This window comes from Mesorhizobium sp. M0217 (genome assembly GCF_040321955.1).
In the GTDB taxonomy this organism is placed as follows: domain Bacteria; phylum Pseudomonadota; class Alphaproteobacteria; order Rhizobiales; family Rhizobiaceae; genus Mesorhizobium.
Genome location: NZ_JAMYSN010000022.1, coordinates 1 through 98,598, shown reverse-complemented (window position 1 = coordinate 98,598; position 98,598 = coordinate 1). Strand labels below are relative to the sequence as shown.

82 protein-coding genes, 3 tRNA genes and 1 pseudogene are annotated in these 98,598 nt (G+C 62.2%); 56 read left to right on the top strand and 30 right to left on the bottom strand.

The genetic code is table 11. The features are described from left to right. Positions 1–120: 120 nt before the first annotated feature. From NKJ18_RS26125 to NKJ18_RS26115, 3 genes are all read right to left on the bottom strand, one after another. The gene (locus NKJ18_RS26125) at positions 121–2,211 is read right to left on the bottom strand and encodes a family 16 glycosylhydrolase (protein ID WP_352760405.1); all 2,091 of its coding nucleotides are present in this window, start codon (positions 2,209–2,211) and stop codon (positions 121–123) included. 105 nt (positions 2,212–2,316) lie between these two features. Then, positions 2,317–3,165: a glycosyltransferase family 32 protein gene (locus tag NKJ18_RS26120; RefSeq protein WP_352723993.1), complete on the bottom strand. Its 849-nt coding sequence runs from the start codon at positions 3,163–3,165 to the stop codon at positions 2,317–2,319. A 1-nt stretch (position 3,166) separates the two neighbouring features. Continuing rightward, positions 3,167–4,720, bottom strand: coding sequence for a carbamoyltransferase C-terminal domain-containing protein (locus NKJ18_RS26115; RefSeq protein WP_198022638.1), 1,554 nt, complete (start codon positions 4,718–4,720; stop codon positions 3,167–3,169). A gap of 1,313 nt (positions 4,721–6,033) precedes the next feature. On the opposite strand from NKJ18_RS26115, the gene NKJ18_RS26110 reads away from it, so the two are divergent. From NKJ18_RS26110 to NKJ18_RS26090, 5 genes and pseudogenes are all read left to right on the top strand, one after another. Beyond that, positions 6,034–7,209, top strand: coding sequence for an MFS transporter (locus tag NKJ18_RS26110; protein ID WP_023750632.1), 1,176 nt, complete (start codon positions 6,034–6,036; stop codon positions 7,207–7,209). Positions 7,210–7,545: 336 nt separating this feature from the next. Then, positions 7,546–8,025: pseudogene (locus NKJ18_RS26105) on the top strand (tyrosine-type recombinase/integrase); the annotation flags it as partial. A gap of 248 nt (positions 8,026–8,273) precedes the next feature. Further along, on the top strand, positions 8,274–9,470 hold the full coding sequence (locus NKJ18_RS26100; RefSeq protein ID WP_023701837.1) for a hypothetical protein: 1,197 nt from the start codon (positions 8,274–8,276) through the stop codon (positions 9,468–9,470). Between the two features lie 374 nt (positions 9,471–9,844). Continuing rightward, on the top strand, positions 9,845–10,141 hold the full coding sequence (locus NKJ18_RS26095) for a helix-turn-helix domain-containing protein (protein ID WP_023701836.1): 297 nt from the start codon (positions 9,845–9,847) through the stop codon (positions 10,139–10,141). Between the two features lie 12 nt (positions 10,142–10,153). Continuing rightward, on the top strand, positions 10,154–11,464 hold the full coding sequence (locus NKJ18_RS26090; protein ID WP_352760401.1) for a type II toxin-antitoxin system HipA family toxin: 1,311 nt from the start codon (positions 10,154–10,156) through the stop codon (positions 11,462–11,464). A gap of 289 nt (positions 11,465–11,753) precedes the next feature. Here the strand turns inward: NKJ18_RS26090 and NKJ18_RS26085 are convergent, their stop codons facing one another. The 11 genes from NKJ18_RS26085 to NKJ18_RS26035 all read right to left on the bottom strand — a co-directional run bounded on the left by NKJ18_RS26085 (position 11,754) and on the right by NKJ18_RS26035 (position 19,344). Beyond that, on the bottom strand, positions 11,754–13,001 hold the full coding sequence (locus NKJ18_RS26085; protein ID WP_352760399.1) for a tyrosine-type recombinase/integrase: 1,248 nt from the start codon (positions 12,999–13,001) through the stop codon (positions 11,754–11,756). A 212-nt stretch (positions 13,002–13,213) separates the two neighbouring features. Then, a tRNA-Phe gene (locus tag NKJ18_RS26080) sits at positions 13,214–13,289 on the bottom strand. A gap of 214 nt (positions 13,290–13,503) precedes the next feature. Further along, positions 13,504–13,695: a DNA gyrase inhibitor YacG gene (yacG, locus tag NKJ18_RS26075; protein ID WP_023669280.1), complete on the bottom strand. Its 192-nt coding sequence runs from the start codon at positions 13,693–13,695 to the stop codon at positions 13,504–13,506. Beyond that, positions 13,692–14,318 carry a Maf-like protein gene (locus NKJ18_RS26070; protein ID WP_352760398.1) on the bottom strand — a complete coding sequence of 209 codons (627 nt, stop codon included), beginning with the start codon at positions 14,316–14,318 and terminating at the stop codon, positions 13,692–13,694. Before NKJ18_RS26070 ends, yacG begins: the two co-directional genes overlap by 4 nt. Positions 14,319–14,337: 19 nt before the next feature. Then, on the bottom strand, positions 14,338–14,556 hold the full coding sequence (gene infA / locus NKJ18_RS26065; protein WP_006200926.1) for a translation initiation factor IF-1: 219 nt from the start codon (positions 14,554–14,556) through the stop codon (positions 14,338–14,340). A 185-nt stretch (positions 14,557–14,741) separates the two neighbouring features. Next, positions 14,742–15,206 carry an arsenate-mycothiol transferase ArsC gene (locus NKJ18_RS26060; protein WP_081725519.1) on the bottom strand — a complete coding sequence of 155 codons (465 nt, stop codon included), beginning with the start codon at positions 15,204–15,206 and terminating at the stop codon, positions 14,742–14,744. Next, positions 15,194–15,679, bottom strand: coding sequence for a UPF0262 family protein (locus NKJ18_RS26055; RefSeq protein WP_023669283.1), 486 nt, complete (start codon positions 15,677–15,679; stop codon positions 15,194–15,196). Before NKJ18_RS26055 ends, NKJ18_RS26060 begins: the two co-directional genes overlap by 13 nt. 6 nt (positions 15,680–15,685) lie before the next feature. Next, a complete protein-coding gene (gene hisD / locus NKJ18_RS26050; protein ID WP_352760395.1) occupies positions 15,686–16,978 on the bottom strand; it encodes a histidinol dehydrogenase in 1,293 nt (430 codons plus the stop codon). Positions 16,979–17,112: 134 nt separating this feature from the next. Further along, positions 17,113–17,547 carry a DUF2948 family protein gene (locus NKJ18_RS26045; RefSeq protein WP_023692404.1) on the bottom strand — a complete coding sequence of 145 codons (435 nt, stop codon included), beginning with the start codon at positions 17,545–17,547 and terminating at the stop codon, positions 17,113–17,115. 167 nt (positions 17,548–17,714) lie between these two features. Continuing rightward, positions 17,715–19,007 carry a UDP-N-acetylglucosamine 1-carboxyvinyltransferase gene (gene murA, locus NKJ18_RS26040; protein WP_352760392.1) on the bottom strand — a complete coding sequence of 431 codons (1,293 nt, stop codon included), beginning with the start codon at positions 19,005–19,007 and terminating at the stop codon, positions 17,715–17,717. A gap of 142 nt (positions 19,008–19,149) precedes the next feature. After that, positions 19,150–19,344 (bottom strand): hypothetical protein, encoded by a 195-nt coding sequence (locus tag NKJ18_RS26035; RefSeq protein WP_023669287.1) that lies wholly within the window; start codon positions 19,342–19,344, stop codon positions 19,150–19,152. 150 nt (positions 19,345–19,494) lie between these two features. Here NKJ18_RS26035 and NKJ18_RS26030 point away from each other — a divergent pair. From NKJ18_RS26030 to NKJ18_RS26000, 7 genes are all read left to right on the top strand, one after another. Continuing rightward, a tRNA-Thr gene (locus NKJ18_RS26030) sits at positions 19,495–19,569 on the top strand. 399 nt (positions 19,570–19,968) lie between these two features. Then, positions 19,969–23,802, top strand: coding sequence for a caspase family protein (locus tag NKJ18_RS26025; RefSeq protein WP_352760390.1), 3,834 nt, complete (start codon positions 19,969–19,971; stop codon positions 23,800–23,802). Between the two features lie 177 nt (positions 23,803–23,979). Next, the gene (locus NKJ18_RS26020) at positions 23,980–25,374 is read left to right on the top strand and encodes a multicopper oxidase family protein (RefSeq protein WP_352760387.1); all 1,395 of its coding nucleotides are present in this window, start codon (positions 23,980–23,982) and stop codon (positions 25,372–25,374) included. Between the two features lie 152 nt (positions 25,375–25,526). Continuing rightward, positions 25,527–26,840, top strand: a complete 1,314-nt coding sequence (locus NKJ18_RS26015) for an NAD(P)H-dependent oxidoreductase (protein ID WP_352760385.1) — start codon at positions 25,527–25,529, stop codon at positions 26,838–26,840. A gap of 80 nt (positions 26,841–26,920) precedes the next feature. Next, positions 26,921–27,163, top strand: coding sequence for a type II toxin-antitoxin system VapB family antitoxin (locus NKJ18_RS26010; RefSeq protein ID WP_023669292.1), 243 nt, complete (start codon positions 26,921–26,923; stop codon positions 27,161–27,163). Continuing rightward, on the top strand, positions 27,163–27,555 hold the full coding sequence (locus tag NKJ18_RS26005) for a type II toxin-antitoxin system VapC family toxin (protein WP_023747214.1): 393 nt from the start codon (positions 27,163–27,165) through the stop codon (positions 27,553–27,555). The genes NKJ18_RS26010 and NKJ18_RS26005 overlap by 1 nt, the downstream gene beginning before the upstream one ends. A gap of 275 nt (positions 27,556–27,830) precedes the next feature. After that, a complete protein-coding gene (locus NKJ18_RS26000) occupies positions 27,831–28,730 on the top strand; it encodes an MBL fold metallo-hydrolase (RefSeq protein WP_023727778.1) in 900 nt (299 codons plus the stop codon). A gap of 67 nt (positions 28,731–28,797) precedes the next feature. Here the strand turns inward: NKJ18_RS26000 and proC are convergent, their stop codons facing one another. The 3 genes from proC to NKJ18_RS25985 all read right to left on the bottom strand — a co-directional run bounded on the left by proC (position 28,798) and on the right by NKJ18_RS25985 (position 31,987). Next, entirely contained in the window at positions 28,798–29,613 is an 816-nt protein-coding gene (gene proC, locus NKJ18_RS25995) for a pyrroline-5-carboxylate reductase (RefSeq protein ID WP_352760382.1), read from the bottom strand. A gap of 87 nt (positions 29,614–29,700) precedes the next feature. Then, positions 29,701–31,020 (bottom strand): O-antigen ligase family protein, encoded by a 1,320-nt coding sequence (locus NKJ18_RS25990; RefSeq protein WP_023669295.1) that lies wholly within the window; start codon positions 31,018–31,020, stop codon positions 29,701–29,703. After that, positions 30,989–31,987, bottom strand: a complete 999-nt coding sequence (locus NKJ18_RS25985) for a glycosyltransferase family 2 protein (protein ID WP_023669296.1) — start codon at positions 31,985–31,987, stop codon at positions 30,989–30,991. The genes NKJ18_RS25990 and NKJ18_RS25985 overlap by 32 nt, the downstream gene beginning before the upstream one ends. Before the next feature lie 173 nt (positions 31,988–32,160). Here NKJ18_RS25985 and NKJ18_RS25980 point away from each other — a divergent pair, with 173 nt between their 5' ends. The 3 genes from NKJ18_RS25980 to NKJ18_RS25970 are packed head-to-tail and all read left to right on the top strand — an operon-like array spanning position 32,161 to position 35,044. Continuing rightward, on the top strand, positions 32,161–33,333 hold the full coding sequence (locus NKJ18_RS25980; RefSeq protein WP_023669297.1) for a glycosyltransferase: 1,173 nt from the start codon (positions 32,161–32,163) through the stop codon (positions 33,331–33,333). Next, positions 33,330–34,124, top strand: a complete 795-nt coding sequence (locus NKJ18_RS25975) for a WecB/TagA/CpsF family glycosyltransferase (protein ID WP_023669298.1) — start codon at positions 33,330–33,332, stop codon at positions 34,122–34,124. The genes NKJ18_RS25980 and NKJ18_RS25975 overlap by 4 nt, the downstream gene beginning before the upstream one ends. Next, the gene (locus NKJ18_RS25970; protein ID WP_023669299.1) at positions 34,121–35,044 is read left to right on the top strand and encodes a DUF6492 family protein; all 924 of its coding nucleotides are present in this window, start codon (positions 34,121–34,123) and stop codon (positions 35,042–35,044) included. The genes NKJ18_RS25975 and NKJ18_RS25970 overlap by 4 nt, the downstream gene beginning before the upstream one ends. On the opposite strand, the gene NKJ18_RS25965 is transcribed toward NKJ18_RS25970, so the two are convergent. Beyond that, positions 35,041–36,336, bottom strand: coding sequence for a lipopolysaccharide biosynthesis protein (locus NKJ18_RS25965; RefSeq protein ID WP_023669300.1), 1,296 nt, complete (start codon positions 36,334–36,336; stop codon positions 35,041–35,043). The two genes, NKJ18_RS25970 and NKJ18_RS25965, sit on opposite strands and share 4 nt — an antisense overlap. Before the next feature lie 198 nt (positions 36,337–36,534). On the opposite strand from NKJ18_RS25965, the gene NKJ18_RS25960 reads away from it, so the two are divergent. The 4 genes from NKJ18_RS25960 (at position 36,535) to NKJ18_RS25945 (ending at position 42,904) form a co-directional block, all read left to right on the top strand. After that, positions 36,535–38,823, top strand: coding sequence for a GumC family protein (locus NKJ18_RS25960; RefSeq protein WP_352760380.1), 2,289 nt, complete (start codon positions 36,535–36,537; stop codon positions 38,821–38,823). Between the two features lie 356 nt (positions 38,824–39,179). Further along, positions 39,180–40,079, top strand: a complete 900-nt coding sequence (gene folD, locus NKJ18_RS25955; RefSeq protein WP_023669302.1) for a bifunctional methylenetetrahydrofolate dehydrogenase/methenyltetrahydrofolate cyclohydrolase FolD — start codon at positions 39,180–39,182, stop codon at positions 40,077–40,079. 17 nt (positions 40,080–40,096) lie between these two features. Further along, on the top strand, positions 40,097–41,095 hold the full coding sequence (locus NKJ18_RS25950) for a GlxA family transcriptional regulator (RefSeq protein ID WP_032891834.1): 999 nt from the start codon (positions 40,097–40,099) through the stop codon (positions 41,093–41,095). Positions 41,096–41,245: 150 nt separating this feature from the next. Then, on the top strand, positions 41,246–42,904 hold the full coding sequence (locus NKJ18_RS25945; protein WP_352760378.1) for a vWA domain-containing protein: 1,659 nt from the start codon (positions 41,246–41,248) through the stop codon (positions 42,902–42,904). 77 nt (positions 42,905–42,981) lie between these two features. Here the strand turns inward: NKJ18_RS25945 and edd are convergent, their stop codons facing one another. The 3 genes from edd to zwf form a co-directional block, all read right to left on the bottom strand. Next, the gene (gene edd / locus NKJ18_RS25940) at positions 42,982–44,805 is read right to left on the bottom strand and encodes a phosphogluconate dehydratase (RefSeq protein ID WP_023747208.1); all 1,824 of its coding nucleotides are present in this window, start codon (positions 44,803–44,805) and stop codon (positions 42,982–42,984) included. A gap of 64 nt (positions 44,806–44,869) precedes the next feature. Next, positions 44,870–45,586 carry a 6-phosphogluconolactonase gene (gene pgl, locus NKJ18_RS25935; protein WP_023701816.1) on the bottom strand — a complete coding sequence of 239 codons (717 nt, stop codon included), beginning with the start codon at positions 45,584–45,586 and terminating at the stop codon, positions 44,870–44,872. Further along, positions 45,568–47,037: a glucose-6-phosphate dehydrogenase gene (zwf, locus tag NKJ18_RS25930; protein WP_023669307.1), complete on the bottom strand. Its 1,470-nt coding sequence runs from the start codon at positions 47,035–47,037 to the stop codon at positions 45,568–45,570. Before zwf ends, pgl begins: the two co-directional genes overlap by 19 nt. A 321-nt stretch (positions 47,038–47,358) precedes the next feature. Here zwf and NKJ18_RS25925 point away from each other — a divergent pair, with 321 nt between their 5' ends. The 3 genes from NKJ18_RS25925 (at position 47,359) to NKJ18_RS25915 (ending at position 50,962) form a co-directional block, all read left to right on the top strand. Further along, a complete protein-coding gene (locus NKJ18_RS25925) occupies positions 47,359–48,105 on the top strand; it encodes an SDR family oxidoreductase (RefSeq protein ID WP_027049416.1) in 747 nt (248 codons plus the stop codon). Positions 48,106–48,285: 180 nt separating this feature from the next. Next, the gene (locus tag NKJ18_RS25920) at positions 48,286–49,581 is read left to right on the top strand and encodes a Mur ligase family protein (RefSeq protein WP_352760409.1); all 1,296 of its coding nucleotides are present in this window, start codon (positions 48,286–48,288) and stop codon (positions 49,579–49,581) included. A gap of 85 nt (positions 49,582–49,666) precedes the next feature. Further along, on the top strand, positions 49,667–50,962 hold the full coding sequence (locus tag NKJ18_RS25915) for a Mur ligase family protein (RefSeq protein WP_023697307.1): 1,296 nt from the start codon (positions 49,667–49,669) through the stop codon (positions 50,960–50,962). A 21-nt stretch (positions 50,963–50,983) separates the two neighbouring features. On the opposite strand, the gene NKJ18_RS25910 is transcribed toward NKJ18_RS25915, so the two are convergent. From NKJ18_RS25910 to NKJ18_RS25900, 3 genes are all read right to left on the bottom strand, one after another. Further along, positions 50,984–51,829: an SH3 domain-containing protein gene (locus NKJ18_RS25910; protein WP_023697306.1), complete on the bottom strand. Its 846-nt coding sequence runs from the start codon at positions 51,827–51,829 to the stop codon at positions 50,984–50,986. 275 nt (positions 51,830–52,104) lie between these two features. Continuing rightward, complete coding sequence (locus tag NKJ18_RS25905; protein WP_023689330.1) at positions 52,105–53,391, bottom strand: NAD(P)/FAD-dependent oxidoreductase; 1,287 nt, start codon at positions 53,389–53,391, stop codon at positions 52,105–52,107. A gap of 120 nt (positions 53,392–53,511) precedes the next feature. Then, a complete protein-coding gene (locus NKJ18_RS25900; protein ID WP_023689329.1) occupies positions 53,512–54,948 on the bottom strand; it encodes a glutamine synthetase family protein in 1,437 nt (478 codons plus the stop codon). Positions 54,949–55,095: 147 nt separating this feature from the next. On the opposite strand from NKJ18_RS25900, the gene NKJ18_RS25895 reads away from it, so the two are divergent. Next, positions 55,096–55,803, top strand: a complete 708-nt coding sequence (locus NKJ18_RS25895) for an HAD family hydrolase (protein ID WP_352498572.1) — start codon at positions 55,096–55,098, stop codon at positions 55,801–55,803. 30 nt (positions 55,804–55,833) lie between these two features. Here NKJ18_RS25895 and NKJ18_RS25890 read toward each other — a convergent pair whose 3' ends face one another. The 3 genes from NKJ18_RS25890 to aceA all read right to left on the bottom strand — a co-directional run bounded on the left by NKJ18_RS25890 (position 55,834) and on the right by aceA (position 58,156). Beyond that, positions 55,834–56,295, bottom strand: coding sequence for a response regulator (locus NKJ18_RS25890; protein ID WP_352760374.1), 462 nt, complete (start codon positions 56,293–56,295; stop codon positions 55,834–55,836). Positions 56,296–56,571: 276 nt separating this feature from the next. Further along, the gene (locus tag NKJ18_RS25885; protein WP_023669318.1) at positions 56,572–56,814 is read right to left on the bottom strand and encodes an SMc00767 family acetate metabolism repressor; all 243 of its coding nucleotides are present in this window, start codon (positions 56,812–56,814) and stop codon (positions 56,572–56,574) included. A gap of 52 nt (positions 56,815–56,866) precedes the next feature. Next, positions 56,867–58,156: an isocitrate lyase gene (gene aceA, locus NKJ18_RS25880; protein WP_023689327.1), complete on the bottom strand. Its 1,290-nt coding sequence runs from the start codon at positions 58,154–58,156 to the stop codon at positions 56,867–56,869. A 247-nt stretch (positions 58,157–58,403) separates the two neighbouring features. Here aceA and NKJ18_RS25875 point away from each other — a divergent pair, with 247 nt between their 5' ends. From NKJ18_RS25875 to NKJ18_RS25845, 7 genes are all read left to right on the top strand, one after another. Beyond that, positions 58,404–59,831: a helix-turn-helix domain-containing protein gene (locus NKJ18_RS25875; RefSeq protein ID WP_352760371.1), complete on the top strand. Its 1,428-nt coding sequence runs from the start codon at positions 58,404–58,406 to the stop codon at positions 59,829–59,831. Positions 59,832–59,981: 150 nt separating this feature from the next. Next, positions 59,982–60,881 carry a DUF2167 domain-containing protein gene (locus NKJ18_RS25870; protein WP_352760368.1) on the top strand — a complete coding sequence of 300 codons (900 nt, stop codon included), beginning with the start codon at positions 59,982–59,984 and terminating at the stop codon, positions 60,879–60,881. Between the two features lie 161 nt (positions 60,882–61,042). Continuing rightward, positions 61,043–61,996, top strand: coding sequence for a DMT family transporter (locus tag NKJ18_RS25865; protein ID WP_352760366.1), 954 nt, complete (start codon positions 61,043–61,045; stop codon positions 61,994–61,996). A 426-nt stretch (positions 61,997–62,422) separates the two neighbouring features. Continuing rightward, the gene (locus tag NKJ18_RS25860; protein ID WP_352760363.1) at positions 62,423–63,520 is read left to right on the top strand and encodes a polyamine ABC transporter substrate-binding protein; all 1,098 of its coding nucleotides are present in this window, start codon (positions 62,423–62,425) and stop codon (positions 63,518–63,520) included. A gap of 84 nt (positions 63,521–63,604) precedes the next feature. Next, positions 63,605–64,744, top strand: coding sequence for an ABC transporter ATP-binding protein (locus NKJ18_RS25855; RefSeq protein WP_023669324.1), 1,140 nt, complete (start codon positions 63,605–63,607; stop codon positions 64,742–64,744). Between the two features lie 9 nt (positions 64,745–64,753). Continuing rightward, positions 64,754–65,719, top strand: a complete 966-nt coding sequence (locus tag NKJ18_RS25850) for an ABC transporter permease subunit (protein WP_031196135.1) — start codon at positions 64,754–64,756, stop codon at positions 65,717–65,719. Beyond that, on the top strand, positions 65,716–66,534 hold the full coding sequence (locus NKJ18_RS25845; RefSeq protein WP_023669326.1) for an ABC transporter permease: 819 nt from the start codon (positions 65,716–65,718) through the stop codon (positions 66,532–66,534). Before NKJ18_RS25850 ends, NKJ18_RS25845 begins: the two co-directional genes overlap by 4 nt. Positions 66,535–66,576: 42 nt before the next feature. Here NKJ18_RS25845 and NKJ18_RS25840 read toward each other — a convergent pair whose 3' ends face one another. Next, positions 66,577–68,430 carry an AsmA family protein gene (locus NKJ18_RS25840; protein ID WP_023753890.1) on the bottom strand — a complete coding sequence of 618 codons (1,854 nt, stop codon included), beginning with the start codon at positions 68,428–68,430 and terminating at the stop codon, positions 66,577–66,579. A 361-nt stretch (positions 68,431–68,791) separates the two neighbouring features. On the opposite strand from NKJ18_RS25840, the gene NKJ18_RS25835 reads away from it, so the two are divergent. Beyond that, positions 68,792–70,756 carry an acetoacetate--CoA ligase gene (locus NKJ18_RS25835; RefSeq protein WP_352760359.1) on the top strand — a complete coding sequence of 655 codons (1,965 nt, stop codon included), beginning with the start codon at positions 68,792–68,794 and terminating at the stop codon, positions 70,754–70,756. A gap of 264 nt (positions 70,757–71,020) precedes the next feature. On the opposite strand, the gene NKJ18_RS25830 is transcribed toward NKJ18_RS25835, so the two are convergent. Next, on the bottom strand, positions 71,021–75,025 hold the full coding sequence (locus tag NKJ18_RS25830; protein ID WP_352760357.1) for a histidine kinase dimerization/phospho-acceptor domain-containing protein: 4,005 nt from the start codon (positions 75,023–75,025) through the stop codon (positions 71,021–71,023). Positions 75,026–75,348: 323 nt separating this feature from the next. On the opposite strand from NKJ18_RS25830, the gene NKJ18_RS25825 reads away from it, so the two are divergent. The 3 genes from NKJ18_RS25825 (at position 75,349) to NKJ18_RS25815 (ending at position 76,524) form a co-directional block, all read left to right on the top strand. After that, a complete protein-coding gene (locus NKJ18_RS25825) occupies positions 75,349–75,807 on the top strand; it encodes a phasin (protein WP_023669330.1) in 459 nt (152 codons plus the stop codon). A gap of 345 nt (positions 75,808–76,152) precedes the next feature. Then, positions 76,153–76,229, top strand: a tRNA-His gene (locus NKJ18_RS25820). Positions 76,230–76,299: 70 nt separating this feature from the next. Continuing rightward, positions 76,300–76,524 carry a hypothetical protein gene (locus NKJ18_RS25815; RefSeq protein WP_352499486.1) on the top strand — a complete coding sequence of 75 codons (225 nt, stop codon included), beginning with the start codon at positions 76,300–76,302 and terminating at the stop codon, positions 76,522–76,524. Positions 76,525–76,678: 154 nt separating this feature from the next. Here NKJ18_RS25815 and NKJ18_RS25810 read toward each other — a convergent pair whose 3' ends face one another. Then, complete coding sequence (locus NKJ18_RS25810; RefSeq protein ID WP_023701801.1) at positions 76,679–76,888, bottom strand: hypothetical protein; 210 nt, start codon at positions 76,886–76,888, stop codon at positions 76,679–76,681. A gap of 177 nt (positions 76,889–77,065) precedes the next feature. On the opposite strand from NKJ18_RS25810, the gene NKJ18_RS25805 reads away from it, so the two are divergent. The 22 genes from NKJ18_RS25805 to NKJ18_RS25700 all read left to right on the top strand — a co-directional run bounded on the left by NKJ18_RS25805 (position 77,066) and on the right by NKJ18_RS25700 (position 98,192). Beyond that, on the top strand, positions 77,066–77,683 hold the full coding sequence (locus NKJ18_RS25805) for a cupin domain-containing protein (RefSeq protein ID WP_023672469.1): 618 nt from the start codon (positions 77,066–77,068) through the stop codon (positions 77,681–77,683). A gap of 140 nt (positions 77,684–77,823) precedes the next feature. Beyond that, positions 77,824–78,765: an ABC transporter substrate-binding protein gene (locus NKJ18_RS25800; protein ID WP_023672470.1), complete on the top strand. Its 942-nt coding sequence runs from the start codon at positions 77,824–77,826 to the stop codon at positions 78,763–78,765. A gap of 95 nt (positions 78,766–78,860) precedes the next feature. Next, positions 78,861–79,661 (top strand): ATP-binding cassette domain-containing protein, encoded by an 801-nt coding sequence (locus NKJ18_RS25795; RefSeq protein ID WP_502906178.1) that lies wholly within the window; start codon positions 78,861–78,863, stop codon positions 79,659–79,661. After that, positions 79,658–80,668 carry an ABC transporter permease gene (locus NKJ18_RS25790; RefSeq protein WP_023746257.1) on the top strand — a complete coding sequence of 337 codons (1,011 nt, stop codon included), beginning with the start codon at positions 79,658–79,660 and terminating at the stop codon, positions 80,666–80,668. The genes NKJ18_RS25795 and NKJ18_RS25790 overlap by 4 nt, the downstream gene beginning before the upstream one ends. A 1-nt stretch (position 80,669) precedes the next feature. Next, positions 80,670–81,779: a phosphotriesterase family protein gene (locus NKJ18_RS25785; RefSeq protein WP_352760350.1), complete on the top strand. Its 1,110-nt coding sequence runs from the start codon at positions 80,670–80,672 to the stop codon at positions 81,777–81,779. A 9-nt stretch (positions 81,780–81,788) separates the two neighbouring features. Next, a complete protein-coding gene (locus tag NKJ18_RS25780; protein ID WP_352459480.1) occupies positions 81,789–82,559 on the top strand; it encodes a glutamine amidotransferase in 771 nt (256 codons plus the stop codon). Between the two features lie 2 nt (positions 82,560–82,561). Then, the gene (locus NKJ18_RS25775) at positions 82,562–83,473 is read left to right on the top strand and encodes a ribokinase (protein WP_352760348.1); all 912 of its coding nucleotides are present in this window, start codon (positions 82,562–82,564) and stop codon (positions 83,471–83,473) included. Further along, positions 83,470–84,318: a BtpA/SgcQ family protein gene (locus tag NKJ18_RS25770; RefSeq protein WP_352760345.1), complete on the top strand. Its 849-nt coding sequence runs from the start codon at positions 83,470–83,472 to the stop codon at positions 84,316–84,318. Before NKJ18_RS25775 ends, NKJ18_RS25770 begins: the two co-directional genes overlap by 4 nt. Further along, positions 84,315–85,553: a Zn-dependent hydrolase gene (locus NKJ18_RS25765; protein WP_352760408.1), complete on the top strand. Its 1,239-nt coding sequence runs from the start codon at positions 84,315–84,317 to the stop codon at positions 85,551–85,553. Before NKJ18_RS25770 ends, NKJ18_RS25765 begins: the two co-directional genes overlap by 4 nt. 223 nt (positions 85,554–85,776) lie before the next feature. After that, on the top strand, positions 85,777–85,917 hold the full coding sequence (locus NKJ18_RS25760; protein WP_352760343.1) for a hypothetical protein: 141 nt from the start codon (positions 85,777–85,779) through the stop codon (positions 85,915–85,917). A gap of 495 nt (positions 85,918–86,412) precedes the next feature. Continuing rightward, positions 86,413–86,982 carry an FMN reductase gene (gene msuE / locus NKJ18_RS25755; protein WP_023727746.1) on the top strand — a complete coding sequence of 190 codons (570 nt, stop codon included), beginning with the start codon at positions 86,413–86,415 and terminating at the stop codon, positions 86,980–86,982. A gap of 23 nt (positions 86,983–87,005) precedes the next feature. After that, on the top strand, positions 87,006–88,106 hold the full coding sequence (gene sfnG / locus NKJ18_RS25750) for a dimethylsulfone monooxygenase SfnG (protein ID WP_023701791.1): 1,101 nt from the start codon (positions 87,006–87,008) through the stop codon (positions 88,104–88,106). Positions 88,107–88,157: 51 nt separating this feature from the next. Further along, a complete protein-coding gene (locus tag NKJ18_RS25745) occupies positions 88,158–89,060 on the top strand; it encodes an ABC transporter ATP-binding protein (RefSeq protein WP_031251647.1) in 903 nt (300 codons plus the stop codon). Continuing rightward, entirely contained in the window at positions 89,060–89,956 is an 897-nt protein-coding gene (locus NKJ18_RS25740; protein WP_023727744.1) for a branched-chain amino acid ABC transporter permease, read from the top strand. Before NKJ18_RS25745 ends, NKJ18_RS25740 begins: the two co-directional genes overlap by 1 nt. A 3-nt stretch (positions 89,957–89,959) precedes the next feature. Continuing rightward, positions 89,960–91,009, top strand: a complete 1,050-nt coding sequence (locus tag NKJ18_RS25735) for a branched-chain amino acid ABC transporter permease (RefSeq protein ID WP_023727743.1) — start codon at positions 89,960–89,962, stop codon at positions 91,007–91,009. 50 nt (positions 91,010–91,059) lie between these two features. Further along, positions 91,060–92,391, top strand: coding sequence for an ABC transporter substrate-binding protein (locus NKJ18_RS25730; RefSeq protein WP_352760339.1), 1,332 nt, complete (start codon positions 91,060–91,062; stop codon positions 92,389–92,391). Between the two features lie 65 nt (positions 92,392–92,456). After that, complete coding sequence (locus tag NKJ18_RS25725) at positions 92,457–93,248, top strand: ABC transporter ATP-binding protein (RefSeq protein WP_031251645.1); 792 nt, start codon at positions 92,457–92,459, stop codon at positions 93,246–93,248. Beyond that, on the top strand, positions 93,245–94,492 hold the full coding sequence (locus NKJ18_RS25720) for an SfnB family sulfur acquisition oxidoreductase (protein WP_023701785.1): 1,248 nt from the start codon (positions 93,245–93,247) through the stop codon (positions 94,490–94,492). Before NKJ18_RS25725 ends, NKJ18_RS25720 begins: the two co-directional genes overlap by 4 nt. A gap of 33 nt (positions 94,493–94,525) precedes the next feature. Next, on the top strand, positions 94,526–95,701 hold the full coding sequence (ssuD, locus tag NKJ18_RS25715) for an FMNH2-dependent alkanesulfonate monooxygenase (protein WP_023701784.1): 1,176 nt from the start codon (positions 94,526–94,528) through the stop codon (positions 95,699–95,701). Beyond that, positions 95,698–97,128, top strand: coding sequence for an FAD/NAD(P)-binding protein (locus tag NKJ18_RS25710; protein ID WP_023727741.1), 1,431 nt, complete (start codon positions 95,698–95,700; stop codon positions 97,126–97,128). The genes ssuD and NKJ18_RS25710 overlap by 4 nt, the downstream gene beginning before the upstream one ends. Positions 97,129–97,155: 27 nt before the next feature. Then, entirely contained in the window at positions 97,156–97,662 is a 507-nt protein-coding gene (locus tag NKJ18_RS25705; protein WP_352760334.1) for a flavin reductase family protein, read from the top strand. A gap of 323 nt (positions 97,663–97,985) precedes the next feature. Beyond that, on the top strand, positions 97,986–98,192 hold the full coding sequence (locus NKJ18_RS25700; RefSeq protein WP_352760331.1) for a hypothetical protein: 207 nt from the start codon (positions 97,986–97,988) through the stop codon (positions 98,190–98,192). Positions 98,193–98,598: the final 406 nt, after the last annotated feature.

Here is a 98,598-nt window from a genome sequence, read left to right as displayed (position 1 = left end):
ATGCTGTATCGCTCGACGGATCGCCTCTGTCGTCGTGGCGCTCCCATGAAGAACCTGGCCCATAGCGCATCCTTTGATTCGGACGAAAAGTATGCACCATCAAAGCCTGGGATCAAACACCTAGGGCTCATTCAAGTCGACCAATTGCGGTGCCATATATGGAGATCTTTGGCGGTCATCCATAGTCCCAAACACGGATATGTTTCGGAATGCCGCAGTTGACGGCAGAGTAGCTTTGTCAACTTGCCCTGCAAGCTTTTCTGATCGCGGCGCCCATAAATTTGCATGCAAACGCATTGGAAGGTGCGGAATCGGCGTAGGGTCCCAACCAACACGTTCATGGACAACTTTGCCATCGACAGACCACACGATACGGCCTGGCTGCCAGTCGATGGCGTACATATGAATGTCCAATGTGCTGTCGAAACCTAGGTCAATATGGCATGGAGTTCCTCGATACCCGAAGCTCATGTTGGAGCCATCATCGCCTGGGTTGAAATATACGTTGACCAACATTCGGCGAGGATCACCGCCTGCAAGTTCGACGTCTATTTCCTGTCGAGGGTCGCTGCGATGAAGAAAAAATCCTGTAACGAGACCAGATCCGCGCGCTGCCCTTATCCCAGCTTCGAAGCGCCCCTGCTCAAAGGACCGCCTGGATGCAAAGGCACCTGATCGATAAGGACGTAGCCCCGCTTCGGCCACACTGATTGAGATATTGGCTCCGCTATCCTGATAGGTGATGGTTTCGTGCGCGAATGTGGCCAAGTTGCCTGGGAACGTCTCTACTACACTGGGTAACTCGGGCGAAGCAGAGCTCATATCTGCATGGATGATGCGGCTACCGGAGCTCTCATGGCGTCGCGCGCCCTGAGGGCGTAATGGCCAATCAGGATGAGGCGGCAGGACCCATGGCGAATCGTCAATCAAATTGATACTTTTCTTCGGTGCAGGTCCGGACTTGCGTTCTACGTAAGGACGATCATCTCGAAAAACCCTCAAACTTCGAGAGGCGCCAAGCGGGAAGGCCTCAACCGGTTCGGCGAGACCCAAAAAGGTGCAGAGTGGTTCCCAGCGTTCGATGGTTGTGCAATCTAGCGACAGAACTGCGGTCCGGGGCGCAGGAATGTCGTCCAAGTTGATGCCGACCCGTTTCGGGGCGTCAGGTTCGAAAACGAATTTGAGGTCGGCGTTCGCCAACGCGGCCGATAATGCGCGCCGCGAAAGCGGTGGGTCGACAAGAGCGTCAAACTCATCAAATAGGGAAGAAAGCTCCGCTGCATCGATTTGGTTCTCGTGACCGTCGAATACGCGGACACGTAGTCCCAACATCGACAATGCCATGGCAAGGCCGTCCCGCTCGCCAAGTTTTGTCCAAGCCAGTAGCGGCTCGACACGAATCCGATTGGAGGGCATGTCGCCTGAACCTGCGTCGACGATTCCCGCCCGAGCCAGGAACGGTAGGACGGAGTAGGAGTTGTCGGACCCGCTGTCGTGTCTTTGGAGGATTGATGGAGTGGAAAGCGCGAGTGCCTGGAGTTCGTCGAAGCGATAGTTGATCCACATATCCACCGGACCGATGACTGGCATTGCTTTCAGTAGTGCAACTGCTCCTTCTTTTGACAAAACATAGCCCGATAGGAACCAAAGCCCGCGCACCGGCCTGAACAGGGCGTCGCAAACATCAGCACGTTCCGCTGTTCCGCCAGCATCAGAGTAGGAGAGATATAGGAGACGTGGTCCACCTTCGATCCGGCAGCGCTGCAGTGCAGCCTGCCAACCGCTATCCACGGCCGCCGCAGCTCCCCGGCGAAACCAGATGTCATCTTCAAGTACCAACACGAACTTGTGGGGGCCCTTTGCGATGCTCTTCCAGACCTCTATGTGCGACCGCGCGACCGCAGTTTCCTGACGGGTCATCATCACTGGTTCATTGGCGCTAAAACACTCTGCCAGCCTCTTGTCCGGCTGGACATATAGTTGGTCTCCTATGCGATAATTGGGATCGACATCCGCCGTCGCTGCAATCGCACGGCCATCGCGGGCGTCGATAGCAGCGAACCTGTTGACTATCGAGGTAAGTGGGGATCCATCGGCCATTCGGAAGCGGCGAAGTTCGCGGATAACTCGGCGCCACCGTCGGGGTTGCCGGGTGAGATTCACGACCAGAATTGCCCCGATCTGGTCGTCCCGAGTACCGAATGCAACCATTCGACCACCCGGCAGGACGCACGCTGCAGCACGTGCAGCTCGGAAGATGAAGTTATGTAGGAAACAAGACGCTTTGCTAAGGTTCATCGCAAGGCCCAAAGAAATTCAAAACCCTGACCCGTCGACGTTGCGCCAATTCCTCGCGTCGCCACGGTAGGAAAGGTCCCATTTGGTTTCCGCGATTTCCTCCCAATCGCGTAGCAATTCGAAATCGAAAGGATAGCCAGCGATAGTCAAAGCATTTGCGTGTGCAGCCAGGACCAGGGTCAGGTTACCAGGGCCTGTCGTTCCTTGAATTTCTGGGAGCGGATCATCACTCAGCAGTTTTCTAGTGGCGCGAGCAAGTGCCTGAACCAGGACGGGGTGCCGCGCCGGAGCTGCGATCGGATCGTTGTTGACATAGAATACTCGCCCCTGTGTAGGCAGATCAGCCCCCCAAATTTGAGAAGCTGGCACCATCCTGCTGGTCGCCAAGTCGTAGCAGAGCGGCTGTATCTTCAATTTGCCGTCATCGAATATGCGTCGCCAACCATCACCCAGCAGCACGTCATCGGCATCCACGTACATGCCCCCCTCTGCGAGCACGAAGCACATCCGAAGATAGTCGCTGCGCATCGCCGGGTGCCGACAACGAGCGAATGCTGCGATTTCCCTGGGCCCGTACCAGTCTGCGATATATTCCGCGGCGGAGGCATCATCAAAAAGCCGAAAGAAGAATCCTTCATCGCCAAGTCGTTTCCAGCTGTCGAGACAGGCCCGAACGTCGTCGGGGAGATCGCTATGGTCGTGCCAGTACTGGATAAGCGTTTTCGGGATTGACGAGGAATTGGAAGTGGCGACGATTGCTCCTTGCGTTGATCGATCCATCTGCCGCAGAGTGATCTGGCGGATGCAGGTTGATCGAAGTGTCTCATCGTTCTCAAAGCCCGGTGGGTAACTCTGCATTTGTCTCATCTCACACGGGCTTCCTGTCCGAACTCCTGAGATACCCTTGATAATGTTCAGATGACTTGAGAATGTAAGATTTCCCTTCAAGCACAAACCCGTCAAGACCATGGTCTGTAACGTATGCGTTCAGATCGATGATGTTGTTGATGAATCCCTTTCCATTGAAATTCAAAGATGTGTTGCACAACACCCCAAAGCCTGTCCTTTCTTTGAAGGCGGCCAGAAGGTCATGAAGACGGGCGTTTGAGACGGGTGTTACTGTTTGAATGCGGGCCGTCCCGTTCACATGCGTTACTGCTGCCAGTGCATCAGTCGTCGTGCGATACGTGAACAACATATAGGGGCTATCGTGGTCACAGCCGAACCAAGCTTCGGCATCATCTCTCAAGCAAACGGGTGCTATTGGGCGGAACTGCTCTCGTTGCTTGATTTCGTTCAATCGCACCCTGGTGTCGTCTCGAAATGGAGCAGCCAAGATTGATCTATTGCCAAGCGCACGTGGGCCGATCTCGTACCTGCCGTTGACCCATCCTAGAATTAGGCCGCCGGCTAGGAGATCGGCAATCTTCGTATAATCGATATTGTAGACGTCGTACTTGCTCGCATCGAAACGCCCCCGTTCTTGGAAGGCCAAGCCTGAGTACAAATCCCAACCTATCTTCGGATTGCCCGTGAAGTGCAGCTGAGCGTCGATCGCGGTGCCTATGGCGGAACCGGAATCGTTCGCGACAGGCGGGACAAAAACCTCCTCGAACAGTCCCGTTTCCACCCATTTCGAATTCCAGTCGCAGTTAAGGCCACAGCCGCCTGCAATGACTAGGGGCAGGCCCCTCTTCATGTTCGCTCGCGCGAACTTGTGAAAAACGTCGAAGATGGCATCGCTGTATATGCCAGCGAAGTTGCGAAACTCTGGATCGTCGAGTCCTGAGTTTAGATGCGGGGCATTGTCGATGTTTTCGTAATCGCTTAGCTTCCTGTATTGGCCATCGAGCAGAAACCTGAGCAATTTCTTCTCCTCGATCGTGGGCTGGTTGCGCGTCGAGAACGACGCAAGAGCCATAAGTTTCCCAGCATCCGTGGCGCGAGGATAAGGCCCATCTTTCGGGAAAGTCGGGTCTGCTAGGCCGTAGAGCATTCCATATCGATTGCCCGGTTGTTTCAGGACGTCGCCGAGTGGCGTAATGTGGAACTCTGCATCCACTTCGTAGAACGCCCCGATATCTCCTTCCCAAACCAGTGCATAAAATGGGGTGCCTTTGGGGATGCGGGACATGCCGAATGCGCAAAGAATATGGGAGCGCTCATGGGTTGACGAAAAATAGTCGACTTTACCTTTGAAGAAGCGGCCCTTCTGGATGATCGACTGATCGGTCGAAATACCCCGGTATCCAGAATTCCTTAGTGATCCGAATAGATACTCATGGTGATCATAGGGCCACCAGCCTCCCATGCAGATGACGTCCGGCAATTCTCCGATCTCTCCGATAGAATCCAAGACGTGGGAGATGGACAACTGAGAATTTCGGTAGTGCGAGTCTTTCTCCGACTCGATCGAGAACATCAGGCGCGCGTCCTTTAGGTAGACAACTGCGCCATCGTGACCTGGATTGTAGGATAGTATATTCAAGAACCAAGCCCTCACAGGTGCTAATAGCTGTTTGTGCGAATCGCCTCGCAAAGAAAACTATCTTGCACGATTTCCAACAGGGCCGCAGATTATTTCAATCTCGCCATCTGAACCGCTTGCAGCAGCTTAGCGGCACGAATTCGTTACAACTGCCGCTTTGAGCGGAGCAACAAAAGAGTGAAAAAGCGCGAGTAGAACGTGGATGTTGAATCTATACCTCTAACGCCTAGTTGCGAAGCCATTGCCAGATCCACCGCATCTCTTGTTCGCGGGCATTGATGTATGGCCAATATTAGTCGATTCGGTCAGAAATGAATTGCTCCGAACCTCATGATCCCACAAGTTCCGAACGCGCTATATGTCTTCCAAAGTCGCGCAAGGCAATTTGCCCGCCGATGTTTGAACCAATGGGCGATCTGCCTCAGGCAAACAGTTGATCCGAGCCTATTGCCCATCACACAAGGTTCTTGGTAACGCCGTCGCCGCCTTCAACCCGACCGAGCGACGCACGGGAAAGACGATCATCCGCGTTCGTCCGTGAGCGACACGCGCCTATCGGTGCGCGTGGCCGGCCGGCGCTATTCGGATCGGCTGCCGCAGGCGATCGACGCGAGGGGCGCCAAGGGCTGTATCTGCCTCTATGTTCCCTTCACGATTCTCGGTTTGGCCGGTCGGCGGGATTGAGCCGCGCTCTCAAGGGCCAAGGCCAGCTGCTTCTCGTCTTGGATGGCGCGATCGACTGCCTTAATTTCCTCTTGGAGCGCCTTCAGCTCGGCTCCGTAGCTGGAGCCGTCACTGTCCCCGATCTGAAAGCCGCTTGCCCGCATTGCGCCAAAAGCCGCCATTCCGCTGTCGGCCTAAATGCCGCCGCGCGGCAATGCGCCCAATCTCTGCTTCAGACCCGCACTATTGTGTCTCGAAAGCGGCGATTTACCCTAGGGTAAATCGTGACGGGCAATGGTGGGAAGCGGACTGGCGGCTTTCGAAGTGCGCCCTACGAAGTCAGATGTCCACTCAATGGCCAGATCATGGATTTATTACACGTATCCAATATAATGGCGCAAGCTCCGCAGCCGGAGCGGCGCCGCAGAGCCCGCCAGCACTCGTTTCGGCTTCCGCGGGCCTTGGTGCCTCTCGCCGGCCTGGATTAGCAGCTCGTCTGAGCTCAAGCACGGAACTCTCCAGCGCCTCCTTATCCAGATCAACCCTAATCAACTATGATGTTACGGTGGTTGGGGAGGATCCAAGTGCGAAGCCGCTGGACCATTCTTACTGTTTTGTTTGTCGCTCGTGCCGCCTTCGCCTTTCAATTTGGGAGCGTAGGGCCCGTCGCGCCGCAGCTCAGCCGAAGTCTCGGTGTGAGTTTGGCCGATGTCGGTATCCTTATCGGCATCTATTTTGCGCCGGGCGTCCTGCTTGCCTTGCCCGGCGGGACGATCGGCCGCCGCTATGGTGACAAGACGACGGTCCTCGCCGGGCTGCTGATGATGCTGGCAGGCGAATTAATGATGACCTCGTCGGCGTCATGGAGCATGCAGATCGCAGGCCGACTGATTGCCGGCACTGGTGGCATACTCTTGAGCGTTCAGATGACCAAGATGGTCGCCGACTGGTTTACTGGCCGGGAAATAGCCACAGCGATGGCCATCTTCGTCAACTCGTGGCCGGCTGGCATCGCAATCGCGCTCATGCTGTTGCCAGCGATCGGAGAGAGGTTCGGGCTCCATGCCGTCAACCTTGCTGTCGCAGGCCTGATTCTGATCGGATTCGGCTTCATCGCCTTTATCTATCGTTCGCCGGCCACCCCAGTTTCTGCGGAAGGCGAGCGCGGCAGTCTGACCGCAAAAGCGATCTATGCCGTGATTGTAGCCGGCTCGATCTGGTGTCTCTATAATATCGGTCTTGCAATGATCTTCAGTTTCGGACCATCGATGCTCGTCGAGCGAGGCTGGTCCAGCACGACAGCTGGATCGACGATTAGCATCGTGCTCTGGCTCGCTGTGCTCTCGGTTCCTTTCGGGGGCTTCCTCGCCGACCAGACCAAACGCGGCGACGCCGTGGTCGTCACAGGCTGTATCGCCTTCGCGCTGCTGACGCTGCTCCTGTCGCGAAGCGACGCGGTGCTTCCCATCGTCGTTGCCCTTGGGATCGTCTGCGGCCTGCCCGCCGGCGCGATCATCAGCCTGTCTGCGCTTGTGCTCGAGCGGAAGACGCGGTCGATCGGAATGGGAATATTCTACACGGTTTTCTATGCCGGGAGCCCGGTTGGACCGGCGATCGGTGGAAAGCTCTCGACGTGGCTGGGCGGCGCGAGCGCCGCGCTCGACTTCGGCGCCGCCGTGCTCCTGGTTTGCCCGGTCATTCTGTGGCTCTTCCGCCGTATTGTTGCTGGTGAGATTCGGCCGGCCGTTTCAGCGACATAAACGCGCGAGCAGGGCTTAGCGATGTGACGCTGGACAGCGGCGAACGGCGGTTTCCGACGATTGCTCGAGCCGCGATTGGTTTGCGCTGTGGCGCGGGATGCTCGATCAGACCCTGGAACACCAGAGCAAGTAAATAAGATGGAAAATGTTCGGACAAGCGATGTCGGCGCTTCACCAATGACCGGGATTGCAACTCGTTTGGCTCGTCCCGGCTTGAGCGGAACGACCGCATTGCGCGGTTTGCTCCCAATAGCTGACAGTTCGCTGCCGGCCCCATGAGCGGCAGTGTCCTGCGACGTTCTTCTCTCTCGGCCAATCACGGCCGAGGAGAATGACATGGGCCATTCTCAATTTGACGATGCCAGCCGCCAGCACGCAGCCTGGAATGCTGGGAAGAAGGTCGGCACCAAGCGTCCTTTCACCCAGAAGCAGATTTGGGCTATTCGCTTTTTCCTCGATCGCGAGAGGCGCGTTCGGGACCGTGCGCTATTCGATCTGGCAATCGATAGCAAGCTTCGCGGCTGTGACCTGGCCAAGGTCAGGATTCGCGATGTCGTCGCCGGACCGGAGATAAGGACCCGCGCGATCGTTGTTCAGCAAAAGACGGGGCGGCCGGTTCAGTTCGAGATCACTAACGACGTAAGAGCCAGCCTTCTGGTTTGGCTCCAACGACGTGGAGGCTCGGTCGAGGATTTCCCGAGCCGCGTCGATCATGCACGCCACATGAGCACAAGGCAGTACGCGCGCCTGGTCGACGAATGGGTGACCGCGATCGGTCTGCGTTCGGAGGAGTATGGAACGCACTCGCTCCGACGTATCGCGTAACTAACACGCCAGCCCGAAGCTGCCTGGCGGATCGCCAGTTCTGCCGTTTGGCAAAACCGAAGGAATGGCCGGTCCCCACCCAGTAACTACTGTGTTGCGAACGGTAAGAATGGGTCGGTTGCTGCCGCTGTGCCAATCGCGGGCGAAATGGGGTGGATTGCGAAACGGCGGCTTTCGGGCAGGATGCGACCCGAAGTAGAACTTCAAGAATATGAAGTCATCAGGCCTGGAGTATCGTGATGGATTTTGAAGCGGGCGTTGTTTTGGTTGTCGGTGCTGGGTTCGCGAAGAATGCAGGCTTGCCATTAGCCAGCGAGTTTACCGAGCGCCTCTTGGATTTAGATGGTCTGAAGGATAACGGACCTAGCGCCGCGCAGGCGGCGTTCCTCCGGGAATTCGTGGATAAAACCTTCAACGATGGTTCCACTACCCCTGATGACAAGTGGCCGGAACTTGAGGACATTTTTACTCTGGTCGACCAGTCTGCCAACTCCGGGCATCACCTCGGGCCCCTTTACTCTGCGGCAGATCTTCGCGTGGTTCGGCGGGCGATGATTGTCCGTATCGTCCGAATGCTCCAGCAGGCTTACAATAAGCAATTGAAGCGCCGTGGCGCGGATTCGAAGCTGCTCAACGCTCTGTTTGATGGCCTCAAATTGGATAACACGGCCGTCTTGAGTATGAATTGGGATATGGTCTTCGAAAGAGGCATCGAGTTGCGGCAAGAGGTACGCAACGTCGAGTACGGCTGCAATGCCACGCCGACGCGCCTCGAAGATGACGTTGTGCGCAGAAGACGCTCGGCAGATTTGGGGACAAGGACGCTCCACCTTCTGAAGCCACATGGATCGATAAATTGGCTTTACTGCGACGCGTGCCGCGAATTGTTCTGGGTGCCGTCAACTGACACGGAGCGTGTGGCGCAGACCCTGTTTCAAGAGAGAGACTGGCGCGCCGTATTTGGGCCATCGCATAAGGGCTCGTTGCCCAAGTCAATAAAGCCTCACTGTCCGCATTGTGGTTCACAGTCACTCGGCACGAGGATAGCAACTTTCAGCTATCGCAAAGCGCTAGATTTCGCAATGCACGCTGCAACTTGGCGGACCGCGGAAGCACATCTGAAAACTGCGATTCACTGGGTATTCTTCGGATACTCCATGCCGCCAGCAGACTTCGAGTTCAAATACCTACTCAAACGCGTTCAACTGACCGAGGGTATCCCACCCGATATTACCGTCATAACGGGCGGCAGCACGAAAGCGGCGGAAGAAACTATACGCCGCTATAAGCAGTTTTTCGGCGATGGACCAGGCGACCGACACTACTTTCGTGAAGGGTTGACAGACGAGGTCGTCCGCCACCTTAGAAGCATCGAAGCTCTAAATCCGGTGAAGCGCGCACGCCGTTCACGCACGAGGTCGTCGTCCCGGCCTTAGTAAAAATCGCGGGCGCTTGCGTAACCGATCCAACAGCAGCTATCGGGATGTTCAGCCCCAATCGTAAACGGCTGAAATTGGGTCGACTGTAGAACGGCTGCTTTCTGCGTAACCGTCGCGAAGACCTGACAGTCCGGTCCCGGCCCCAACAACGTCGTTCCAGTTCTCGACCAGCGCGCGGTCTTGGTACCGTGTCGAAAGGTTTGATCGCACATGCCGAAAATGTTTGCATGGCGCAATAAGTTTATATCGGCTCGTATATGGGAACTGCCGATATGGGAGCCTATATAGCGGTGAATTGATATATAAACGTATATTGACACCCGTCATATACGGTCCTATATCGGGCTAGCTCATGCAGAATCGTATAGGCCATGAAGATCAGAACAGCTCGCGACATTGGTATCCTGATCAAGGAGGCCCGCACCCGGCGCGGCCTGTCCCAGGCTGCCTTGGCCAAGGTGATCAACACCACGCAGACGTGGGTGTCGTGGATCGAGAACGGCAAGCCCAGCGCCGAGATCGGCAACGTGCTGCTGGCGCTGACCACGCTTGGTGTGGAACTGGACTTTCAGATCCCGACGGCGCCGACGGCGGCTGCTGATCATCATCATAATGCCGATGAACGGCATGTCGACGATGATGACGACGAGATTCCCTACAAGCTCTAGGTGACGATGATCATGGTGAACCCCATCGACACCCTCGACGTCCATATCGCTGGCAGACCGGTTGGGTGGCTCCACCACCTGCAGGGCGGCAAGCTTTCGTTCTCCTATCACGAGGCATGGATGGAGGGCCGGGTGGCGATCCCGCTCTCCCTGTCCATGCCGACGATCACCAGGACCTACGAGGGCAAAGTCGTCGAGGCATTCCTCTGGGGTCTGCTGCCGGATAATGAGCAGACCCTCGCCAGATGGGCGCAGAGGTTCCAGGTCTCCGCGCGAAACCCGTTTGCCCTGCTCAAGAATGTCGGCCGCGACTGCGCCGGCGCCGTCCAGTTCCTTCCTCGTGGCGACCAGGTTTCCCGCGGCGAGAACGTGGAGTTGCTCACCGAGGCGCAGATCGGCGACCGCCTGCGCGACCTGCGCAAGGATGGTGCAGCGACCCGGCGAATCGGCGATCCTGGTCAGTTCAGTCTCGCTGGTGCGCAGGCAAAGACGGCGTTCCATTTCGACAAGGGCAGCAATCGCTGGGGGATCCCTCTAGGCGACACGCCCACCACACACATCTTCAAGCCGCCTTTGCCGCACTTGCACGGGCATACCGAGAACGAGCATTTCTGCCTGCAGCTTGCATCCAAGCTCGGCATGGACGCTGCACATAGCCAGGTTCTCGACTTCGCAGGCGAAAAGGCGATCGTTATCGAGCGCTACGACCGCCGCAACATCGACGGCAAGACCATCCGCATCCATCAGGAGGACATGTGCCAGGCCCTGTCGGTGATGCCGACGCTTAAGTACGAGAACCAGGGTGGGCCAGGTATCACAACGATCTCCAGAAAGGTGCTGTCGGCCGCCCTCGGCCCCGTCCAAGACCGTCAGATCTTCATGGCCGCGAACGTCTTCAACTGGATCATCGCCGGCACGGACGCGCATGCAAAGAACTACTCGATGCTGCTCGGTGCCCAGGGCGAGGCCCGCCTAGCTCCGCTCTACGACATCTCCTCCATTCTGCCGCACCTCGGGGGAGAGATCCAATCTGAGATGCGCGACCTTAAACTGGCGATGAAGATCGACAGAGTCTATCCCATCGAGGAGATCATGCCGCGCCACTGGGGGCGCTGTGCGTCCTCAGCAAAGGTTGGCAGCGAGTACACGGTGCGGACGATCCGCCATCAGCTCGCGGTGATGCCCGATATGGCATCGGAGTGCGCCCAAGAGCTTCGCCAGGAGGGGATCATCCATGAGATCGTTGGTCGCCTCGTCGACGCGATCGCGACGCGCATCAAGGGCTTGTCCCGGATCTATGGAGAGGAATGTTGTGGAGGTTAAAGTCGGGCAGGGATAGCGGATCCACGGACTAATGCCGGCGAAATGGACGGACCGCACACTGCCCACGGGATTCTCGCTCTAATAGCGCCCCGGCTCCGGGCCGGGTAGATGGCCGGTTTCGGAACCGGCCATCGGCAGCTTCCCGCCGAACACGGTCAACTTTCTCTCCAGGAAATCTGACAATGCGGGCCTACGATTTGGCGTCGAGTTGTGGCGTTTTTCGACGGTCAGTATGATTTCCGGCGGTTGGAGATTTGTATCCGCGTTTGATGAACGGCCGCTGTTGGGTTCAAAGTGGATGGTCGCGTTGGTGTGTGGACAGCAGGCTTGCGGCGTCCCTCGATTGGACCACCCGCAGGTTTTTGCTCTTGAGTTCATCCAGATAATCGGCCCACCACTGCATCATCTTGACGCGCTCGTCCCAATGCTCTGCCCGGGCGTAGGCGCGCCGAACGTCGTTGTTTTCAATGTGGGCCAGCTGCCGCTCTATCGCGTCCGGATGCCACTTGCCGCATTCGTTCAGCAGAGTTGATGCCGTTGCTCGAAAACCATGCGCGGTAGCTTCTTCCTTGCTATATCCCATACGACGCAGTGCGGCGTTGAGCGTATTGTCGGAAATCGGACGCGAAGCCGATCGAACACTAGGAAACAGCAGCAATCCACCACCAGAGATTTCCCTCAGTGAAGTCAGGACGCTGATCGCCTGCTTTGACAGGGGTATGCGGTGCGGACGTCGCATTTTCATGCGTGCTTCAGGGATGGTCCATACCGAGCTTTCAAAATCGAAATCTTCCCATTCAGCGGAGCGAAGCTCGCCGGGGCGGGGAAACATCAGAGCCATCAGCTTCAGACCGGCTCGGGTTGTAGGCTGTCCGTCAAATGCATAGATCGCCCTCAGCAAACCGCCCAAGGCCTTCTGATCGGTAATCGCGGCGCGAGGCGTTACCGTCGGACTGATGAGTGCGCCTCTGAGGGCGAAGGTCGGATCTGTCTCGGCGCGTGCGGTGGCGATTGCGTATCGAAACACGCTGCCGATGGTGGAGCGCAGTCGCCTGGCCGACTCGTATCGACCGCGAACCTCAACGCGACGGAGGGCGGCAAGGATGGTGGCCGTATCGATCTCCCGAATGCACTTATCGCCGATAATCGGATAGGCAAAGTCGAGCAGCCATTTGACCTTGCTGATCGTCCGGTCGGCACGTCCCTCCTTCCTTAGCTTGTCGACATATTCCTCCGCGATTGAGCGAAAGGAGTCCTTAGCCGAATCAGCCTTTTGCAAGCTGCGTTCCTTTCCAGGGTCGACGCCAGCTAGCAGGAGCCTTTTAGCATCATCGCGCGCCTCCCGTGCCTCGGCGAGAGAGATAAGGGGATAGCTGCCCAGCGCGAGCAGTTTCTGCTTGCCCTTAAAGCGGTAGGCGACCCGCCAGAGGCGAGAGCCCGTGGGCTGTACCCATAGCTGCAGCCCGCCCCCGTCAGATAATTTCACGAGCTTGGAAGCAGGGCGGGCATTTCGACATTTCACGTCGGAGAGGGGCATTCGTCAGGTCTCCCTTAGCTGTTTCGATACCATCAGGATGTCGAATACCAACGGAAATACCATCCCCCCGCCTCGTTGGACCAAATGCTCCTGAAGCGCTCCCTGTCCCGCTTAACTGCGCAATGCGACTGCAAAACATCAACAATTCCAGGCGCTTGCAGAAGCTGCAGCGTAGAAGGTTCGGTGAAAGGGAGTGTCGGGAGAAGGGGGGATGGTGCCCAGAGGCGGATTCGAACCACCGACACGCGGATTTTCAGTCCGCTGCTCTACCAACTGAGCTATCTGGGCCTCGCCGGGAAACGAGACATCGCCTGACCGGATTTCAGGAAAGCGCCGTGGGGCACCCCTTGAAAGCGCGTGGGTTATAGCACGGGAATCCGGCCTGTCCAGCGCCTAAGCGCTGATTTTCCGGGGCAATTGTCGCAGACAATACCGACGCCGGCAAAGCAGCAATTGCGTAAGGTCGGCGAAGTGGAATTGCGCGGCCGGCACCGCCCAAACCCTACTTCGGCTCGTCGCTCTCGTCCTCGTCATCCCGCGCGGTGATGACATAGGCGCCCTTCAGCCAGCGGTTGAGGTCGATGTCCTTGCAGCGCTTCGAGCAGAACGGATAGGTCTCGCGCGCCGACGGCTTGCCGCATTCGGGGCAGGGGCGCTTCGGGCGCAGTGGTGTGACCTTATCGTCCAGGCTCATGGCCCCGCGGTATGCCAGCTGGTGTGGACCTTGAAGCCTTCGCCCGAAAGCAGCGCCACTGTCTCGTAGAGCGGCAGGCCGACAATGTTGGTGTAGGAGCCGACCAGCTTGACGACGAACGAACCGGCGAGACCCTGGACGGCATAGCCGCCGGCCTTGCCGCGCCATTCGCCGGAGGCGACATAGGCGTCGATCTCCTCGCGTGGAAGCCGCTTGAAGCGTACCCTGGATTCAACCAGCCTTTGGCGCAGCTTGCCGCCCGGCGTAATCAGGCAGATGCCGGAATAGACCCGGTGCGAACGGCCCGAAAGCAGTCCAAGGCAATTGGCGGCGTCGTCCAGCGTCTCGGCCTTGGGCAGGATGCGGCGTCCGACCGCGACCACCGTATCGGCGGCCAGCACGAAACTTGGCGCATAGTCTTCCTCGCTTTTCAGCGAGGCCAGCGCCTTCTCGGCCTTTTCCTTCGACAGCCGCTTGGCCAGCGAGCGCGGATGTTCGGCGCGCAGCGGCGTTTCGTCGACATCGGCTGGCAGCACGCGGTCCGGCTCGATGCCGGCCTGTTGCAACAGTTCGATCCGGCGCGGCGAACCAGAGGCAAGCACGAGCTTCTGCAGGATGCTCATCGCGGTTCGCGCCGGACTGTTACTTGAAACGGTAGGTGATGCGGCCCTTGGTCAGGTCATAGGGCGTCATCTCGACCAGGACCTTGTCGCCGGTCAGCACACGGATGCGGTTCTTGCGCATGCGACCAGCCGTATGGGCGATGATCTCGTGTTCGTTTTCGAGCTTCACCCGGAACATCGCGTTGGGCAACAATTCCGTCACGACACCCGGAAACTCGAGGACTTCTTCCTTCGGCATTCGATACCTTTGCTTGGATTGCAGTTCCGGCGCCCTGGAGCGCCCAGGCCGGAATTTCGGCGGAACCTATATGATAATCGTGCGCTTGTGAACACGCTTAGATCGCGTCATAAGCGACGCGCTCCAAGCTTTCGTTTTATGCATGTCGTTGTCTCAAAACCGGGACCGCTTTTGAGCGACATGCATCAATCCGCCGCGTTTTTTACCTCCGGAAGCAGAAAACGTCGGCTGATGCGCGCTTTCAGCCGTTCTCTCACGTCGCGATAGCTGGCCATGATCTGCTCGCGCCTACCGCCGACATCGGTCGGATCCGGCATCGGCCAGTATTCGACGTCGACGGCAAGCGAGCGGGTGAGTTCGAGCGCGGCGTGGTGGGCTTCCGGCGCCAGGGTGACGATCAGGTCGAAATAATCGTCCTCGAGATCGTCCATCGAGCGCGGCTGGCGCTCGCCCAGCGTCAGGCCCTCTTCGGCCAGCACCGCGTCGACGAACGGATCGCGCTCGCCCCTGTGCACGCCGGCAGAGGCGACGAAAGTGGCCGGCGGCAGCATGCGCCGCGCCAGCTGCTCGGCCATCGGTGAGCGCACGGCGTTCATGCCGCACAAAAACAGGATCGAGCGGGGCGCCCCAGTCAGGTCTAACCCCGCCAGTGCAGCACGCAGACCAGCGTGAACAGCCGCCGCGCCGTGTCGAAGTCGATGTCGATCTTGCCGGCCAGCCGGTCCATCAACGTCTGCGAGCCTTCATTGTGCAGGCCGCGCCGGCCCATGTCGATCGCCTCGATATGGCTTGGCGTCGAGGAGCGGATGGCGTCGTAATAGCTTTCGCAGATCAGGTAGTAGTCCTTGACGATGCGCCTGAGCGGCGTCAGCGACAGGATATGGGTGACGACATCAGCACCATCCTCGCGGGCGACCGCAAACACCAGCCGGGATTCGGCCAGCGAGAGCTTCAGCCGATAAGGCCCGGCGCCGTCATCATTGACCGGCTGAAAGCTGTTTTCTTCGATCAGGTCGAAGATCGCCACCGCGCGCTCATGTTCGACATCGGGCGTCGAACGGCCGATCGACTCGTCGAGCTCGACATCGATCAGCCTTGCGCGGGTTTGATCGCCGTCCGCCATCGCCGCCTACATGTTCAGCCGGATGGCGACGGAGCGGCCATGCGCGTCGAGGCCTTCCGCCTTGGCCAGCGCAATCGCCGCCGGCGCAAGTGCTCTCAGCTGCTCCGGCCCGAGCTTCAGGATCGAGGTGCGCTTGACGAAATCGAGCACCGACAGGCCCGAAGAGAAGCGCGCCGAACGCGCCGTCGGCAGCACGTGGTTGGAGCCGCCGACATAGTCGCCGATGACTTCGGGCGTATGGCGTCCCAGAAACACAGCACCCGCATTGCGCATCCTGGCCAGGAAGCCCTCGGCATCGTCGATGGCGAGTTCCACATGTTCGGCGGCGATGCGGTCGACCAGCGGCAGCGCGGCCTCGATGGTCTCCACCAGGATCACCGCGCCGAAATCGCGCCAGCTGGCAGCCGCCGTCTCGGCGCGCGGCAGGCTCAGCAATTGGCGCTCGACCGCCTGTTCGACTGCTTTTCCGAACGCAGGATCGTTGGTGATCAGGATCGATTGCGCCGACACGTCGTGCTCGGCCTGCGCCAGAAGATCGGCGGCGATCCAGTCGGGATCGTTGCTGCCGTCGGCCACCACCAGCACTTCAGACGGTCCGGCAATCATGTCGATGCCGACCGTGCCGAACACCTGGCGCTTGGCGGCGGCGACATAGGCATTGCCGGGCCCGACGATCTTGGCGACCGGCCGGATCGTTTCGGTGCCATAGGCAAGGGCGGCAATCGCCTGCGCGCCGCCGACGCGGTAAATCTCCGAAACGCCTGATATATCGGCTGCCACCAGCACCAGCGGATTGATGATGCCGCCCGGCGCCGGCACGACGATGACGATGCGCTCGACGCCCGCCACCCTGGCCGGCACGGCGTTCATCAGCACCGAGCTTGGATAGCTTGCCGTGCCGCCCGGCACATAGAGCCCAACCGCCTCGATCGCCGTCCAGCGCGAACCCAACTCGACCCCGGCGGCATCGGTATAGCGATCGTCCTTGGGCATTTGTCGCTCGTGATGGGATCGGATGCGGTCGCGCGCGAACTTGAGCGCATCGACCGTCTGCGGATCGGCGTCTTTGTAGGCCTGCGCGATGTCGTCCTTCGACACGGCAATGCCGAGGCTATTGAGGTCGGCCTTGTCGAATTTCAGCGTGTAGTCGACCAGGGCAGCGTCGCCCTCGGCACGAACCCGCGCAATGATGGCGCGCACGGCAGTGTCGACGTCCTCCGATACCTCCCGCTTGGTGGTCAGGAAGGCGGCGAAACGCTGCTCGAAACCGGCATCGGACTGGATAAGCGTAATGGCCATCGGCTGCGTCTAGATCGTGATGAGACTTGGTTGAAATCTCATCACGATCTAACCCTTTGTTGGAGCAAGATCTCTGGACAAACGATTCCCGTTTTGTCCAACAAAAACCGGCACCCACTTTTTGGGATCATGCTCTAGACCCTGTGCACCGGACGCGAGGTGGCTTCCCAGGCGCCGCCTATGTCGGCAAGCCGCGCCTCGATGCATTCGACGTCGAGCATGATCGCGCCGCCGCCGGAAAAGACCAATTCGACGATGCCGGCCGGCTTGCTGATTTCGATAAAGCTGATTGCCAGAAGCGACAGCACCTCGGCCGGCCGATCGCGGGCAATGCCGCTGGTCTTGGCGCCGAGCACGCGGTCGAAATGCAACACCGCCTGGCGCCGCTCATTGTGCTGGCTGAACAGCCCGGACTTCGCCTCCCAGACGAAGCGGTTCATGGTCAATATGAAACGCTTGGCCGAAGGCAGGTATTCGAGATCCGAGACCTTCATCACGGCGTCCTGGACGTGAGCCGAGACGATGCTCAGATCCTGATCGTCGAGCGCAATGAGTTTGAGGGCTGCCATGCCGAATGCACACCTGAAAGTTGGTTTCAGCCTTCTGTTAGGCGGTCTTTCCGGTCCGTGCAACCGCGACACAAATTCAACCCGAGGCTAGCGCCTCGGGTTTGAAGTGTTGGCGGTGAATGAAGGCAGCACCAGACGCCTGTCTGTCTGAAGCAACTGCCGTGCGGTCAAGCCGAAATCCGCTCGATCACCGCGCCGCAATTGGAGAGCTTTTCTTCCAGCCGCTCAAAACCGCGGTCGAGGTGGTAGACACGGTTGACCGTCGTTTCGCCTTCGGCCGCCAGACCGGCGATGACCAGCGACACCGAGGCGCGCAGATCGGTCGCCATCACGGGCGCGCCCTTCAGCTTGGAGACGCCGTCGACGATCGCCGTTTGGCCGGACAGCGTGATGTGGGCGCCGAGCCGGGCCAGTTCCTGCACATGCATGAAGCGGTTTTCGAAGATGGTCTCGGTGATGCGCGACTTGCCCTTGGCCATGGTCATCAGGCCCATGAACTGCGCCTGCAGATCGGTCGGGAAGGCCGGGAACGGCGCCGTCATGACGTCGACCGGCGAAATGCCGGCGCCGTTGCGCCGGACGCGAATGCCGGAATTGGTCGGCGTGATCTCGGTACCGGTCTGGGCAATCACATCCAACGCGGTCTGCAGCAGCTCGGGGCGGGCGCCTTCGAGCACGACATCACCGCCGGTCATGGCCACCGCCATGGCATAGGTGCCGGTCTCGATGCGGTCGGGGATGACGCGCACGCGCGCGCCCGACAGCGACTCGACGCCATCGATGGTGATAACAGGCGTGCCGGCGCCGGAAATCCTGGCGCCCATGGCGTTGAGGCATTCGGCGAGGTTGACGATTTCGGGCTCGCAGGCGGCGTTTTCCAGCACCGTCTCGCCCTTGGCCAGCGCCGCCGCCATCATCAGCACATGGGTGGCGCCGACGGAGACTTTCGGGAAGACATAGCGATTGCCGACGAGGCGGCCGTTCCTGGTCTTGGCCAGCACATAGCCGGTGTCGACATCGATGTCGGCGCCCAGCGCCTGCAAGCCCTCGAGGAACAGGTCGACCGGCCGCGTGCCGATGGCGCAACCGCCGGGAAGCGACACTTTCGCCTCGCCCATGCGGGCCAGCAGCGGGCCGATCACCCAGAACGATGCCCGCATCTTCGACACCAGCTCGTAAGGCGCGGTCGTGTCGACGATGTTGCGGGCCGAGAAATTGATGGTGCGCGAATAGCCCTCATTCTGCTTCTCGCGGCGGCCGTTGACCGAATAGTCGACGCCGTGATTGCCGAGAATGCGGATCAGCTGCTCTACATCGGCCAGATGCGGCACGTTTTCCAGCGTCAGCGTGTCGTCGGTGAGCAGCGAGGCGATCATCAGCGGCAAAGCGGCGTTTTTCGCGCCCGAAATCGGAATGCTTCCGGCGAGCTTGTTGCCGCCGACAATTCTGATGCGATCCATGAGAGAATGTCCCCTCGGCCCGATAGGCCGGTTTTCGTCAGTTTGAGTATCGGCCCGTCTAGACCATTGGCCGGCTTGGTTCAAGAAATAGGATTTCTGAGCCCCTTTGGCCAAGGTGACCGGCCAGTGTGGCTGATATCGGTCAGTCCTTGTGCATTTTTTCAGCAGCCGGCAGTCCTTCGGGCCGCTGGTCAGGATCACCGGTGCGCCGCGAGCGCGCTTGCGTCTTGCGCTTCATGAGATTGGCGCGCAGCTGCTCGGCCAGACGGTCCTTGCGGTCAGTCCCGTCCTTTTTTTCCGGATCAGCCTTTTTCGGTGGAATTGTCTTCTCGTCCATCGTTCCGTCCCGCCCGCAACTGGCAGGGCCTGCCGTTCAAGGGATAGTTAGCATTGTGGCGCCGCCATGTCAGCGAAACTTGTCTGGCAAAGCCTTTCACAGACGCCTTGCGCTTGCCGGTTCTATATGGCAGAAGCCCCGCCATCAGCGGCTGCGGTAGCTCAGTGGTAGAGCACTCCCTTGGTAAGGGAGAGGTCGAGAGTTCAATCCTCTCTCGCAGCACCAGTTCATTCCTTTGATTTAAAAAGATGCAGTCGCGAAGTCCGGGTCTCGTTGCGGACCAAAAAAGCCGGCTGACGCAAAAGTGCCAATCCCGCGCATCCAACCGTGGCGCCTCGCCCGGAAACATTGAGAGAAAGAGGCTCTACGGGGCCGGACGACTGCTCAACAAGTCCGGACCTGTCAACTCACGAACAGGCCGGTCTGGCCGTATCCGGCATGCTGAACACTACCGCTCGCACGCTGAAAGCCAGCCTCCTCGTACGCATATCCACGACAAGAACACAGCTCGCCCAAGGACTTGCCATCGGCCGGCCATCATGATGCCATCTCGCCTGCGGAAGATAGCGTCGGGTTTTGGGGTAGAGAATGCTCTTTGGGCGAACGGCAGGTGCGACAGGGCGCATGTGCGCGGCAATTGCCGCAGCACTGGTGTGCCTATGCGCGTTTGGCCCCGCTTTGGCTGAAGAGCCGAAGGCGCTGAAAGGCGTCGCGCTCATCATCGGTCAGTCCGACTACCAGCATGTCGGCAAACTGCCCAATCCGGAAAACGACGCCCGCGCCATCGAGGAGATGTTCGACAGGCTCGGCTTCGAGACCAATGTCGCCACCAACCGCGACGCGCGCAAATTGCGGCGCGATCTCGAAGGCTTCGTCGACGATGCCGAGGGCGCCGATGTCGCCATCATCTACTATTCCGGCCACGGCATCGAAGCCGGCGGCGAGAATTATCTGGTCCCTGTCGATGCCGATATCTCGGCGCTCGACAATGCCGGCGAAAAGCTGGTGCCGCTGTCGTCCATCGTCGCCGAACTGAAGGCCAAGGTGCCGGTCACCATCGTTCTGCTGGACGCCTGCCGCAACGATCCGTTCCCGCCGGGCACGCTCCTGAAGCTGGCGCCGGGCGACCAAGGCAAGCCGATCGGCGCCGGCGGTCTCGGGGAAACGCGCGGCGTGGTTTCCCTGAAGGGCGGCGCCGACGCCAAGGGCTCGGTCGACGGCAGCCTCGGCCAGGTCATCGCCTTTGCCGCCGAGCCCGGCAAGGTTGCGCTGGACGGTCCGGCCGATGGCAACAGCCCCTATGCGGCAGCGATCCTGCGCCACATCGACACGATGGGCGGCGAGGAATTCGGCACCGTTCTGCGCATGATCGGCGAGGAGGTCTATCTCAAGACCAACGGCCAGCAGCGGCCCTGGGTCAATGAGAGCCTGCGCCGGCTGCTCTATTTCGGTACCCCCGCCGAGGCACCGAAAGGCGATGAGGGCGAAATCCTCAGGGAGCGGCGCCAGCTCCTGCTGACCATCTCGACGCTACCCGATCCGGAGCGCCGCCAGATCGAAACCATATCGCGTGACGGCAAGGTGCCGATGGATGGGCTTTACGCCATGCTGAAGGCGCTCGGGGTCGACATACCCAAGGATCCGGCTGAGCTCGACAAGCTGCTGCGTGGCCAGACCGAACGGCTGAAACACGTGTTGGCCGAACGCGAGACTTTGAAAAACCCGGACCCCGAAATTGCCAGGCTATCGAAACTCGCCGAACAGGCGGTTCAGGAAGGCGCGCTCGAAGCGGCGCAGAAATTCAACGAGCAGGCCAAGGCCCGCATCGGCGAACTTTCGTCTACGGTCGACCAGGCCGAGGCCGAGCTGAAGGCAAAGCGGCTCGAATTCGCAAAGGTTTTCGCCAGCAGCGCCAGAACCTACGAGATTTCCTTCAACTTCAAGGAGGCGGCTCAGGACTACGCCAAGGCCTATGAGCAGGCCGCGAAATGGAGCGACGAAGATGCGTTCTACTACAAGGCGGCAGAGGCCAACGCTCTGTCGGAACAAGGGGACTTCTCCGGCGACAATGCGTATCTCGCCCAGGCCCTGACAGCCTATGAACAGGCATTGACCTATGTCACCCGCGAAAAGTTGCCGCTGCTTTGGGCGGCCACCCAGAACAATATGGGCGCCACGCTTGCTACTTTGGGCGAACGGGAAGCCGGCCGCGACAACCTCGACAAGGCAGCTGCCGCCTATGAGCAGGCGCTGACCGTCTATACGCATGACGCCTACCCTGACGACTGGGCATCGACCTATGGCAATCTGGGCACGGTCTACTGGCGGCTCGGCCAGCGCGAGAACGGGACGGCACTGCTTGAGCGGGCAGTCGCGGCCTTCCGCTCGGCGCTCGAGGTACAGTCGTCGAAAAAACTGCCGCTTGAATGGGCGGCGACGCAGAACAATCTCGGCATCGTGCTGTCCGAGATCGGCGAACGCCAGACCACATCGGACAGTTTTCGCGCAGCGATATCGGCGCATCGCGCCGCGCTGACAGAATATCGCCGGGATCGCGTACCGCTCGACTGGGCATTGAGCCAGATCAATCTGGGTGTCGTTCTGGCGAGCCTCGGCGCGCGCGAAAAGGATGTACCGACGCTTGAGCAATCGGTCGCGGCCTTCCAGGCGGCGGCTGAGGAGATGACCAGGGAACGCGCGCCGGCGCAATGGGCGACGATCCAGAACAATTTGAGCACCGCATTCGAGTCGATCGGCGAGATCAACGGCGATATCGCCGCGTTGCAGCGCGCGCGGGAGGCGGCGGAGGCAGCGCTTTCGGTTCGGACGCGCGAGCACGCCGCGGCGAGCTGGGCGAACGGCCAGCTGACGCTGGGCAACGCCTTGCAGCGCCTCGGCGCCAAGCAGAAGAACAAGGAACTGCTGCTGCAGGCAGCCACCGCGTACCAGGCCGCTCTGTCCGAATATCCGCGTGAGAAACTGCCGCTTGACTGGGCTTCGCTGCAGCAGAATCTGGGATCGGTCAACGACACGCTCGGCGATCTCGATACGGGAACCGATTACTACATTCAGGCGGTGACCGCGTATCGTCAGGCATGGGAGGTCTATACCGCAACCGCCGCGCCGGGCGAGTTCGCTTCGATTGGTTACAGCCTTGCAGGCACGCTATCGAACTGGGGCGAACGCGCGGGGGACATCTCGACCCTGCGGCAGGCGATCGATGTCTACGGTCAGGTGCTCAGGGTTCGCACCCGCGACAAGGACCCAGCCAATTGGGCCAAGACGGAATTCCGCCTCGGCTGCGCGTTGATGATGTCAGGCAAGCTGGCCTCTGACGATCAACTGCTGCAGCAATCGGTCGACGCGCTGCGGGCGGCGCTCGACGGGCAGACGAAAGGCGGTGATGTCACGGAGATCGGCCAGACGCGGCGCGTGCTCGGCCAGACCCTGTCGATCCTGGGCGACGATACATCCAACCTGGACTTGCTGGCGCAAGCAGCCGACATGCTGGAAGCCGCGCTCCCCGCCTACTCCAAGGACGCCGACCCGGAGGAGTGGGCCAATATCAATTACGACCTCGGCTTTGCCGTCTACAGCCAGGGCCGGATTGGTGGCGACGCCACGTTCTACGCCAAGGCCGTGCAGAGCTTCGAGACGGCAGCGCGGATCTACGACGGTTTTCCCAACCGCATGCAATGGGCGCGCACCAAGGGCGATATCGGCAATGCCTTGCTGATGGCCGCGGACGGCAAGGACGTCGAGTTGCTCACCCGCGCGATTGCCGCCTATGACGCAGCGCTCAGCGTGGTAACGCGCGAGAATGCGCTGGCTGTCTGGGAGAACAATCAGAACAATCTCGCCGGCGGGCTGTCGAGTCTTGGTTACTGGGCGAACGATGTCGGCAAGCTGAAACGAGCCGCTCAGATCTACCGCGACCTCGCCACGGTGCGAACGATCGCCCGCGATCCCGATCTCTGGATCACCAACCAGACCAGTCTCGCGCAGACGCTGAGCATGATCGCGGCCCGCGAGCCTTCGGCTGAATTGTACGAGGAGGCGATTGTCGTCAACCGGGCGCTTGCCGAGCAGCTCGGTCGCGACCGCGATCCCGAACGTTGGGCCAATGCGCGCAACGAGATGGGCTATGCCTTGACCATGGCCGGCCGCGCCGAAAACAATGTCGCGCATTTCGAGGAGGCGGTGTTGGTCCTGCGCGAGGCGATCGTGGTGCAAAAGAAGATCAATTCGGTGCCGGCTGTCGCCTTCACGCAGGACAGCCTGTGCGACGTGCTGGTCGATCTGGGCGCCGCCCACAAGGACAAGGCGATGGCACAGGAAGCGATCGCCGCATGCCAGGACGCGCTCGTCATCTTCCGTGACAAGAAGATGGACGATCTCGCCGCCGGTTCCGAAAAGAACCTCGCCGAGGCACAGGCGTTGCTGGCCGAGTTGCATTAATCCGAGCCCGCGCTATGCGGGCGAATGGTGGGCACGCCAGCGTTCACGCTGTTGCGCAAGCAGATGTCACCGGCTCGCCATGGCATGACAGAGATGCGATGTGGCAGTATCGGCTTGTGCGCCGGTCGCCACCCGTCATTCAGGACGACAGGTAATCATATTCCGTTGGAGCGCCAGATGACCCTATTCACCCGCCGCGGGCTTCTGAAAACGGCTGCGGTTGCCGGCGGTGGCGGCGTCGGGCTGGCAGCAATGACCAGGCTCAGCGGTTGGGCAGCTGTCACACCTGAGCCGGTGGTGCTCAAGACGGCAAAGATCCAGGCCAGGTTCATGGATGCGGGCGAGACCCGGGATGTCCTGACGTATGGTGAATCAGGCATGCCGCCTGTACTGCGGATGAAAAAAGGCGAGCCCTTTGCCGCGCGTCTCGTCAACGCCATCGACGACCCGACGACCATCCATTGGCACGGCATTCGCGTTCCAAACAAGATGGACGGTGTTCCCTTCCTAGTTCAGCCTTACGTCTATACCGGCGATCATTTCGACTACGCCTTCACCCCGCCCGACGCCGGCACGTTCTGGTATCACCCGCATTGCAACACGCTGGAGCAGATGGGCCATGGCCTCACCGGCGTGATCGTGGTCGAGAACCCCAACGATCCAAAATTCGACGCCGAAGCCGTCGTCAACCTGCGCGACTGGCGCCTCGGCGACGACGCGCAGTTCATCCAGCAATTCCGGCCGCGCGATGCCGCAAAAACCGGAACCTATGGCACGGTGCGCACCGCCAACTGGCTCGACCAGCCGCAATTCGACGCGCCGGCCGGCGGGTTGGTGCGGCTGCGGGTCGCCATCACCGATGTCACCCGCATCTACGCCTTTCGCGTCGAGGGTGGGGAGGCCGCGGTCATCGCGCTGGACGGCAATCCGGTGCCGCAGCGTTTTGCGCCCGATGCCTTGCTGCTCGGACCGGGGCAGCGCATGGAGCTCGCCATCCGCATGCCTGACCAGGAGGGCGCGATCGTCAGCCTGGGCGACATCAGGGGCACCAAACCCAAGGTCCTCGCCACCTTGCGCGCCACCGGCAGCTCGCTCAAGCGCGACCTGCGCGGCCTCGCACCGCTGGAAGCCAACCCGGTGCCGGAGGTGGATCTCGCCAGCGCGAAACACATAGCGCTCTCGCTCAGCGCCACGGCGGAAAACGTGCCGAGCGACAGCATATGCGGCACGCTAGGCTACTCCTTCTGGGCCATCAACAAGGTACCGTGGCCGGGCGACACGCCGGACCCGACCGCGCCTTTGGCCGAGCTGAAGCTCGGCAAAAGCTATGTCATCGACATGGAGAATTTGACGCCGCAATCGCATCCCATGCATCTGCACGGCATGAGCTTCAAGGTGCTGTCGTCTTCGACGCGCCAGGTTCAGCCGGTCATCTCCGACACCTATCTCATGCAGCCCAACGAGAAGGTTCAGCTTGGTTTCGTTGCGGACAATCCCGGCGACTGGCTGCTGCACTGCCACATCATCGAACATCAGAAAACCGGCATGACGAGCTATATCAGGGTGGTTTGACGCCGAGGCGGGTCAATCAGCCTCTACCGGGGTTGGCCTCACCTGCCGGGCCTGTTGTCGGAGAAATTGCCGCCGTCCGCTGGTTTCGTTGGCAAAGCGGGGCCGTTCCCTGCTATTCCCGCCTGCAATCAAGAAGCCGTGGACACGCTTGCATGACCAATGTCGCCCTGACCGGACTGGCCCGCGATCTCGCCAGGCGCGCCGCCGAGGGCCGCCCGGTGCGCATCGGCGTCATCGGCTCCGGCGAAATGGGCACCGACCTGGTCACGCAAGGCATGCTGATGCCCGGCATCTCGGTCGCGGCCATCTCGACACGCCGCCCGCACACCGCCCGTGACGCCATCCGCATCGCCTATGGCGATGAGGCGATGGCGGTCGAGGCGGACAGGGGCTCGAAAGTCACCGCGGCGATCGAGGCGGGCAAAATCGCCATTACCACGAACGAGATGCTGGTCACCAATCCGCTGATCGACGTCGTGATAGACGCCACCGGCAAGCCTGGTGTCGCCGCCGATTTCGACTTGAAGGCGATGGAGCACGGCAAGCACCTGGTGATGATGAATGTCGAGGCCGACGTCACGATCGGCTGCTACCTCAAGCAGCAGGCAGACCGGCTCGGCGTCGTCTATTCGGTCGGCGCCGGCGACGAGCCGTCGAGCTGCATGGAGCTGATCGAGTTTGCCTCCGCGCTCGGCTACACCATCGTCTCGGCTGGCAAGGGCAAGAACAACCCGCTCAACCACGATGCCGTTCCGGATGACTATCGCGAGGAAGCCCTTCGCCGCAACATGAACCCGCGCATGCTGGTCGAGTTCGTAGACGGCTCGAAAACCATGGTCGAGATGTGCGCCATCGCCAACGCCACCGGGCTGGTGCCCGATGTGCCGGGCATGCACGGGCCCAAGGCCGACCGCGACCAGCTGGCCCAGGTGCTGATACCGCGCGCCGATGGCGGCATCCTGTCGAAGAAGGGTGTTGTCGACTACACGATCGGCAAGGGTGTGGCGCCGGGCGTGTTCGTCATCGTCGAGGCGACGCATCCGCGCATCGTCGAGCGCATGGACGATCTGCATATCGGCCACGGCCCCTATTACAGCTTCTTCCGGCCCTACCATCTGACCTCGCTGGAAGTGCCGCTGACGGCAGCGCGTATCATGCTCTACGGCCGCCCCGACATGGTGCCGCTGCCGAAGCCGGTGGCCGAGGTCTGCGCGGTCGCCAAGCGCGATCTCGCCATGGGCGAGACCTTCGATGCCATCGGTGAGACCTGCTACCGCTCCTGGACAATGACCGTCGAAGAGGCCCGCGCCGTCAGCGCCGTCGCGGTCGGCCTGCTCGAAGGCGGCAAGGTGCTGAAGCCGGTCAGGAAGGGCGAGCTCATCACCACCGACAACGCCACACCCGACCGCACGACCAGGCTGTCCGCTTTGCGCAAGCTGCAGGATGAGATGCTGTACGGGAGCTGAGATTGGATGACAGGCCAGTCGGGCTGGCCTTGTCATGACAACTCCCTATGTTGTAGTGGCACCGAACGGAGGCTTCCAGGATGAATCTCCAGATCAGAGACCCGCGCGCCCGTGACCTCGCCCGGCAGCTTGCCGAAAAGCGAAAGATTTCAATGACCGAGGCGGTGATCGAAGCGCTCGAATCCGAGCTTCAGCGCGAACGTGAACGAGTTCCGCTGGCTGAGCGGCTGGCCGCCATATCGAACGATCTGAAGGCCAAGGCGGGAAGCGGCGGCAGGGATTTGACTAAGGATGAGATCGACGAGATGTGGGGACATTCCTGATGTTCATCGAAACCTCGGTGGTGATCGCTGTCCTCGCCGGAGAGGAAGACGCCGCCGATTGGAGTCGCCGGATCGGGCAGGCCTCGATACGGATCACATCTCCGCTGGTCGTGCTCGAAGCGGCGATGCGGCTTTCATCGAAGTTGGTGGTGGAGCCGCTCTTCGCCGAAAAGGCGATAGAGGAGTTCCTGCGTGAGGCCGAGATCGAGGTGGTTCCGATCGAAATCGGTGATGCCAAGCTCGCGATCCAGGCTTTTTCGAACTATGGCAAAGGTCGCGGCCACCCGGCTCAGCTCAATCTCGCTGACTGCCTGTCATATGCCTCGGCAAAAAGCCGTGGGATGCCCTTGCTCTACAAAGGGAAAGACTTTTCCCACACCGATCTGGCCTGATCCTACTCCCCCAGTTCACGGTTCGGCCAGCAGCTTCGTCAGCCGCTCCCGCCCAGCAGGCCAAATGCTGCCGCGGTTGCGCCATGGGGCTTTTGACCTGCTCGCGCAACACGCCTGGTCATTGCGCTCGTGCTGACGGCGCAGACCCATCGGCTGCCATTGTATGATCCATTCATACAGTCTGTCTCTTTGATCCGGGTTTTTCAAACGATGCCGAGATGCCAATCTCCGAACGATCAGTTGAACCCCCATTGAGGATTGAAATCTTGCAAACCATTTGGACAAGACGCGAGACGATGAAAACCCTTCTGGCAACGGGCATGGTTGCCATGCTTCAGCCTCTGGCTTTTGCAGCCAGGGCCGCCGCCAAGCTGGAATGGACCTATTTTCAGGCTGACGAGAATGGTTTCCGCCGCACGCCGGTGCTGCTGACCGGGGAAAAAGAAGCCATCCTCCTCGACGGCGGATTTACCCTGTCCGATGGCCGTGCGGTCGCGGATGCGATCAAGGCGACGGGCAAGACCCTGACGACGATCTATGTCAGTTGCAGCGACCCTGACTATTATTTTGGCCTGCGTCCCGTCGCGGATGCTTTCCCCGGCGCCAAGATCATCGCGGCCGCTGCGACGGTGGCGGCCATCAAAGCCAATGTGCAAGCCAAGCTGGATGTCTGGGGCCCGCAGCTCAAGGACAATGGACCGAAGGTCCTGGCGGATGTCGTCATTCCCGAGGCATCCGATATCACCTCACTTGAAGTCGAAGGAAACAAGATCGAGATCGTCACCGTCGCCGATCTGAAAGACCGCCGCTATCTCTGGGTGCCCAGCCTTGAAGCGGTGTTCGGCGGCGTGCTGATCTCGTCCGGCGTACATGTCTGGGTTGCCGACGAGCCAACCGTAGACGACCGCAAGAAATGGATTGCCGCGCTCAACGAAATCGCGTCCCGCAAACCCAACATCGTGGTGCCGTCCCATCAGGTAGCCGGTGCACCGGACGGTCTGGCGGCCGTGGAATTCACCCGCGCCTACCTCGAAGCTTTCAATAAGGAAGCCGAAAAAGCGAAATCCAGCGTCGAGCTGATTGCAGCGATGAAGCGGCGCTATCCTGATCTTCTTGACGTCTCGTCGCTGGAACTGGGAGCAAAGGTCGCCAAGGGTGAAATGAAGTGGGGCTGATACGGTTGGCCCGGGGCTAAGGCAGGAGCACACGGGCCACCTACAGCCCTGACGTATCGCGAACGGTTTACTTCCCCAATTCCACCGACCGCAGCCGCGCGGCTTCCACCGCCTCGGTCAGCAGCTTCATCAGCCGGTCTTCGCCCATCAGCACGGCAAGGGCGGCTGCCGTGGTTCCGTTGGGGCTGGTCACCTGCTGGCGCAGGACGCCGGGCTTCTCGCCGCTTTCGGCAGCGAGTGCAGCAGCGCCATAGACGGTCTGCATGGCCAGCAGCCTGGCGGTCTCGACCGGCAGCCCGGCCTTCTCGGCTGCAACCGTAAGCGCCTCGATGAAATGGAAGATGTAGGCCGGACCGGACCCCGAAACCGCCGTCACCGCGTCCATCAGGCCTTCGTCGTCGATCGTCGTCACCACACCGCTCGCCGACAGCAGCTCGGCAACGAAACGCCTGATGTCGTCGGTCACCAGCGGGTTGGAATAGACCACCATCATGCCCTTGCCGATCGCGGCCGGCGTGTTGGGCATGCAGCGGATAACAGGCGCGAGATGGCCGAGTATGTGCTCGAAGGTGGCGACCGGCGTGCCCGCGGCGATGCTGACGAAGGTGGTCCTGCCGTCGCCGAAGCGCTTATAGGCGGCGGCGACGTCGCGGATCACCTGCGGCTTGACGGCGATGACGACGAGGTCGGGCTCTGCGTCGGCGGGGATCCCGTTCGCGTCCGCGGCGACACTGCAACCGAGGTGCTCGGCGCGCTTGCGCAATTCGGCATTGGGCTCGACCACGAACACGGCTTGCGGGGCAAGCTTGCCGGATTTCAGCCAGCCCGCAAGCATGGCGTAACCCATATTGCCGCAACCGGCGAGAACAAGCCTGATCGTCATTGAGAGCCCTCCGAGACAAGGGTTCTCCTTAGACGCTAGCGGGCAGACGGGAAAGCCCTTCAAGGGGTGCTGGATCAGGCCAGCCGGTCAAGGTCGCCGGCGCACCGCGATCGGCCGAAGCGACACTTGCTGCAAGCCAAGCACGCCGAGCACGAAGAACAGCCACACCGGGTCGCCGCGATGGAAGAAGAAGCTTTCCAGGAACGCGTTCAGCGCCGTGAACAGCACCACCATCATGAAGAAGTCACCGAGATAGATGTTCTCCTTGCGCGGCGGGATGCGCATGTAGTCGCGCAGCGGCGCGATCAGGAAAGTGTAGACGGCAACGCACAGCGCCGGGATGCCCATCAGCACCGCAATGTCGAGATAGCCGTCATGGCCATGCACGATCGTCCGGATGTCCCAGGCCCGGTCGAAGGGCTGGTCCTGGCTGAGCAGCAGCGGCGTGCCCCAGAAGCTTTCATAGCCGTAGCCGGTCCAGGGCTTCTTCGCCAGCATCTCGCCGGAGAACTCCCACAGCGTCGCGCGCCCGGTATAGGTGAGGTCGGGGAAATAGGTGGCCGCCAGCTCCTTCACCGGCGGGATGAAGACGATGCCTAAGGTGCCGATGGCCGTCGCAATGATCGCCAGTGCAAACAGGACCGGCGTGCCGAACCGCATGCCGATCAGGCTCGGCAGCACGACGATCAGGATCGAGAACGGCACCAGGCCGGCCGTCGTCTTGGAGCCGGTGTGCAGCATGAAGATCATCGCCGCGCCGAAGATCGCCACGCCCCAGAATTTCTGGCTGCGCCGGAAGAGATAGAGGCCGGCGAAGCTGAAGCAGGCCATGATTGGTCCGGCAATGTTCTTGTGGGCGAACACACCACGCCACAGGCCGGCATGTTCGGGCTCCTGCGAATCGGCCGTATGCAGGGCCTCATGCGGAAAGACGATGAGGCCGATATAGGACAGGCCGATAACGACGATCGCGCAGAATATGATGACTTTCGAAAAACTGTCGGCGTCGCGCGGCAGCACCAGGACCGTCGCTATCGTCAAAACGCCAAGCAGCGTGAAGAAGGCCGCGCGCATGGCCGAGGACGGGTCGGTCGCGTTGATGACCGAAAGCATGAAAAAGCCGAGCATCAGAATCCAGGACGGGCTGAGCAGCGAGCGCACCACCTTGGGGTCGGCGAACGTCAGCAGTGAGAAGATCGAAATGGCGCCGAGCGAACTGAAGCCGAGCTGGTTGACGATGTCGCCGCCGTCGCCGGTCAGTTCCGCGCCTGCCGGCTGAAACGGCCGGAACGACACGATGACGACGGCAAACAACAGCGCGGCAATCGCCGTCGCCACGCCGTCGCGGGTGACGATGCCGCCCAGCAGCAGCTCGTCAGTTCTTCTCAGGCTGCCTGTATTGCTCATTGGCGTATCCAAATTCGGCAAGCACGCGGCCGAGCGAGACATAGACGGGGTAAAGCGCCGTCGACAGCGATCCTGTCCGCGCCAATTTGATTGCGCCGCGCACGGGCGAGGCTATCAGCAGCGCCAGGCTTTTTGCAAACACCTTGGCGCCGGCGAATGGCGTGCCGGCGCGCTTCTTCTTTTCGACCAGCGTCGAGATTACACCGTTGCGTAAGGATCGGGCGCGGATCCAGTCAGCCTCGATGCGCCGGGCTGGAACGCCTTCGCGCACCTTTGCCTCGGCGCACCAGCCAAGCACGAAACCTTTCTGCGCCGAGCGGCTGAGGAAGTCGGAATCGCCGCCGCCCATGAAGTTGAACCGCAGGTCGAGGAAGGGCGGCCCCATGATGGTGAGCACATTGCGTCCGACCAGAAGGTTGCCCGAGGAATAGAGTGCGGCCACGCGCCCGGTCTGGCGATAGGGCGGCGCAAACACCGGGTGCTCGGCCCATTTGGCGTGAGCAGGATCGGTAAACACCGGCACTTGCGGGCCACCGACAATGTCGGCGCCAAGCGTCTCCGCCGTCTTGCACATGCGCTCCAGCCAGTCCGCGTCGGCGATCTCGTCATCGTCGATGACCAGCAGGTGGCGGAAATCCGGAAAATGCAGGATCGCCGTCTGCCAGCCGGCATTGTAGGCACTGCAATTGCCCCGCTCATGCGCGATGATGACCATGCCTTTCATATCGTCGCGTTCGAACAGCGGCACGGCCGCCTTGGCGCCCTCACGCGCCTTGGCTTCGTTTTCGATGACGATGACGGCGAAGCGCCGGCTGGTTTGCTGTGCCTTCAGCGACGCCAGCGTTTCCAGCAGCAGTTGCGGCCGCTTGAAGGTCGGCAGCGTGACGACGGCAGCGATCGTCTCTGCGGCGAGCCCCGGAGAGCGTCCCGCAATCGATACCGAACCGTCCGATGGCAAAGGGATCATCCGCTCCAGCCGCATGTTTTGAATCTGACTTTTTGATAACACCGCGACGATAACGTTTCGTTAATCACCTTTCGCAGCGGCGCCTGCTGGTCCGCGCCTTTCAGCCGTTGCGTCGCATGATTTAATCAAGGGTTCACCCAGCTTTGCTAGTGGCTGACGCCTGGATAGGTGAGATGCATCTGCTGTTCGCCACATCGATCGTGCCCGACGGCGCTCTCGCTTCGGGCTATGAGATCGCCAACGCTGCGATCATCGCCGCCTTGCGGCGCGCCGGCGTGCGCGTCACCGTCATCGGCTTCATCTGGCCGGGCAAGGCGCCCAGCGACCCCGAAAACACCATCGTGCTCGGCGCCGTCGACGTGCGCACGGAAAGCGCCTCGGCGCGGCAGAAGCTCGCCTGGCTTGGCAAGGCGGTGCTGTCAGGGCTCACCTTCGCTTCCGTGAAGCTGCGCGCGGTTTCCGACAGCGAAGTCCGTGCCGCGATCGAGCGCGCCGGTCCCTTCGACGGCTATGTCCTGAATTCGGTGCAGTTCGCCGGCGCCTTTGAAAAACTGTTCGCCGACCGTCCCTCGATTTTCGTCGCCCACAATGTCGAACATGGTTCGGCCAAAGAGAATGCGGCAGCAGCAAACAGTCGCTTCCAGCGCCTGCTGTTTGCCCGCGAGGCCAGGCTGCTCAAGACCATGGAGGAGCGGCTCTGCCGCCGGGCTCGCTTCGTCTTCACGCTGGCCGAGGAAGACCGCGCCGCACTCGGCGTTGCCAGCGACGACCGCTCGGCGGTGCTGCCGCTGGTGACCACTGCCACGGCCCCAAAGCCGGTCAAGCCGCGCCGCATCGATTGCGACGCGGCGCTGATCGGCACTTGGACCTGGCAGCCGAACCGCATCGGCCTCGACTGGTTCCTGGAAAAAGTCGTGCCGCATCTTCGCCGGAGCTTTCGCATCAGGGTCGCCGGCAACATGCCGTCGGATATCACCTCTGCCCATCCCGGTGTCGAATTTGTCGGCCGCGTGTCCGACGCCCAGAATTTCGTGCGCGGCGCCGCCGTCATTCCACTGATCAGCACCGCGGGCAGCGGCGTTCAGCTCAAGACCATCGAAACCTTCGAGCTCGGCCTGCCGTCGGTCGCCACCAGCCGTTCGCTGCGCGGCATCGATCATCGCCCGGCAAATTGCTTCGTCACCGACGATCCGGCCGCCTTCGCCGGCGCGCTGGAGGCAGCGGCGGCCGATGTCAAGGATGTCGATGGCAGCGCCTTTCACCGCCGGCAGATCAAGGCACTGGATGCCGCCATCAGGCTCGGCCTGGAAAAGCTCGGGTCGGTGGGGGAGGAGGTGTTTGCATGAACATGCACACCGCCCGCGCCGCCTTCGGGCTCGATACGCTGAAGACGATCCTTGGCATTTCGGTCCTTGCCATCGGCTGGGATGACGCGATCGCGCTGCTCGCTCGTCTGATTGCCGAGCGGCGCTTCACCAAGGTCAGTTTTCTCAACGCTCACAACGCCAACATCGCCTCTACCGATCCGGTCTTTGCCGAGGCGCTCGACGATTTCCTCATCCTGCCTGACGGCGTTGGCGTCGATCTGGCGGCAAAGCTGCTCTACGGCGCGCCGTTCCCGGACAATCTCAACGGCACTGATCTCATTCCGGCCTTTCTGCAGGCATCGGCGAGGCCGCTGACCGTCGGGTTGCTTGGCGCCACCCGCGCCAACGCCGAGGCGGCGTCGGTCAGGCTAGCCGCTCTGGCGGTGCAGCACGAATTCGTCGTCATCCATGACGGCTATTTCTCCCCCGCCGAAGAGCAGGCGATCGTCGATCGCATCGAGGCATTGCGGCCCGACGTGCTGCTTGTGGCCATGGGCGTGCCGCGCCAGGAATTGTGGATCGCCCGTCATATCGATGCCCGCCACTGCACGCTGCCGATCGCCGTCGGCGCGCTGCTCGATTTTCTCTCCGGCACGGTGCCGCGGGCGCCTCTGTGGATGCGCCAGCTGAGGCTCGAATGGTTGTTCCGTCTGTGCATCGAGCCCGGCCGGCTGTGGCGCCGCTACGTCGTCGGCAATCCGGTGTTCCTGCTGCGTGTCGTCAGGCAGAAATTCTCGCGTCGGCCCGAGCCCGCCGGAGAGTTGCGGTGAACAGCCGCGTCGTGCCGAGCCCTGCAGCCGAGACCGGTGCCCTGCCGCAAACGCCGACGGCGGCGGTGGTGACCGCCAGCTATGCGCCGGATTTCGAACGCTGCCGCCTGTTGTGCGAGACCCTCGACCGCCATGTCTCCGGCTTGGCGCATCATTACATTCTGGTCGAGCACCGCGACGTGGCGCTGTTTCGCCAGTTGGAAAACGACCGCCGCAGCGTTGTCGACGAGCGCGACCTGCTGCCGCGCTGGCTGCGTGTGTTCGACGATCCGATGAGCCTCTTTCGCCGTCGCATCTGGCTCAGTCTCAAGACCCAGCCGCTGCGCGGCTGGCATGTGCAGCAGCTGCGCCGCATCGCCATCGCTGCGCATGCTGGAGAAGACGTGCTGGTCTTCTGCGATTCCGACGTCGCCTTCCTCAAGCCATTCGATCTGAGCGCCTTCTGGCGCGACGGCAAGGTGCGGCTGTTCCGGCGCGACGGCGTGCTGTCGAGCGACGGTCACGACGAGCATCGCATCTGGTCGCGCAATGCGGCCTCGGCGATTGGTATCGATGCATCCGAGGTTTCGAACCACGACTATATTTCGACGCTGATCGCCTGGCGCCGTCAGACCGTGACGGCGATGTGCGCCGAGATCGAGAAGGTGCACGCGCGCGGCTGGGTCGAGGTCATCGCTTCAGTGCGCCGGTTCTCCGAATGCATGATCTATGGCCGCTATGTCGACGATGTGCTGGGGGGCGCCGGCCATTTCCACGGCTCGGAGGAATTCTGCCGCGTGCACTGGACCGGGGAGGCGCTGTCGGATGACGAATTCCGCAGCTTCGTCGCCGCTATGGCACCGGGGCAGGTGGCGATCGGCATGCAATCCTTCATCGGCACCGATATCGGCCGCATCCGCCGCCTGATCGGATTGGCTTAGATTGCCTTGGCGGGCTTGCGCAGCGCCGAATAGGTTAGCAGCGCCGAGGCGAGATAGAGCAGCAGGAAGACGACATTGAGCGATACGACAAGCCTGGGCGTGTCGGCAATCGTGGTCAGCACATAGGTCAACAGCACCGCCTTCAGCCCCGCCAGCAGGCCGAGGTTGAGCGCCCTGAGCGCGGTCTGGCCGCGCGCGAACAGCAGCTCGGCCTGGTATTCGACCAGGTTGCGCAGTCCCGGCACGCCGATTGCCAACGCCACCAAGGGCGCCGCCTCGGCGACATTCCGGCCAAGTGCATTGGGGAAGAAATGCAGCACGATGCCGAGTGCGGCCAGTGCCAATGTCGACACCAGGAACACGCCGGCTTCGATACCGCTCTTGACCCGCAGTCGCGACAACAGCTCCGGCGCCCGCATCATCCTCTGCACCAGCATCATCGAGAAGGTGCGGATCGGGATTGCCGTCAGGTCGACCAGCCGCATGATGATGGCATAGATGCCGGCCAGATGCGGCCCGCCGATCGCCAGCACGAGCAGCTTGTCGAATTCCGACTGCAGGTAGAACAGCACTTCGGCTCCTGCAACATAGATCGAATCGGCAAGCCGCCTGAGATAGAGCTCGGTGCGCAGCCTCAGCCGCTGGCGTGGATAATAGAAGCCGAAGGCCAGCAGCAGCGAGGCGGCGTTGGCGCCGATGTAGAACAACGACCAGATCCAGACGCTGTGCTGGCCCGATAGCATGAACAGCACGGCGCCCAGCGCGCGGAACGCCGTGGCCACGATCGACAGCACGGCGGCGCGGCCGAATTTGCCGAGCCCGTTGTTGACGATCAGCACCACCTCGACCGGCCGCCACAAAAGCGCCTCTGCAAAGACGATTGCGGCAAAGACGGCCAGCGGAACGGTGCTGGCGAAGAAGATCAGGTAGACGCCCCAGGAGGCCGCCGCCAGCAGTGGTAAGGACACGGCGCCAAGCAAAAGGAAGCCGGCGGTGAAGGTGCCGATCAGATTGGGGCGGATGGTGGCTGTGCGGTAAAGCGCCGAGATGAAGCCGAAAGCGAGGATGCGCGACAGCATGACGCCGGCCGCCGAGGCGGTGGCGAACATGCCGAACTCGGCAATCGACAGCGTGTTGGCAAGTGCGATGAAATAGGCAAGCGAGAACACCAGCCGCCCGCCGGCGCCGCTGATGGCTGAAAGATAGTCGCGAACCAGCCCCCGTCTTTCGGCGAGGAAGGTGCCGATGCGGGCGAGTGTCCGCCTTTGCGGTATGTCGCTGGCCTGCGTCATATCGAGGAAAGCCGTAAGCCGCAAAGCTTAACGTGCGGTTCTGACGCCATTTTACAGATCCCGGCAATGCGTGGCGAAGCGAGAAACTTTCACTTGCAGACTTCGGAAATTAACCTTTTGTTTCCCATGCCTGTTTAGCGTGACTTAACGATTGGCCGACCGCCGCTCCTGCGCCGTCGAAGGTAAAGTTTCGAGACAATGGTCGACAGGGAAAACCGTGAAGACTGGAGGCGCGAGCGCTCCCTCCTGGCGCTCGGCAAAGCCGTGCGCGGCGATGAGGCGGCGGATGCGTCGGCGGTCTCGATCGGTGACCGGGTGGATCCGTCATGGCGCGAGGACGCCGCCACGCGTCACCGCATAGCCCGCTCGCAACGCGAGGCGCGGTCGAATCCGGCGCCAACGTCACCGCCCGAGCCGCCGCAGTTCCAGGCCGACGGCGAACCCGTTTCGGCCGCCAGCGCGCGTGAGGAGCCTGTTTCCGGCCGGCGTCAGCAGCACGCCGCCTATGAGCTCCGCTCTTTCCACGAGCAGCGACCGGACCGCGACGACGATGACGGGCAGGAATGGAAGCCGCTGATCGATCCGCTCCAGGTCGTCCGCGGCATTAGTCGTTCCAAGTTGCTGATCGTCTCGACTACGATATTGGGCATGGTGCTCGGCGTCGCCGTCGCCGTTTCGACACCGAAGAAATACGAAGCCACCACACAGATGGTCATCGAGCCAGGCGACCTGAAGCTTTCCGACAACGATCTCACCCAACCGGTCGGGCAGCCCGATGCGGCGCTGGCTGTTGTCGAAACCCGCATCAAGATGGTGACATCCGGCAAGGTCCTCGACAAGGTCGTGGCCGATCTCAATCTCGTCGACGATCCGGAATTCAACGGACAGGGCTCTGGCGGCCTTGGCGTCCTGTCGCTCATTCGCTCGATACTGTCGCGCCAGGATGGCCCTGGCGGCGGCGGTGAAGTGCGCCGCCAGGCGCTGGCGGTCGGCAATCTGGCCAAGAGCCTGTCGGTTGAGCGCAGCGGCAAGAGCTTTGTCGTTTCCATCAGCGCCACCACTCAAAGCGCCGACAAATCGGCGAAGATAGCCAATACGACCAGGGACGTTTTCCAGCAGGAGGCGGCCCAATACCAGTTCGGGATGGCCGGGCGCGCGACGGACCAGCTGACGGCCAAGCTCGATGACCTGCGCAAGAATGTCGAGACAGCGGAGCGCAAGGTCGAGGATTTCAGGGCCACGCATGATCTCGTCGACGCGCAGGGCCATCTGATCAGCGACGACCAGATGCTGAAGCTCAACGAGCAGCTCTCAGTCACCCGGGCCCGTACGCTGGAACTCAATGCCCGGGCCGCGTCGGCGCGTTCGCTGGACGTCAATTCGGTCATCAACGGCACCTTGCCGGAAGAAATCAATTCCAACACGATGAGCGAACTGCGCGCGCAATATGCAGTTTTGAAGCAGGAGGCCGACCGCGCCGCCGTGCGTCTGGGACCGCGTCATCCCGAATACCAGGCGCTCAGTGCCCAGCTCGACGGCTCGCGCGAGCGCATCGCAGGCGAACTGCGCCGCATCGCCTCGTCGCTGCAGGTCGACTTGAAGCGCTCGGTCCAGCTTGAGCAGGATCTCGCTTCCCGCCTGGCTCAGGCAAAGGTCCAGAGCGGCGACGTCAACAGCGATCTGGTCAGCCTGCGCGAACTGGAGCGTGATGCCACGGCCAAACGCTCCGTCTACGAACAGTACCTTCTGCGCGCCAAGGAGACCGGCGAACAGCAAAACATCAACACCACCAACATCAATCTGATGACCCCCGCGCAACCGCCGCTCGAACCCAACGGACCGTCGCGGGCTGTAATAGCGATGGCCGGCCTGCTGCTCGGGCTTGCTTCGGGCATCGGTGTCGGCGCCATGCGCGGCGCCTTTGCCAGCCTGCGCGGCGCTGCCAATTCGCGTTCGCGCGGCAGAATGGACGAGCGCCGCCCTCCGGTCGAGGACAAGGTCTATCGCGCGCCGCTGCCTGTGGCGCCGCCACCGGCAGCACCTCCGGTGTTGCCGACCGCGGCCGCTCCCGCCCGGAGCCCAGGTCTGTTCGACGGACTGTTCTCGGCGATGCGCAAAGCCGCGCCGGGTAGCGGGACGTCAGGCGAACCCGTCGAGACCTACCGCGCCCAACCAGCCGCCGAATATACAAGGCCGGTGCAGGAGCCTGTGGGCTATCGCCAGCCGGACTTCCGGAACGAGGTTCCGCACGCCAATTCCCCTGCGCAGCAGCCTGGCTACGCGCAGCCTCGTCAGCCGGCTGACTATGCCTATTCGCAGGCTCAGCCGCTGCCCGCGGCGTCCGGGCCGTGGTCTTCTCCGCAGCCCGCTGGGGCGGCGCCGGAAGACCAGCAGGCGCAAATCGACGATATCCGCGCCAGCCTGCGCGAATTTCGCGAAGCGGTGCGCGAACTCACCGAAAGCCGTTCGCACCGCCGCTATTTCTGAGCAATTCCAGGAAAAGTGTGAAACGGTTTTCCCGGGAAAAGCGCGTAGCGCGCTTTCCCTTGGGAATTGCGTCAAAACAAGAATATAGAGCGGTTCAGCCTTTCCGTGAAAGGATGAGTCGCTCTGAGCCCGTCAGCACAGAATAAAAGCTGCCGGTTTCGAGTTTACGGCATGTGACGGCGCTTTGACGGGATTGCTTAGGCCAAATTTCGTGACAATGCCGCGCAGCATGGCGCCCAAAAAGCGCTGCCGTCGGGCTTTACCCGAATGGGCGGAACGTTTGGAACAACGACATGCACGAAGCAACGTTCAAGGCGCGCGCCGCGCCTTGGCTGGAATGATGTCGAGGATGGTTCATGGCCGAAGTGATTGACGGAAAGATCGTCGCCGCAGACGTGGTTCAGAAGGTCAAGGCCTTGACCGAGGACCTGGTCGCCAAGGGAAAGGCCCAGCCCGGCTTAGCGGTGGTCATCGTCGGCGAGGATCCGGCAAGCCAGGTCTATGTCGCGTCGAAGTCGCGCACCGCCAAGGAATGCGGCTTTCATTCGCTGCAGCACACACTGCCGGCCGACACGTCCGAAGCGGCACTGCTGAAGATCATCGGCGAACTCAACGCCGATCCGGCCATCAACGGCATTCTGGTGCAGCTGCCGCTTCCCGCCCATATCGATGCCGGCAAGATCATCCAGGCCATCGCACCGCAAAAGGATGTCGACGGCTTTCATTTCATCAATGTCGGCAAGCTCGGCACCGGCGAACTCGAAACAGCCTTCGTGCCCTGCACGCCGGCCGGCTCCATGCTTTTGATCGAACGCGTGCGCGGCAAGGATCTTTCCGGCCTCAACGCGGTCGTCGTCGGCCGCTCCAACATCGTCGGCAAGCCGATGGCAAATCTGTTGCTTGCCGCCAACTGCACCGTCACCATCGCCCACAGCCGCACCAAGGATCTGCCGGCGCTGGCCCGCACAGCCGACATTCTGGTTGCCGCCGTCGGCCGGCCCGAAATGATCAAGGGCGACTGGGTCAAGCCCGGCGCCACCGTGATCGATGTCGGGATCAACCGCATTGCCGCACCCGAGAAGGGCGAAGGCAAAACCCGCCTCGTGGGCGATGTAGCCTATGCCGAAGCGGCCAAGGCCGCCGGCGCCATCACCCCCGTGCCCGGCGGTGTCGGACCGATGACCATTGCCATGCTGATGGCCAATACGTTAGCCTCAGCCTACCTTGCGGCCGGCTTGAAGCGGCCTTCCTTCTGACCCAGAAAGCAGCTTCTTTGCCGAACCTTACTGTACCCTCTGAACGGCCGGTCGTGGATGATCCCGTTCAAGGGGGCCGGCAATTCGCGTTCCTGCTGGTCGACAAGTTTTCGATGTTTTCGCTGGCAGCGGCGATCGATACCTTCCGCTCGGCCAACCGCCTGCTCGGCCGCGATTTCTATGGCTGGACGACGGTCTCGGCCGACGGCGATCCCGTCATGGCCTCCAACGGCCTGCCGCTCAAGATCGACTATGCCGTCGCCGATTTGCCGCCCGTCGATATCCTGTTCGTGTCGGTGGGCCTGTCGGTCGAGTTCCCCGGCAAGAGCAAGGTGCTGGCGGCGCTGCGCAGCTGGGGCCGGCGCGGCAATGCGCTCGGCGCGCTGTCGGTGGGCTCTTACCTCCTGGCCGAAGCCGGTCAGCTCGAAGGTTATCGCTGCACCATTCATTGGGAAAACCGCGCCGGCTTCGTCGAGCGCTTTCCCGACATCAACTGCACCGGCAACGTCTTCGAGATCGACCGCAAGCGCTACACCTGCGCCGGTGGCACGACCTCGATCGACCTGATGCTGGAGATCGTGCGTGGCGACTTCGGCTCGAACCTCGCCAACGGCGTTGCCAACCAGTTCCAGCATGAGCGCATCCGCTCCGCCGGCGACCGCCAGCGCGTCGGGCCGGAGCGCGACCTGACCGGCAAGTCGGAGAAGCTAAGGCGCATCGTCGAACTGATGGCCGACCATCTCGACGAGCCGCTATCAGCCGTGCAGCTTGCCAAATCGGCGGGCCTGTCGGTGCGCCAGGTCGAGCGCTTGTTCCTGCGCCATTTGAGCGTCACGCCCGGTCGTTACTACATGCGGCTCAGGCTTGAGCGGGCGCGCGAACTGCTGCGCCAGACCAACATGCCGATCCTCGACGTGGCCATTGCCACCGGCTTTACCTCGCACTCCTATTTTGCCCAGAGCTACCGGCTGCAGTTCGGCCGTCCGCCTTCCGAAGAGCGGCGCACCACGTACTGACGCGGTGCTTAGCCGGCCTCGGAACAGGCCTCGGCCGGCGCCGATCCTGTTACACGGCAACCGTTCGTGACCCGCTCCGGGGCTTGTGCCCGGACGCGGCGTCAAATAGCTTGCCGCCGCATATAAGAGGGCGGCCTCAAGGAGATTTCCATGGCGGGACTTTTGCGGAGCGTCGCTGCGGCGCTGCTCCTTTTGTCGATGACTTCGCTCGGCTTTGCCGCCAACAAGGTTATCATCATTCTTGACGCTTCAGGCTCGATGTGGGCCCAGATCGACGGCAAGCCGAAGCTCGAGATCGCGCGCGAATCGCTGAGGACCGTACTGCAGTCGGTCCCGGGCGACGACGAGATCGGCTTCATGGCCTATGGCCACCGCGAAAAGGGCAGCTGCGACGACATCGAGCTGATCGTGCCGCCGCAAGCCGGCTCGGCTAGCGCCATTTCGGCCGCTGCCGACAGCCTGAAATTCCTCGGCAAGACGCCGCTGACCGCAGCCGTCAAGCAGGCGGCCGAAGCTCTGAAATACACCGAGGACAAGGCGACCGTGGTTCTCATCACCGATGGGCTTGAAACCTGCGAAGGTGACCCGTGCGCGCTGGGCGGGGAACTGGAGGCCTCAGGCGTCGATTTCACCGTCGACGTCGTCGGCTTCGGCCTGACCGCTGACGAGGGCAAGCAGATCGCCTGCCTTGCCGACAACACCGGCGGCAAATATATCCAGGCCTCGGACGAGAAGGCGCTGCAGCAAGCACTGATCGAAACCGTCGCCGCGCCGGCACCTGAACCCGCACCGGCGCCAGCGCCAGCTCCAGCCCCTGAACCGGCAAAGCCCGAATTCAATTTCATCCCGAGCGTGGTCATGGCCGAAGGCGGCGATCCGATCACCGACGGCAATGCCTGGGAGGTCTACAAGGCCAAGGCCGATGGCACGCACGGCGAGGCCGTCACCACCCAGTACAACAACTACGAGGCCAATCTCGAGCCGGGCGACTATGTCGTCGTCGCGCGCGCCGACGAAGCTCGGGCGGAACAGAAGGTCAAGATCGAGGCGGGCCAGGTCTACAAGCCGCTCTTCACCTTGAACGCCGGCACCATGCTCATCCATCCGAAGCCAAGCCAGGGCGCCGAGATCAGTGACGAAGCCCATGTCGATTTCGCCTTCCCGGGCGGCAGCACCACCCACTATGGCGACACCAGGATCATCGTGCCGGCTGGTGAGCAGAAGGTGACGGTTGCGATCGGCAGCGGCTCGGTGACCGAGACCATCCAGCTCGCCGCCGGGCAGACTGTGGAAAAGGACATAGTCGTCGGCGTCGGCCATGCCGCCGTCAACGCCTACTACACCGCAGGCGGCGACAAGGCTGACTCCTCGGGCATCAGCGTCCAGATCGTCAAGGCCAAGAAAAAGATCGACGGCTCGCGTGACGATGTCGCTCACTCCTATGGGCCCGACAGCAAGTTCTGGCTGCCGCCGGACGACTATGTCGCGGTCACCTCGCTTGAGCTCGCAACCGTCGAGCAGCCTTTCAGCGTCAAGGTTGGCGACGTCAAGGACGTCAAGGTGACGCTCGATGCCGGCGTGCTGGTGATGTCGGCGCCGGGCGCCTATTCGATCGAGGTGCTGTCGTCGAAGAAGGATATCCAGGGCAACCGCAAAGCGCTCGGCCTGAACTATGGCGACACCTGGCAGCAGACTATCCCAGCCGGCGACTATGTCGTCCTCCGCCACATGTCCGATCAAGGCCATGACAAGGAAATGCCGGTGACGGTCAAGGCCGGCGAACGGAGCGAGATTACGGTTCAGCCGTAATCGCCATCCATCCCTCACCAAAGGGCGGCCTCAAACCGAGCTCGAGCCGCCCTTTTTACAAAATAGGCAATGATGCCTCAAGCCGTGCCGAAAGCACTGGCGCCGTGGTCGGCGCGGCCGACCAGCTGGCGGAAACCGGCGAACAGCTCGCGGCCGAAACCGAACTCGTTGCCGATGAGATCAATGTCGGCCGTGCGGCGCAGCGCGAGCTCGGGCCCCGGCACCAGCACTTCCAGCGTGCCGGCATCGGCGTCGAGCCGGATGATGTCGCCGTCATGGATCCTGGCGATCGGCCCTTCCTCGACCGCTTCCGGCGTTACATGGATCGCCGCCGGCACCTTGCCGGAAGCGCCAGACATGCGCCCGTCCGTGACCAGCGCGACGCGCTGGCCACGATCCTGCAGGATGCCGAGCACGGTGGTCAGCTTGTGCAGTTCCGGCATGCCGTTTGCCTTTGGGCCCTGGAAGCGGATGACGGCGATGAAGTCGCCGGTCAGCGTGCCGGCCTTGAAGGCTTCGTTCAGTCCCTGCTGGCTGTCGAACACCTTGGCCGGCGCCTCGATGACGCGGCGTTCCGGCTTCACGGCGGACGTCTTGATGACGGCGTGGCCGAGATTGCCGGCGAGCACTTTCAGGCCGCCGGTCGGCTGGAAGGCCTTCTTGAACGGCGCCAGCACCTTCTCGTCACCGCTCTGCAGCGGCGAGGCTTCACGCACGACGCCGCCATCTTCGCCGAGCCGGGCCTCGACCGCATAGGGCCTCAGGCCTTCGCCCCATACCGTCTGCACATCCTCATGCAGGATGCCTTCGTCGAGCAATTCGCGGATCAGGAAGCCGAGCCCGCCGGCGGCATGGAAATGGTTCACGTCGGCAAGCCCGTTCGGATAGACGCGCGCGAGAAGCGGCACCGCTTCCGACAGGTCGGAAATGTCCTGCCAGGTAAGCGTGATGCCGGCCGCCGCGGCCATGGCGATGAGATGGATGGTGTGGTTGGTAGAGCCGCCGGTGGCGTGCAGGCCGACGACGCCATTGACGAAAGAGCGCTCGTCGATCATGCGGCCGACCGGCGTGTAGGCGTTGCCGAGCGCGGTGATCGCCAGGGCTCGCCTGGTCGCCTCGCGCGTCAGCGCGTCGCGCAGCGGCGTGCCTGGATTGACGAAGGACGCGCCGGGCGTATGCAGGCCCATGATCTCCATCAGCATCTGGTTGGAATTGGCGGTGCCATAGAACGTGCAGGTGCCCGGCCCGTGATAGGATTTGGACTCCGCTTCGAGCAGTTCTGCGCGTCCGGCCTTGCCCTCGGCATAGAGCTGGCGAACCTTGGCCTTCTCGTCGTTGGGCAGGCCCGTCGTCATCGGCCCGGCCGGCACGAACACCGCCGGCAGATGGCCGAAGGTGAGAGCCGCGATCACCAGCCCCGGCACGATCTTGTCGCAGACGCCGAGATAGACGGCGGCGTCGAACATGTTGTGCGACAGGCCGATCGCCGCCGACATGGCGATGACGTCGCGCGAAAACAGCGACAGCTCCATGCCGGGCTGTCCCTGGGTCACGCCGTCGCACATGGCGGGCACGCCGCCGGCCACTTGCGCGATGCCGCCAACTTCCTTCGCGGCTTCCTTGATCAGCGCCGGGAAGGTTTCGAAGGGCTGATGCGCCGACAGCATGTCATTGTAGGAGGTGATGACGCCGAGGTTCGGCACCTTGTCGGCGCCGAGCGCCAGCTTTTCAGACGGGCTGCAGACGGCAAAGCCATGCGCGAGGTTGCCGCAAGACAGGACGCCGCGGTTGGCGGTGCGGCTGGAGGCCTCGGCGATGCGGCCGAGATAGCGCTCGCGGCCGGCTTTCGAGCGTTGGCGGATGCGTTCCGTGATGGCTTCGATGTCGCGTCTGGCTGTCATGGTCGGTCCTTTCGAGCCCCGGAAGAACGTCCTCCACCGTCTGCCGGGACTACTTTGCGTGAAATCAGGGTGCCCAGAACACCTCTACCGGGGTGGGTGCCGCTTCGAGCACTTTGCGGATGGGCTTTTTCGCGCCCGGTCCCATCGCATCGTCGAAGGCGGTGCGCTTGTCCTCGCCTTCTATATGCAGCGCGATGAAGCCGGCGTCGACGATCCGCGCCAGCGGCAGCGTCAACCGGGGTTCGCCGGCGCTTGCCGCGTGAACCGGCAGCACGATCCTTGATGAGGCTGGGTCGAGCAAATCGCCGAGATTCTCGGCGTCGGGAAAGAACGAGGCGGTGTGGCCGTCGCCGCCCATGCCGAGCACGACGACATCGAGGGGCCAGGGCAGAGCCTTCAGCGCCGCATCGTCGGCCGCCGCGGCGGTCTCGATGCTTGCCGCCTCATGGTAGAGCGGCACGAAGTGCGCGGCAGCCGCCTTGTTCTGCAGCAGGTTGGCCGCCACCAGCCCCGCATTCGAGCGCGGCGAGGAGGCCGGCACGAACCGTTCGTCGACCAGCGTCACCGTCACCTTGTTCCAAGCGATCGGAATGGCCGAAAGTGCTGCAAAGAACTTTGCCGGCGTGGTGCCGCCGGAAACGGCAAGCAGGGCCGTGCCGCGCTCGTCGATGGCCTTGGTCAGGCGCGCCGCGACATTGCCGGCAAGGGCTGCCGCCAGATCCTGGCGCCCGGCAAAGCCGTTCCAGTTATAGACGGGCTCGCTCAATTGCTTTCGTGCCATGTCCGCCCGTCGCGTTCGATCAGCGCAATCGAGGCCGAGGGACCCCATGTGCCGGCCGTATAGCCTTGCGCCTCCTGCCTGGCGCTTTCCCAGGCGTTCTGGATCGGGTCGATCCACTTCCATGCCGCCTCGACTTCGTCGCGGCGCATGAACAGCGTCTGGTTGCCGCGGATAACATCCATGATCAGCCGTTCATAGGCGTCCGGCGCGCGACCGTCGAAAGATGTTGCAAAGCTCATGTCGAGCGGGATCTGGCGCAGCCGCATGCCGCCCGGGCCTGGATCCTTGATCATGATGAACTGCTTGACGCCTTCGTCGGGCTGCAGCCGGATCACCAGTTGGTTGGCTGAGATCGGCCCGGCGCTGTCGCCGAAGATCGAATGCGGGATCGGCTTGAACTCGATGACGATTTCCGAAACGCGGGTCGCCAGCCTTTTGCCGGTCCGGAGATAGAACGGCACGCCGGCCCAGCGCCAATTGCCGATCTCGGCCTTGATGGCGACGAAGGTCTCGGTGGAGCTGTCTTTGCCGAGTTCCTCGACATAGCCTTTCACCGCGCCGCCTGCAGAGGCGCCGGCGCGGTACTGCCCGCGCACGGTGTGCTTGGGTGCCTCATTGCCGTTGATGCGCTTCAGCGCCCGCAGCACCTTCAGCTTCTCGTCGCGCACGGCATCGGCATCCATCGACGATGGCGCCTCCATGGCAACCAGGCAGAGCAGCTGCAGCATGTGGTTCTGCACCATGTCGCGCAGCGCGCCGGCCTTGTCGTAGTAGGTGACGCGGTCTTCAAGACCGACGGTCTCGGCCACCGTGATCTGCACATGGTCGATATGGGCAGAATTCCAAAGCGGCTCATAGAGCGCGTTGGCAAAGCGCAGCGCCATCAGGTTCTGCACCGTCTCCTTTCCGAGATAGTGGTCGATGCGGAAGATCTGGCTTTCGTGGAAGTCGTCTCCAACCACGTCGTTGAGCTTGCGCGCCGAATCGAGGTCGCGGCCGATCGGCTTCTCCAGCACGATGCGTGAATTCGGCGTGATGAGATTGTGGGCTTTCAGCTGGTGCGAGATGTCGCCGAACAGCGCCGGCGCAACCGCCAGATAGAAAGCGCGAATGCGGTCGCTTTCGCCGATCGCCTTTTTCAGCTTGTCGAAGCCGGCACCCGTCGTCGCGTCGGCCGATACGTAGGACAGCCGGGCAAGAAATGTCTTGAGTTCCTCGGCGTCGATGTCGGCCGGCTTCACATGCTGGGAAATCGCCTGCTTGGCGAAAGCCTGGAATTCCTCGTCGCTCATCTTGGAGCGCGAGGTGCCGATGATGCGGGTCGGCTCGGAAAACTGGTGGTCGCGCTGGCGGTGGTAGAGCGAGGGCAGCAGCTTGCGTTCCGACAGGTCGCCGGTGCCACCGAAAATGATGAAGTCGAAAGGCTCGACGGGAATGATCTGGCTGGTCATGGTCTGTCCGCTTTGACGCCGCTCGCTGTGACGCGGCAGGATATAATCTAATCGATTTAAACTATCCAGTGCCATGGTGTCACATCGAGGCCAAATCACTGCATATTGATTCGCTCCAAATGTGCCTTGACACTGGCTGCCACCCGGAGGCTTTTCGTCAAGCGATGGTCCCGGGGCTTTCGCGCCTGCAACATAAAGCGGGAATGTGACGAAAGCTAATGCGTGTCGCCCAGAAGTGCGAAGCGGTTCTGGGAGACAGACACGCATCAAACAAAAAGGAAAATGCGCTTGCGAGGTGGGTCTTCAATGAGCGGAAAAAGCATGCGTCTGGAAAACAAGGTTGCCGTCATCACGGGTGCTGCGTCAGGTTTCGGCGAAGGCATGGCCAGGCGCTTTGCCGAAGAGGGCGCCAAGGTCGTCGTCGCCGACCTCAACGCCAAGGGCGCGGAGCGCGTTGCAGCAGAGATCGGCCAGGCCGCGATCTGGACCCAGACCGACGTTTCGCAGCGTTCCGAATTCGACGAGATGGTCTATGCCGCAAAAAGCGCCTTCGGCCGCATCGATATCATGGTCAACAATGCCGGCTACACCCATCGCAATGGCGACATGCTCGACGTCGACGAGGCGACCTTCGACCTGATCACTTCAGTCAACATGAAGGCGATCTATCACGCCGCACTTGCCGTGGTGCCGATCATGGAGCGGCAGGGCGGCGGCGTCATCCTGACCACGGCTTCGACCGCCGGTCTGCGGCCGCGGCCGGGGCTCACCTGGTACAATGCCTCGAAGGGCTGGGCGATCACCGCGACCAAGTCGATGGCGGTCGAACTCGCGCCCAAGAACATTCGCGTTAACTGCCTTTGCCCGGTCGCCGGCGAGACCGGCATGCTGGAGAAATTCATGGGCACTGACACGCCCGAGATCCGCGAGAAATTCCGTGCCTCGATACCGCTCGGCCGTCTGTCGACGCCGCTCGATATCGCCAACGCTGCGCTTTGGCTTGCGTCGGACGAAGCCGCCTTCATCACCGGTGTGGCGCTGGAGGTCGACGGCGGCCGCTGCATTTGAGCAATTCGGGAAGTACCTCGCTGTTCGCAATGCATGGCAGACAGAGCAATGTCGGCAAGAGTTCGCATCGGTGCGCCGGCCGGCCGAGGAACGAACAGTTGACGTCGTCACGCCGGACCCCAGTTTGACTTCTCGATCCCCCGAAAGGCATAACGGGATCCTGGATAGTGTTGGCGGGTGATGAAGATCAGGCAGCAGAAAAGTCGCTACGATCTTGGATGGCGGCTGCGGCTTTACCTGGCCACCCGTGCGCGGGCGCGAAGCAAGGCAATTTTCATCGGCATTACCGGAAGCTCCGGCAAGACCACGGCGGGAAGCCTGCTTGGACACATCCTGGCCGGTCATGGTTCGGTCCATACACAGGTTCTGGCCAACACGATGAAACTGTTGGTCTCGACGCTATCCAGGCGAATGGGAAAGGGTGGCAAAACCGACTACGTCGTCTTCGAGGCTGCTGCATTCGGCCCGGATACAATGAAGCCCATGGCCGAGTTGCTTCGCCCCGACGTGGCTGTTGTCACAATGGTCCGGCTGGAGCATCGGGCCAGTTTCAAGACTGTGGAAAACGTCGCTCGAGAAAAGAGCGCCCTGGTCGCGGCGCTGGAGCCGGGCGGCTTCGCGATGCTCAATGCCGATGACCCTTTTGTGATGGGCATGGCCTCGGCGAGCTATTGCCGTTCCGTCACATTCGGCACATCGGAGCAGGCGGATTATCGCGTCAGCGATATCGAGGCAGCCTGTCCCAAGCCGTTGCGGTTCTCGCTCCACTGGCGCGGCGGTGTGCTCGATATCGAGACGTCGTTCCCCGGCCAGCATTTCTGGCTGCCGACGTCAGCGGCGGTTGCAACCGCTCTTGAGCTGGGCGTGCCTGCGCAGATGGTCAAGGACAGAACCGCGACGTTCCAGCCTCTGGAAAATCGCGGCCAGGTGCTCGTCCCCGCGGGCGGCCCCCACTTCATCGTGGATGCCGCAAAGGCGCCCTGGCATTCGCTGAGCCTTGCCTTCGACATGGTAGCCGGATCGACATTCGGGCGAAAACGTATCGTTCTTGGCCAGCTATCGGATTTTTCCGGCTCGAATAACAGATATGCCCAAGCCTACAGCAGCGCGCGCGAGATTGCAGACCAGGTGATTTATGCCGGCGATCATGCCCATCGCTCCAAGGCGAACCAGGCAGATCGCGACAGCGGCCGCTTCATCGAATTGCGCACGGCCAGGGAAGTGTCGGACTACATCGCCCAAACCGCGCAGCCTGACGAGTTGATCCTGCTCAAGAGCTCGTCCAATCTGCACCTCGAGCGTGTCGCTCTTGCCTGGACCCACGACGTCCAGTGCTGGGTTTCGGTATGCGGCAAGACCGAGGGATGCGAGCAATGCGGCCTCTATGAAGTGCCGTTTGAGCAGCACCGTGAGTTTGTGGCGCAGAGAAAATCGAAGCGTCGCAAGCACAGACTGCTGCGGCTCCTCGGCCGCTAGAATCTTTGGCTGAAGCACGCCAGCGCCCGTTTGACTCTGGAACTTGGCACGACGCATGTTAGGCTGGGCTAAAAGCTGGCGGGGTGTGAAACTGGAATTGCTGAAAATTCGCAAGGACTTGGGCTGGGCGCTGCGACGGCTGCAGGCGCGCTGGGTGCGGGCGCGTAACAAGGCGACGTTCATCGGCATTACCGGCAGCTCCGGCAAATCCACATCCACCAGCCTGCTTGCACACATACTGGCCGCCCAAGGCAAGGTGCATCTACAGGCCCAGGCCAATACAATGCCTGCGCTCATCCGAACGCTTTACAAGCGCCTGAGGAAGGCCGGCAAAGTCGATTACGTCGTTTTCGAAGCCGGCGCTTCCGACTTCGGCACGATCAGCGCCATGGCGCAGATGCTGAAGCCGAGTGTGGCGGTGGTTACGATGATCCGTCTGGAGCATTTCGGCAAGTTCAAGACTCTGGAAGCTGTGGCGGGAGAGAAGCGGGCGCTGGTCGGGGCACTCCAACCCGATGGACTTGCGGTTCTCAATTGCGATGACCCACTGGTGATCGGCATGGCGTCTGGCGCGAAATGCCGGATTGCGACCTTCGGCCAGTCCGGCGAGGCAGACTACCGCGTGAGTGACGTGCATGCCGCGTATCCGGAATTGCTGCGGTTCACCCTTCATTGGCGCGGTGGCAGCCTGAATATTCAAGCGCCTTTTCCCGGCGAGCAATTCTGGCTGCCGACTGCAGCGGCTGTTGCCGCCGCCTTGGAACTTGGCGTCCCGCCAGAGCAAGTCGTAGCGAGAACGGCATCGTTTGCACCACTGCCCAACCGCTCTACGGTGCAAGAGGTATCCGCGGGTCCGAAATTCCTGGTCGATACGGCCAAAGCGCCCTGGCATTCGCTCAACATTGCCCTGGAGATGATTGCAAAGGCCAAGGGTGCTCGCAAGCGCATTGTGCTGGGGCAGATATCCGACTACGCCGGCTCGTCGAGGAAATACGGCGCCGCCTACAACATCGCGCGCGAAATCGCCGATGAGGTCATTTATACCGGCGACAATGCGCATCGCTCGCGCGCCAGCCAGGCCGACCGCGACAGCGGCCGTTTCATTGAGCTTCGCACTGCCAAGGAAGTTTCGGATCATATCAAACGGACGGCAGTCCCAGGAGAACTGATTCTGCTGAAAAGTTCGTCCAACCTTCATCTGGAAAGGATCGCGCTCGCCTGGACACACGACGTCAAATGCTGGGTCCCGATATGCCGCAAGTCGGAAAGCTGCCAAATGTGCGGCCTCTACGAGGTGCCGTTCGAGGAACAGCGGGATTTCCTGGCGAAGCGCAAACTTGCTCGCAGGAGACACCGTTTCAGGTGGTTGCTCGGCGGCTGACCAGATCTGGCGGCTTGCGTCTCAATCCCCGGTCTTGATGTAGCTCTTGTAGATCCAGCCGCGCTTGCCGTTGTAGACGATCTGGCACCATTTCTTGCAACTCATCACCTGCACCGACGACTTGGCGGGCACGGTCCCCATGGCGGCGGCGTTTTTCTGCGGACCGCTGCGCATTGTCACCGCCCTGAGGATGCGTCCGGTGCCGGCGGCAGCAGCCACCTTCTGTGGCTTGGCCTTGGCCTGGGTATCGTCCGTTGCGGCGGAAGATTGCTCGTTTGGAAGTTGCGGTTTTGGCGTCGGTATGGCGGCGGTCTCGGCGTCGTCGTCATTGGCGGGAGCAGCGACCTTTGACAGCTGCGTCGTGGCGTCGCTCTGCGCCGCCGGTTCTTCGAATGCCGCGGCATCAGACGGTTTGGCGGCAGCCTGCTCGGCAGGCGCCTGATCGGATGGCGTCGCGGCAGGGTCGCTGTTGGATTGCGCCGCAGTCCAGCGCGGATCGTTGGCCGACAGCGGCGGCATGGCAGCCCCACCGGCAGCGACCGTCGATGAAACCGCATCGCCCTTGCGCGCGGCTTGTGGCGCCGCTACCGCGGCAGCCGTGGCCGCGACCGGGGCAATCTTGGTCGTCTTGACCGGAAAAGTCGGAACGTTCTGCTGTGTGCTGGCGATCGCTTGCCGGTCGCTGGCCGGCAACGCCAGCCAAAGCGCTATGCCCGCCACGCCAAGCAGCGCTGCGGTGCCGACCGCGGCGATCACCAGATGCGAATTCGTGCGCACCCCCTGCCAGAAGGAGGGCCGCATGTCATAGCCGAATTGCATGGCGAAGCGCCGACGTTCCGGCGCGCCGAAACTGAAGGGCTCGTTCACTCTTGCCACCTCCAAAAGATGAGCCGGTGTTCTTTCGATCGGCGCCGGCAGCCCGGCATTCGATCGGCATCGGTCCCAACAACAAAGCGGGCAGGCCCGCAGAAATCCCCGTTCAATCGCCCAGAACCGGCATCCTTTGCCCTTGATTGTGGCATCAGTGCGCCCTCAGGGGAATTGTGCGCTCTTGTTAAGGATTCTGCAACGTCTCGCTGCGGCAACCAACAGCTCAATAGAATCAGCTCAGTACCAGCCACGGCTGATATGAGATACTTTCCCTATATTCGGTCCCTCAGGGCAAACCAGTTCAGTGCCAAGAACAATAATGGCGTTCTAAATCGCCGGCCGCCGGGAAAAGCCGGGATGTTCAGGTCCTCGATCAGCTTCAGTCTGTCGCGGTTGCCGGCGACGGTCTGGGCATAGAGCTTGCCGAAGAAGTTCGACAGCATCACGCCGTGGCCGGAATAGCCTCCGGCCGAGATCACATTGGGCATCACCTCGCGCACGAACGGTTTCCTGGGCATGGTGATGCCGACATAGCCGCCCCAGCCATGGGTGATCTCGACATCGCTCAGTTCCGGATAAAGCTCGGCTATCTGCCGGCGGATATGGACATGGATGTCCTTCGGATCGTTGACGCCATAGACCTCGCGCCCGCCGAACAGCAGCCTTCCATCGCTGGATTTGCGGAAATAACGCACGACGAAACGCGAATCGTCGACCGCCTCGCCGCCCGGCAGCACTTTCGAATCGACGCCCAGCGGCACCGTCGCGCCGATGAAGGAACCGATGGGCATGATGTGCGCGGCACTCACCGGCTCGAGCGTGCCGCCATAGGCATTTACACCGATCAGGCATTTCTGGGCGGTGATGGTTCCTCTCGAAGTCGTCACCCTGACCTTGCCGCCGCTGGAGGTAACACCGGTCGATAGTGTCTGCTCGAACAGGTGCGCGCCGGCCGCTGCCGCGACCTTTGCCGTGCCGATCACCAGCTTCATCGGGTGGATGTGTCCGGTGCCGGTGTCGCGGGTGCCGCCGAAGTAGCGTGTGGAGCCCAGCCGTTCGGCCGTTTCCCTGGCATCCATGAAGGCGATGTGCGGATAATTGAAGCGGCCCGCCATGATCTCGGCATGCGCCTTGTAGTCGTCGAGATAACGCGGCTTGTGCGCCACGGACAACTGGCCGGGCATATAGTCGATGTCGATCTGGTTGACGGCGGCGAATTCGAGCAGGTGCGCTTTCGCCTCCTCGGCAAGGTCGAACAGCGCCTTGGCGCGGGAGAAGCCGTATTCGGCCTCCATCTCTTCGGCCCAGGCGCGCTGGCCCGTGCCGAGCTGGCCGCCATTGCGCCCTGAAGCGCCGTCGCCGAAGCGATGCGCCTCGATCAGAACGACGTGGGCTCCCGCCTTCGCCAAATGAGCGGCCGCCGACAGCCCGGTGAAGCCACCGCCGACGACGACGACGTCGCAGCTGCGGTCGCCGTCCAGGGCAGGGTACTCAGGGCGTGGTCCGGCTGTGTCTTCGTACCAGGAGCGACCGGGGGAGATAGGTGATTGGTAAGGCATGGGGACACCAGCCAATGGTGAATGGTGAATGGCTGCGAGACGCACGACGTCTGCGCTCATCCATCCAATATGAAACTACTCACCATTCACTATTCACCATTCACACGACGAAGTCGCCGCTCACACGTTGAGCAACAGATACTCCCGCTCCCACGGGCTGATCACTTCCATGAAGGTCTCGAACTCCGCCCGCTTGATCGCTGCATAGGTTGCGGCGAAGGACTTGCCCAGAAGAGCGCATAGTTCCTCGTCGCCTTCGAAAAGATCGACGGCTTCGAGCAGGCCTCGTGGCAGGTCGATCTCGTCGGCGTTTGCGGTGGTCAGCACCGGAGGCTCGGCCTTGATCTTGTTGGTGATGCCGATCAGCCCGCAGGCAAGTGAGGCCGCCAGCGCCAGATAGGGGTTGGCGTCGGAAGACGGGATGCGGTTTTCGACACGCCGCGCCGCCGGATCCGAGCGCGGCACGCGGAACGCCGTGGTGCGGTTGTCATAGCCCCATTTGTTGTTGACCGGCGCCGAGGCCGACTGCGTCAGCCGGCGGTAGGAATTGACGTAAGGGGCAAACATCACCAGCGCGTTCGGCACATGCTTCTGCATGCCGCCGATGAAATGGAAGAAGTGGTCGGTTTCCGAGCCGTCCTTCGCCGAAAAGATATTCAGCCCGGTCTTCTTGTCGATGATCGACTGGTGGATGTGCATGGCAGAACCTGGCTGGCCCTGGATCGGCTTGGCCATGAAGGTGGCATAGATCTCATGCTTCAGCGCTGCCTCGCGGATGGTGCGTTTGAACATGAACACCTGGTCGGCGAGCTCGACCGGATCGCCGTGACGCAGATTGATCTCGAGCTGGCCGGCGCCTTCCTCGTGGATCAGCGTGTCGATCTCCAGGCCCTGGCTTTCGGAGAAATGGTAGATGTCGTCGATCAGTTCGTCGAACTCGTTGACGCCGGCGATCGAATAGCCGGCGCCGCCGCCGATTGCCCGTCCGGAACGCCCGACGGGTGGGGTCAGCGGATAATCCGGGTCGGGGTTCTTGCGCACCAGATAGAATTCGATCTCGGGCGCCACCACCGGCTTCAGCCCGCGCTTGTCATAGGCTGCTACCACGCGCTTCAGGACGTTGCGCGGCGTGAACTCGACCGAACGGCCATCCTGATGGACGAGGTCGCAGATGACGGCGGCCGTCGGGTCTTCTTCCCACGGCACGACGGTCAACGTCGACAGATCCGGCATCAGCTTTAGGTCGCCATCATCCTCCGGATAGTGGAAACCGTTGCCATCCTCGGGATAGCCGCCCGAAATCGTCGTCATGAACACTGCCGATGGCAGCGCCAGCGAGGTGTTGGAAGTGAATTTCTTCGACGGCATCATCTTGCCGCGCGCGACGCCAGCCTGATCAGGCGTGATGCATTCTATGTCTTCGATGCCGCGCCATTCCAGCCAAGCGCTGACTTCCTTCCAGTTCTTCACGCCGCGTTGATTTTTCACGAAGGCAGGCGTTCGGACGCGTCCTCCGCGGGTCGACGGACGGACTTCCTTTTTCGCAGGCGGCATCATTCACCAGTTTGGGTTGCAATTTTCACAGTATAGCTGCTGCCGGTGATGGAAGGGAAGGGGAGCTGCCTGTCTTCGCCTTCCCGGTTGAAAATCGCGCCACGCAGATTAGGGTCAAACTCCCGCAGATCGAGCAGCAGAAGACACCGTATGCCAGGCAAATTGACCACTATCGGCTTCGACGCCGACGATACCCTATGGCAGAACGAACAGTTCTTCCGCCTGACCGAGAAGCATTTTGCAACCCTGCTCGCCGACCATGGCGAGGCCGAGCACATCTCGGCACGGCTGCTCGAGGCCGAGAAGCGCAACCTTGCCGTCTACGGCTTCGGCATCAAGGGCTTTACCTTGTCGATGATCGAGACGGCCATCGAAGTGACCGAGGGCCGCGTGCCGGCCTCGACGATCGCCGAAATCCTTGCCGCCGGCCGCGACATGCTCGGCCATCCTGTCGAGGCGCTGCCGCATGCGCGCGAGACAGTCGAAAAGCTCGCCGGCGCCTACCATCTGGTGCTGATCACCAAGGGCGATCTGTTCGACCAGGAGCGCAAGCTGGCGGCGTCCGGCCTTGGCGACCTGTTCGATGCCGTCGAGATCGTCAGCGACAAGAGCGCCGCCACCTATGCCAGGATCTTTGGCCGCCACGGCAGCCCGCAGGACAGCATGATGGTCGGCAATTCGCTCAAGTCGGACGTGGTGCCGGCCATCGAGGCCGGGAGCTGGGGTGTGTACGTCCCGCACGAACTGACCTGGGTGCTCGAACATGTCGAACCGCCGGTGGCAGCACCGCGCTTCCGCCAGATTGTCGATCTTGGCGAACTGCCGGCTTTGATCGAGAGCATCGGCAAGGAAGGCTGACCGCCCCGCACGCGTTCGGGCGGATTGCGATCAGCCGCGCCCGAGACTGATCAGCCGGTCGACCACCGGCTGCAGCCTTTCGGTGGTGATCGGCTTGGTTACCACCACATCGACCACGCTCGACAGGCCCAGGCTGTCGGGCGTGCCGGTCTTGGTTGAAAGCAGGATCACCTTGGGGAGCGACCGCCCAGATGTCCGCCGCAAGGCGTCGATGGCCGCCATCGGCGCGCGGCAGTCCTCGTTGTCGGGGCCGCCATCGAGAACGACGGCGCCCGGAATGAGGGTTCGCAATGTCTTGGCCGCCATTTCGGGCGACTCGGAGATCGGCTTCAGTCCGGACTTCTCGACGATCTTCGACACCACCACCCGGTTGATCGGCGATTTTCCAACGACCAGCACGTGGGAGAAATCCGTTGATATCTCGGAGTTCGCGTCCCTGCTTGACGAATTCAGATGTTTGGCGGTGTCGGTCTCGCGGTTCACAGGGCACATGGGCGGGGCGGGCACTCGGCGCTGCTTCAATGCAGGGTTGAAATCCGAGAGCCAATTGGCGTGAGATCGCCCGCCATGTCAAGCTGAAATGACGGACCTGCGAAATATAGCCGGAAATATTAAACCTCGGAGACAAGGTCTGTTTTCGAACTGTAGTTAAGTTTACGCTCAAAAGCGAAAGTCACCCGCGCTGAAAACCCGCGGGTGACGTTGAAATCGGCCAGTGAGCGGCGGGGCCCATAGGTTCCACAAGCACAAAGCTTCCGTAAGGGAAGATCAGCCGTGACTCTTCTGCGTGACGATCACCGGGATCAGCAGGTCGCCCCAATTGCCGTCGCCGCCATGATGCCGGGCCGAGCGCACCAGTTCCACCGAGACGCCGGCCTCCACTGCCTTCATCACCGATTGATTGAGTCGGTGCAGGTCGTTGGCCAGCATGCGGATGGTCGCCTGTTGGTCGACACTCATCGTGGTGGACTGCTCTTCTGCACGTTCCTTGACGCGGCTTATCGATGCCATTTTCTTCTCCCTTGCCCTTCGGGCGTTTCCTCTGTTGGTTATGTCGATCGGTTCATTCCGCTGCCGGCTTGAACTGGACGTGCTCGGTCGATTCATGCATGGCGGTGGTCGACGACTGGCCGCCGCTGATTGCCATCGACACGGCGTCGAAATAGCCGGTGCCGACCTCGCGCTGGTGCTTGGTCGCGGTGTAGCCGTGGACTTCGGCCGCGAACTCGGCTTCCTGCAACTCGGAATAGGCCGCCATCTGCCGCGCCTTGTAGCCGCGGGCCAGCTCGAACATGCCGAAATTGAGCTGGTGGAACCCGGCCAATGTGATGAACTGGAACTTGTAGCCCATGGCGCCGAGCTCGCGCTGGAACTTGGCGATCGTCGCGTCGTCGAGGTTCTTCTTCCAGTTGAACGACGGCGAGCAATTATAGGCGAGCAGCTTGCCCGGATGATGCCTGCGCACGCCTTCGGCGAATTTCTTGGCCTGCGCCAGATCGGGCTTGGATGTTTCGCACCAGATCAGGTCGGCATGCGGCGCATAGGCAACGGCGCGCGCTATGCACGGTTCGATGCCGTTCCTGACCTGGTAGAAGCCTTCAACCGTGCGGCCGGCATCGTAGTCGACGAAGGGCTGGTCGCGCTCGTCAATGTCGGAGGTCAGAAGCTTTGCCGCTTCCGCATCGGTGCGTGCCACGACTAGCGTCGGCGTGCCCATCACGTCGGCCGCCAGACGCGCCGCGTTGAGGTTGCGGATATGCGCGGCGGTCGGGATCAGCACTTTGCCGCCGAGATGGCCGCACTTCTTCTCAGAGGCCAGCTGGTCCTCATAGTGGACGCCGGCAGCGCCCGCCTCGATGAACGCCTTCATGATCTCGAAGGCGTTGAGCGGTCCGCCGAAGCCGGCCTCGGCATCGGCGACGATCGGCGCGAACCAGGTGTCGACCGACAGGCCGTTGCCTTCCGAGGTCTCGATCTGATCGGCGCGCTGCAGCGTGCGGTTGATGCGCTTGACCAGTTCGGGCGCCGCATTGGCGGGATAGAGCGACTGGTCCGGATACATGGCCGACGCGGTGTTGGCGTCGGCGGCGACCTGCCAGCCCGAGAGATAGATTGCCTTCAGCCCGGCACGCACCTGCTGCATCGCCTGGTTGCCCGACATGGCGCCGAGTGCATTGACGAAGTCTTCCTCGTGGATGAGCTTCCACAGCCGGTTGGCGCCCATTTCGGCAAGACTCTGGCGTATCTGGACCGACCCGCGCAGCCGCTTCACATCGTCCGGCGAATAGGCTCGTTCGATGCCGTCGAAGCGGCCTTCGGGCGCGGATGGGACAAGATTGTAAAAATCAGTCATTGGTCACTCCAGATCAATCGATGTCAGTGTCTTGAAACGCCGCGCCCTGGGACAGTGTGCGTCGTCTGTGTGTGACATCATTTACACTGCGCCGCGACGAGAGCGAGGAAAACCGCTATTTCTGGTAGAAAATAAGAGAAAACCTGTGTTGTGTTTGACTGCTTATCGCTGTAAATCTGTCATGATTGTAAAGATGGTGCGGCGTTCATCGCTCGCAAGTCGTGTAAATTCCTGTCAAGGAAAGCCGATGGCCGACCAGAAGATATTCGCCGGGCCGCGCATCCGCCGCATCCGCATCGCCAAAGGCCTGACCCAGACGGCGATGGCCGAGGGGCTCGGCATCTCGCCGTCCTATCTCAACCTGATCGAGCGCAACCAGCGGCCGCTGACGGTGCAGCTGATCCTGAAGCTGGCCTCTGTCTACAAGGTCGACCCGCATGAATTGCAGGGTGAGGCGAGAGGGTCGATCTCGGCCTTGAAGGAAGTGTTCGGCGACCCGCTGCTTGCCGGTGAGCTGCCGGGCGACCAGGAACTGATCGAACTGGCCGAGGCCGCCCCCAACGCATCGGCTGCGATGATAAAACTGTTTCGCGCTTACCGCGAGCAGGCCGAGCGGCTGTCCGATCTCAACGAGCTTCTGGCGCGCGAGGGCCGCGCCACGGCGCTGTCCGGTGCGCGGCTGCCGATCGACGAAGTGCACGAGATTTTCGAGCGCCGGCCGAACCATTTTGCAGCACTCGAGGAGGAGGCCGAGGCCTTCACCTCGGTGCTCGACCCCGGCGACGATCTGTTCGGCGCGCTGAAGGCGTGGCTGAAGCGCGAGTATGGCATCGTCGTCAAGGTGCTGCCGGTGGCCACCATGCCGAACTGGCGCCGCCGTTATGACCGTCATTCGCAGCGTCTTTTTCTATCGGAGCGGCTGTCGCCGTTCGACCAGTTGCGCGAAGTCGCCATGGAGGCCTGCCTGATCCGCATGACGGTCGCGATCGCCAGCGAAATTCAGGCGCTGAAGCTCGGTACGGACGAAGCCCGCCGGCTCGCCCGCTTCGAGTTCGGCCGCTACGCCGCCCATGCCTTGATGATGCCCTATCAGGCCTTTCATGCCGCCGCCGTGCGGGCTCGTTACGACATCGATGTGCTGCGCTCGCGTTTCGGCGTCTCCTTCGAACAGGCGGCGAACCGCCTGACCATGCTGCAGCGTCCTGGCTTGTCCGGGGTCCCGTTCTTCATGCTCGAGGTCGACAATGCCGGCAACCGCTTCCGCAAGGCCGGCGGCCAGGGCTTTCCGCAAAGCCGCTTTGGCGGCGGCTGCCCGAAACTGCCGGTCCATGCCGCTTTCGCTTCGCCTGGCCAAATCCTGGTCGAGGCGGTTGAAATGCCCGACGGCGCCGAGTTCCTCTGCATCGCACGCACGCTCGAGGGGCCGCAGGGTTCGTTCTCCGAGCGTCCGCGCCGCACCGCGCTGCTGTTGGGCTGCGATATCGGCTTTCGCGACGAGATCGTCTATGGCGCCGGGCTGCCGGCAAAGGCCGGACAGGGCGCCGCCACGCCGGTCGGTCCCGCTTGCCGGCTGTGCGAACGCATCGGCTGCCTCGCCCGCGCCGAGCCGCCGGTGACCCGCCCGCTGGGCCTCGACGAGATGGTGACGGGCCTGAGCGCCTTCGATTTCCAGTGATGCTTCACGGGCTGGAGGTCGCGGAAGACTGCAGCTGTTTGCGCTAAGCAATAGAGTGCGGCCCGAACCATCGCCGAACCAAATATTGATTAAGCATCGGCGCTGCGCTATCGAAGGTGAGCTGCAGGGCAGCCAAGGGGGGGATGGCTTATGAACGGGAAAGCTTTGTGGCTTGGCGTGGCGCTTGCCCTTTTGGCGGGGCCTGTTCTGGCAGAAAAATCCTCGGAATTCTTCAAGGACTATCAACAGTATAGTGACGACGGCAAGGCATTCCTGGACAAAATCGATCCAAAGACCGGCGCGGTCGACCTTCCCGAAGGCATCCATCTCGATCTCAAGGACAAGTTCTATTTTCTGGGCAAGAAGGACGCGACGTCCGTCCTGACCGAGGCCTGGGGCAATCCGCCTGATACCGCGTCCGAAGCAATCGGCATGATCTTCCCGGCCAAGTACGAGCCCATCGCCGGCAACGGTTGGGGCATCGAATTGCGCTATGAAAAGATCGGCCATGTCGATGACGCCGACGCCGCATCCATCGACTACACCGAATTGCTGAGCAGCATGCAGGCGGACACATTGTCGGCCAACGATCAGCGGGTGAAGGACGGCTTTCCCCCGATCAAGCTGATCGGCTGGGCCTCGCCGCCGGTCTATGATTTCGTCCACAAGCGGCTGCACTGGGCCAAGGAGCTGCAGTTCGGAGACGATACCGTCCACACGCTCAATTACGACGTCCGTTTCCTCGGCCGGGAAGGCGTCTTCGTGATGAGCTACATCGCTACGGTCGAACAATTGCCGGAGATCAAGCAGAGCCTGGACGAAGTGCTGGGCGTGGCGGACTTCAACACCGGCAAGAAATACACCGATTTTCTGCCCGGCACCGACACGGTCGCCGCGGTTGGCATTGGCGGCCTCATCGCCGGAAAACTCGCGGCAAAGGCCGGCCTGATTGCGGTCGCGCTCATCGCCCTGAAAAAGTTCGGCATTCTGCTGCTGGTACCGTTGGCCGGTCTTTGGCGCTTTATCCGCGGCAACAAGGGCATGTCCTAGAAACGGCGGTGTTTGCCCGTATGGCCGCCGGTTGGCGGTGCGCCAAAGGGAATGCCGGGCTGGATCACGTCCGGCGGTAGCCTATGCGCTAGGCGAATACGGCACGTTTCTGTCGTCCATTGTGCATCATGCCGCCCCGAGATAGCCGACAGTCGCACCCCATGACCGATACCGCATCTTCTTCAATCGCCGCACCGCCGATCGTCTCGCCGCGCGAAGAGCGGGTCGGCTTGCTGCTGGTGTTCCTGTCGGCGCTGATGTGGAGCTTTGGCGGCACCATCGCCCGCTTCATTGACACCGCTGACAGTTGGACGGTGGTGTTCTGGCGCTCGCTGTGGGCGGCTGTGTTCCTGATTTGCTTCATGGCCTGGCGCGACGGCTGGCGCGGCATGTTGCGGCTGTTTCGCGACATGGGCCTGCCCGGCCTTGCCGTGGCCGTCTGTTTCGCCACGGCGTCGACGTGCTTCGTTGTCGCGCTCGCCTACACCACCGTTGCCAATATCCTGTTGATGCAGGCCGGTGTGCCGCTGCTGGCGGCATTGCTTGCCTGGGTGCTGTTTCGCGAACGCGTCGCCGTCGCGACCTGGGTGGCGATCGCCGCCGTCATCGCCGGCGTCGCCATCATGGTGTCGGAATCGCTCGACGGCGCCGTATCGCCCATCGGCGACGGGCTGTCGCTGCTGATCGCCGTCATGTTCTCGATTGCCACCGTCATCACCCGGCGCTTCGCCCATGTGCGCATGACGCCGGCGACGTGCCTCGGCACGATGCTGGCAGCGGCTTTCGCCGCATCGCAAGCCACGCAGTTTGCCACGTCGGCCCACGACATGGCTTTCCTGTTTGCCTTCGGCGTCATCAATCTCGGCCTCGGCCTTGCCTTCTTCGCCACCGGCGCGAGGCTGGTTCCGGCGGCGATCGCAGCACTCCTCGGCACGTTCGAGCCGATCCTCGGACCGATCTGGGTCTGGCTCGTTCATGGCGAGGTGCCCTCGGTGCGCACCATCATCGGCGGCGCGGTGGTGGTCGCCGCGCTGCTCGTCCATATCGCGCTTGAATTCAAGCGCCAGGCGAGGCCTGCACGGCCGGGGACCACCGGCCTGCCATCCCCTAATTGACCCGCCTTTCCCTTGGTTGAGCCCGTCTTCCCTAATTACGCCCGTCTTTCCCCAATTAGCGAAGCCGCACGCCCTATTGACCGAGCTTCCCCGCGCGGGCCATTGACAACCTTGCTGCGGCACGGGCAGGCTGGGGGCTCGGCAACAACAAGACAGGCTTATCTTGCCAAGTGTCCCCGCCGGTCGGACCAAGACCGGACCACAGCGTCGTATCCCTGCCCGCGCCGCGGCGAAAGCCTCTGACGGCGTCAGCGCGCCCGCCATGCGGGCACACAGAGCCATCATCTGCCGCTCGTCGAACCGCCCGGACGGCGCTGGCAGTTCATGCTTGTGGCTGCCCGGAAAGCTCAATACTCTGAAGCAAATGCCCAATCGCGCTCGAACAGCGACGACTTGGCGAAGGAACACTCATCAAAGGAGAACAGCATGATCCGCAAAGCGCTCTGGCTTTCGGCAACCTCGGCATTTCTGACGCTTTTCGCCGTCGGCGGCCATGCCGAGGATCGCGTCGTCAACGTCTTCAACTGGTCGGATTACATCGACAGTTCCATCATTGACGACTTCACCAAGGAGACCGGCATCAAGGTCGTCTACGACACCTTCGATTCCAATGAAATCCTCGAGACCAAGCTGCTTGCCGGCGGCAGCGGCTATGACGTCGTCGTGCCCAGCGGCAACTTCCTGGCGCGCCAGATCCAGGCCGGCGTGTTCCAGAAGCTCGACAAGTCGAAGCTGCCCAACATTTCCAACATGTGGGACACGGTTTCGGAGCGCACCGCCAAATACGATCCGGGCAACGAATATTCGATCAACTACATGTGGGGCACGGTCGGCATCGGCTACAACATCAAGAAGGTGAAGGCAGCACTCGGCACCGACAAGATCGACAGCTGGGATGTGTTCTTCAATCCCGACAGCCTGGCCAAGCTGAAGGACTGCGGCGTCTATGTGCTGGACTCGCCGGCCGACATCATCCCGGCGGCGCTCAAATATCTCGGCCTCGATCCGAACAGCACCTCACCTGACGACATCGCCAAGGCCGAGGAGACGTTGCTGAAGGTGCGGCCGTATATCCGCAAATTCCATTCGTCCGAATACATCAACGCGCTCGCCAACGGCGATATCTGTTTGGCGGTCGGCTGGTCGGGTGACGTCTTCCAGGCACGCAACCGCGCGGTCGAGGCCAAGCAAGGCGTCGAGATCGGCTATTCCGTGCCCAAGGAAGGCGCCCAGATGTGGTTCGACCAGATGGCGATTCCCGCCGATGCGCCGCATGCCGCCGAGGCACTCGAATTTCTCAACTACATGATGAAGCCGGAAGTGATCGCCAAGTCGTCCAACTATGTGCTGTACGCCAACGGCAACAAGGCTTCGCAGAAGTTCGTCGACAAGGCGCTGCTGGATGATCCGGCGGTCTATCCGGACGCCGAGACCTTGAAAAAGCTCTATACGGTCCAGCCCTACGATCCCAAGACTCAGCGCCTGATCACGCGCAGCTGGACCAAGATCGTCACCGGCCAGTAAGCAATGCGACATGGTCCCGGCAGTCATCTGCCGGGACCATTCTTCTCTGGGGCAAGAAGCAAAAAAAACAGGACGGAGTGGGACATGAAATCGCTTGGCAGCATCCGCAGGGATTTCGCGCCATGGAACGACCCGAACGCCAAGCCATATATCCAATTCGAGAATGTCACCAAGAAGTTCGGTGACTTCACCGCCGTCAACAATCTGTCGCTGACCATTTTCGAGCGCGAGTTCTTCGCCCTGCTCGGCGCGTCGGGCTGCGGAAAGTCGACGTTGCTGCGGATGCTTGCCGGCTTCGAGGAGCCCACCGCCGGCCGTATCCTTCTCGACGGCCAGGATTTGCGCGGCATCCCGCCCTACCGCCGCCCGGTCAACATGATGTTCCAGTCCTATGCGCTGTTCCCGCATATGAGCGTGGAAAAGAACATTGCCTTCGGCCTCAAGCAGGAAGGCATGCCGGGACCGGATATCGAAAAGCGCGTCGCCGAGATGCTGAAGCTGGTGAAGCTAGAGCAGTTCGCCAAGCGCAAGCCGCACCAATTGTCGGGCGGCCAGCGCCAGCGCGTCGCGCTCGCCCGCTCGGTTGCCAAGCGGCCAAAAGTCTTGCTGCTCGATGAGCCGCTCGGCGCGCTCGACAAGAAGCTGCGCGAGGAAACGCAGTTCGAGCTGATGGACCTGCAGCAAAATCTCGGCCTTACCTTCGTCGTCGTCACCCACGACCAGGAAGAGGCGATGACCATGGCCGACCGCATCGCCATCATCGACAAGGGCGAGGTGATGCAGGTGGCGACGCCGGCGGAAGTCTATGAGGCGCCGAGCTCACGCTTCGTTGCCCACTTCGTCGGCAATGTGAACATGTTCGAAGGCAAGGTCGCCGAGCGTGCGGCAAACACCACGCGCATTACCGGCGCGACAGGGGCCCAGATCGTCGTCGAAAACAGCACCGATACAAAGGCCGGTTCCGACATCGTCTTCGCCATCAGGCCGGAGAAGATCAAGGTGTCGTCGAAGAAACCGGCCGACGCAGTCAATGCGCTTGAGGGCGAGGTCTACGACGTCGCCTATCTCGGCGACATGACCGTCTACCACATCAGGCTGGATGACGGCCAGATCATCAGGGCAAGCGCGCTCAACGCTGCACGCGTCACCGATGATCCGCTGACCTGGAACGACCGCGCCTGGGTCTCCTTCCGGCCGGATGCCGGCGTCGTGCTGACACGGTAGGGGGCGGCCATGTCCAACATCGCCATCACCGGCACCGGCCCATCGACAGCGGCCAAACCGTTTCTGACACGGCTCGGCGCCGGCTTCGTCAGCCGGCTCGTCATCATCGTGCCTTATCTCTGGCTGCTGTTCTTCTTCTTCATCCCGTTCATCATCGTCTTCAAGATTTCGCTGTCGCAGTCGGCGATCGCCATGCCGCCCTACACGCCGGCGCTCGATTTCAGGGACGGCATGTCCGGGTTCTTTGTCCGCTTCCGCGAACTCAGCTTCGACAATTATGTCTGGCTAACGCAGGACGCGCTTTACTTCAAAGCCTACGTGACCAGCGTTATCATCGCTGCAGTCTCGACGATCCTGACCTTGCTCGTCGGCTTCCCGATCGCCTACGGCATGGCCCGCGCGCCGGCGACGATCCGTCCGACCTTGCTGATGCTGGTAATCCTGCCGTTCTGGACGTCGTTCCTGATCCGCGTCTATGCCTGGATCGGCATCCTCAAGCCCGAGGGTCTGCTCAATCAGCTGCTCTTGTCGCTGCACATCATCAATCAGCCACTGATCATCCTCAACACTTACACGGCGATCTTCATCGGCATCGTCTATTCCTACCTGCCATTCATGGTGCTGCCGCTCTATTCCTCGCTGGAAAAGATGGATTATTCGCTGATCGAGGCGGCAAAGGATCTCGGCTGCCCGCCGACATCAGCCTTCTGGAAGATCACCTTCCCGCTGTCGCTGCCCGGGGTCATCGCCGGCTGCCTGCTGGTGTTCATTCCAGCGGTTGGCGAGTTCGTCATTCCCGATCTGCTCGGCGGCTCGCAGACGCTGATGATCGGCAAGACCTTGTGGAATGAATTCTTCGCCAACCGTGACTGGCCGGTGTCGTCGGCCGTCGCCGTCATCCTGCTGCTGCTCCTGATCGTGCCGATCATGCTCTTCCAGCAGGCCCAGGCACGCGCCCAGGAGCAGGACAAATGAACGCCACCTGGAGCCGCTTCAACGTCACCTCGGTCGTGCTGGGCTTTGCCTTTCTCTATCTGCCGATCGTGCTGCTCATCGTCTTCTCCTTCAACGAGTCGAAGCTGGTCACCGTCTGGGGCGGCTTCTCGACCAAATGGTATGCCTCGCTGTTCCACAATCAGGGGCTGATGGACGCCACCTGGGTGACCGCGCGTGTGGGTGTCATCTCCGCCACTGTGGCAACCGTGCTCGGCACGCTGGCAGCACTGACCTTGACCCGCTACACCCGCTTCCGCGGCCGCATCCTGTTTTCCGGCATGGTGTTTGCGCCGCTGGTCATGCCGGAAGTCATCACCGGCCTGTCGCTGCTGCTGCTGTTCGTTGCCGTCGGTCTCGACCGTGGCTTCCTGACCGTGACGCTTGCTCACATCACCTTGACCATGTGCTTCGTGGCCGTCGTCGTGCAGTCGCGCCTGGTGTCGTTCGATCGTTCGCTGGAAGAAGCTGCCTTGGACCTCGGCGCAACGCCGGTAAAGACCTTCTTTCAGATCACGCTGCCGGTCATCATGCCGGCCATCGTCTCCGGCTGGATGCTGGCCTTCACCCTGTCGCTTGACGACCTGGTCATCGCCTCCTTCACCTCCGGGCCTGGCGCCACCACGCTGCCGATGAAGATCTACAGCCAGGTGCGTCTCGGCGTGACGCCGGAAATCAACGCCGCCTGCACCATCCTGATCGCCGTCGTGGCGGTAGGCGTCATCATCGCTTCGGTCGCCAACAAGCGGCGTGAGGTGCAGCGCCAGCTCGACGAACAGGCCGCGCAGCGCGGTTGATTGCGTCAAACGAGGGATAGGGCGGTTCCGGTAAGGGACCGCCTATTCGCCTGAGACGCCGCGGCTGATCGGCGAGATGAACGGCGTGCTCCAGGTGCCGCCGACGAAGAATGACGACTGGTTGGATCCCTGCTGGCCATTGACCGGTGCCGCTGCCGGGTCGGCCTGGGTGACACCCCCCGAAAGCGCCAGCCCGCGTCCGCCGTAAGAGGCGATGCCGGACAGCCAGACCTTGTATTTCGCCGAATTGGCCTCGGCCTTGTCCAGCCTTGCCACACCCTTCGAGATGGTGGCCTTGAGCTCGGCGCCGTCCATCGGCAGTGTCCCGTCCGAGACGTCGTCGAGCGCGAAGAAGCCGCCCTGTTCCGTGTGCTTCAGAAATGCCGGCAAATTGAGCCCGCTCAGCGCGCCAGGCCCGAACGTCGCAGAGACCGAGCCGTCCGCGTTCTCGAAGATCGAGTCCCAGGATTTGCCCGGCCCTTTGAGAATGACCGAGACAGTGCCGGTGCTGGCCGGCACCAGCCGCGTCATTCCGGCCGCGGTGCCGAAAGCGGCGCCGTCAATGTCGGAGGCGAGCAGCCGGATCTCGACCTGCGAGCCCTCCGGTTTGCGGTCGAAACGCAGGCTACTTTGCACGTTGCCGCCAAAGGCCGACGCATCGGAGATATCGAAGACGGCAAGCCCGTTCTTCACCTGCGCCGTGGCGGCGACGTCGGCAAGCTGGATTGCGCCGGCCGAGGCATGCGCCGCTGACAGCCTCAGATCGAGATTGATCCGGTCGGCGAAGCTGGTGTCGATTTCGCCGGGACCGGTCTCGCCGGTCGGCGCCAGCGGCGTGAAGGCCGAAAACAGCGACCTGAGGTCGAGCGTATCGAAGGCGAGTGTGCCTGATATCACCGGCAAGGCGTCGCCGAACGAAAAATCCAGCGCCCCCATTCCCGGGTTGTTGTCGAGCGTCACCGCGGTGTTTTCGAATTTGACGCGGCCGGCGGTCGCCGTGATCTTGCTCGAAATCGAGACCGAACCGATCGCCGTACCAGGAGCAATGCCGGCCTGCGACCATTCCAGCACGCGCCGCAGCGAGGGCGCGGCGAATTTCGCCTGGCCATCGAAATAGGCGTTTTGCGACATGCTGGCCGTGCCGTCGAACGAGAAGCTGGCCGGCGCTGCCTTGAACGAAAACGTGACCGGTGCGGCGCCGCCGGCAAACAGCACCAGCGGCTTGGGCGAGGCGGCATCGACGGTGACGCTCTCGCCGCGCCAGATTCCGGTCGCCGACAAGGTCGCGTTGCTGTTCATCGCTGCCCAGCTCGCCTGGCCGGACAGGCTGGTCAGCAATTCGACGTCCTTGCCGCCGACGGAGGCGACCATGCGGCCGTCCCTGAATTCCACGGTGCCGAACGGATCGGCGGGCAGCTTGCTCAGATCCGGCTTCGTCGGATCGGCGTTGACCACGCCGCGCGCCGTGTCGATGGAGCGGGTGATGCGTCCGCCCGTTGGTATGGCGGGCAGGAATATGCCGTTTGCGGCGCGCTGGACCCGGATCGTCGGCCGCACCAGCCGCGCCGTCGAAAACACCACATCGCCCTGCAGCGCCGCCATGGCCGAAAGGTCGACCTCGACCCGTTCGGCCTCGATCACCGGCGGCGCGTCGGTCTCGGTCCACTGCGACAGCGTGACGTCGCTCAATATGGCGCGGAACTTCGGCCACACCTCGATGCGCGGCGAACCGGCGATGGTGACCCTGAAACCGCTCCACGCGCTCATTTCCCAGGCGATGCGATCGCGCACGATCCGGGTCGAGGCAAACAGCGGCAGAGCGGCGACGACCAGCGCGATGACGAGCACGGCAACGCCGATCGCCCATATTCCGCGCCGGATCAAAGGTGATGGCATATTGCCCCGGTTGCTTTCATTCCGATAACGCCTGACGGGTGTAACCGCCAGTCGTCACCACGCCTTCCAGCCGTCACTACGACTTAGGGCTGAGGCATTTCAAGTCTTTATGGCCCGGCGATGGCAATTGCGCACATATGGCCGAGTTTAGCGGAACAAAATCTTGCTCTGCCGCACGGTGGTAGGCATAAGCTGCAGCTTCAGCCTGCTACGAGGCGCGGCGTTTTTGGGGCAGCGGCGCCTGTAAAGCTGAGGCTAGTGCATGTCGCCCGGAAGAGTGCAGCGGTTCCGGGACAACGACGTGCATCAAAACAAAAGCATATCTATCTTGCGACGCGACGGGCTTCAAGGAGGATCGATCATGGCTGCCGAAGCACCGCTCTGGACCCCGACGCAAGACCAGATCGACGCAGCACCACTGACCGCGTTCATGAAGGCAGCAGCGGCCAAAAGCGGCACATCCTTCGCTTCCTACGCCGAACTGCACCGCTGGTCGGTCGAGGATCGCGAAGGCTTCTGGAGCCTGCTGTGGGACTTTTGCGGCATTGTCGGCGACAAAGGGACCGATGGGACGGTGCTCGTCGATGGCGACAAGATGCCCGGCGCATCGTTCTTTCCCGATGCGACACTGAACTTCGCCGAGAACCTGCTGAAGAAGACCGGTTCCGGTGACGCGATCGTCTTTCGCGGCGAGGACAAGATCGAGCGGCGGCTGTCGTGGAGCGAACTGCACCAGCTGACCTCGCGCTTTCAGCAGCTTTTCCTGTCGCTCAAGGTGAAAAAGGGCGACCGCATCGCGGCGATGATGCCCAACATGCCGGAAACCGTCGCCGCCATGCTGGCGGCCGCCTCCATCGGCGCGGTCTGGTCGTCCTGTTCCCCCGATTTCGGCGAGCAGGGCGTGCTCGACCGTTTCGGCCAGATCGAGCCGGTCATATTCATTGCGCCGGACGGCTATTGGTACAATGGCAAGGCAATCGAGGTAGCCGACAAGATCGCTGCCGTTGCGGCGAAGCTCGAAACCGTCCGCAAGGTCCTGATCGTCGACTATCTCGGTACCTCGCGCGATATCGCAGCGATCATCGACAAGGCCGTGGCGCTCGAAGAGGCGCTGTCACCCTTTACCGCCAAAGCGGTCACGTTCGAGCGGCTGCCGTTCGCGCATCCGCTCTACATCCTGTTTTCGTCAGGTACCACCGGCATTCCCAAATGCATCGTCCATTCGGCCGGCGGCACGCTGGTCCAGCACGTCAAGGAACACCGGCTGCATGCCGGGCTCGTCGAAGGCGACCGCTTCTTCTACTTCACCACCTGCGGCTGGATGATGTGGAACTGGCTGGTGTCGGGCCTGGCCTCGGGCGCCACGCTGCTGCTCTATGACGGCTCACCCTTCCACCCCGACGGCAATGTGCTGTTCAGCTTCGCCGATGCCGAGAAGATGACCTTTTTCGGCACCTCGGCCAAATTCATCGATTCCGTGCGCAAGGCCGGGCTCAAGCCTATCCGCAGCCATGATCTGTCGAGTGTGCGGGCGATTTCCTCGACCGGCTCACCGTTGTCGCCGGAGGATTTCCGCTTCGTCTTTGACGGCATCAAGAAGGACGTACATCTGGCCTCGGTTTCCGGCGGCACCGACATCGTCTCCTGTTTCGTGCTCGGCGTACCGACGCAACCGGTCTGGACCGGCGAGATCCAGGGTCCCGGCCTCGGCCTTGCTGTCGATGTATGGGACGATGACGGCAAGCCGATCCGCGAGCAAAAGGGTGAGCTGGTCTGCACAAAAGCGTTCCCGTCGATGCCGATCGGCTTCTGGAACGATCCTGAGGGCAAGAAATACCAGGCCGCCTATTTCGAGCGCTTCGACAATGTCTGGTGCCACGGCGACTTCGCCGAATGGACCGCGCATGGCGGCATGATCATCCACGGCCGTTCCGACGCGACGCTCAATCCGGGCGGTGTGCGCATCGGCACGGCGGAGATCTACAATCAGGTCGAACAGATGCCGGAGATCCTTGAGGCGCTGTGCATCGGTCAGGATTTCGACAATGACGTCCGCGTCGTGCTGTTCGTGCGGCTGGCCGCCGGCGTGACGCTGGACGAGGATCTGGAAAAGCGCATTCGTTCCAAGATCCGCAGCGGCGCCAGCCCGCGCCACGTGCCGGCAAAGATCGTCGCCGTCAGCGACATTCCGCGCACCAAATCGGGCAAGATCACCGAGCTTGCAGTGCGCGACGTGGTGCATGGCCGCGCCATCAAGAACAAGGAAGCGTTGGCCAATCCAGAGGCGCTGGAGCTGTTCAGGAACCTGCCGCAGCTGGCTGAGTGACGCGGCCGGGATGGTTAACCAGATATGTCGGTCGAATTTACCTAGATTTCATGAGTGGTACACATTCGTAAATTTTTTGGACGGCCGGTAAGGAGTTGTTAAGGCCCGGCGTCGATAGTCGCACGTAACTTGAGGGAGAAATCCCGTTCCTCGTCCCCTGAGGATCAGATTCGCTCAAGCCCCCGTTGTGACAGCAAATCCCATTTAAGGCGTCCTGTTGGACGCCTTTTCTTTGTCCGGGATTCTCGCCCGGAAATCGCCGGCCTATTCGGCCAGCACCCGCGTCGACGGGAAGGCGACCTCGACCAGCGTCCCTTCGCCCGGCGTCGAGGTGATGGTGAAGCGGGCGCGGTTGGCTTCCACCATCGCCTTGGTCAGCGGCAGGCCGAGACCGGTGCCGTCGCCACGCCCGCGCTTCAGCGCATTGATCTGCTTGAACGGCTTCAGCGCCTGCTCGATCTCGGCATGGCTCATGCCAATGCCGGTATCGCGCACCCGCATGACAACGTCGCCGGAGGTTTCATAGGCGGTCGACACGATCACCTGTCCGCCGGCTTGCGTATAGCGAATGGCATTGGACAGGATGTTGAGCGCGATCTGGCGCACGCTTCTGAGGTCGGCGACGACTTCCGGCAGTCGCGAGGCGAAGCTGGAGCGGATGATGACACGCTCGCGGTTGGCCTGCGGCTGCATCATCGCCACCGTCTCGGCCAGCGTATCGTTGAGCGACACCGCCTCGTAGTCCATTTCCTGCTGGCCGGCCTCGATCTTCGAAATGTCGAGGAGGTCATTGACGAGATCGAGCACATGGTTGCCCGAGCGGTTGATGTCTCTGAGATAGTCGCGGTAGCGGTCATTGGCTACCGGGCCGAACTTCTCGTCCACCATCAGCTCGGAAAAGCCGATAATGGCGTTGAGCGGCGTGCGGATCTCGTGGCTGATGCGGGCGAGGAAATCGGTCTTCTGCGAGGAGGCGCGCTCGGCCACCGCGCGCGCCTGGGTCAGATCCTCTTCGGCCCGCTTCCACTGCGTGATGTCGCGCACCACGGCGCAGAAGCCGCTGTCATTGGGCAGCCTGCCGATGGTCATGAACAGCGGGATGAAGCGCCCTTGCGCCTCGCGCCCGATCACCTCGCGGCCATCGTTCATCACACTCGCCACGCCGGGCTCGGACAGGCCGTTCAGATAGTCGCGCGCCGCGCGCTGGCTTTCGATGGCAAACAGCGAGGCGAACGGTTTATCGGTGACGTCGTCGCTGTCGAAGCCGAACAGCGCCTCGGCCGGCCGGCTGATCGAGCGGATGTCGCCGTCGCGGCCGATCAACACCACACCATCGGTCGCGGTGTCGATGATGGTGCGCATCTCGGCAATGCGCGCTTTGAGTTCGGAGACATCGGGCTGCGTCTGCTCCTCGGCTGCGAGATGCGCAACCATCGGCGGCTCGTTATCGCCGGTACGTCGCACCACCAGCATCAGCGCCTTGCCGGCGCGCCACGGCACCGAACGCAAAATGGCTTCGATCGGAAATTCCTGGCCCTCGCGCGTCTTCAGTTTGAGTGTGTGGTCGCTTTCGCCGGCCATTTCTGAATAGGGATCGGCAAACAGCGCGTCGAGCCCGCCGGCGTCGCTCAGGTCCTCAAGCGTGTCATAGCCGGTCAGGCCGAGGAATTCCTCATTGGCGTAATGAAGCTCGTCGCCCGAATGGATGAGCAGCGGCACCGGCAGCTTGCCGAGGATCGACGTGTCAGGGGCCTTGTGTTCATCTCCGGCCGAGAATGCCGAAGGCATGAACCCCTCAAGCTTGAGCGGCGGCACTTTCAGGCGCTGTGGTTCTGCCGGCACTGTGTCCGCATCGCCGGCCTTGTCCCCGTCTTCCACGGCGGAATCGGTCGCCTCGTCGGACGGCGCCCAATCCTCATTGTCCTCGGCATCGCGGAAGTCGGCCGACGTCATGCTGTCGTCTTCACCGGCATTGGCCGGCGTCTCGGCAACAACCGGCTGTGGCTCTGCGGCCTCGACGATCTCTTGGGCTTGCGTATCATCCGGTTCGGAAGCCGGCGCAAGTTCGTCGTTGGACGACGTTGCTTCCGTACTGTCTTCGGTGACGGAGCCTGGTTCGGGATCGGCATAGTCGAGCAGGGAGCGCGACACTGTCGGCGCCTTCGCCTCGCCTGCTTCGCTGTCCGCAAGGCCGTCGTCCGGCTGCTCGCCGTCAAGCCGCGTCAGGTCCTTTTCGTCCTCGGCATCGCTTTCCGGCGGTTCGGCCTCAGCCGTTTCGCTTTCGGGTGCGGCTGCCGATGGTTCAGCCACGGCAGCCAGGCCGGCTTCGTCCGGACTCGAGACCTCGGCGGGTTGTCGGGCTGGCGCGGCTGTTTCAGGCTGGTCCGCCTCGACATGATCCGGCTTGGGCTCATCTGCCTTGGCCTGGTCTGGCATTACCTGATCCGGATTGGCCGGTTCGGCCTGCTTGGCAGTCTCCGGCTGCTCCGGCGGGGGATTGTCCTTCTTCAGCCGCTCGCCGATTTCGCGGAAAGCGCTGCGCTCCAGCGTCGACAGGCCCCTCTCGCTTGTCGGCTGCTTGTCGTTGGCGGGCTGCCGATGCTCGGCCAGCCGGATGACCTTGTCGGCAAAACGACGTTCCTGCTTCGGCACGATGGTCAGTGCCGGCACTTCGCCCTCGAACGGATCGGCCGCCTTGGGAGCTTCCGCCACGGGCTGTTCCGGGGCCGGCTCAGCTGCTGCCGCTGGCGCGCCATTGGGCACCAGCGCCATGCCGATTGCTTCCGGATCGACCACCGCATCGCCGGCGCGGGCGACGCCGAAACCACGAAAACCTTCGAAGGCGCGGCTGCGGCCGTAGACAGGCAGTGCTGCCAGATCGACCGGTATCTTCAGGTCGGAGCCGGCAACCGGCCACAGTACCGAGCGGCCCGACCAGGTGTCGCGCCGTTCAAGCAGGCCGGCGATCTCGCCCGAGGCGTCGAGGCCGAAAATTGTCGCGACGTCCTTGAAGCGGCGGCCGATCACGTCGGCGGCGGCTTTGCCGACAATGTCGCCGAATTCCGGCGACAGCGCGCTGAACTTGCCCTCGGCGTCGGTGCGCCAGACGAAGCGCAGCGGCGGCGCCGAGCGGTCGATCTCACGTTTGGCGGGAGGCGCAGCCGGTGGGGCTGCGTCAGACGGCAGGGCGGGCGCAGCGGCACTGCTGTCCAACTGCGCACTCTCGGCCGGGGAAACAGAGTCCGGCTCGGCCTGCGCCGGGCTGTCCGGCTCGCCCGCCTGCGGCTCTTCGCCGGCATGGAAGTACCAATGATCATGTTGCGCCGGCGCGCTGTCATTCGCCGCCTGCTCGCGGCAGGTCGTCTGCTCGCGATGGTCCGCCTTTGTATCGGTTGACGCCGAAGCATCATGCTTGGTGGCAGCCGGACCTGTCTCCCCGACATCAGGCGCGGCCGCGAGTGGGGCGCCCTGATTCCCGCTTGCGGTGGGGTGGTCAGCCACCGCATCCACCGTTACCGCGTTCTCCGCGGCGGCTTGCGCCGGGCCATCGTCGACCTGCGCTGCAGCAGGTTCGGCATCCAGCTCGCCGACAGGATTTTCCTCACCGAGCTGATCCTCGTCGATGACCACCAGCAGATGCCTGGACTCGGTCAGGCGCGCGAAGCCGGCCGGATAGGACGTGGCGCCGCCGGGGACCAGCCGCTTGACGATGCGGTCGTCCTGGCTCGCCACGTCGGCGACAAGCGCGGCCAGCGTCTCAGGCCGGATGGCGAGCGCGCCAAAGCCATCGGAAGCCGCCTCGACAGTGCCGGCGGCGTCGACAAAGGCGATGAAATGGCCGTCTTCGGTAAAGCCGCTGATGGCGCGGGCCGCAATGTCGGCAGCACTGCGCGAGCCGGCCTGCGCTGCCGGCACCACCAGCATGATGGCGCTTTCGCCGTCCGGCATAGTCACCGCACTGGCCAGGAAGCCGACGGCGCGGCTGGTGATGCCGGTCGCCAGCCGTACCGTAATGGCGCGGTCGCTGCCGATCTGCGGGAAGCCCGCGGTCGCCATGATCTGGCGCCTGGCGATCAGCGGCAGCTGAGCCGAGGCGCCGATGATGGCCTCGATATCGGGATAGCCGAACACCGCAGCGCCCGGGCCGTTGGCCCAGATCACCTGTTCGAGGTCGGCCGACAGAATCGCGATCGCGTCGCCGGCGGCGAAGCGCTGGCGAACCGCATCAAGCACGGCGACATCGAGGAAAGAGTAGTTCTCGGAAGGCATGCGCTTGGCGGACCCTTTCGGTGAAACCTCTTGGCGAACCCCTCTTGGCGAACCTACAAGGCGGGCAATTTGCAGTTAACGCTTTGTTAATAAAAGCCCGCGCGGCGAAGGTCCACAAGCCATGGCGGGAAGCAGGTGGAATCTCTGGCCACTTGGTTAACAGCTCTCGGAATGTCCCTGGATAACTTCTTGGGTGACGCATGGGAAGAAATTTATGGTGCACTGCAACAAAGATATTGCATCGCACAAAAAAACCGCTATATTGCCATCATACATGAACGAGACGGCTTTTTGTCAAAGCCGCTACCCCGAAAGGATGGAAAATGACCAAGGCCAAGACCGCTGAGACCATCGAAAACGTCGAATTCCCGAGCTTCGACGCTTCCAAGGCAACCGACCAGATCCGCGCTTTCGCCGAAAAGGGCGTCGAGCAGTCGAAGGAAGCCTACTCCAAGCTGAAGACCGGCGCCGAAGAGACCCAGAAAGTCCTGGAATCGACCTTCGAGACTGCCAAGACCGTTTCCAGCGACCTGTCGCTCAAGACCATCGCCGCTCTGCGCGCCAATGCCGAAGCCGGCTTCTCGCATCTCGAGGCCCTCATCGGCGCCAAGTCGCTGTCGGAAGTGGTCGAACTGCAGACCGCCTTCCTGCGCAAGCGCGTCGAGACCACCGTCGAGCAGGCCAAGGACTTCCAGGCTGTTGCTTCGAAGGCTGCCGAAGACGTCTCCAAGCCGGTCAAGACCGCTTTCGAGAAGGCCCTGAAGGACATCAAGGCCGCCTAATAATTGCGCACAACTCTGCGATGCATCAAAACGTCGCATTTCGTCAGACAAATAGGTGTGCGATAGAGTTGTCCAAATGAATACCCGGCGAGTGGAACCTCCTCCCTCTGCTCTCCGGGGTGACCAGCCAGCACCTCCTCCCGCTGGCTCGTAACAGGAAAAGGCCGGCACCTCCTCCCGCCGGCCTTTTTCTTTTGCCGAAGAAACGGGCGTCTGTTGGGAGACCGGCTTTGCCTTATCAAAGGCCTTGAATTAGTCTCTGATAGACCGTATTGGACGCATCGCCGAACGACAGAGCGGATCTCGGAGAATGAATTTTCACCACGATCTGGCTCAGGCGAACGTGCCGTTGTAGCTCAGATGGTTAGAGCGCCGGATTGTGGATCCGGAGGTCGCTGGTTCGATCCCAGCCAACGGTACCACCGACCTTCCCGATAAGTGTTTCAATTCACTGGAAAACTTTGGCGAACGCTTCGTCCTGGTTGCGCTTTGATGCTGGGCGAAAATCCACACGGGGCGCGCGCTCGATACCGCCAAGCGATCAAGCGCGCCGAATCGCTGGGGTTCGTTTATCGGCCGCTTGCCGAGATTCTGGTCGCCGAGCCGCTCGACACGATCCTGCAGAGGGTCGAGCGCACGATCGGAGCACCCGCCACATCACCATCGGTAAGCAGCGATCTGCGCCTGGGCGGCGGAAACGCCAAACGCTTGCAGTAGCTTAAGGCACAGATACTCGTTCTCGACGCTGTTGGAGAGATCGATTGTTCGGCAGCCGGCCGATCTGCGGCTTCAGGAGATGGGTGGTCGCCGCCGTCCCGATGGGTTGAACCAGCCTCCGTCCTTGCTCACGCTCAGCTAAAGCGTGTCACGATTAATTAGCCTCGTATCCGGCAACCTTGAAGAAGTTTCTGCATTCAGCTGGCTCGAACAGGTGGCAGATATCGCCGAGAGCTTGGCAGAGTGCGTCTTGTTCACAAGCGAGGCGAAACGCGGAAATGGCGCGCTGCCTCGCGGTGACCATGCCCCTCATCGACATACGCACAACGCGCTGACGCAACTCAAGCGGTAGCGGCTTGCCCATCGCGGTCTCCTTTCAACCGCAATGAATCACGAAGGCGTCGTAGCGTTTGGTCGGGGATGATGGTTTTGAAAGCCCAGCCGAGTCGATTGGATGCATCGTCCGTTTTTCACAGGATGGACAACGCCTGGGATCAGTTTTACGAGTCAGCCCAACCAGCGGAGATGTTCGCGTCCCCAAATGAACAAGATGGACACCCAAAACAGCAAGGGCGGCGACGAGCGCTCGACCGCCACCAGCCTTCTGCGGCTCGGCATACGGTTGAAACTCTCCCGGCAGACGCGTGGGCTGACCTTGAAGGCGCTAGCTGCCGCCGCGAACTGCTCTGAAAGCCTGCTTTCCAAGGTCGAGAACGGCAAGGTCTCGCCCTCGCTTCCCATGCTGCACCGGCTTGTCGAGGTGCTTGGCACCAACATTGGCTGGATGTTCGAGGAATCCGATGGTGAGGAAGGCATCGTCTTTCGGGCTGGATCGCGGCCGTTGATCGCGCTCGATCCGCTTCGGCGCGGCGAAGGCATTTCGCTCGAGCGCGTCATTCCGTATTCGCCCGGCCATCTCCTGCAGTGCAACATCCATCACATCGAGGCGGGAGGTGAGAGCGCCGGCCCGATCCAGCACGCTGGCGAGGAAGTCGGCTACCTCCTGGAAGGTGCGATCGAATTGATGGTCGGCGAAAAGACGTTTCGCCTGTCGGCCGGCGATTCCTTCGTCTTCAATTCCGAACTGCCGCACTGGTACCGCAATGTCGGCGACGAACGCGCCAGCATTTTCTGGGTGAACACGCCGGCAACATTCTGATCGGGCGAGCCCCTCATTTGTCTTCGTTGATGCCAATTCAAGTCACTTGACAAGAAATCAAGCATCTTGAAATATGCTCTGCGCTCAGGCGCCAGGTGAGCCCGATCAAGGGCCTTTTCGAGAAAACCAAGGGGAACCGTATGCGTCTTACCAAGATCCTTTCAGGCTGCGCCGCAGCCATCGCCATGACCCTCGCCCTCGGCTCTGCTTCCGCCATGGCCGAGACCTATGCGCTGGTGACCATCAACCAGCAGGCCCTGTTCTTCAACCAGATCAATGACGGCGCAACGGCTGCCGCAAAGGCTGCCGGCGTGGACCTCGTCATCTTCAACGCCAACAATGTACCAAGCGCGCAGAACGACGCCATCGAGAACTACATCACCCAGAAGGTCGACGGCATCATTCTCGTCGCCATCGATGTCAACGGTGTGAAGCCGGCCATCACCGCGGCCAAAGCCGCCGGCATTCCGGTCATCGCCATTGACGCGCAGATCCCAAATGGCGACAACGTCGCCTTCGTCGGGGTTGACAACACCAAGGCAGGCGAGGATATCGGCAAGTCCTACGCCGAATACGTGAAGACTAAGCTGAGCGGCACCGCCAAGATCGGCGTCGTTGGCGCGCTCAATTCGTTTATCCAGAACCAGCGCCTCGACGGCTTCAAGAAGGCTGTCACCGACAGCGGCCAGAAGGTCACCTTCCTCGACACGGTCGACGGCCAGAACGTCCAGGACGTCGCCCTGTCCGCCTCCGAAAACCTGATGACCGCCAATCCTGACATGACGACGCTTTACGCGACCGGCGAGCCGGCTCTGCTCGGCGCGGTTTCCGCCGTCTCCAGCCAGGCCCGTACGGGCGACGTCAAGGTGTTCGGCTGGGACCTGACCAAGTCGGCGGTGCAGGGTCTCGAAGAGGGCTGGGTGGTCGCTGTCGTCCAGCAGGATCCGGCCGGTGAAGGCAAGGCTGCCATCGAAGCTTTCGTCAAGCTCAAGAAGGGCGAGAAGATCGACCCGATCATCAACGTTCCGATCACCATCGTGACCAAGGAAAATGTCGGCCAGTTCAAGGACATGTTCAAGTAGTATCCTCCCCGGACCGCTGGGCTGCGCATTGACCCGAGGGTTGCCTGCGCAGCCCGGCGACCGATTGAACATGTCGCGCCCAGAGAATTGGAACCATGATGAGCGATGGCGAGACCTACCGCGTCAGGATGACCGGTATTTCCAAACGGTACGGCCCTATCCAGACGCTGGACGATGTCTCGCTGAACCTGAAGCCTGGCGAAGTGCTCGGCCTGGTCGGCGACAATGGCGCCGGCAAATCCACCTTGAGCAAGGTCCTGTCCGGTGCGGTAATTCCTGATGCCGGCACCATCGAGATCAATGGCAAGGCGGTGTCTTTCTCGTCGCCGGCCGATGCCCGCGCCGCGCGGGTGGAGATGGTCTACCAGGACCTTTCGCTCTGCGACACGGTGGATGTGGCGGGCAATCTCTTCCTCGGCCGCGAGCCGCGTCGCCGCGTTCTCGGCGTCCCCTTTCTCGACAACAAGCGCATGCATGGCGAGACGCGCCAGATGCTCGACCGGCTCGGCATCGTCATTGCCGATACCAGGCTCAAGGTCGAAAACCTCTCCGGTGGCCAGCGCCAGTCGATCGCCATCGGCCGCGCCGCTTCCTTCGATCCGTCGGTGCTGATCATGGACGAGCCGACGGCCGCCCTTGCGGTGGCGGAAGTCGAGGCGGTTCTGGAACTCATCCGCGCCGTCAGCGCCCGTGGTGTCAGCGTCATCCTCATCACCCATCGCCTGCAGGATCTGTTCCTGGTCTGCGATCGTATCCAGGTCATGTACGAAGGCCGCAATGTCGCCGAGCGCAAGATCGGCGAGACCAGCATCGAGGAGGTCGTCAACCTGATCGTCGGCCGCAAATTCACCGCGCGCTCGGCCCGCGCAAGCCGCGATGAGGGGGTCCAACCATGAACGTTACCTCCGCCGGTGTTGGCGCCTCGCCCAAACGCGCTCACAACAGCACGTGGAAGGATGTGGCGTTAGCCAATGGCAGCGTCGTCTCGATTGCGCTGTTCTTCATCGTCGTCTGCGTGGTCTTCTCGCTGATCACCGGTTCCTTCCTGACGACGCCCAATCTGCTCAACATCGCGCGCCAGTCGGCGCCGCTGCTGATCGTTGCGGCCGCGATGACCTTCGTCATCACCACCGGCGGCATCGACCTCTCGGTCGGCTCCGTGCTGGCGCTGACGGCAACGCTGTCGGCGGTTTTCCTGCAGGCCGACCTGCCATGGCCGCTGGTCGTCATCGCCATGCTGGCGCTTGGTGCTGCGATCGGCGCCTTGCACGGCTTCTTCATCGCCTACGAGCGGATACCGCCCTTCATCGTCACCCTTGCCGGGCTCTCCGTCATCCGCGGCGTGGCGTTGCTGATTACCGGCGGCTATTCGATCCCGGTCGAACCGACCAGCTTCTTCGTCAACATCGGCAGGGCCTGGTTTCTCGGCGTGCCGGTACCGGCGCTGCTCGCCCTTGTCGTGCTGATCATTGCCTATCTCGCCTTCAACCAGACGCCGTTCGGCCGCTATGTCACCGGCATCGGCGCCAATACAGAGGCCGTGCGCCGAGCCGGTGTCGATACGCGCTTCATGACGCTCTTCGTCTACATCCTGTCGGGCATGGCGGCGGCGGTGGCCGGCATCATCCTCGCCGCCCGGCTCGGTTCCGGCTCGTCGAATGCCGGCCAGGGTTTCGAGCTCGATGTCATCGCCGCCGTGGTGCTTGGCGGCACCAGTCTGTTCGGCGGGCGCGGTACGATCATCGGCACTGTGCTCGGCGCGTTGACCGTCGCGGTCATCGGCAACGGCTTGATCCTTGCGCATATGTCGCCCTTCCTGACGCCGATCGTTACCGGCACAATCATCCTCGTTGCCATCTGGCTGAATTTCCGGCTGTTCAAGGGCGCAACGCGGAGCCGCTGACATGGATCATCTGTTCGACGACAAGCCAAGGGAACGGGCACCGATCGGTGTTCGCTCCGGCACGGTGATGACCGTTACTGGCCCGGTTGCGATCGCCGATATGGGCGTGACGCTGATGCATGAACACATCCTGCTCGATGGCGCGACATCGTGGAAATGTCCCTGCCATCCCGACGAGAAGCAGATCGCCCAGCAGCCGGTCAGCATGGAGATCATCGGCGAACTGCGGATGAACCCCTACATGAACCGCGACAACGTCTCGCTCGACGACAGCGACCTAGCCCTTTCGGAGTTGGCGAAATACCGGGCGCTCGGCGGCCATACCGTGGTGGATGCGACCAACATTGGCATTGGCCGCGATCCGGTGAAGCTGGCGCGCATCGCCCGCGCCTCTGGATTGCGGATCGTCATGGGGACGGGCTTCTACCTGCAGCACACCCATCCCGTCTGGCTGAAAGCGATGGACGTTGACGACGTCACCGAATTCCTCGTCAATGATGTCGGCGGCGGGTCGGCGCAGCCCGAAATCATTGCCGGCATTATCGGTGAGGTTGGCGTCAGCAAGGATTTTACCGACGAGGAGCGCAAGTCGTTGCGGGCCTCCGCCCGTGCGGCCAAGATGACCGGCGTGCCGCTGACGATTCATCTGCCCGGCTGGGAGCGGCTGGCGCATGATGTGCTTGACGTGGTCGAGGCAGAAGGCGCCGATCTCCGGCATACGGTGCTTTGCCACATGAACCCCAGCCACAACGATCTTGCCTACCAGCAAAGCCTCGCCGCGCGTGGCGCCTTCCTGGAATACGACATGATCGGCATGGATTTCTACTATGCCGACCAGAACGCGCAATCGCCGTCCGACGAGCAGAATGCGCAGGCGATCCGCTCGCTGATCGACATGGGACTGCTCGACAGGATTCTGCTGTCGCAGGACGTCTTTCTCAAGATCATGCTGACCCGCTTCGGCGGTTTCGGCTACGGCTTCATCCTCAAGCATTTCGTGCCGAGACTGAAGCGCCATGGTGTCGAGCAGTCGGCAATCGACACGATGCTCATCGACAATCCAAAGACTGTGTTCGCCGAGGGCCTCAGCCGCGGCTCCAAAACAAGATAGGGAGACTACATGTCCAGGAGGAAGGTTCTTCTCGCAGGCGAGTCCTGGGTCTCGACCGCGACCCACATCAAAGGCTTCGATCAGTTTCCCACCGTGACCTATCACACCGGTGCCGATGAGTTGCTGGCCGCGCTGAAGGACAGCCTGTTCGACGTCACCTTCATGCCGGCGCATGAGGCACAGCGGAATTTCCCGCAGACCATGGAAGCGCTTTCGGCCTATGACGCGGTCGTGCTCTCCGATCTTGGAGCCAACACGCTGCTGCTTCACCCCGATACCTGGATCCACTCCAAACCGACGCCGAACCGGCTGCGCCTGTTGCGCGACTATGTCGGCAATGGCGGCGGCCTGCTGATGTTCGGCGGGTATTACAGCTTCCAGGGCATCAATGGTGGCGCGCGCTATCACAAGACGCCGGTTGAGGACGTTTTGCCGGTCATCTGCCTGCCGGTGGACGACCGTGTCGAGGTTCCAGAAGGCTATGCGCCGGTCGTCGTCGGCCCGCAGACCCATCCGATCCTCAAGGGCCTCGGCAAGGATTGGCCAATCCTGCTTGGCTTCAACGAGGTCACGGTCAAGGACGGCGCGGAAGTTCTCGCCACCGTCTCTTCCGACTACCGTTCGCTGCCGCTGCTGGTGACCGGCAAATATGGCCAGGGCCGCACCGTCGCCTGGACGTCGGATGTCGGCCCGCACTGGCTGCCGCCGGGCTTCATCGCCTGGAATGGCTACAAGACGTTGTTCGAACAGATGCTGGGCTGGGCAACGGCCAGGGATTAGCCATGCGCGTCCATGTCGTCGGTAATGTTTGCGTCGATACAACCTTTCAGTTGGACCGGTTTCCGGCGGCAGGCGAGACGCTGAACGCATCGGAACATGCTGACGGACTTGGCGGCAAGGGTGCGAACCAGGCGGTGGCCGCGGCGCGCACCGGAGCCGATGTTCGCTTCCGTGCCGCGATCGGCAACGATCCCGCCGGAGCCTGGATCGCAGAGCAGTTGAGCCGCGATCTCGATGCCAGCCATCTGGCGGTACTGCCACTGCCCAGCGATCGGTCAACGATCATGGTCGATGCGCGGGGCGAGAACCTGATCGTCACCGGAGCCAGTTGCGCCGCCGCGTACAATCCTATGGCCGACAGCGGTTTTACCCGAGCGATCGAACGCGGCGACATCGTGGTATTTCAGGGCAATCTGGCTCCGGATATGACGGCCACTTGCCTGAAGGTGGCGCGCGGCGCGGGAGCGATGACGATCTTCAATCCGAGCCCGCTTGCGGCCGACCACACACCGGGCTTGAGCGACGTCAGCGTCGTCATCGCCAACGCGGGCGAAGCGGCGCAACTGACCGGGGCTGGCGACCCTGCCATGGCGGCCCGCGACTTGATCCGTCAGGGCGCCGGCGCTGCCATCGTGACGCTTGGCGCACTCGGCTGCCTGGTCGCCGATGGCGAAGGACGGATCGACCGGATCGCGGCACCCAGTGTGGCCGTGCTAGACACCAGCGGCGCGGGCGACGTCTTTTGCGGTTGCCTCGCTGGTTGCCTTGCGGCCGGCATGGAGCTCCCCGCGGCAGCGCGGATTGCGGTCCGCGCCGCAGCCATCTCGGTCGGGCGCGCCGGCACGCTCGGTTCCTGCCCCGACAGACGGGAAATGAAAGTGCTTAAGGAAACGACGGAAGCGAAAACCGCATGACAAATTCCCCTAACTCCAAACCGATTGGCCAGGTCGCGGATGATGTGCTGCAGTCGATCTTCGGCAGGAGCAAGGTGGTGATCGGCGTTGTTCACCTTGCACCCTTGCCGGGTGCGCCGCGCTACGATGGGGAGGCGGTCGAGGCCATATATCAACGCGGCCTCGACGATGCGAAAGCCTATCTGCATGGCGGTTGCGACGGCGTGATCGTCGAAAACCACGGCGACGTGCCTTTTGCTAAGCCGGATGACATTGGGCCGGAGACTTCAGCCTATATGTCGGTCGTCTCCGACCGCATCCGCCGCGAACTCGGCCGGCCGATCGGCATCAATGTGCTTGCCAATGCCTCCATTCCCGCGCTGTCGATCGCCAGTGCCTCCGGTGCAGCCTTCGTGCGCGTCAACCAATGGGCAAACGCCTATGTCGCCAATGAGGGCCTTATCGAAGGCGAAGCGGCGCGCGCCATGCGTTTCCGCGCTAAACTTCGGGCCAACGGCATCCGCATCTTCGCCGACGCGCATGTCAAGCATGGCGCCCACGCGATCGTCGGCGACCGGCCGATCGAGGAGCAGGTCAAGGACCTCGTGTTCTTCGATGCCGACGCGGTGATCGCCACCGGCCAGCGCACTGGCCACGCCGCCGACCTCAGCTACATCAGGATGATCAAGGACGCCGCCGGACTGCCGACGCTTGTCGGCAGCGGGGTGACACCCGATAACGCCAACGATATCTTGGACATCGTCGACGGCGTCATTGTCGCCAGCTCGCTGAAATATGATGGAGTGTGGTGGAATCAGGTCGATCCGCAACGGGTAAAGGCCTTCATCCGCGGCCTCAAGCGGTGACTTCAGTGCCGGAGATCGACGGCGAGCGGCTGCTGGGCCGGCTCGATGCCTTCGCCCGGATCGGCGCGACGCCAGCCGGTGGCGTAAACCGACAGGCGTTCAGCATTGAGGATCGCGGCGCCCGGCGCCTGTTGGCGGAATTGGCGCTCGAGCGCGGCTTCGCGGTTTTCCAGGACGCCATGGCAAACCTTTTCATCCGCCGCGAGGGCACGGATGCCACCCTGCCGCCGCTGCTGATCGGCAGCCACCTCGACAGCCAGCCGACCGGCGGGCGCTTCGATGGAGCGCTCGGCACGCTTTCCGCCTTCGAGGCGCTCGAAGCGCTGGAGGACGCGAGGGCCGAGACTCGGATGCCGATCGAGGTCGTCGCCTGGGCCAATGAAGAGGGCAGCCGGTTTACGCCGGGTGTCATGGGCTCCATGGCCTTCACCGGAGCCGACATTTCCGCATGGCGGTCCATAGTCGGCAGCGACGGTGCGTCCCTCGCAGAGGAGCTCGGGGCAACGATCTCCGCCTTGCCAGAGGCAACCCTTCGCCCCCTCGGCATGCCGATATCCGGCTACATCGAGCTGCATATCGAACAAGGACCGTCGCTGGAAAAGGAGAGGTTGCCGATCGGTATCGTCACAGCCGTGCAAGGTACGCGCTGGCTGGAGGTCTGCATTGAGGGCGCCGCCGGTCACGCCGGTACAACCGGCCTCGCCTACCGCAGGGATCCGATGGTCGCGGCCGTTGCCGCGATTCACAGGCTCCAGACGACGATCATGCCGTTCGACAGCAGGGCAAGGCTGACGGTGGGCCGGGTGACCGCCCAGCCGGGATCGATCAACGCCATACCGCAGTCTGTGGTCTTCGCCGCCGATATCAGGCATCCGCGGGTAGAGCGGCTCGATGCCATCGAAGCAGAACTGCGCCAGGTGTGCGCGGCGGAGGCAGAAGCTCAGCATTGCACGGTAACGATCAGTCGGTCGTTCGACATGCCGGGGGCGGCATTCTCTGCCGATATGGTCAAAACCGTCGAGGAGGCCGCCAATACCCTAAAGCTGCCGCACAAACAGATGATCTCGGGTGCATTCCATGACGCGCTGTTCCTCGCCCGGGTGGCGCCTGCCGTGATGATCTTTGTGCCGTGCCGTGACGGGCTGAGCCACAACGAGGCGGAATATGTGGAGCCTGCCTACGCGGTTGCCGGCGCGCGGGTTCTGCTTCAAGCGGCCACCGTCGCCGCCTCTTAGGCAGCGACGGTGGCACAGGCGTGCTGGCGTGAAGAGGCAACCCGTGGGACTTCCTGGTGCCCGTCCGTCATTTCGTGACGTCGGCGGGCTGCAACGGGTGGTCAAGGCCGCCGAGCTGCGGCGGATTGATCGCGGACGTATGATCGGCCCACATTCAACACCTGACCCAGCAGAAAAGCCCACCAGATTCCTGGGCCGTCATTGACGCCGTGGGTGATAGGCGGTGACGAGTCTGCTAGGCTATCGCCTCGGCCACCGGCAGGAAATCCCCACGCCCGCCATAGAGCTTGCCCGTGTCGATCGCGAGCAACTGGCGCCGTCCAGCCGTCCAGCGCTGCTGGACGTCGTCGCGCTCATACGCTGAGCCATTTTGTCAGTCAGCCAGTCAGCCTGGCAGCAGCCCACAAGCATAGGCCTTCTTTCGGTTTTCCTGTACCGCCTGGCGAGCGTCCACAAGGATGCGTGTGTCCCAACTGTCGCTGCGGCTAATCCTAAAGCCAATGTCGCGCACCATGGAAAGAGACAATCCCGATTGGGCACCCAGAAACTGGTGATGTCGCCGGCAAGGGAAGCCGCTTCGTAGTATTGCGCGACGGCGACGCCAGGCATCATGGCAACGAACCTTATTGCCCAAAGGCATCGGCGCTTTCAAAAATGTCGATAGATGACTGCGAGCCGTTTTGATCCTTCCCGGCCATCGCCAGATGGACGTTGCTACCGCACATTAGCAGAACCGGATTTTTCTCGCCAAAGGCGAAAAATCGAAACGTCGTTCCTTATCTCTATAGATTTTGTCGAATATCGTCTGCCCCGGTTTGGAAATGACCGATGCGCATGCAGGGTCTGGGAGATTGATGAGTTGGCAAGGCTATCGGTTCTCGGTATATCCGGCGGCGTAAGCACGCCATCGCGCACAACCGCGGTGGTGAACGCGCTGGTCAAGGACGTGGCGCTGCGCGTCCCGGCAGACACGGGCCTGATCGAAATCACCGAGGCGGCGCCTTCGCTTTTTGTCGGACTGTCCCGTGGCGCCCTCGGCGCGTCCGGCGAAGCGATTATCCAGCGTGTCGAGAAGGCCGATCTGCTCGTGGTCGGAACGCCTGTCTATCGGGCTTCCTACACCGGCGCCCTCAAGCACCTGTTCGACCTCGTCGACTATCGCGCGCTCGCCGGCAAGACCGTGCTTCTCGCGGCGACAGGCGGAAGTCCATACCATGGCCTGGTTCTCGAACATCAGTTGCGGCCATTATTCGGCTTTTTCGGCGCCGTCACCGTACCGACCGGCGTCTATGGGGCGCCCGACGATTTCATCGGCGCCGAAATCGTCGGCGAGGCGATACGCGAACGCATTTCACGGGCCGCATCCGAAGCGGTTTCACTGCTCAATTCCAACCATACAAATGCCGCCGCCGCAGCGCGCGTCGGCTGAGCCAACCAAAAGGGAACAACGACATGACGTCTCATTCCGACGGCCTGAAATTCGCCTACTGGGTTCCGAACGTCTCCGGCGGCCTGGTCATCTCCAACATCGAGCAGCGGACCGGTTGGGACATCGACTATAACCGCAAGCTCGCCCAGATCGCAGAGGCCAACGGCTTCGACTACGCACTGAGCCAGATCCGCTTCACCGCCGGCTACGGCGCCGACAACCAGCACGAATCCGTGTCGTTCAGCCACGCACTGCTGGCCGCCACCACGACGCTGAAAGTGATTGCCGCCGTCTTGCCCGGTCCATGGAACCCGGCGCTGGCGGCCAAGCAGATCGCCACCATCAACCACCTGACCAATGGCCGCGTGGCCGTCAATGTTGTCAGCGGCTGGTTCCGTGGCGAGTTCGCCGCCATCGGCGAGCTGTGGCTCGACCACGACGAGCGCTACCGCCGCTCGGAGGAGTTCATCCGCGCGTTGCGCGGCATCTGGACCGAGGACAATTTCACGCTGAAGGGCGACTTCTATCGCTTCACCAACTACTCGATGAAGCCGAAGCCGATCGATCCGCAGCCCGAGATCTTCCAGGGCGGCTCGTCGCGCGCCGCGCGTGACATGGCTTCGCGGGTGTCCGACTGGTATTTCACCAACGGCAACACGCCCGAAGAGATCAGGAAGCAGGTCGACGATATCAAGGCCAAGGCGAAGGCGAATGGCCACAAGGTGAAGATCGGCGTCAACGCCTTTGCCATTGCTCGCGAAACCGAGGCGGAAGCACGCGCCGTGCTGGACGAGATCGTCGCCAAGGCCAATCCCGAAGCGGTGCAGGGCTTTGCCGACCAGGTCAAGAATGCCGGCAAGGCCTCGCCGGAAGGCGAGGGCAACTGGGCGAAGTCGTCCCTCGAGGATCTCGTGCAGTACAATGACGGCTTCCGCAGCAATCTCATCGGCACGCCGGAACAGATCGCCGAACGCATCCTCAAGCTGAAGGATGCCGGCGCCGATCTGATCCTGCTCGGCTTCCTGCATTTCCAGGAAGAGGTCGAGTTCTTCGGCAAGCGCATCATCCCGCTGGTGCGCGAACTGGAAGCGGCGCGTGACAGGGAGCTTGTCGCCGCCGAATAGGCCAGGGCGCGGCCTGCGGGCCGCGCACTCCTTGAAAATCAGGAACGTGTCATGATTGGTGCTTCGCTGGGAGCCGCCGCATACGAGCGTGCGCCCGAAATCCCCGGCATTCTTGCTGGCGCTGGTCCACTCACGGACACGCGCCCGGCGCGCCTGTCGGCAAAGGTCGATGCGATCCTGACTCTGAGCGGGATTGGCATTTCGTTCGGCGGCGTCACGGCGCTGAGCGATGTCGATCTCGAGGTCAAGAGCGGCGAAATCCGCGCCGTGATCGGCCCCAACGGCGCAGGCAAATCCTCGCTGATCAACATCATCAGCGGCCTCTATCACGCCGACCACGGCAAGATCGCGATCGCCGGCCAGTCATTCTCCCGTGTGCCCGCGAACCGTCTGGCACGTCTGGGCGTCGCGCGCACCTTCCAGAACCTGGCGCTCTTTCCCGGGCTTTCCGTGCACGACAACATCGCGTCGGGCCGCGTCCACACCAGGCGCGCCAGTTTTGTCGAACATATTGCCGGCCTGCCACGCGCCAGGCGCGAAGACGCTGCGATTGCCGCAAAGGTCGACCAGACAATCGCCTTCCTGCATCTGGAAACGGTCGCCGATCAGCTGGTCGCGACGCTGCCCTACGGCTTGCAGAAGCGGGTCGAACTGGCGCGAGCGCTGGTTGCCGAGCCGAAGATCCTGCTGCTCGACGAACCGATGGCGGGCATGACGGCGACCGAGAAAGCCGAGATGGCCGGGTTCGTGCGCGCCGCGCGCGACCGGCATGGCGTCACCATCATCCTGATCGAGCACGACATCGGGGTCGTCATGGGCCTATCCGACCGCGTCGCCGTGCTCGATTACGGCCGCAAGATCGCCGACGGCACGCCGGCCGAAGTGCGCGCCGATCCGGACGTGATCCGGGCCTATCTCGGCACCGCCGAGGGCGAGGATGGCGAGGGCATCTGATGAGCTACTATGATTTTCTCTTCGTTGTCGAAGTGCTGGTCGGCGGCCTGTTGTCGGGAGTCATGTATTCGCTCGTCGCCATCGGCTTCGTGCTGATCTACAAGACGTCGGGTGTGCTGAACTTCGCGCAAGGGTCGATGGTGCTGTTTGCGGCACTCACCTTTGTCAGCCTGGTCGAACGCGGCATCCCGTTTGCGCTTGCGCTGCTGATCACCTTCGCAGTCATGGTCGCGCTGGGTTTCACCATCGAGCGTACCGTGCTCAGGCCGCTGGTCAACCGCTCGCCGATGACGCTGTTCATGGCCACGCTTGGCCTGTCCTACATCATCGAGGGTGCAGCCCAGCTGATCTGGGGAACGCAGGTGCACGGGCTCGATCTCGGCATCGACGACACGCCTTTCGAGGTCGGCGGCATCCTCATCTCGTCCTTCGATCTGCTCGCGGCCGGCATTGCCGCGGCGATGGTGGCCGGCTTGAGCGCATTCTTCTACTGGACGCGGATCGGGCTGGCTTTTCGCGCCGTCGCCGACGATCAGTTCGCGGCACTTGCCGTCGGGCTGCGGCTGCCGCGGATCTGGGGAACGGTGTGGACGGCTGCAGGCTTCGTGGCGCTGGTCGCGGGACTGCTGTGGGGCGCACGCCTCGGCGTCCAGTTCTCGCTATCGCTGATCGTGTTGAAGGCGCTGCCGGTGCTGGTGCTTGGCGGCTTCGATTCCATCCTTGGCGCCATCGTCGGCGGCCTCGTCATCGGCGCCAGCGAAAAGCTCGCTGAGGTCTATCTCGGACCCTTCGTCGGCGGCGGCATCGAAGGCTGGTTCGCCTATGCGCTGGCGCTGGTTGTCCTACTGGTGCGCCCCTCCGGCCTGTTTGGCCAGAAAACCGTCGAAAGGGTCTGACCGATGGCCGTGCAAGCGCTCGATGCCGCAAGGGCTCCAATCGACTGGCTGAGCTTCGCCCGGAAATTAGCTTTGCCGGCCGTGGCGATCGTCGTCGTCTACGGCCTGGTCCCGGCCTTTGCGTCGAGCTATCTGGTCGAGGCGATCCTGCTGCCGTTCCTTGCGCTCAGCCTGGCGGCAGTCGGCCTCAACCTCTTGACCGGATATTGCGGCCAGCTTTCGCTTGGCTCCTCCGCTTTCATGGCGGTAGGCGCCTTCGCCGCATACAATTTCAACCTGCGGGTGGAAGGACTGCCGCTGGCGGCGACCATGATCCTGGCCGGAATTTCGGCCGCCGGCATCGGCGTCATCTTCGGATTGCCGAGCCTGCGCCTGCGCGGCTTCTATCTCGCTGTCTCGACGCTCGCCGCTCAGTTCTTCGTGCAGTGGGCGCTGACCAAGTTCGGCTGGTTCTCCAACGACAATCCGTCCGGGGTGATTTCCGCGCCGCACCTTGCCGTCGCCGGGTTTTCGCTCGACGGTGCCGCCGGACGCTATTTACTTTCCGTCACCACCGTCGCCTTGCTGACGGCACTGGTCTGGCGGCTGGTCAACAGCGCCACCGGCCGCAATTTCATCGCGGTGCGCGACAACGAAACCGCCGCGCGCGTCATCGGCGTGCCGGTGCTGCGGACCAAGCTGCTGGCGTTCGCCATTTCGTCCTTCATCATCGGCGTCGCCGGCGTGCTGTGGGCCTTCACCTATCTGCGCACGGTCGAGCCGGCCGGCTTCAATCTCGACCGCTCGTTCCAGATCCTGTTCATCATCATCATCGGCGGGCTGGCTTCGATACGCGGTGCGTTTCTGGGCGCCGCATTCATCGTCGTCTTCCCGCTCGTTCTGTCTCGGCTCGGCGCCTTCGTGTTTGGCGGCCTGTTCGATTCTGGTGTGCTCGACATGAGCCAGCGCATCGTGCTTGGCGCCCTCATCATCATATTCCTCATCGCGGAACCGAACGGGCTGTCGGCCCTCGTCGACCGCCTGAAACGACGGATCGGCTCAAGGTCCAGCTGAGCGCCGCTCGACATTCTCTCACGGACCCAAAACCTCAGGAGACGCAACTCATGACCTTCTTCAGTCACCTCAAGAAAGCGGCGATCGCCACCGCTTTCGTGCTCGGCGCGACAGCCGTGCATGCCGACGAACAATATTTCCCGCTGCAGAGCTACCGCGTTGGCCCATATGCCGCCGGCGGCACCGGCTTCTTTGGCGGCTTCATCGACTATCTCAACCTGATCAACATCCGCGACGGCGGCGTCAATGGCGTCAAGCTGACCTGGAGCGAGGGCGAAACCCAGTACGAAGTCGAGAAGGGCGTCGAGGTCTACGAACGGTTGAAGAGCAATCCCGGCATCGCCGCCTGGAACCCGCTCTCGGTCGGCATCGCCTACGCCATGATCGACCGCATCACCGACGACAAGGTGCCGCTTATCACCATCAATCACGGCCGCACCGACACCACCGACGGCCGGGTATTCCCTTACGTCTTCCCGCTGCTGCTCAACCCCTACAGCGAAACATCGGGCATCGTGAACTACATCGCCTCCAAGGAAGGCGGCCTCGACAAGCTCAAGGGCAAGAAGATCGTCGTGCTCTATCACGGCTCGCCCTACGGCAAGGAGACGATCCCGATATATGAGCTGCTGTCGCAGAAATACGGTTTCGAACTGTCGCAGATCGAGGTCCCGCACCCCGGCAACGAGCAGCAGGCACAGTGGCTGACGATCCGTCGCGATCGTCCCGACTATGTCGTGCTGCGCGGCTGGGGCGTGATGAACCCGGTTGCGCTGAAGACCGCGCAGAAGACCGGCTTCCCGGCCGATCACATCGTCGGCAATGTCTGGTCCAACTCTGAAGAGGACGTCATCCCCGCCGGCGACGCCGCCAAGGGCTACACCGCCATCACCACCCAGGCGTCTGGCGCCGACTACCCGGTCGTCAAGGAGATCGTCAAGACGGTCTACGACGCCGGCAAGGGCAATCTCGAGGACAAGAGCCGCATCGGCTCGGTCTACCACAATCTCGGCATCGTCAACGGCATCCTCAATGTCGAAGCCATCCGCATCGCGCAGGCCAAATTCGGCAATCGCACGCTGACCGGCGATGAGGTCCGCTGGGGCTTCGAACACCTCAAGCTCGACCCGGCGCGCGTCGAGGCGCTCGGTGCCAAGGACCTGTTCCACTCGATCAACATCTCCTGGGACAATCACGAAGGTGATGGCTACGTGACCTTCCAGCAGTGGGACGGCAAGAAGTGGAACGTCGTGTCCGACTGGATCGCGCCGGACTGGAAGCTGCTGCGCCCGATCATCGAGAAGTCGTCCGAGGCCTATGCCAAGGAAAAGGGCCTCAAGATCCGCACGGCCGAAGACGCCGATGCGGTGGTCAGCAACTGAGTTTGAAGAGCTCACGGCCGGCCCGCGGGCCGGCCGTGCCATCCATCTTCGCAGCGGAGTTATCGATGTCCAGCCCGGAAAATCCGATCCTGTCGGTCAGCCGCGTCGAGGCCGTCTACAATGGCGCCATCGCCGCTTTGCATGGCGTTGACCTCTCGGTCGGCAAGGGCGAGATCGTTGCGCTGCTCGGCTCAAATGGCGCCGGCAAGACGACGTTGTTGCGAGCCGCATCCAATCTTCTGCCGGCAGAGCGCGGCGCCGTTACCGCCGGCCGGATCATTTTCGATGGCCAGGATGTTTCAAGGGCAAGCCCCTCGCACCTTGTCCGCAAGGGCCTGGTCCAGGTTCTCGAGGGCCGGCACTGTTTCCGCTCGCTGACGGTCGAGGAGAACCTTCTGACCGGTGCGCTCGGGCGTTCATCCTCGCGCCTTGGCGTGAAGGCCGACCTTGAGCGTGTCTACGCGCTGTTTCCGAGGCTTCTCGAGAAACGGCGCACGCGGTCCGGCCTCACCTCCGGCGGCGAGCAGCAGATGACGGCGATCGGTCGCGGGCTGATGTCGCGGCCGAAACTCTTCGTGCTCGACGAGCCTTCGATGGGGCTCGCGCCGCTGATCGTCGACGAGATTTTCAGCGCTTTGAAGCGGCTCAATCGGGACGAGAGTCTTTCGATCCTTGTCGCCGAGCAGAATTCGGCGGTGGCGCTGAAATATGCCGACCGCGCCACCGTGCTCGAAAACGGAAAAAGCGTGCTGGAAGGGTCGGCTGCCGACCTGCGCCAGCGCGACGACATCAAGACCTATTATCTCGGCGGCGCGCCGCTCCCATTGCAACACTTTCCCCAGGAGACAGCAGCATGACCATCCAATCCAAGCAGCCGTCCGACGCGCGCGTCGCCGTGCCTCCGGTCGAGCGCCCCTCGGCCAAGGCGCATATCATCAAGACCGATGCCGAGGCGATCGCCATCGCCGAAAAACTTGCCATTGAATTCACCAGGGAAGCCTCGAAGCGGGATCGCGAGCGCATCTGGCCGAAGGAAGAGCTGGATGCATTTTCGCAGAGCGGCTTGTGGTCGATCAATGTGCCGAAGGCCTATGGCGGGCCGGAGGTTTCCTATGTGACGCTGTCGAAGGTGATCACCATCATCTCGGCGGCTGATCCCTCGCTTGGCCAGATTCCGCAAAACCATCTCGGCGTGGTCGCCGCCATCCGCACGGTTTCGGACGAGGCGCAGAAAAGGCTGCTCTTCGCCGAGGCACTGTCCGGCACGCGCTTTGGCAACGCGTTTTCCGAGTTCGGCTCCAAGCGTGCCGCCGACTTCGAGACCAAGTTCGTCGATGCCGGTGACCATGTCGTGGTCAACGGCCAGAAATTCTATTCAAGCGGCGCCCTGCTCGCCCATCTGGTGCCAATTGTGGCGCTCGATGACGAGGGGCGCGCCTGGTATGCCATCGCCGATCGCGGCGCGCCCGGACTGACCGTCATCGATGACTGGTCGAGCTTCGGCCAGAAGACGACGCTCTCCGGCACGGTCCTGCTCGACAATGTGAAGGTGGCGAAGACGCATCTCGTCCCCGGCTACAAGGGGTACGACAAACCGACAGCCGACGGACCCATCTTCCAGATCATCCAGGCGGCGGTCGATCTCGGCATCGCCAAGGCGGCGATCGACGAGACGGTCAGCTTCGTGCGTACCAGGTCGCGCGCGTGGATCGACAGCGGCGTCGATCATGCCTGGCAGGATCCCTATACGATCCAGGCGATCGGCGACCTTCGCCTGCGCGCCAATGCGGCCGAGGCTATTCTGGAAAAGGCCGGCCTTGCGGTCGACCGCGCCGTGGCCGATCCTAACGCGAAGACGGTCGCGGAAGCGCAGATCGCGGTCGCCGAATCCAAGATCCTCACCACCGAGATCGCCATAAACGCCACCAACAAACTGTTCGAACTTGCCGGCACGCGATCCACGCTGGCCGAGCACAATCTCGACCGCCACTGGCGCAATGCCCGCACCCACACGCTGCACGATCCGGTGCGCTGGAAATACGCGATCCTGGGGAACTATTACCTGAACGAGGTGAACCCGCCGCTCCACGCCTGGAGCTGAGCGGGAACGCCGTAAAGTCACAAAGGACTATTCATGAGCGCTGCCACCCCCTCCAGGATTAAGGTCCTGTGGTTTCTCCCGACGCATGGCGACAGCCGCTATCTCGGCACCTCCGAGGGCGGCAGGGCGGTCGATCTGCCCTATCTCACCCAGGTCGCCAAGGCCGCCGACGCCATCGGCTATTATGGCGCGTTGCTGCCGACCGGGCGCAGTTGCGAAGACAGCTGGGTGGTGGCGTCGGCGCTGGCGCCGCTGACGCAGCGGTTGCGCTTCCTCGTCGCCGTGCGGCCGGGTCTGCAATCGCCGACGCTCGCCGCGCGCATGACCTCGACACTCGACCGCATCTCCGGCGGGCGCCTACTGATCAACGTGGTCACGGGCGGCGATCCGGTCGAGAACAAGGGCGATGGCATATTCCTCAGCCATGACGAGCGTTATGAGGTGACGCGGGAATTTCTCGACATCTACAAGGCCGTGCTCAGCGGCGAAACCGTAGCCTTCGAAGGCAAGCATTTCCACATCGAAGATGGCAGGTTGCTGTTCCCGCCGGTGCAGACGCCGCACCCGCCGCTCTATTTCGGCGGCTCGTCGGACGCGGCCAATGCGGTCGCCGCCGAGCAGATCGACAAATACCTCACCTGGGGCGAGCCGCCGGCGGACGTCGCCGCCAAGGTCGAGCATGTGCGCGGCCTTGCCGAAAAGGCCGGCCGCGAAGTGAGCTTCGGCATCCGATTGCATGTCATCGTTCGCGAGACCAATGACGAGGCCTGGGCCGATGCCGATCGGCTGATCAGCCGCCTCGACGACAAGACGATCGCCGAGGCACAGAAGGTTTTTGCCCGCATGGATTCGGTTGGCCAGTCGCGCATGAGCCGGTTGCATGGCGGCAGCCGCGACAAGCTCGAAATCAGCCCGAACCTTTGGGCCGGCGTTGGCCTCGTGCGCGGCGGCGCCGGCACTGCCTTGGTCGGTGACGCGGCGACCGTGGCAGAACGGATCGACGAATACCGAAGGATTGGCATCGATACCTTCATCCTGTCCGGCTATCCGCATCTGGAGGAAGCCTATCGCTTCGGCGAACTGGTGCTGCCGCTGCTGCCGCTCGATCACGAAATCTCGACCCGGCCGACGACGGTGAACATGGGCCCGTTCGGCGAAACGGTGGCCGGAGATCATCGACCATCGGCGCTGCGCGCGAGCCAGTCTTGAGCGCTTCCCGCAGGGCTGGGAAACTGACGGTCGCCATCATTGGCGGCGGCTTTTCCGGCGCCGCAACCGCGTTTCACCTGGCGCGGCTGCTGCCCGCCGATGCAGCCAATATCGTGGTCGTCGAACCGCGCGAGGCGCTCGGCTATGGTCTGGCCTATTCGACGGCCGATCCCTCGCACCGCATCAACGTGCGGGCGTCCAGGATGACGCTGATCTCAGGTGAGGAGGGCCATTTTTCCGACTGGCTGGAGCAGACCGGCGCTATTCTGGACGATACGCAGGCCATCGCCGCCAGCGGCGCGATTTACCCGCAGCGTCGGGTCTTCGGCCGCTATGTCGAATCCCACCTGCAGCCCTTCCTGCAAAGCAAGGCGATCCGCCATGTCAGGGCCGAAGTTGCTTGGGTCGAGCGCAGTGGCGAGGGCTACCGGCTTGTCCTGTCCGATGGCGCAACGCTTTCCGCCGATGCTGTGGTGATCGCGGCGACGCATCCATTGCCGGCCCTCCCGGCGCCGCTGCGCAGCGTGGCCTCAGTCGCCGGATTGGTGGCCAATCCCTACGACCTCGAACGGCTGCAGGCGATCGGCCGCGACGACCGTGTTCTCATTGTTGGCACCGGTCTGACCTCGGCCGACGTCATTGCAGCCCTCGACCGTAGAGGTCATCGCGGCCGCATCACGGCACTGTCGCGCCATGGCTATCGCTCGCATGTGCAGGCCGCCATGCAGGGCGACCCGATAGGCGACTTCACCAGCCTGCCTTTACGCAGCGCCACGGTGCTGCTCAGGCGCATCCGGGCCACGATCGCGGCAGCGACGCGACAGGGCGAAGCCTGGTATCCGGTCCTCGACGCTGTCCGGCGTCAGGGGCAGTTGATCTGGCAGGCCTTGCCGCTCGCCGAGCAGCGCCGCGTGGTGCGCCATCTTCGCGCGCTCTGGGACGTGCATCGTTTCCGCATCGCGCCACAGGTAGCAGTCGTGCTGGATCGCCGCCTTGACGAGGGGACGCTCGCTTATCGCGCCGGATCGATTGTCGAGGCCGAAGAGGCCGACGGACGTATCCGCGTCACGCAGCGGTCAAGGCGCCGACACGACCTCATCGTCGAGACGTTCGACAGCGTGATCGTGACGACCGGGCCGGCGCATACGGACATTCTTCGCACCAACACGGCGATTGCCGCCCTTGGACATCTGGGCCTGGTCCGTCTTGACCCAACCGGCCTTGGTCTCGGCACCGACAGCCACGGCCGCGCGGTCGGTAAGTCAGGTCACCCGGCCGACAATATTTTCATCAGCGGACCGCTGGCGCGCGGCAGCGTCGGCGAGCTGATGGGCATCCCTGAAGTCACCGCCCATGCCGAGAGCATCGCCACCGAAATTCACCAATGGTTGGGTTACCAGACGGCGTTGCGTCGCAGGGCGTCGTGAAGGTGCAAACACGATGAGGCTATCCAGATGACACTAACCGAACGCATTCTGCCGGATGAAACCCGGATCCCCCTGAAATTTGCGATGCGACACCTGGCCGGAGCCGTGTCCGTGGTCACCGCAGGCATCGGCGACGAGCGGACGGGCGCAACAATTACCACCGCCCATTCCTTGCCGGTCGAACCGGAGGTGATGGTCGTCAGCATCAACCTGAGCTCGTCGACATGGGCAGCCATCAGCCGGCATGGGCACTTCTGCGTGAATGTGCTACGCGCCGACCAGATCGCGATTGCCGACCGTTTTGCCGGCCGAGGCGGCCTCAAGGGGCAGGCGCGCTACGAGGGTGCACGCTGGTCCACCCTTGCAAGCGGCGCACTGGCACTCGAAGGTGCGCTTGCCGCGGTAGACTGCACGGTCGAGGACACCATCATTCGTCACAGCCATGCGCTGATCCTCGGCACCGTCCGACATGTGGTGAGCGGAGAGCTTGGCCCGGCGTTGATCTATCATCGCGGCGCATATGGATCATCTTGAGCGGGTTGGTACGTGTCGTTTTCTGACAGCCATGAAACCCTTTGTCTCATTCAAGGCGGCGAAGGAACGAAATACGAATTCTCCATAGCCCTTCGCCGAGACGCGCCGCACACACCCAAGATGCGAAAACGCGACCGAGATGGCGCAGGAGCACTATGTGCGATTGTTTGGATGTGAGCCAATACGGGCTTTGCGTTGTTGTTGAACTTGCGGAAGCCCTTTTCCAGCCAAGAGGCTTGAGAGGAACAATTCTTCAGTGGCGCGTAGCGGCCAGGCACTGCCGTTGGGCAGCCGATTGCGATTGCTACGGCAACGAAGAAGTCATGCCCGCGCGCATGCAGTGCTTGCCGTTGAAGGCCACGACCGATCTGCCACTGGCGCCCGGCGCCGTCGGCCGCTGCGGTCCAGAGTTGCCGACCAGTAAGGACAAGGCAAAATCTGGTGTTCTCGCGAAAAATGGCGACAAGGCGCGGGTCGCAGGACATCACGCCGAAGCCGACGAAACGCTAGATCCGCGCCGGCAGCCCTAACTAGCGCTGGCGAGACTGGCATGTCCCGCGGCGGTTTCTTGCGCTTCGGCGGCACATAGGCATCGCTCAGGTAGAGCCATGCCCGAATAGCGTCGCCAGCCCTCCATGTGCAGCTGCCAGAATCAACGGCAGGGACAAGGGAAATTCTGAGCCCGCCACCAACCGACTTCAGCGCCGAAATGGCTACCAATCCAAAGCGATGTCGGTAGTGTGCTGAGAGTTCTGCAAATTCGCTGAGAGGGGGCGGTCATGGCAGGCTGGTGATGTTCAACGTCACCGATTCCCTGGAAGGAACGCCACCATGACCAAGAAAGGTAAATCGACCAGCGCTGCCGTCAAAGACATTCTGCTTTCGAACCCGGAGGGGCTGCACGAAGTGATCCGTGCGGTAATGCAGGAGGTTCTC

What these genes read in the sequence shown, in the direction of transcription:
- NKJ18_RS26125 (WP_352760405.1), bottom strand. Translation starts at nt 2,211, where the DNA reads ATGGTTGCATTCGGTACTCGGGACGACCAGATCGGGGCAATTCTGGTC.
- NKJ18_RS26120 (WP_352723993.1), bottom strand. Translation starts at nt 3,165, where the DNA reads ATGAGACAAATGCAGAGTTACCCACCGGGCTTTGAGAACGATGAGACA.
- NKJ18_RS26115 (WP_198022638.1), bottom strand. Translation starts at nt 4,720, where the DNA reads ATGTTCTCGATCGAGTCGGAGAAAGACTCGCACTACCGAAATTCTCAG.
- NKJ18_RS26100 (WP_023701837.1), top strand. Translation starts at nt 8,274, where the DNA reads ATGGATTTTGAAGCGGGCGTTGTTTTGGTTGTCGGTGCTGGGTTCGCG.
- NKJ18_RS26095 (WP_023701836.1), top strand. Translation starts at nt 9,845, where the DNA reads ATGAAGATCAGAACAGCTCGCGACATTGGTATCCTGATCAAGGAGGCC.
- NKJ18_RS26090 (WP_352760401.1), top strand. Translation starts at nt 10,154, where the DNA reads ATGGTGAACCCCATCGACACCCTCGACGTCCATATCGCTGGCAGACCG.
- NKJ18_RS26085 (WP_352760399.1), bottom strand. Translation starts at nt 13,001, where the DNA reads ATGCCCCTCTCCGACGTGAAATGTCGAAATGCCCGCCCTGCTTCCAAG.
- yacG (WP_023669280.1), bottom strand. Translation starts at nt 13,695, where the DNA reads ATGAGCCTGGACGATAAGGTCACACCACTGCGCCCGAAGCGCCCCTGC.
- NKJ18_RS26070 (WP_352760398.1), bottom strand. Translation starts at nt 14,318, where the DNA reads ATGAGCATCCTGCAGAAGCTCGTGCTTGCCTCTGGTTCGCCGCGCCGG.
- infA (WP_006200926.1), bottom strand. Translation starts at nt 14,556, where the DNA reads ATGCCGAAGGAAGAAGTCCTCGAGTTTCCGGGTGTCGTGACGGAATTG.
- NKJ18_RS26055 (WP_023669283.1), bottom strand. Translation starts at nt 15,679, where the DNA reads ATGGCGGACGGCGATCAAACCCGCGCAAGGCTGATCGATGTCGAGCTC.
- hisD (WP_352760395.1), bottom strand. Translation starts at nt 16,978, where the DNA reads ATGGCCATTACGCTTATCCAGTCCGATGCCGGTTTCGAGCAGCGTTTC.
- NKJ18_RS26045 (WP_023692404.1), bottom strand. Translation starts at nt 17,547, where the DNA reads ATGGCAGCCCTCAAACTCATTGCGCTCGACGATCAGGATCTGAGCATC.
- murA (WP_352760392.1), bottom strand. Translation starts at nt 19,007, where the DNA reads ATGGATCGCATCAGAATTGTCGGCGGCAACAAGCTCGCCGGAAGCATT.
- NKJ18_RS26035 (WP_023669287.1), bottom strand. Translation starts at nt 19,344, where the DNA reads ATGGACGAGAAGACAATTCCACCGAAAAAGGCTGATCCGGAAAAAAAG.
- NKJ18_RS26025 (WP_352760390.1), top strand. Translation starts at nt 19,969, where the DNA reads ATGTGCGCGGCAATTGCCGCAGCACTGGTGTGCCTATGCGCGTTTGGC.
- NKJ18_RS26020 (WP_352760387.1), top strand. Translation starts at nt 23,980, where the DNA reads ATGACCCTATTCACCCGCCGCGGGCTTCTGAAAACGGCTGCGGTTGCC.
- NKJ18_RS26015 (WP_352760385.1), top strand. Translation starts at nt 25,527, where the DNA reads ATGACCAATGTCGCCCTGACCGGACTGGCCCGCGATCTCGCCAGGCGC.
- NKJ18_RS26010 (WP_023669292.1), top strand. Translation starts at nt 26,921, where the DNA reads ATGAATCTCCAGATCAGAGACCCGCGCGCCCGTGACCTCGCCCGGCAG.
- NKJ18_RS26005 (WP_023747214.1), top strand. Translation starts at nt 27,163, where the DNA reads ATGTTCATCGAAACCTCGGTGGTGATCGCTGTCCTCGCCGGAGAGGAA.
- proC (WP_352760382.1), bottom strand. Translation starts at nt 29,613, where the DNA reads ATGACGATCAGGCTTGTTCTCGCCGGTTGCGGCAATATGGGTTACGCC.
- NKJ18_RS25990 (WP_023669295.1), bottom strand. Translation starts at nt 31,020, where the DNA reads ATGAGCAATACAGGCAGCCTGAGAAGAACTGACGAGCTGCTGCTGGGC.
- NKJ18_RS25985 (WP_023669296.1), bottom strand. Translation starts at nt 31,987, where the DNA reads ATGATCCCTTTGCCATCGGACGGTTCGGTATCGATTGCGGGACGCTCT.
- NKJ18_RS25980 (WP_023669297.1), top strand. Translation starts at nt 32,161, where the DNA reads ATGCATCTGCTGTTCGCCACATCGATCGTGCCCGACGGCGCTCTCGCT.
- NKJ18_RS25975 (WP_023669298.1), top strand. Translation starts at nt 33,330, where the DNA reads ATGAACATGCACACCGCCCGCGCCGCCTTCGGGCTCGATACGCTGAAG.
- NKJ18_RS25965 (WP_023669300.1), bottom strand. Translation starts at nt 36,336, where the DNA reads ATGACGCAGGCCAGCGACATACCGCAAAGGCGGACACTCGCCCGCATC.
- NKJ18_RS25960 (WP_352760380.1), top strand. Translation starts at nt 36,535, where the DNA reads ATGGTCGACAGGGAAAACCGTGAAGACTGGAGGCGCGAGCGCTCCCTC.
- folD (WP_023669302.1), top strand. Translation starts at nt 39,180, where the DNA reads ATGGCCGAAGTGATTGACGGAAAGATCGTCGCCGCAGACGTGGTTCAG.
- NKJ18_RS25945 (WP_352760378.1), top strand. Translation starts at nt 41,246, where the DNA reads ATGGCGGGACTTTTGCGGAGCGTCGCTGCGGCGCTGCTCCTTTTGTCG.
- edd (WP_023747208.1), bottom strand. Translation starts at nt 44,805, where the DNA reads ATGACAGCCAGACGCGACATCGAAGCCATCACGGAACGCATCCGCCAA.
- pgl (WP_023701816.1), bottom strand. Translation starts at nt 45,586, where the DNA reads ATGGCACGAAAGCAATTGAGCGAGCCCGTCTATAACTGGAACGGCTTT.
- zwf (WP_023669307.1), bottom strand. Translation starts at nt 47,037, where the DNA reads ATGACCAGCCAGATCATTCCCGTCGAGCCTTTCGACTTCATCATTTTC.
- NKJ18_RS25925 (WP_027049416.1), top strand. Translation starts at nt 47,359, where the DNA reads ATGCGTCTGGAAAACAAGGTTGCCGTCATCACGGGTGCTGCGTCAGGT.
- NKJ18_RS25920 (WP_352760409.1), top strand. Translation starts at nt 48,286, where the DNA reads ATGAAGATCAGGCAGCAGAAAAGTCGCTACGATCTTGGATGGCGGCTG.
- NKJ18_RS25905 (WP_023689330.1), bottom strand. Translation starts at nt 53,391, where the DNA reads ATGCCTTACCAATCACCTATCTCCCCCGGTCGCTCCTGGTACGAAGAC.
- NKJ18_RS25900 (WP_023689329.1), bottom strand. Translation starts at nt 54,948, where the DNA reads ATGATGCCGCCTGCGAAAAAGGAAGTCCGTCCGTCGACCCGCGGAGGA.
- NKJ18_RS25895 (WP_352498572.1), top strand. Translation starts at nt 55,096, where the DNA reads ATGCCAGGCAAATTGACCACTATCGGCTTCGACGCCGACGATACCCTA.
- NKJ18_RS25890 (WP_352760374.1), bottom strand. Translation starts at nt 56,295, where the DNA reads ATGTGCCCTGTGAACCGCGAGACCGACACCGCCAAACATCTGAATTCG.
- NKJ18_RS25885 (WP_023669318.1), bottom strand. Translation starts at nt 56,814, where the DNA reads ATGGCATCGATAAGCCGCGTCAAGGAACGTGCAGAAGAGCAGTCCACC.
- aceA (WP_023689327.1), bottom strand. Translation starts at nt 58,156, where the DNA reads ATGACTGATTTTTACAATCTTGTCCCATCCGCGCCCGAAGGCCGCTTC.
- NKJ18_RS25875 (WP_352760371.1), top strand. Translation starts at nt 58,404, where the DNA reads ATGGCCGACCAGAAGATATTCGCCGGGCCGCGCATCCGCCGCATCCGC.
- NKJ18_RS25870 (WP_352760368.1), top strand. Translation starts at nt 59,982, where the DNA reads ATGAACGGGAAAGCTTTGTGGCTTGGCGTGGCGCTTGCCCTTTTGGCG.
- NKJ18_RS25865 (WP_352760366.1), top strand. Translation starts at nt 61,043, where the DNA reads ATGACCGATACCGCATCTTCTTCAATCGCCGCACCGCCGATCGTCTCG.
- NKJ18_RS25860 (WP_352760363.1), top strand. Translation starts at nt 62,423, where the DNA reads ATGATCCGCAAAGCGCTCTGGCTTTCGGCAACCTCGGCATTTCTGACG.
- NKJ18_RS25855 (WP_023669324.1), top strand. Translation starts at nt 63,605, where the DNA reads ATGAAATCGCTTGGCAGCATCCGCAGGGATTTCGCGCCATGGAACGAC.
- NKJ18_RS25850 (WP_031196135.1), top strand. Translation starts at nt 64,754, where the DNA reads ATGTCCAACATCGCCATCACCGGCACCGGCCCATCGACAGCGGCCAAA.
- NKJ18_RS25845 (WP_023669326.1), top strand. Translation starts at nt 65,716, where the DNA reads ATGAACGCCACCTGGAGCCGCTTCAACGTCACCTCGGTCGTGCTGGGC.
- NKJ18_RS25840 (WP_023753890.1), bottom strand. Translation starts at nt 68,430, where the DNA reads ATGCCATCACCTTTGATCCGGCGCGGAATATGGGCGATCGGCGTTGCC.
- NKJ18_RS25835 (WP_352760359.1), top strand. Translation starts at nt 68,792, where the DNA reads ATGGCTGCCGAAGCACCGCTCTGGACCCCGACGCAAGACCAGATCGAC.
- NKJ18_RS25830 (WP_352760357.1), bottom strand. Translation starts at nt 75,025, where the DNA reads ATGCCTTCCGAGAACTACTCTTTCCTCGATGTCGCCGTGCTTGATGCG.
- NKJ18_RS25825 (WP_023669330.1), top strand. Translation starts at nt 75,349, where the DNA reads ATGACCAAGGCCAAGACCGCTGAGACCATCGAAAACGTCGAATTCCCG.
- NKJ18_RS25815 (WP_352499486.1), top strand. Translation starts at nt 76,300, where the DNA reads ATGCTGGGCGAAAATCCACACGGGGCGCGCGCTCGATACCGCCAAGCG.
- NKJ18_RS25810 (WP_023701801.1), bottom strand. Translation starts at nt 76,888, where the DNA reads ATGGGCAAGCCGCTACCGCTTGAGTTGCGTCAGCGCGTTGTGCGTATG.
- NKJ18_RS25805 (WP_023672469.1), top strand. Translation starts at nt 77,066, where the DNA reads ATGAACAAGATGGACACCCAAAACAGCAAGGGCGGCGACGAGCGCTCG.
- NKJ18_RS25800 (WP_023672470.1), top strand. Translation starts at nt 77,824, where the DNA reads ATGCGTCTTACCAAGATCCTTTCAGGCTGCGCCGCAGCCATCGCCATG.
- NKJ18_RS25795 (WP_502906178.1), top strand. Translation starts at nt 78,861, where the DNA reads ATGATGAGCGATGGCGAGACCTACCGCGTCAGGATGACCGGTATTTCC.
- NKJ18_RS25790 (WP_023746257.1), top strand. Translation starts at nt 79,658, where the DNA reads ATGAACGTTACCTCCGCCGGTGTTGGCGCCTCGCCCAAACGCGCTCAC.
- NKJ18_RS25785 (WP_352760350.1), top strand. Translation starts at nt 80,670, where the DNA reads ATGGATCATCTGTTCGACGACAAGCCAAGGGAACGGGCACCGATCGGT.
- NKJ18_RS25780 (WP_352459480.1), top strand. Translation starts at nt 81,789, where the DNA reads ATGTCCAGGAGGAAGGTTCTTCTCGCAGGCGAGTCCTGGGTCTCGACC.
- NKJ18_RS25775 (WP_352760348.1), top strand. Translation starts at nt 82,562, where the DNA reads ATGCGCGTCCATGTCGTCGGTAATGTTTGCGTCGATACAACCTTTCAG.
- NKJ18_RS25770 (WP_352760345.1), top strand. Translation starts at nt 83,470, where the DNA reads ATGACAAATTCCCCTAACTCCAAACCGATTGGCCAGGTCGCGGATGAT.
- sfnG (WP_023701791.1), top strand. Translation starts at nt 87,006, where the DNA reads ATGACGTCTCATTCCGACGGCCTGAAATTCGCCTACTGGGTTCCGAAC.
- NKJ18_RS25745 (WP_031251647.1), top strand. Translation starts at nt 88,158, where the DNA reads ATGATTGGTGCTTCGCTGGGAGCCGCCGCATACGAGCGTGCGCCCGAA.
- NKJ18_RS25740 (WP_023727744.1), top strand. Translation starts at nt 89,060, where the DNA reads ATGAGCTACTATGATTTTCTCTTCGTTGTCGAAGTGCTGGTCGGCGGC.
- NKJ18_RS25735 (WP_023727743.1), top strand. Translation starts at nt 89,960, where the DNA reads ATGGCCGTGCAAGCGCTCGATGCCGCAAGGGCTCCAATCGACTGGCTG.
- NKJ18_RS25730 (WP_352760339.1), top strand. Translation starts at nt 91,060, where the DNA reads ATGACCTTCTTCAGTCACCTCAAGAAAGCGGCGATCGCCACCGCTTTC.
- NKJ18_RS25725 (WP_031251645.1), top strand. Translation starts at nt 92,457, where the DNA reads ATGTCCAGCCCGGAAAATCCGATCCTGTCGGTCAGCCGCGTCGAGGCC.
- NKJ18_RS25720 (WP_023701785.1), top strand. Translation starts at nt 93,245, where the DNA reads ATGACCATCCAATCCAAGCAGCCGTCCGACGCGCGCGTCGCCGTGCCT.
- ssuD (WP_023701784.1), top strand. Translation starts at nt 94,526, where the DNA reads ATGAGCGCTGCCACCCCCTCCAGGATTAAGGTCCTGTGGTTTCTCCCG.
- NKJ18_RS25705 (WP_352760334.1), top strand. Translation starts at nt 97,156, where the DNA reads ATGACACTAACCGAACGCATTCTGCCGGATGAAACCCGGATCCCCCTG.
- NKJ18_RS25700 (WP_352760331.1), top strand. Translation starts at nt 97,986, where the DNA reads ATGCCCGCGCGCATGCAGTGCTTGCCGTTGAAGGCCACGACCGATCTG.